Below are 110808 nucleotides of genomic sequence, written 5' to 3' on the forward strand. Positions count from 1 at the left end.
TTCGCCAGCAGCCGCTCCGCCATCGGTGCACCCATCAAGCCAGTCCCAATTACGCCAATCATTCGGTGCGCCTCAACTCACTATCAAACTTGCTCTCAGAATAGACTAGTCCCAAACTAGCCATAAACCTCACAACCTAGTCGAGTAGATCCATCCATTTGCTCCAGGTAGCTGCATCACCTGAGCCAGAGCAGTCGGATTCTGGAGCGTGGTTTGGCTGACCCGTAACCGCAACAACTGCTCCCGTCAATTGGCTCAATCGCCCCATCAGGGCCATTCCTGCCGTACCCATTGCCACCTCGCCCCAGAGCAGAATGCTAGCATCCGGTGTCAAGATCCGTTGCCAGGTTTGAAATTGATGACTGTAGGCTTCTATTGTAGAGAGGTCGAGCCGTGCTGAGCCAATTTGCACGGTTCCAGGTGTACTAGCCGCAAAGATTTGCAGTCGTCTCACGCAGCTGTGGCACAACAAGACTTCAGTGACTTGCTCAATCCCATCACGGTTTGCATCCAGCAGCACCACTTCCAAGCCCACATCAATACTGCCAATTAACGGCAGATGATTGACAAAGGTAGCATCAACAAAAGCCAGTATCTGAGTGCTATTTGCTACTAGGCAAGGTTGATTTGACCGAACAGATGGCGTGGAAGGCTGGAGAATCAACATAATAGCAAGAGGTAAAAGCGGGACGAGTTTCAGTAGTCGTATGAACAGATACCAGTGTCATGCTTAGAGTGCCCAAGTCTGAGATGGGTTCAACGCAGCAATAGTTTGGTAAAACCAATTCGGAATTCGGAATCCTGACATACAGACGAACGAATCGTCTACTAGGCAGTACAGAGCATCGTCAGAAAATCGGAACGTTTGCACTGTGTTATTCTGGCTTTTTGAGTTTGGATTCTGACTTGTGTTTTTGACGTAGGACTTGTTGATTTGGTGATCAGCTGGTCCTTCATGTCAATAATCTAGATTTGCACGCCAGCATGATCGCCTGCATACTGACCTTTGGTCAGAGCAATCAGCAGTTCGTTAAACTCAGTGCCATAGTTGCCTATCGTTGCGCGAAATGTTCCATCAGCATCCGGTGCACAAAAACATAGCCGCCCCCGACTTTTTTCATCAGCAACCGTTCGGCAGCATAGTCGAGAAAGCGAGCATAGTTCCAGGGAATTCGGCCTTTGCGGTACAAAATTAGACGCAAGTTGAAGTGCTGGATGCAGGCTAACCCGCCGTATACTAGCCCAACACTCAGCCCCAAAATCAGGTATAGGGGGTGTGGGGGCGAAGCCCCCACGCAGGGGCTGTGCCCCTGCACCCCAATTTTTGTACTTCATCAGCCTGGGAAAGGCTGTATTTACCAGAACTTTTACCAGAATCGTTAGAAGTACCTGCTCAAGTACTTATTTGCATAATTCTGGGGAAGCGAGGAGCTAAATCACCTCAATTCAGCCAGACCGAGTTCGTTATTCTGCCTTCACCACCTCAAACAGATCATGAACAGGAGTAGGAGTCTGAGCATTCATAATCTCTGTTTGCACCTTGACCCGATATTTTCCGGCAGGCAAGGCATCGAGTGTTACTGTCCAGTCCTGTTCCTGTTGTTGTTCAAATATGACATTGAGTGTAGGGCGATCGTCTGTCACCGAGACAATTTCAGCTTGCAAAGCACCAGTCATGACACCGGGAGTTGTAATTAGTCTAGAGTGTAGAACGATCGGTTCATCGGGCAGATAGAGATCATCCAAGGCTAGACTAATGGCCGATTGGGGCGCACGAATCGATGCAAGGTCAAATTGGTTGGTTCCCAGACGATGCTGCACATCTTCTAAAATCAAACTTTGGTTTTGCAACATGCCATGGGTTTCGGCAATAAACAGGTTGTTAAAGCTATTTGAGAGTTCAATCGGAATCGCAGACACGAGAGGCACTGCCCCGTCCCCACCTTCTAGATCAGGTCTAGCTTTAAGCGACTTGGGCAATATCTTTTTGCTGACCGTGAACTTTCCGTCTTGAAGCAATGCTGATTGCTCAGTGGGTTGTTGGATCCCGACGATTGGCACGGTTGTAAACAAGCGTCGATAGTCCTCTTTCTTAAGGTTTTCAGTAACATGCTCCTGAATTTCGTAATGAAATTTCAACGCCTTCTCGGCGCGAGTTTTGTCAATATTGGGTATTTCAGTTTCAGCAACGCGAACATCAACTCCATCAATATCAACCATGGGATAAATCGGCAGCAGTTGATATACGGACGGCAGGGATCGGATCACATTAGTCACGTCAAGAAATAGCTTTTTGTAGCCTTCGGCCAAATATTGGGCCATTTTGGGTGCGCCACGATAGGGGGTACCAAAGGTGAATAAAGCTCGGCAGTCCCGCCATCCCTCCAAGACTTCCAGGTAATAGCGAGAGACGATCCCACCCATGCTGTGGGCTAAAATGATCGCCTTAGCATCTTGAGCACCGCTAGCTTCCCGCCATCGTTTCAGGCGTTTGTGGATCAACTGCTGCAGAAGATGGGCCGTGACGCGATTATTGCGTCGCCAGTCGTAGGGGAAATGATAGAAGTTGGCAGCTCTGTCATCTGGATCCTCATAAATATTGCCAACGGTAACATCAAAATGATCGGTAATCAGGCGGGAGGTCCGGGTATAGCCGTCAATCTTGATCAATCCTGGCACAATATGAGCATCTTCCACGAGGCGAGTTGCGCGGATGCCATCGCCTAAATCAGCTATTTCGGGATCATCATCATCGTGATCCATTTTTAGATCTTGTAATGATTGCCCAAAGGTTGTGACTAACTGCCATGCTGCTTGCAGCGACACATTGCCCCACAATTCCCGCGGTCAGGTGCTGGTCAACCCAATGCTGCAAGTAGTGGATCACCCTGAGCTGTTTGCCGTGGGCGATCTGGCCGAATGTCAGGATGCCGAAGGTCAGCACGTACCGGCCACTGCTCAAGCCGCCTTTCAGCAAGCCGAGTATGCCGGTTGGAACCTCTGGGCTGCGATTACCGACCGTCCCCTGCTGCCCTTCCGCTATCAGGCATTGGGCGAAATGATGACCCTAGGTACCGATAACGCCACTCTGGCCGGCTTTGGCCTCAAGCTCGAAGGACCGGCTGCCCATATTGCTCGTCGCCTGATCTACCTCTACCGCATGCCAACCCTCGACCACCAGATCAAAGTTGGGCTAAACTGGATTGCCCAACCGATTCGCGAATTGCTTTCGTCATGAGCCGGACTGCTCCCCCCAAGGTGATTTTTCTTGACGCTGTTGGTACCTTGTTCGGCGTGCAGCAAAGCGTCGGCGCAATGTACCTGAATGTGACGCGCCGGTTTGGGGTAGACGCAGATGCCAAGGCGCTGGATCGGGCATTTTACCAAAGCTTCAAAAGTATGCCGTTTCCGATGGCGTTTCCCGATATGCCAGTTGCCGAAATTCCTCGCAAAGAATACGAATGGTGGGAAGCAATTGCCCGTGACACATTTCAGCGCGCTGGTATCTACGATCAGTTCAGCGACTTTTCCGCTTTCTTTGCCGAACTCTATGCTTATTTCGCTAGCCCCGAACCTTGGTTTATCTACCCCGATACAATTCCATTTTTAAATTATTGGTGTAATCAAGGTGTTGATTTGGGTGTACTCTCCAACTTCGACACGCGTATTCACGCGGTTCTAAAAGCATTGGGCCTCACTCCCTACTTTGCTTCGATCACCATCTCGACCGAAGTAGGAGTCGCCAAACCTGATCCGCTGATTTTTCAAGCGGCCTTGTCGAAGCACAACTGTTCCCCAAACCAAGCTTGGCATATTGGCGACAGTTTGCAGGAAGACTATGAGGGCGCAAAGACAGCTGGAATGCGGGCGATTTGGCTGAAGCGATAGGGGTCAGGAGTCGGGAGTCAGGAGTCAGGGGTTGATTGACTGAACAAATCGTTTGCCCGTAATGGTCATACCTAGTGGCGGTTATTGAACTGCCTCTGGCAAAACCAGCATCGCGTCGCCGAATGAGTAAAAGCGGTACTGGTCCTGGATCGCAATCTGGTACAAATCTAGCAGCCGCTGCCGTCCAATCAGGGCACTCACCAGCATCATCAAGCTGGATTTGGGTAGGTGAAAATTGGTGATCAGGCCATCTACAACTCGCCATTGGTAGCCGGGGTAGATGTAGAGGTCGGTTTTGCCGCAATAAGGTTGGAGGGTGCCGTGAATTGCAGCGGTTCCTTCCAGCGAACGAACTGATGTGGTGCCAACCGCAATGATGCGTCCGCCCTGCGCTTTGGTGTGCTGAATTTGGGCCACGGTTGCGGCTGGCACTTCTACCCATTCGCCATGCATCTGGTGTTGGGTAATATCGGTGGCTTCCACTGGGCGAAAGGTGCCTACTACAGGGTTTCTCCAATCTGATTCAGGAAGGCAAATGCGGATAGGGCAACCACCATTGTCCACAAACTGGGCCGGGAGGCGATGTAGCGAAACCCAAACAGCGCTTCCTGCCAAATTGGTTGGACTCCCGTTGCGGTTGCGAACCCTTCTGGTTCCTCTAAACGGTCACTAGCGGGGGGCTGGGGGACCGGCACCAAGAGTAGACTGAAAACAGCAATTGCAAAGGGTCCCAAGTCAATCAACGTAATTCCAAAGAGTCCACTCAAGGGATAGAGGACTCCTGCGAGTGCAGGAGCTAGGATGCCAGCTCCATGTCCAACCATCGCTCCCATGCTGATGGCACGAGTGTGATGTTGCTTTGGCACCAGGAGTGGCACAATGGTGGAATAGCTAAGAGATTGAATACTGCCAAAACAGCCAATGATAGCGGCAATTAGAAAAATATGCCAAAGTTGCAGAACCTGAAAGAATGAGAGAATGCCGACAGAACCAGTACAGCAGGCAGAAATCGTATCACTAAGAATCAACAGACGTTTACGCGAGACGCGGTCGACCAACAGTCCTGCAAATAGAGATACCGCCATCTGTGGCAGTTGATAAGACACCAGAATCAGAGCGATCGCAGTGGCTGACTCGGTTTGCTGCCAGACCCAGAGCGTCAGGGCAAAGTGGGTCATGCTGCTGCCAATGGAGGAGGCAAGTTGCCCTAGCCAGAGGATGATGAAAGTACGCACGGGCTACACGATGATAAAGCTCATTGATTTGGTAATAGCTGTTGCTTGAGTTCATTGAGATAGAGTTCTGTGCCAATAGGCCCAGGCAATCCTAAACACAGATAGGCAGGGATGAAATAAACTCGTCCGGCTTTGCTGGCATTTAGGGATTGAACGATCGCATTACGTTCCCAAGCTTGCTTCAATCCCGATAGTTGCTTTTCACGAAACGTTTCGGCACTGTCGAGTCTGGTAAGATCACTTCCCAGCAAAATGATGAGATCGGCGTTTTTGATCTGACTGAGAGTTTCAAGGGAAATGGGGACAGGCATTCCGGGTCTATTTTCTTCTGCGCCTTCAAGAGTAACAAGATTAAACCCCAAATCTGTTAGTAAAGAACTGCACAATCCATGAGCACTATTGCCCATATAGATTTCTTGTAACTGACCAGAGCTTAGCAGTAAAACGTTAGGGTATTGAGCTACAAAAGTAGAAAACTTATCTTTTCCGGCCGCAATTTTTTGCTCTATTTCTGTCAGTAATGAGTCTGCCTTTTCGGGATAGCCAACCGCTTGAGCGATCGTCCTCATATTGGTCTCCGCATCATCCCACTGCAACACCAGGGTGGGCGCAATGTCAGACAGGGTTTCATACTGATCTGCATTGATAAAATCAGTGCCAAGAATTAAATCTGGTTGAACTGCGAGCAGCGATTCAATCGAGGGTTGACCAGCCGATCCCAAATTCGTCAGAGAATGAGTAATATATTCCCCCAGATAGGGAATTTGTTGGCTGGGATTGTCATACTTCCCCAGATGCCAAGTGGATAGGTCTGCAAATGCGATCGGCCCACGAGTCTGGCATTCACCAGGATGGGGTGCTGAAGCACAAGCTGACCTACGAAATCATGGATGCCCAATCGATTGGCTTGAACGATAACCAGATCGTGCTGGGCAAACATTCGGGCCGTAACGCTTTCCGCACTCGTTTGAAGGAACTGGGCTTTGAGCTGAGCGAACAAGAGCTGAACCGGGCTTTTCTTCGGTTTAAGGAAATGGCCGACAAGAAGAAAGAAATCACCGATCGCGATCTGGAAGCGATTGTGAATGACGAAACCCAGCAGGCCCCAGAACTGTTTAAGCTGGAGCATGTGCAGGTATCTTGCGGGGATCATGCTCGTCCCACTGCCACCGTGATTATCCGCACGCCCAATGGTGAGGAACTGATGGATGCCGCCATTGGCACAGGTCCCGTGGATGCAGTCTACAAAGCGATCAACCGAGTGGTGAATGTGCCGAATCAGTTAATCGAGTACTCGGTGCAGTCAGTCACAGCCGGGATTGATGCGTTAGGGGAAGTGACAATTCGCCTTAAGCACAACGACCGGATTTTCTCAGGTCACGCCGCCAATACTGACATTATTGTGGCGTCGGCAATGGCCTACATGAGTGCGCTGAATCGGCTCTCGGCTAGTCTGCAAAGCGGTAAGGTGCTGCATCCCCAGCATGATACGGCTCAGCCGGTTGGTTGATCCCGTTAGGTTAACGCACTCGCGCACAGAAACACCTTTTGAATATTGCACTGCTTCACAAATTTAGGCTGCCTGTCCGGGTAGCCTGTGTCATTTTGTCCGCTGGTGCGGTCGGTCATTCGCGAATTGTTGCTCATCTACCAATTGCGGAGACACGACCGGTATTCAGCTGCTCTTGCAAAAACCGAACATCATCACCAGTGCTATTGCGTCGTAAACGCAGCTTGTGGGAATGGTAAATCGAGGTGGCTTTGCTACTGGATCGCTCCAGTTAACGTAAGTGACAATGCTGGGAAGATGCTGGAGTATTTGCAACTAAAACGATTGCGCCTTCATTCATCCGCCATCCCGCTGCTTCGACAATGGGTGCAGCATCCGCAGGTGCAGTTTCAGCTTGGGGGAATCGCAGATCGGCCAAAACCTCACTGTCGCTCAGAGGTTCGTAGGGCGTTGGAGCTAGCCCACTGCGGCCCGTTGTGAAAAACTCGGCCCTCGAACTGGATTGCACTACCTCACAGCCTTGCGCCGGACGATCGCTGAGGGGAACTGAGGCCAGAGCTGGCGTAGCCGTGCTGGGATTGACGTTGGGGCTGCGGATAATCACCTCTCCGGGGGTGCCAAAGGTAGAGCTGGCAGTGATATCGCTAAGGTTGGTGGGTTGGGGTTGGGGCGTAGTTCCCAGGATCGCGTCGGCGGTAATAGTGACTCGGCCTCCCCTGCCCGTAAACGCATTGGCGCGGATATCGCTATCTTCCACCGGAGCCGCCAGGATAAAGCCAGTGTCGATGGTGAGATTACCTCCGTCCCCGCCTCGGTTTTCTACGCCCGCACTGGTTGAAACCTGACTGTTGCGGCGCAACACCAGCGCCTCCTGAATCCTGGTGGCAGCGCCGGCCCAGGGAATCAGGGTTGCTTGGTGCGCCTGCGATGCCGCCCTATAGTCAAAATTGGCGTGTTCCTCTGATCATCGTAGCCATATTGGGTTTCGCATTTCCGTTAGTCGGCATCTCACTCATCGTTGTTCTGTCATTAGACTATTTCGTTCTGTCGCGCATTCCTGCCCTCAGGCAGATTTTTTATTGATTCGTAGTCCATAATTCGCGATTGGAAAATCCTGCCTCTGAATATAGTTCACAGTGCGTCTGGATCAATATTTAATTCACGTAGTTTGGCGGCTAGTTTCTGGTTACGAGCTTCCGCTTCAGTAATTTGCTGTTGCGCTTGCGTAACTTGCTGTTCGGCCAATTCGGCTCTTTGCTGCTCTGCGCGGGCCGATTCTTCGGGGGTCAATACCAACTGTCCTTCTGGGGTAAAAAAGCGTAACTGCTGATCCTGAATGCCTAGAAATAGCTGAAGCTGCTGGCTCCAGCGCCATCCCTGTGAATTCGGCTGAATTGGTTCATATTGTCCATCCATTAGATGAAACCCTTCAAACTCCAAGCTGTCGGGGTCAAACCAGAAGTAATCGGGTGTCCGAAACGTGTCCTGATAGATCTGCTTTTTCAATCCCCGATCTGTTTTGGCGGTTGAGTCAGACAGTAACTCAATGATCACGTTGGGATATTTGCCGTTTTCTTCCCAGACTACCCAGCTTTTGCGTGGCTTGCGTTCAGTGTTGAGTGCGACAAAGAAGTCGGGGCCTCTGAAATCCTCTGACTTACGCTGATGAGGACTGTAGTAAACGGTGAGATTACCAGCGGCAAAGAAGTCATTGCGGTCGCGCCAGTACCATTCGAGACAGGCAAGCAGCAGGAGCAGTTGGCGTAGGTGCAAGTAGGTTTCCAAGGGTGGTTCGTCGCTATAGAGATCGCTAGGCGGGAAGACAGGGGTTTCTGCTCCGCTCCGTGCTGCATCGGCAAGGGGAGGCGTTTCTGGATGCGCAGTTTCCTGATTGGCGATGGACATAGCAGTTCAGGCGAGAAACAGTACAATTATTCTACTTGATTTTGTCTGGCCTGGCCGGTTTGCCTCAGTTAAGGTTGGGAGGACTTGAGCGTTGATCGCATTCTATTAACGAGAGCAGTGGTGAATAGGAACATGTAAAAAGCAATTAGAATAAAATCGAGTAATTTAAGAGAACAATAAAGGGATTTTAATCAATATAGCAACATCAAATCTTGCTCACTGTAGTGGGCAAAGTTCAACACCGAGGCTAGAAAAATGATTTGCACTTCGGGTTCATCCCCTGAACAGCCTATTCTGCCACAGGTTCAAATTTTATTGCAGCAATGCTGCCAATAGGGTGCTTGCAAACCCGCAATTTGGTGTAAAGTGAAAACGTTGGCTTCCTCACACTCGATTTCTTATAGGCATGCTTTTCTCATCGTAGCCCTGCTGTGGTGGGCTATGGTGTTGAGTCTTGTAAGAATCCTCTTGGTTTAGTAGGATCCTTGCCAGTGGTGTTGACCTTTTGAATGGTGTGGAGTGGCCAAAGTGGGCATCAAAGTAAATAAACCCAGATAAAAAGATGGAAATTTGAATTGGATGGTTATGAGCAGGTGCTTTGATAATTACATCCTGATTAAATTCGCGCCGCCAAAAATTCAGCCACACTCCGGGCAACAATTCCATGCCGCGACAATAGCCCTGCCCGATATCGGTCGGCACGCCCATCAGATCCTCAAAATCATCCAGAGCCAGATTATCAGGACAGGTTGCAGGCGCTTGGAGGCACAGGTCATCCCACTCAGCTTGGGTAACAATAAGGGTCATAAAGAGCTAATCAGAGGACTGCTCAGAAAGCAGGCTAGTTGCAATTGATTCCTAGTAATTCTACTACTATTTAAAGTCAGCGATCGGGCTATCAGCCTAAGTTTGAGCTTGATTGAAGCAATCTTCTGTTTTCACCCATTCTCACCCATAATCACAGCAGTAATGACAGCAGTAATAACAGCAATAATGACAAGGCAGCATCAATAACAGTTGCATACGGACTGTCTACTTCTTCCCACCGACAGAGTCACTGCTCACCCAGTTGGTAGAGACTAGACGCTGTCAAAATTCGCTATGGTTCTGAACAATTGACACAAATCACATGCAAACTTGCGGGCAACAGTTCATTGGAGCACAGTTCGGAGCACAGCTATGTTTGGAGTAAATCAACTAAAAACGACTGCACTCTTAGGGTTACTGAGTGGCTTAATTGTTTTAGTTAGCTATTACCTGATTGGCAACGAACAGGGATTAATTCTCGGTCTGATTTTTTCGGCCTTTACCTCCATCGGCTCCTGGTATTTTTCCGATCAAGCCGCCTTGACGGCCTATCGTGCCCAGCCATTAAGCCGTGAACAAGCGCCAGAGCTATTTGACATGATTGCTCGCCTCAGCCAACGGGCCGAAATTCCGATGCCGAAGGTATTCATTGTGCCGACCAAATCACCCAACGCCTTTGCCACAGGTCGCGATCCAGACCATGCAGCCGTGGCCGTGACCGAAGGAATCATGGAACTGCTTTCCCCTGAGGAACTAGAAGGCGTACTAGCGCATGAGCTGACCCATGTGAAAAACCGCGATACTCTAACCCAGGCCGTGGCAGGTACGTTAGCGGGTGCGATTACATTTCTGGGCCGGATTCTCAGTTTCGGAGCATTGTACGGACCCGTTACCTACGATAACCGCCGTAATCCCAATCCGTTCGGACTGTTGTTCCTGATTATTTTGGCACCGCTTTCGGCAGGTTTGATTCAGCTCGCCATTTCTCGTACTCGTGAATATGCGGCAGATCAAGGCTCGGCTGAGATTACCGGCAATCCGTTGGCTCTTGTGAATGCCCTGCGTAAGCTAGAGCAAGTTGGGCGACAAATCCCGATGAATGGCAACCCGGCTTTTTCACCGCTGTTGATCATCAATCCTTTGTCAGTAGAAGGACTGCAAACCCTATTCCTTACCCACCCCCGCACCGAGGATCGGATTCAGCGGCTGATGGAATTAGCTCAACAGCAGCAACCAGCCACAACCGCAATTGCATAGTCTGATGCTACAGTTTGGTCTGCTATCCCGAGTCTGCACAGATCTATTCAATGGTTTGTTCAGTTTCTGCAATGCCTACAGAGGTCTTATTGATGCGACAGCAAAATCCGGTTTGCCGGGCGGAATACTAGACTTCTAAATGAAAGTAGCGTAAAATCAATTCAGATTAATTACTAAATCCCTATCGGCTTACCGTATTTTTGGTTTGTGGTTACTGAAATCTACTTTTTTAGGCAGTTTCATCAGTGCTAAATCCTAGCTTTGGGTTTTGCTGATGTCTGTGTTCTAAACCTGTGCAGTTTATTCCTAAGGAGATGGATCAATGACCTCCCTCAAGCCTTATGATGTCGCCGTAAAGCTAAGCAGCCATAGCAACGACCAGAGGCTAACCTCAACGCGAATTCGAATTCGGATTCCGAAACGCTATCAGCAAGAGCCAATCATTTCCAATTTGATCTCTCAGTACAGCTTGACAGTGAACATTGCCGCCGCCCTCCTAGGAGCCAATGCTAGAGAAGACGGCTGGTTTGATCTAGAGCTTCAGGGCACCGTACCGCAAATTCAGAGTGCTTTGCTGTACCTAAACGACCTAGATTTAGAAATCTGGTACGACTCTGAACAGGATGACTGGTAAGACTGCAAAAGCTGTTGGGCTAAGGTGGCTGCCTGCTGGCGCAGTTCGGGTACGGCTGTGGTTTCCCAGAGGCGGCCTTTTTGTGTTGGCCCCAAGGTAAACAACCAGTTGGACATGCAACCATTTGTTTCAATCAATGCACCGTTGGCCGCGACCTCAAGTCCCAACCCAAGCGGATCGGGTAAGACCAACCCAGTTTGAAGTAAGTCTGCAATCAAAGGATGGTGGAATCGATCATAGTTGCAGGCAGCTCCAGTACAGTTGACCACCGTACTAACTGTCAGGCAGCGTGGCTGATTGTTTGGACGAGCGCGAAAGTAGACCTCAACTGCCTCAGTCTGTTCACGATAATCCTGAATGCGTCCAGTCCAGAGCTGCAATTGTCCTGTTTGGATGAGATGGTGAATTGTTTTGGCAACTTCAGGAGCAACCCGGTGGCGATGCACCTCCCAATAGGGTCGAACATGCCGCAGAAAACGCCGCCGCTCAATTAGAGATAACGACTGCCAAATTGTCTGAGTATAGGGGCGCAAACCATCGATCACTGCTCGCCAATCGCTACCTTGCTGCTGAGCTAGTTTGATTTCTTGTCGCAGCCACCTCAACAGAAACCGGGTTGTGTGAGATCCACTAGGTGGAGTAATGCAGTATGGCAGAGTTGGCTGATGGGTTTGCGGTAGAAGACCACGCCGAGAAATCACATGTATAGTGCTCCGAAATCCTCGTTGATGCAATGCTATAGCCCAATCCAGCATCGTTAGGCCAGAGCCAATCAGCAGCAGCGGCTGATCCAAATCCATCTGTTGCAATGCCTGATTCGACCAAGGATTCCTGATGTAGCGCTGACTTTGATAAAACCCTCGATCTGCAACCGCAGGATCCGCCGGCGGTAGGTTGCCCAGCGCCAGCACGACCTGATGCACCGACAGCATGCGTCCACTCTTGAGATAAACCGCTGCTGGATTCGGCGGCCTCTGGCTGGAACACGGTGGAGCGGGAAGGCATTTCGATTCGTCACCCGGCTCGCTTTGTCTTGGTCGGTTCTGGCAACCCTGAGGAAGGTGAACTGCGGCCCCAGTTGCTGGATCGATTTGGCCTCCATGCCGAGATCCGCACCGTGAAAGATCCAGCGCTGCGGGTGCAAATTGTAGAACAGCGCTCTGAGTTTGACCAAGAGCCGGAAGCCTTTTTAGAAAAGTATCAGCCGCAGCAGGAAGCACTTCAGCAGAAGCTGATCAGAGCACAAGAACTGCTTAAATCCGTGATGATTGACCACGACCTGAAGGTGAAAATTTCCCAGGTCTGCGCTGAACTCGATGTAGATGGCTTGCGCGGCGATATTGTCACTAACCGTACGGCCAAGGCGCTGGCGGCCTACGAAGGACGAACTGAAGTAACGGTAGATGACATCCGACGGGTAGTGGTAATGGCGCTGCGGCACCGTTTGCGCAAAGATCCGCTAGAGTCAATTGATTCTGGCTACAAGGTGGAAAAAGTATTTAACCAGGTGTTTGGAATTGCCGATACCGAGAGCCAAAACGGTAAAGGTTAGCATACTAGTGATTGGCAATAATGGATGAATAATTCAGTAGGAGTGCTCTTAAAAGGGCACTTTTTTAGTTCAGAGCTAAGGGAGAATCCTGTAAGATAACTATAAGAAAAAGCACTCAATCGATTCAGAATTTGTTATGCAAGCAACTGATACTACATGGTCACAAACAGAAAAGCAAATTGCTCGCACTGCTTTTAACAATGCCTATCAACGAGAACTCGATTATTTAATTAAAACAGTACGTGAGCAATCTAGTTCACTCACTGAGATTGACGATGTTTGGCGATTGCATGACTTTCTGAGTGCTCGCAGACATGAAATTGATGGTAAGTATGACTATCGCTATTCGGTCCTGGTGTTTGTTCTGGCTTCGTTGGTTCGAGAAGGATGGCTACAACTGAGTGAATTGGAAGGACTAGCAGTAGATAAACTAGCTAAGATTACTGCGTTAACACGTATGTGAATCTCGTAGCCATTCATGATGAACTGATGGATTACACATCTGCTGATGCTAGGTTGCAATTCCTGGAGTACTTAGCAGCGCAAACAAAGAAACTCTGAATTTTCTATTCTGTATATTGGGTGTATGCAGAGTAGAAATCTAGATGACTCTTTGGGTGTTGATTTAATTTCTCTTGAATTGGTAAGGGGGCTTACATCAGGAAATACATCTCACTTTGTCCTGATTCCGTAATGCCCCTATGTAAGCTGATGAGAATTCTGCTCTATTGATTGATTATGATTGATTGCTCTATCTGATAGGTTCTATCAACTGTTTACTACTCTACGCGCCCTCTGAAGGCGGAAACTCATGCGCTTTCACTTCTTTGGCGTAGGATTGCACAGCTTCAATGATGGTTCCATGCAGGTCAGCATAGGCTTTAGCAAAGGATGGTCGCCAGCTTGAGAGGCCCAATAAATCTGCCGTTACCAAGATCTGTCCATCGCAGTGTGGCCCTGCCAGCAACTACCGGCATTTCAAAAGCAGAGCAGGAGGCTATTCTGCAGCTGCTTGACCAAATTATTCACAACTTTCTTTAGCAGATCCAGCTCCATAGGGTTGCTTTTTTGTAAGTTAATCAATATATTAATTGTTAGCATATTAAGTAATTTGGATTTAGCACAACTCAGGAGATACCTAGGCAGAATTCGAGATATTGCATGATTTCTTGCATAGCTTCCCGTTCTCATAGCTTGCTCACCGTAGGCTACGGGCTTTTCTTGGATGCCGCCAGGATCTGTCTTTTGCTGTTTAGAGAGGATGACAACCATTTAGGAGGAGTCATGCTAAAGTTAAGTATTCAACAAAAAAACTGGTTGCTGTCAGCGCATATTGGTTTTGCTGCACTCTGGACAGGAACCGTATTGAGTATGTTCCTTTTAGCCCTACGGAATACGAACTCTGATAATTCAGCTACACTGTACACGCTCGATTCAGCGATTAATCTACTGGATGACTGGATCGTAATTCCCGCAGCAATTGGTTCAGTCGTTACAGCTACCTTTCTCTGCTGGATGACCAACTATGGGTTCACCAAGTTCTACTGGGTGATGACAAAATGGGTGCTGACAACTGGGCTGATAGTTTTTGGAACATTCTGGTTGTTTCCTTGGGGTAACAATGCTGAGCAGCTATCAGGACAAGCAGGGTTGCAGGCTCTGAGCAATCCACTCTACCAGTTTGATGCTAGAGGGGTATTGATTGGCACTTTGATTCAAGCTGTTTTCCTCTTTATGATTATTGGCATCTCCGTGCTCAAGCCCTGGGGTAGACGGCCAACTCAAGCGAGGTCTCAGGCTCACATCGATTAACAGCTCGCTAACTAAATCGATTCGGGCTAGAATAGTGCCTTCAAAATCATCAACCTTACCATTCAACTCAACCCCTATGAGCTGCCAACACCTTGATGCGCTGAACGCAGAAAACCTGATCTCCAAAGCCAACTATCCGGTGTTTCGCTGTGAAGAATGCATCAAAATCAATAGCCGCTGGGTGCATCTGCGGATTTGCCAAACCTGCGGTCAAATGCTGTGCTGCGATTCGTCTCCTAATCAACATGCTCGGCGTCACTACGAAGAAACTGGCCATCCGGTGATGAGTTCGGCTGAACTGGGAGAAGAGTGGCTGTGGTGTTTTGTGGATCAGCAGAAAAAGAACTATTGAGACGAGTGATTATAACTAGGCTGGCAACAGCGTAAAATAGATGAGATAGTTTTGCATTAATTTTTTGCATCAAATATTTGCATTGACTATTTGCATGAACTATTTGACCTGGTATCGTTCTATTTCCTGAGTGCCATGCCCATCACCCTTGCCCAAGCCGATTACTCAGCGCTATTCGACGAAATGGAATCTGGCCAATCCCCCGGTTCCGATCTAGACGATGTTACCTGGAACTATCCAACAGCATTGGGGCAAGGTTTTTATCGCTCGATTCAGCTGCGAGATGGCTTAGAGCTAGCGATTGTCCATTACCAACTGCGGGATGACCTGATTCTACAACTGCCTGCTCGTCCCCATGTCAACGAGTTAGGCATCGAAATTCGCATTGCTCACTATCCTCCCTATACGTCCAAGTACAATCCAATTGAACATCATTTATTTCCCCATGTCTCTCGTGTGTGTCAAGGGGTGATCTTTGAGAGTGTCCAGACTGTTCAAGACCTGATAGCAACAGCAACCACTCGCACAGGAGTGACTGTGTTTGCAACCATTCTTGAGAAGACTTATCAAACAGGGGGAAAAGTGGCGGAAGGATTCAAAGCCAACATGAAAATTGTCTTTGATGAATTCTTGCCGCAGTGGAACTACACGGCAAAGCCAGAATTACAGGTTATTTAATCCAAAATCCTTACTATGATCACCGCTAGTTCGCATCCTGTAGAGTATTGAGATCGTCTTGAAACTCAGCGACATCATAATGAACACAGATACCTCGATCTGCCAACAGTTTTTGAAACTGCATCCGATGCAGTTTTACTAACTCACTCGCTTTTCCCAAACTAATTTTGTCTTGTCGGAACAGCATAAGCACAATTTCCAGAAATAGCTCGTTTTCTGAAAAGCCACTGGCTCTTACTAAATCGTCTGAAATCACCAAACTCATGCTTCTCCCTCCAACTCTTAAATCTTCTGCTTAGATCGTAGCAGCCAAAGTAAAAACAGGTTAAGCTCTTGACAGTTCTAGCTCTTGTGGCGGCGCGGCATAATACTGCGTTGGTACGGACGGAACAGAGGCTATCGGTGGGAATTCAAGATCGTCTGCCGCCGCACAACTTCACCGTTATACGGCTTCGGCTACAGGTTATGGCGACAATTAGCAGTTTGTCTGTTAGCGCTGATATCTAGTCAGATTTGAAAGGGTTGGTAGAGTCGTAAATACGTGTTAGAAACTTAGCTGAGTGCAAGTGAAAAGATGTTGGAAGAGCAAGAGCAAACGTGTCTATATCTGATGTGTGGGTTGCCTTGTTCAGGAAAGACTACTTTTGCAAGTCAGTTGGCAAAAGAAAAAGGAGCAATGATTTTTTCACTAGATAAGCTTGTTCTGTCGCTTTTTCCTGAAGAGGATACCTTTGCAACTCATCATAAGTATGTTCAGAGAGTTCAAGATGTTTTCTTCCCAATTGTGTCGGATTTGCTTTGTCACGGCTATAGCGTTGTCATGGATTTTCCTGCTCATACAAAAACTGAACGGGATCAGCTACGACACCTTGCTATTCAAGCCAAAGTGAAAATTCAGTTATATTATCTACAAGCAGAGTTAGAAACGATTTCAAGACGTATTCAACAGCGCAATACTGCGTTAAAGGACGGTGAGTACCAGATTCCTGCCTGGCTACTTAGCATGATTATTGAGAAACTTGAACCGCCGGATGTTTCTGAAAATGCAATCGAGGTTTGGCTAGAGTGGTAACAACTTATGATTTTGTGAGATCAGCCGTATAACAATATGTCCCAGTTGGGACTGAAGCACGAAAAGCCCTGGTAGTGCCTGACCACCCACAACTGAGGGTCGTGCGCCAAGGTCAATTACTGGGCATTGCCCGTTCCAGCTTTTACCATCGTCCCGAAGCCCCACCCGTCGATGATGTAGGCCCGGTCGCAGACGCGGAGGGTCTGCTGGACGTTGTGGTCGGTGATGAGGCAGGAGATGCCGCGGTCGCGCAGACGGCGGATCTCGCGCTGGAGGTCCTCGACGGCGATGGGATCGACGCCGGAGAAGGGCTCGTCGAGGAGGATGATGCGCGGGTTGGTGATGAGCGCGCGGGCGATTTCGAGCTTTCGGCGTTCGCCGCCCGAGCAGGTTCGCGCGGGGTGGTCGGCTTTGTGGATGAGCCCGAACTGGGCGAGGAGGTCGGCGACGCGGGCGCGGCGCTGGGCCCTGGAGAGCGGGAGGGTCTCCAGGATCGCCATCAGGTTCTCGGTGCAGGTCATGCGACCGAAGACCGAGGGTTCCTGCGAGAGATAGCCCATGCCCAGCCTGGCACGCTGGTACATCGGGAGCCCGGAGACGTCGTGGTCGTCGAAGAGGACCCGGCCGTCGTCGGCCTCGATCATCCCGATCGACATCCGGAAGCTGGTGGTCTTGCCGGCGCCGTTGCGTCCGAGCAGCCCGACGATCTCCGCCGGATTGACGGTGAACGACACGCCGTCCACGACGGTCCGCCCGGCAAAGGTCTTTCGCAGGCCCTGGGCTTCCAGCAGCGACACGATCGGGCAGTGTAGGGGCGGCGGGCGGGTCGCGCCGATGCCCTGTCCGATCGGGCGGTCGGTGCTTGGCCGGGAGCTCGACGTATGAGCGTGCCGGATGGAGGGCGTTGGGCCCACGCGGGAGCGGGGCGCGTCGGGCGTGCCGCGTTTCCCTAGACTGCGGGTCCGATGCAGACGATCAAGGGCATCCCCGTGTCGCCCGGCGTGGTCATCGGGCGCACTTTCGCGCTCGACGACGAGCGCTTCCGGATTGCCAAGCGCTCGATCGCTCCTGGAGCCGACGAGCAGGAAGTCAAGCGATTGGACGCGGCACTGGCGCAGTCCAAGGCTGAGTTGGTGGAGGTGCAGCGGTCGGCCGAGCGTCAGATGGGGGCCGAGGCGGCGAAGATTTTCCTGTTCCACCTCGGGATGCTGTCGGACCGGAACCTGATCGGTCCGATGCGCGACCTGATCCGGAAGGAGCGGGTGACCGCCGAGTACGCGGTGTGGCGGACGTTCCAGGACTGGGCGGCGCGGTTCCAGGCGATGAAGGACTCGGCCTTCACGACCAAGGCCAACGACCTGGAGGATCTGGCTGGTCGGGTGCTGAAGCAGCTGATCGGGGAGCACAAGACCCGCCTCAACGAGCTGCACCACGAGGCGGTGGTGGTCGCCACGGACCTGACGCCCTCGCAGACCGCGGGGTTCGACCGCGACAAGGTCGTGGCCTTCGCGACCGACCTTGGCGGGCGGACGAGCCACACCTCGATTGTCGCGCGGGCGCTGGGCATCCCCGCGGTGGTGGGGTGCGGCGACCTGACGCGGGTGGCGACCGATGGCACGCCCGTGATCGTCGACGGCGACCGCGGGCTGGTGATCCTCGATCCGACGCCCGAGCAGCTCGACGACTACCGGCGGATCATCGAGCAGCGACGGGTCTTCAGCCTCGTTGTCTGAACACGAAAAAATCCCTATTGAGTCAGAGTGTCAACGGCGGTAGAGTACAGCTCATACCTGGAGGATAAACGATGAGAAGGAACTGGTTCGCGGCTGCGTGTGTGTGTGTGTGTGTGACCGCCGATCGGGCATGGTCACAGCCCCCGTCCTCGATTCCGACAACGTCGTATGAGCAGGATGTCTGGCAGGGCACGCTCGGCTTGCCGGGCTGGAGCACCAGTCAACCGCTGATGCTCGGGCGGATGCAGGCCGACGGTTCGAGAGATGTGTGGGCGTATGTGCCAACCGGCAGTGGGCAGTTCACGATGCAGCACGCCGGGTGGTTCATGGAGACCTCCCGGTTCAATGCCCCGACCGTTCCGGTCACAGGCCCGGAGGTCCACGAAGTCGACGGCGTGACGTTCATCCACCTCGGAGACTCGGTGTCGGTCGTATCCGGCGAGGTGCGAGGCCATTCCGGCGCGACGTCGAACATCGTCGCCCCTTTGGTGACCAGCTCGTGTTCGATCTCCACGCACACAAACCCCTACCACATTGAACTGCTTGACATCTATGTAGAGACCCCGTGGGCGAAGCAGGCGATGCAGGCGGTCGACGTCGTGTCGACCTCATGGAGCCTGACGCCATCGATGATCCCAACGCCAGCGGTGGGACTGAATGGGTACACGCTGCTCGACATCGACCCAGCCCCGATTCTGATTGTTGTTCCGATCAAGGGATCATGCACAGTGTGGAAAACGGTGACGGGCACTGTCATTGGAGCAAGTATAGTTCATTGGTTTTACTCACCGAATCACCATAAGCGGTGTCTGGAGGCAGCCTCTTCCATGGGTCGTCACTGCAGAGGATTTCAGCATTGCCGCGGTCCGGGCCGCCCTGCCGGACCTGTTCTAGGTGCTTGCCTCCACTGCTGTTGGAACGCCCAGAGCATGGCCGAGGCCGGTTGCGTCGGTGCACCGGCGTTTCAGCCCAACCAGCAAGCATTCAATGTCTGCCTGTTGGCACAGTAGTACGTGCGGTAAGCCAAGCAACAACGGTGGTGACATACTATGGGACAACGTGTTGTGACGCAAACTGATTTCCTATCGTATTTTCGTTCTCCCATGAAGCATCCGTTGATCGCGTCGATGAATATCTACGACCAGATCAAGGTCTTCAATAACCTCCAGAAGCGCTATCGGGTAACGCCTTGGTGGATCGAGTGGGCCGTGTTCTGTGGCATCGTGTGTGCTGTGGTGCTCTGCAACTTCGGAGCGCTCTCGATCGCCATTCGCGCGTGGGAGAAGTACAGTCCCCCAGGGGTGGCGTTTCCGATGGGCCCTGCTGGAACGGTGGTAACCGTCTTCTGTGGCATCGGGTGCTGGCTCGTCAACACGTACTTCTGGTGGATTCCCATGATGAACGATCGATTGAATCGTGCCGCGCGTGATGGCATCTGCCTCTTCTGCGGCTACACGCTCGGCATGCCTGAGGCCGAGCTTTGCCCGGAGTGCGGGAAGGCGGTCGTGGGCGGTCCGCGAGCGGCGGCGCCTGCCGAGCCGGCCTGATAGGTGCCCGGTGGCAAGTCTTCTGTCAGGCTGGCCAGATAGGGCGCTGAGAAATCACTGCCAGATGTCAAGATTTCGCCGTTGTCGATCAATCCGTTGCTATTCCCATCCCGAATCAGTTCAACCTTTGTACCTGCGGCAGAACTATCAACTCTGGCCTGAAGGTTGGCAATATCCGTCAGGGTGAACTTGTAGAAATCTACCGAATTGGTTGCATCGATCACCCCTGGATTGATATAGGTTCCAGCTAAAACACCAATATCACGAGCACTGCTTAAGGTTTCGTCAGATGTAGCGGTTGTCGCTGAGGCCGTGAGCTTGTAATTTACGGTTCCACGCGAGCGTTGAATGCCAATGAAGTAAGTACCCTCGGCCAGCTTCCCGTTAAATGTCCTGGCTTGGGGGCCACTCTTGAAACTCTGTAGAACAGAACCTTGGCTATTCCGCAGGGTAATTCTTGCACTTGATCGGCCTCTGATCCGACCCAGTGTTAGTCCGAAGTCACTGACCCCAGACAGGCTAAACCTCACGAAGTCCACTTTGTCTTTTTGGCTGACAAGACCGTTGATGCGCTTGTTACCGCTCAAAATTCCAACATTACGAGCGCCTCTAAGCGTATTGTCTTTTTTGCTAATTGACATGAGTTCCAACAACAAATTGACAAATTTAATACCCGACCATTCTAATCAAGTTCTCGACCAGTGGGTAGAGCTAACCAACACTAAGGGTTAGCCTCACCAGCCTACTGTAGTAAACTCGGTTAAGTACAATTGTCAACAGACACATCAAAACTTAGAGAATACGTAAAATTATGGAAAAGTTGGCACGTTCAGATCAGGCTGTATTGCATTAGTTGAATGGTGGTGACTCAGATTGTTCAAGCGTGAGTTCGCTCGGATCGGCTAAAGCTTTAGTTTCTAAGTAGGTGAGCATAATTAAATATAAAACCCAAAACCCTGCGCCGCCCGCAGCGCGGGCGGCGCAGGGTTTTGAATCTGATTTTTAATTATGCCGAGGTACTTAGTTTTGAGGTTTGGTGGCAGAGCCTGTATGCAGCACGCTGATTTGAGTTTTGCAGCTTGCTTCTGCGGGTCGCGTAGGGTTGCTAGGGGTATTAGCAGTGGTTTGAGTAAATTCAGGACAGGCAAACTCAGTGACCTCTGTGTCTCTGCGGTTCGCATTCTTCTGGCATCTGCAGTCAAAGTCTCCAAAATCAGAACTGCATGCTTACGGCTGCCTCAACTGCCCGATTTAATTTTGTACACTGGATCACACAACATCAGCCTCACGAGTAAATAACGCATGGTTTGGCCTTTTAAGCCTCGGTTTCGCAAACAAATTGCCCGAATTGAAGTTACAGGAGTGATCGCGGGGGCCACTCGCAAACATCTTCTTGAAGCCTTAAAAACAGTTGAAGAACGCAAATTTCCAGCTCTGCTGCTGCGGATTGACAGTCCGGGTGGTACTGTCGGTGACTCGCAAGAAATCTATAGCGCCCTGAAGCGATTACGCGACAAAGTCAAAATTGTGGCCAGCTTTGGCAATATTTCAGCCTATTTCTATTTTTCGTTGTATTCTTCTCATATAAATCTCGTAGATATCCGGTGAAGACTCAGCAGACGAATCAAAAACGGCGAGGCAGGGTAAGCCTGCTCGCCGTTATGTGTGCGTGTCACACGATAAAGTCATCTGTAAAAGACAAGATTTCATCTGACACAAGTGACTTAACCGACAACTTCGGATGGCTGATTGTCGGGGACGTCTGACTTCACTTCTTGCCATTCAAAAAGCGTATCCAATTGTTTGGCCTGTGCCAAGTGTTTGGTCTCACGGAACGTCTGCAACGGGGTGCGCCCGAAGCAATACTTGCCGGTGTGGGTGCGCTCCCGGTTATACTGCTCGATCCACTCATCCAAATCGGTTTGCAGTTCGTCCAGCGTGGTGTAGAGCTTCTTGCGGAAGGCGATGGCATAGAACTCGTCCTGGATGGTGCGATGGAAGCGTTCACAGATGCCATTGGTCTGGGGATGCCGCGCCTTGATGCGACTGTGGTCAATGTTCTCAATCGCCAGGTACAACTGGTACTCATGATGCTGCAACGAGCCACAGTATTCCGTCCCACGATCCGTCAGGATGCGCAGCAGCGGTACCGCCTGCTGCTCGAAAAACGGCAGCACCCGGTCATTGAGCAGATCGGCCGCCACCAACGCATTCTTGCGATCATACAGCTTGACAAACACCACTTTGCTGTAGGTGTCGATGAAGGTCTGCTGGTAGATGCGACCCACGCCCTTGATCGTGCCGACATAGTAGGTATCCTGTGCGCCCAGGTAGCCCGGATGCTCGGTCTCGATTTCGCCCTGTGCTTCTTTCTCCTGCTTGCTTTTCTCCAGCGCGACGACCTGCGCTTCGGTGAGTACCATACTCTGGTTCGCTTCGAGCTGCTTTTCCAACGCCTGCAAACGCTTTTGGAACGTTTCCAGCTTATGCCGCAGCCAGATCGAGCGCACCCCGCCTGGCGAAACGAAAATGCCTTGTTTCTTCAGTTCATTGGATGCTCGTAGTTGACCGTAAGCGGGATAGTCGCTTGCCATTGCCACCACTGCGGCCTCAACCGCAGGCTCGACCCGGTTCTTCGGATTAGGCTTCTTGCGGCTGATCTCTTGCAGGCCAGCCTCGCCATGCTGCTCATACAGTTCTTTGAAGCGATAGAAGCTGTCGCGCGAGTAGCCCATCACCTTACAGGCTTCGCTCACGTTGCCCAGCGTCTCTGCCAGCTTCAGCAGCCCTAACTTGGTAGCGATGATCTTCTGTTCGTTCGTCATCTTGACACTCTCCTGTATCCTCAACAGTGTACCCAGAGTGTCAGATTAAGTCTCGTCTATTTCAAGTCATCAGAGAGATGGAGGAAACAGAAAGGGTTGGCAACGGCGTACTCTCCCACGCAGTCGCCCGCGCAGTACCATCCGCGCTGGTGAGCTTAACTTCCGGGTTCGGGATGGGACCGGGTGGACCCTCACCGCTCCTGTCACCAACGCCTCCCTGCTCTCCCTCGCATCTCTCTGCTGTCTCACAAACCAGTTCCCGACATCGCGCTTCTGCTGCTCCTGGGGGACTTCAATCTCGGATTGGGAGGTGCTTCGCACAGGCTTCGCCTCTTCCCCCTTGATTGAAGGGGGGTAGGGGGGATCTTCAACTTGTATGTACACCATAGCTTCCTAGAAGGGGGAGCTTTAATTGTGTATGTTGTATGATGCGTCAGTTAGAGTTGCTATGATACTCAACTAAATTACTAATCACAGCTACAAAATCATCGAGGTCGAGCGGCTTAGCGAGACAGCGATCAAATCCAGCTATTAGGGCATTGCGGCTGCCACCTTCTTCCATAACAGCCGTAACAGCAACCGCAGGAATAGATTTTCGCCTCAAGGTTCTTACCTTACCAATCAGCGAATATCCATCCTCTCCTGGCATGGCAATATCACTAACCAGCACATCTGGCTTAAATTGCTTCATCACTTCAAGGGCATGACGCACCGAAAATGCAGTTTTCACTTCTGCTGCATGGGATTCCAGCACAAGCGACATCAGTTCACAGGAGTCGTGGTCATCGTCTACAACTAATCCTCTTAAGCCTTGGAGCGTTGGAGGAGTAACCATGCTTGCGGTTCATAAGTAAGCCTGCAAATGTTGAATCTGGTTCTTGGTCGAGAGAACGGTATGTAAATTAGGGAATCAGAAGATAGGAAGCGGAAGCCATTGGCTCATCTGGTCGCAAATAACCAGCAACGTCTAAAGTCGCCACCCTATACAGCGCTTTTCACTCATGTGGGGTATAGGGGGTTTGGAACTTCGCCCCCACGTAGGGGCACTGCCCCTGCACCCCGTTTTTCGTACTTCACTGGCCTGAGAAAGGCTGTATCTATAGAGATTTGTTGATTAAGGTTGACTTCTATATTGTTCTCAGAATTGGCTTTACAACTCAATCCGTCTTTGGGTAGAGAACTAGAGTTTTAACTCTGAAAAACGAACAAGTGCGTGATAGTTGTGGCTTCTGGTGAGTTTTTTGTAGAAATTTATACGGGTTGTATCTATGAGGGGTGTCAAACGGTAAATTCAAAGCGCTTTTTATTTTAGCGGTAGATATACTTTAATTTGGGTTCCTATATCTTCTGCTGATTCGATGAAGAGTTTTCCCTGATGTGCTTCAACAATTCGTTTAACAATCGCTAGCCCCAGACCATTGCCGTTAGCCTTAGTGGTAAAGAATGGTTTGGTTAATTTTGGCAGCACATCTGCTGGAATCGGTTTACCTGCATTGTGCACCTGCATACAGAGGCGTTGGGGAGCGATTCTTTCTAGCGTAAGTGTTACAGTTTCGCCTGGATTGGTTGCTTCAAAGGCATTGCTGATTAGATTGATCACAACCTGTTTTAGCTTATCTTTGTCAGCCATGATAATTGCAGGTGATAGGCTAGAGCGAAATTGGAGTTGTTTCCCTTGAGCAGATGGCATTTCACGGAGAGCTGTCAGCATTTCGTTGATCATGCAGTTCAGCTCTAACTCGGAGGTTTCCAGAAGTTGTGGCTTAGCATAGAGGAGAATCTGATTCAGCAACCGTTGGAGCCGCTCGCCTTCTTCTAACGCCAGGTGCAGATAGTCTTGCTTGAATCACAAAGCCCCCGCGTCGCGACATCACTTCCGATCCAACGCGCTCAGAAAATCGTCTAGCAGGCTGCTGAAGAAGTCTGCCCTCGCCCCGGTTTTCGGAACATGATTCAGCTTCGGCAAGTCAAGGTTGGGGGTTTTGATGCGCGGTGCGGACGAGGCGAGCGGGTCGCTGTTCAGCCATGTCGATCTGGAGGCGCGCATCCCGGCGCGGCATCCTTTGCGCGAGATCCGTCAGGTTGTGAACGAAGCGCTGGCGAGCCTGGATGGCGAGTTCGAGGCCCTTTACACCGATTTCGGCCGCCCCTCGATCGCACCGGAGCGGCTGATCCGGGCGAGCCTGATGCAGATCCTGTTCTCGGTCCGCTCCGAGCGGCAGTTGATGGAACAGATGCAGTATGACCTCTTGTTCCGCTGGTTCGTGGGTCTCGGGATCGACGACCCGGTCTGGGTGGCGACGGTCTTCTCGAAGAACCGCGACCGGCTGCTGACGAGCGAGATGTCGCGCAAGGTGATGGCGGCGATCCTCGCGCATCGCGAGGTCGCGCCGCTTCTGTCGGACGAGCCCTTCTCGGTCGACGGCACGCTGGTGAAGGCCTGGGCTTCGATGAAGAGCTTGCAGCCGAAGGCCGGGGACCCGCCGCCCGACGACAATCCGGTCGGCCCGCCCGGAGCCGACAGCCCCGCCGAGGATCAGCCCGCAACGACCGAGAGCACTCCGATGCCCCGCCCCACCCGTCAGAGCCGCAATGCCGAGGTCGATTTCAGGGGTCGAAAGCGCTCCAATGCCACCCATGCCTCCACCACCGATCCCGATGCGCGGCTCGACAAGAAATCTCCAGGCACCGGGGCCATGCTGTGCTTCATCGGGCATGCGCTGATGGAAAACCGCAATGGGCTCATCGTGCAGGGCGACCTGACCCAAGCCGATGGCCATGCCGAACGGCGCGCCGCACTGCACATGATCCACCGCCACTCTCCCGGCTCGACCCGACGGCTGACGCTGGGGGCCGACAAGGGCTTCGACGCCGCCGAGTTCGTCGCCGACCTGCGGCAAGCCTGCGTCACGCCCCATGTCGCGCAGACATCGAGAGCTTCCGCGATCGACGGCCGCACGACCCGGCACGAGGGTTACGCCCTGTCGATCAGACACCGCAAACGGATCGAAGAGGCTTTCGGCTGGGCCAAAACCGTCGGCGGCATGGCCCAGACCGTCTATCGCGGCCTCGAACGGGTGCGTTCGCGCTTCATCCTGATCATGGCCGCCAACAACCTCGCCAGACTGCCCCGGCTGCTGGCCGCATGACGAGAAGAAACCGCGTCAGACACGTATGCCTTCTGCGCCGAAGCACGACAAGTCAAACCAGGCCAAGTGCGCCGAAAGGAAACCGTTCCGCGGCGCCGAATTCTTCAGCAGTCTGCTAGACGCGGCCCGCGTCAGGGGCGACAACGGCGCCGACCGAATCTCGGGAGGACCCACGCATGGACGGCACGCAGAGTGCCACCTGGCACGGCATCGTCGCCGCGACCCTGCGGCAGAACGACGTGCGCCAGAGCTGCGCGAAATGATGGAAGAGGATGTTCAGATCCGGTTTGTGGGCAATCTGCATGCCCTGCCTCGTTCACTGCAAAAAGAAATTGAATACTCAATGGAGCAAACCCGCCAGAACCGCAGTATTCAGTTCACCATTGCCACCAATTACGGTGGTCGCCAAGAAATCATTCAAGCTTGTCGTTCCATTGCGACTCAAGTGCAACAGGGCCTACTGCAACCCGATGAAATTGATGAAGCCTTGTTTGAGCATCATTTATATACGGCTGGTATTTCTGATCTGGATCTGATGATCCGCACTAGCGGCGAAATGCGCATCAGCAACTTTCTGCTCTGGCAGGTGGCCTACGCTGAGCTCTATGTCACCGACACCCTCTGGCCTGACTTCAACCGAGCCGAGTTTCACCAAGCTCTCTACGCCTATCAACAGCGCGACCGCCGCTTCGGTAAGGTTTGATAGGGTTCTAAACTGTATATCTGTATATTGAGTGTATGAAATTTAGCAAACCCACAGCCTGTTGAGTGATCATGACCCAAACCACCGACACAGCAGAGGTGCTAAAACAACTGGGCAAGCTGACTACCCTGGTAGAAGGCATCCAGACGGATGTTCAAGATATCAAGCTGAATCAAGCCCGAACTGACGAACGGTTAAAAGCACTAGAGACTCAGGTCTCTGACTTCAAAAAGAGCACTGAAACCCAAATCGCTGACCTCAAAAAGAGTACTGAAACTCAAATCACCGACCTCAAAAAGAGCACTGAAACTCAAATCGCCGACCTCAGAAGAAGTACCGAGACTCAAATTACAGACATCAGGCTGCAACTGAGATCCCAGGACAACCGCTTGTGGTCATTTCTAGTGGCTCTATTTCTAGCAGTATTAGGATTTGCGGCGAAGCTAATCCTCTTCCCCAATAATCAAGTCTAACTGATCCGTTCGAGGGGTTCAGCGATCCAAGATGGCCCCATCCGTTTCATCCGTTGCCAAAGCCGGTGATGAGATTTGAACTCACGACCGCTCGATTACGAATCGAGTGCTCTACCACTGAGCTACACCGGCAAACGCTTTACCAGTATAGCAGCAAGCGTTTAATAGCGTCGAACTAAGTCAAGGAGAGGCAGGAGTAGCTTTGGGAGCCGGAGCACGATTCAGCGTTGTATTGATTAGCTCTAGAACCTTGGCGGCAATTTTTTGATCAGCTTCTGGAATGAAGTGGCCATCAGCAATAAAGTTTTTCTGATCGGTGGCTGGTGCCACTTCATGGGTACTGACAAAGGGAATATTGTGTTGTTCTAGCGTTGGTTGCAATAACTGATAGAGATGGTCATCATAACCCCGGTCGTTGATTAGCAGCACAATCGGCATGATGCCGTCCTGTTTGGCCGTGGCTGCAAAGTCCTGCACCATTTGTTTCAGGACAGCGGTTTGCTCCCATTTTGGGTTGAAGCCATCTTTGGTGTGAATTTGAGCCGTGCGGCCATCCTGATAAGATTTGGCCCAAGCGCGACGCAACAAGCGGAACAGAGCCGAGTGATCCAGGGCGTTCTGTTCGTCCAGTTCGGTCACTGCCGGTGTGGGCTGGATTTGAGCCGCCTCCGCCACTTCCACCGCTTCTACCGCTTTAGTAATTTGCTGAGGTTCAAACTTCACCTGGTTATAGAGCCAATCCGCAATCAGTTGAGGACAGTTACGCTTAAACCAGCGCAGGAAAAAAAACCGAAAGGCTGGCTTTGAGAAGCGGGCAATCCATCTGGCGCAGAGCTTGAGATGGCGGCTCGGCACCCGCTGGTTGATTAGATTGATCGAACCGATATCATAGAGACAATCCACAATCTGCTTGACGGTTGCTTCTTCTCGTACAAACATCAAATCGAGTAGAAACAGCACATCGAGCATGCGTTCTTGTTCAAACTGCTGTTTAGTTTTTGGCTGACCCGGTTGGGGATCTGGCGGCTGGAGTTGCTTTACCATAGATTGGCGGTCAAAATTAGCGATCAGGCTGCGGATAAACCAGGTTTTTTAAAGATAGAAAAAAGGCGGCCAAACCTACTCTCTCGGCGGCATGAGATTGATCTGGGTTGGAGCAATTGTAGAGGAAAACCGGGAGGGACGCGACCAAAAATAGGTTAAGTTAACGAAGTACCGCCTGCCTTTGCCCTTGCTTTCGCCATGTCTGCCTTCCCGAAACCGACCAGAGCAGAAATCGAGGCTGCCATCAACCAAACGGTTCCTGACATCATTGCGCCCAATTTGCAGGTGTTGTTCTGCGGCATCAACCCCAGTTTGTATAGTGCCGCCGTGGGCCACCACTTTGCCCGTCCGGGCAATCGCTTCTGGAAAACCCTTCATGCCGCTGGGTTTACTGAACGGCTGTTTAGTCCGGCTGAAGATCAGAAATTGCTCCCCTTGGGCTATGGCGTCACCAATATTGTCGATCGGGCCACGGCCAGAGCTGACGAACTAGCGCCATCCGAACTCATCGCCGGACATCAGATGCTGGCAGCAAAAGTGGACCGTTACCAACCGCGAGTATTAGCCGTTCTGGGAGTTTCCGCCTATCGCACCGCCTTCAATCGCCCCAAGGCCGCCGTAGGTCAGCAGCCAGAATCATTTCAGGGTGCCCTGCTGTGGGTGTTGCCCAATCCCAGCGGCCTAAATGCCCACTATCAGCTCGCGGACTTAACTCAGGTGTACCAGGCCCTCCGGCTAGCGCTGCTGTAGTATTCTTCACACATCAAAGCGATAGCGCACCGCACCCGTTTGAGGATCATTACAAACCTCAGCATAACCATGCCTTTGTGCCTCCTGCAGCAAACTCTGCACGGCTTCTGGCTCCAACCCGGTGTAGAGGGCTACTTGCGCCGCCGAGAGTGTGCCGCCCTGCTCCTGAGCAATCCGCAGCAGCCTATGCAGGGGACTCACAGCAGGCGGTTCGACTAGAGGTTGGGGCTGGAGCTGGGATAATTGGCCCAAATTCAGCGTCACCGCAGGCTGAACGTTTGATAAATCTAAATTTCTGGCGTACAGTCCTCGTAAGTAAATGTTGCGCTTCTCTACCATGCCTGGAATCAGCAGCAAATCGATCAACTGCCCAAAGCCGAACAATCCAACTGAAATAGTTTAGAACGCCCTGCCTTTAAAACGGTTTTGGATCGGTTCTGGATCGCTGTGATCGCTAACTTAGATACAGATGGAACGAAGCAGGTTGAGCTGTTGCCATTCAACCATCATTCAATCGAATTTCACCCTTTTATTTCTAAGGAGTTTCAAAAATGGCTCAAGAACGCGAACCCAACAATACAGTTGCCACTGCCGACAACATCGGTGCAATTTCCCGGACCGGAGTTAGGGAAGCCAGAACGGCGAAACGAGAAGGCAGTGTGAGTTTTGATGATCGAGATATTTTTCGATTTCTGACGGGCAACCCAGCAACCTGCGAAATTAAATTAAGCTTATCTGGAGCAAATGGAACCGTTTCTCTATTTCGTGACTCGAACCGAAATGGTCAACTTGAGTCGAGCGAATTGATCGACAGCACGCTGGGCAAATCCTCAAAGACAATTGTGCTGGAAGGCGCAGCTTCTGAACTCGACGAATTCTATGCCCAAGTTAGTAAAGGAGGACCTGCTGCCAACTATTCACTAGATATTACTGTTACTCCAAAAGTGGCGCGTGAGTCAGAGCCAAATAATGTTGCGAGTCAAGCTAAAAATATTGGCCAATTGAATGGATCTCGCCGCTATGAAGGCTCAGTGCATAACAGTAACGATCGCACAGACTTCTACGGCTTCCAGATCGGAGCGACCAGAAATGTCAGCATCAATCTGTCTGATCCTAATTTCAGTACGGCGAATACGGATCTGAGATTGTATCGAGATGCGAATAACAATAAACGTATCGATTCAGGTGAATTTGTTGCCGCTTCGACTGGAGCAAGAAGCCAAGAAAATATTTCAAGACAACTGGGTGCGGGTAATTATTTCGTTGAAGTGGTCTCTCTTTCAGGTAGTGTCAATTACGGTTTGCATATGTCAGCAAGGTCGTAAGCTCTACAACACTTTTGAGTTGCTTCTCTAGCATTCTTCTGTTGATGGGTAGGTAAATCAAAACTATCTATCTACCCATTTATTCTCTCCCTATCTTGCTCTGCTCAAATACGCTATCAGTTTAATAAAAATGGTTATGTCTACTGTTCTACAAGTTGGTTCTCAGATCGTTACTGCTGATGAAATTCTAACCCGCATCAGGCATTATCAACTTCTGCCAAAATTGCGGCGAGAACTGATTATCGATCAAGCAATTGCGACAATTGAGTGCACGCCGGATCAAATTGAGCAAGCCCAGCACCAGTTAATCACCGAATATCACCTAGACTCAGATGCAGCCAAACAAGCATTTTGCAGAAGCCGCGATTTAACGACTGAAGATCTGGAGTCTCTGCTGATCCGCTTGATTCGGATTGAGAAGTTCAAACACCAGAATTGGGATGTCAAACTCCCGTCTTATTTTCTTCAGCGTAAGCAGGCATTGGATCAAGTGATTTATTCCTTTATTCGGCTTAAGGACGAGGAGATTGCCCGCGAATTTTATTTCCGGCTGCATGAACAAGAGCAATCCTTTGCAGAATTGGTGCAGGAATACTCGCAAGATGCAAAAGCCAAAGGTTAATTCACACTATAACTTATGCTAATATTATTATTATAACATGGGTGCTCAACGCCTCACGGCATCAAAGGTTAATTCACCACTTTAAGTTCAAAAAGTACTTGGAAGGCTATAAGTGCTCAACGCCTCACGGCATCAAAGGTTAATTCACTTGAGTCAATTAGCAGATGTTTTTTGAATCAATTAGGTGCTCAACGCCTCACGGCATCAAAGGTTAATTCACCAAGGTGTTTAAGTCCTATTGACCTGCACGTGGCGAGTGCTCAACGCCTCACGGCATCAAAGGTTAATTCACTAGTCCTAACTCATCAATAATTTTGGCCTTACATAAGTGCTCAACGCCTCACGGCATCAAAGGTTAATTCACAATAGATTCATTGATGGTTCTTAACCCTAATAGATTGTGCTCAACGCCTCACGGCATCAAAGGTTAATTCACGATTGTACTGTTGACGCTATCAGACCAGGATTTGGCGTGCTCAACGCCTCACGGCATCAAAGGTTAATTCACTCGAAAAACTCCTGGACTTCAGAAGAAACTTCCTCTTGTGCTCAACGCCTCACGGCATCAAAGGTTAATTCACAGAATCCATTACCCTCAACCAACTTGTACTCGATGGGTGCTCAACGCCTCACGGCATCAAAGGTTAATTCACACAAAGCTATCACTGGACTATACTGAAACGTATAATGTGCTCAACGCCTCACGGCATCAAAGGTTAATTCACAACCTAGACTTACCGTGTCTAGGAGGACAACTAATGTGCTCAACGCCTCACGGCATCAAAGGTTAATTCACAATCGTCAAAATTGTGTACAATGGTTGCAAACTACGTGCTCAACGCCTCACGGCATCAAAGGTTAATTCACGATTGTAAAGTTTTGTTAAGTACTCTTCTAATAGGTGCTCAACGCCTCACGGCATCAAAGGTTAATTCACAGTTAGTAGGAGAGGCCTTTGATGGGGCCTTTGAGTGCTCAACGCCTCACGGCATCAAAGGTTAATTCACTGATATATTTTCCGAGTTGATATCCTGGTGTAGTTGTGCTCAACGCCTCACGGCATCAAAGGTTAATTCACATGTTACAACTCCGTCTATCTACGAAAGCTCTAAGTGCTCAACGCCTCACGGCATCAAAGGTTAATTCACAGTAATTTTCTGTGTCTAATTCTTTATAGATGTAGTGTGCTCAACGCCTCACGGCATCAAAGGTTAATTCACTCCTAAAACTTCTTGGATTCCACTGGGTAAACTAGAGTGCTCAACGCCTCACGGCATCAAAGGTTAATTCACTAGCCCTAAACAACGGGTCTACCTTATCAATGTTGGGTGCTCAACGCCTCACGGCATCAAAGGTTAATTCACCCTGGCCAAGTTCGGTCTCGAGAACTACGAGGTTTCCGTGCTCAACGCCTCACGGCATCAAAGGTTAATTCACCAGGTTCCAAACATCACGTGCTCCTTCAGTAATACGTGCTCAACGCCTCACGGCATCAAAGGTTAATTCACATAATCAAAAACCTTGGCTAACTCAGATTCCAAATAGGTCAGCTCCAAACAACACGGCCCCATTGAGTTGGGCTTGGCTCAGATCGGCCCCGCTGAGATTAGCATGGCTAAAGTTGGCCTGAATCAGGTTGGCCGCTGCCAAATTAGCGCCCATCAGCTGGACGTAGACTAATCCAGCTCGGTTGAGATCACAGCCAGGACATTCTTTAGTAGTCAGCAGTTGCTGGGTGTGTTCCAGATTTTCCGCATAGGCAGCGGGCATTCCTCCTCCTGCTACCAGCAAGGTCAAGGCAACAACGCCGGGAAGGTAAGCTCTCATAGATTCACACGCTCACTAGTGGATCGTTCAAAGTGTACTGAAAAAATTCTCTGCTGGCAGCAATAGCAGTAAAACGTAGCAGTGATTAGGTAAGAGACTTGTCTCCAGCCGATTCAGTTCGGCAAAAACACATCTTGCCAGCTATCAAAGCCAAACTCCTGCTGAAACTCTTCGATTACCCAGGCGATCGATTTGCCATGCCGCTGCGCCGTTTGGATCAGATAGTCTCGATAGGCGTACTTGTCCTCTAGGCTGGGTGTGTCGCCAAAAATCGAGCCAAGGCACCAGTCTGTTTCCGGTAAACAGCCGAACTGTTCGTAAAACACCCGTTTGGTCCAGTTGGGGGCAGATCCTTCCCGGAAGGTTTTTTGCCGCTGGGTTCGGAAGAATTCGTACATTTTGCGGCGTTCGATCTGGCGCAGTAACTCTTCGCTGTAAACCTCGACCAAGTCATCGGTACGAATCTGCGGCTCGGTTTCCCAAACATAGCGACAGCTAGGACAAGTCATCACAAACCCCCAAACGAGACGGTTGCAATGGGGGCATTGTTTGGTGGGCGTGGTTTCGGTGGTACCAGGTTCCTTGCTAGTGGGTAGATGGTATTCCTTGATATCTTCTGGGAAGCCCAAGCGGCGCAGATTACCAGCCTGATCTAGAATAATGCCGCAGGTCTTGCCGGTGACAGGCGAGATGCGCAACAAGCGGCCAACCTGCTGATAGTGTAAAGCACGAGACTGAGTCGGACGCAGCAACAGCCCAACCTCCACACTCGGCTCATCAAACCCGATACTGATCACGTTACAGGAGGTCAACACCAGCAGCCAGCCCGCTCCCAAATCCTGATAGAGCTGGTGCCGTTCTTTGATGGGCGTACTGCCATCCACGACAGCCGCAGCAACTCCAGATGCTTTGAAGGCTTCGGCAACGTGACGCGCATGTTCCACATCCACACAGAAAGCGATCGTGCGTTTACCGGGCGTAAGGCGATGCCACTCTTCCACAATCCGCTGCACCAGTTCCGGTCGGTCACAGGCATTTTTCAGATCCCGCTCATCGTAGTCTCCAGCCACAGTCCGCACCTCGGAGAGGTTGATCTCTGAGCCGCTGGGCACACCGTAATACTGCATTGGAGCCAGATAGCCCATACGCTGAAGTTCGGCTGGAATGGGGGATGCTACAAAGGTCTGCATGTGGTCGCCCAACTGCTCCCGCCCCAGCCGATAGGGAGTCGCGGTCATGGCGAGATGCACGGCCTTGGGATGGGTTGAACAACTTTGATACCCTCTCTACCGAAACCATTTCACCCCAGCGCGTCCTGGCAGCGCTCAAAGAAGCTCGTGCCAAACTAGCTGCCGTTGAACAATCAAAGCAGGAACGAGTAGCGATTGTGGGAATGGCAGGGCGATTTCCCGGTGCAGAGACAATAGAACAATTCTGGCAAAATCTTTGTCAAGGAATTGCCTCGATTCAGGTTCTGAATCCATCGACGCTAAACGAAACGACCTCTGAACTATCTACAGAATCCTCGTATTCAGCTAACTATGTCAACGCCTACGCCAGCTTTGCAGACATTGCCGGATTTGATGCCGCCTTTTTCGGCTATTCCCCCAGAGAAGCCGAACTCCTCGATCCGCAGCATCGGGTGTTTCTAGAATGCGCCTGGACTGCCCTCGAACATGCGGGCTATGACCCCGATCGCTATCCGGGCCGGATTGGAGTCTACGCGGGAGCTGGCCTGAACAGCTATTTGATCAACCTCTACACCCATCCCAATCTGAGAAATTCGGTTGATCGGGTGCAGGCGGTGGTCAGTAATGTGATGGGACTGATGCCTACCCGCGTTTCCTACAAACTCAACCTGACTGGCCCTAGCTGCGGCATCCAAACCGGTTGCTCCACCTCTCTGGTTGCCGTCCATCTCGCCTGTCAGAGCTTGCTGAATCGAGAATGCGACATGGCCTTGGCCGGAGGTGTTTCGATCGATGCCTCGGAGCAACGGGGCTACCGCTACCAAAATGATGGTGTGCTCTCCCCAGATGGGGTTTGTCGCGCCTTTGACGCCGCCGCTCAGGGAACCGTGTTCGGCAATGGAGTCGGCATTGTTGTGCTCAAACGTCTGTCGGAAGCCGTGCGGGATGGGGACTCGATCTATGCCGTGATCAAAGGCTCTGCCATCAACAACGACGGTGCCCAAAAAGTCGGACTTACCGCCCCTAGCGTCACCGGACAAGCCGCCGTGATCACCACCGCCCTAGAGCGAGCCAACTGCTCACCGGAAACCATCCAATATATCGAAGCCCACGGCACCGGCACCGCCCTTGGCGACCCAATTGAAATCGCGGCCCTCACAAAAGCCTTTCGTCAGCATACCCAAAAGCAACAGTTTTGCGCCATCGGCTCCCTCAAAACCAATATTGGTCATCTCGATGCTGCTGCTGGCATTGCCGGCCTGATTAAAACAGCTCTAGCCCTGAAACACCGACAGATTCCGCCCAGTCTCAATTTTCAATCAACTAATCCCCAAATCGACTTTGAACACAGTCCCTTTTACGTCAACACTCAGTTACGCAACTGGGGAAACAATTTGTCCATTAATGATTCACCGCGCCGCGCCGGAGTCAGTTCCTTTGGCATGGGTGGTACTAATGCCCATCTGATTCTCGAAGAAGCTCCCGAAATATCAAAAGCAACGTCACAATCCCATTCGCACCATTTATTGCTCCTCTCGGCCAAAACTCCCTCCGCCCTGCACACCTCAATCCAGCAACTCGCCGATCACCTAACCCAGCATCCCGACCTCAACCTAACCGACGTTGCGGTCACGCCCCTGAGCGCCTACGGTAAGCCCTACACGCCACCAAAGCATACGGTGAACCCCAATCAGGATATGTCTGCCCCGCCCGAGCAGGTGGACAAAATGGATGCCGCAACTTTCTTCGGGATGTTTGCCGATCTGATGAAAGACAACCCACCCCACGCAAACGACTATCCGATGCTCGACCGCATGAAGCGAATTGGCATTGAACCAGGAAAGAGTTTCACGCTCGCGGATGCGCCGCCGGAGGTGCAGGATGCCCTGAACGCTGCTCCAGCTGCCGCCCTCAAACTGATCAAGCAGGTGTGGACTTACTCTGGGACCTATGCCAATGGTTGGCGCACGAACTTGACTGCTATTGGCACCTATGGAACCGACTATTTGCATCGGGCGGGTGTTGCCTACGCGGGGCTGGGAGCTAACGTGATCGAGGATGCCATTTATCCAACTGTGTTTACCGATGAGGACGGTCAGCCGCTGCACAGTGACAAGCAGTATGTGTTGCATTTTGAGCCAGATCAAATCCCGCCAGTTCGTGCTTTTTGGTCACTCACCATGTACGATGAGCGTCAGCTTTTTACCGCTAATTCAATCGATCGGTATGCAATCGGCGATCGGGACAATCTCACGTTTAATCCAGACGGTTCGCTTGATTTATATATTCAACGAGAATCCCCTGGAAAAGACCAAGAATCGAACTGGCTACCAGCCCCGCAGAGTGGAGCTTTCACGATGAATCTGCGTCTGTATTGGCCGAAAGCTGAAGCCCTTAACGGAACTTGGGCACCGCCGAGTGTGAAACGGGTGAAGTAAGTAACTGACCCATTACTCAAGATGTAGAATCTGCGTCTCCCCACTTGAGTTCTCAACTCTACAATTGTGTGTGAAGGAGTGAAGCCTGTGTTTTCTTTAATTTTGATGCGTTGTTTATTCGTATCGACTCTTTTCAGCGTAATTGGATTACTCAATACATCTATTGCTACTGCGTTTGAATCAACTGATGTTGGTGGAGAAAACAGTCGTGTAGAGATATTGATAGAATCAGGGAATACGCCAATTACCGATTTGTTAACTGGTTCGTTAACTACAAACGTAGATACAGCAGGCATCGATGCATTCAGATATGCGAATCTACAGGATACTCTTGACCAGCGCAATTCAGATAGCTTCAGCATATCTGAATCGATTACTGAGCGTAGGCTACAGAATATAACAGTTGATTCATCAGATTTAGATCAGTTGAGTCAGGTCACTCCTACAAGTGAAATTGTCGAGGAGCAAACCGTTGAAGAACAACCTGCTTTATCAAATGAGGCAGTTCCCGACAATGAGATTGACTCGACAAGCGCAACTGACTTGCTAGATTCAGGTACTCTTGACCAAATCACCTCTGTGACGCAGCTCTCTGATGTGCAGCCGACGGATTGGGCGTATCAAGCGTTGCAATCACTGGTCGAACGCTATGGCTGCATTGTCGGCTATCCAGACCAGACCTATCGCGGACAGCGTGCCCTGGCTCGGTTTGAATTTGCTGCTGGGGTGAATGCCTGCAGAAGCTACAACCAATTTGCAAGGAGAACCCCTCATTGCCTTTCTAGATCTGGCTTGGAACTCTCAAGATGGGACACAATTAGACGCAACGGTTGAAGCACTCCAGACGTTAGTGCAAGGGTTTGCCAACCCCACCGCAGTACTCAAGTTCTCGCAGACAATTCTTCAACTTGCTGACACTCCTGTAGACTTGCGCCCCAAACAACTCCCCCGTCTACCCCAAGTTGATCCAACGCTGACGATTAGGACTCCACCGGGCAATCCATTCTATCGGCTATTTGGTATTTTTCCGGGTGACACGCCCAGATTCATCCAACACTACTATGAAGGAGGCGGTGCTCCGGTGGATTTAGCAGACTGGGGGTTGCTGGAAACCTATCGAACTGCTCCTGACGTTCGGCGAGGAGCTTCCAAGCTTAAATACGACGCAATCAACGAAATCAATCGGCAAGCATCCACAGGGACACCGACTCAAGTAACGGGAGAATCAACGGACAGTGTAAATGCTGAACCAGTAATCTTCTCAATGGGGAAGAGTATACTGAAGCTAGAATACACTGCCACAATCGACCGGAGCAATCCCCACATTGGAAGATATGCCTCCCATCCTAGTTATGTCTCCTACCCATATACTTTGGAGCTACGCTACTCAGTCAACGACAGATTTGTAGACGCCTTGGATGAGCTGAATTTAATTCCTGGAAATCAGGAATTGCCTGGCAATCCCACACCATACGCACTGACAGCATCATGGACAATTACTGATACTGGCTGGACTAGCCCTGCATATAATTGATTTCCTGATTTAGGAATCAATTGCTCCTGTAAGAGAAGTAAAGTAGAACAAGTATCTCAGCAATGAAAGAAATTATGTTGAGATACTTCATTCTCCCCATAACTCATTCAATGGCCAACACGCTTTCAGGACAGATGACCTTTCGATTCATCTACTTGAGGAGAACAACTTCAAAAATGACACAGCAACTCAATAAACTCACATTGATTCTAGCCTTATGGCTTTGCCTTGCCTGTATGCCAATTGATTATGAAGGTAATCTGGTAAATGGATATAAAATCGTTAAAACAAGTGGTATTAGCTTTGCTATCACCTATCCGGGGACAACAGTGTTAGTTCCTGAAGAGTACATTACAGGCATTAACGTCAAAGGCGATATTATCTTTGGTAGAATTGATCCGCTTACACCAGAATTACAACGACTCGTGGAAGGCAAACAACATCCCGGTTACTTCATTGTTAATACGAAAACTCACACCTATCAACTAGGCTTAGGAAAGCAAGAATGGCTTGACGAGCTTAAAAAAGCAGGGGTTTTAAAAGAACCTATTTTATATAATCCAGTGTATTTTAGTATATTTTGAAATTGATAAATTTGAGGACTTTAGCTACATTTCCTATGCATTGTATGAAACGGTAAACATATTGATGCGGGTATTTACTTGATTGAAGACAGATTTGATGACGTTCCGGACACATTAAATGTAATTCCTGGTGAGCCTGTAGATGTTCCACTGCTCGCTGATCCATTTCGCCTTGGTTGATGATGCGTACCGAACCTGCTATCCCTGCGCCGCCTAAAATCAATGCGACTAAAACCGAAAATAGTTCTCCCATGTCAAACCTCTCTGTAACTCAAAACAATGCCTGATCCCAACACCAACCTAAATTCTGTTTTTCAATAGAACCGGCGGTTCAAACCGCGACTAAACAAACTAGGTGGGACTGCGCACACCTCCGAGAAAAACGAAACACTGTGTCAGCACAGACTGCGCCACTACAACTCAAAACACTGCTACGCAGAAGCGAGCTACAAAACTCAAAACTTGGAACTCAACACTTTTCACAGCTGCACCAGCGATTCGGGAATCACAATCAGGGTGGTGCCGCGCCGACCCACCACATAGACTCGCTGATCCGGGGCAATAGTCATGCGGTCATCTTCGCAGCGAGCCTGCCAGGAGTTGCCTTCGTAGAGCACCCGTCCGGTTTCGCCAGGGGCAATTTCCGTCAGGGTTTTGGCTTCTTTGGCATCTTCAATGATGGTGCGAGATCGTTTGGGCAAAAGGCGGCGTAGCAGCACGGTCAAAGCAATTGACAGCAGCAGCCACAGCACGACCTGTACCGTCAGAGAAGGCACAAACCAGGCGATCACCCCCACAATCAGGGCACTGACTCCCATCGTCAGCTCCACAAATGCAGTGGGCAGGACCAACTCCATCAAGCAAAGAATTAAACCGGCAGTCAGCCAGAGAATTGGAGCACTCGGCATAGAACTCAACTAATAAAGCGTCAGGATACGGCAGTCCGCCCTCAACATTCCCAGTTTCTAAATTTCAGCATCAGCGTGAGTCGCATTTGGAGAAACGCGATATAACAGGGGATTGCAAGCGCGGGAAACAGCATCCATGTCCCCAATCTAGCTCACAGTCCAGGCTGTCATCCCAGGATTGCAATGTTTTAGTAATGTTTTGGCTAGGCCCATGAGTCGTTTTGCTGTTAAACTTCAATGCCCAAATCCAGACTGCCTCTACGCTGAGAATCAGGTGGGGCAAGTCACCTGCGATCGCTGCCAGAGTCCATTGACCTATCGCTATCTTTGGGCCGTGGGTAGAAAAGCGGCTCAGATGGCGGTGGGTATGCTGGTGGACTGTCGCTATGCTGTGGTCAGTCCGCAAGTTTGGCTCGACACCCAGCCCGGACTGTTACCGGAAGCGCCCGCCCAGATCCCGGACTCAGCGCTGCCCTATCTGCAGCTACATTCCCAACGGCTGCACCTGCCCGGACTGTTTAGTATCCATCCAGTTGACGAGTCGCCCATTTTGCTGCTGGAGAATGCCCCCATCGATGCTACTGGGAATCTGCTACCGCTGCTAGAAAGCGCTTGGCCGACTGCGCCAGCGGTGCGTCAGCTCAATTGGCTTTGGCACATGTTCCAGCTCTGGCAAGCGTTGAAGCCTCAAGGGGTGAGTAGCAGTTTGCTGGTGGCCGAAAATCTGCATGTCGAAGGATGGCGCTTGCGCTTGCGGGAGATTGTGGTCGATGCGAGTGACCCAGTTGATTCAATTCAAAGCGAGGCTTGGGTCCAGAAGCGCAACCCGAACCTGAGCCGATTCCAGTACCGGTAAGAGAACCCCAGCGCCGTCGTTAATCCAACCTTAGTTTCACCAATTTTGGTTTCACCAATTTGTGAGCTGCCGATGGGTTGCAAGCTGGCGGTTTGTGAGTCAAACGATGTAGAAACTTGAATGCTTTGCAGATAGGTTTCTGATAATTTGGCTGAGGTGATTTTCTGTGAGATGCCACTTGTTATGTCAAGGGCGTTTGATTGTTGAGTGTTTGTATTTCGACAGACTGCATGAAAAGAATATTTCGCGAGAGGGGTCGTTAGTTCGGCCCCTTTCTGTTGTTAAAAAATAAAAAATTGAGTGTGTTAAAAAAAAATTGAGCAAACAGGGAGGACGAATTGACTGCTACGGATTCCACCGGAAATTTAACCCACAGCATATTAGTTCTGCATGGCCCTAACTTGAACTTATTGGGACAACGAGAACCTACGGTCTACGGTGCCACTACCCTGGCTGACATCAACCAGATGCTAGAGCAGGAAGGACGCTCGCTGCGAGTGAAGGTGACTGCCTTTCAGTCCAATCATGAGGGAGCGCTCGTGGATGCGATTCATGCTGCGTTCGGTCAGCATCAGGGGATTTTGATCAATCCAGGAGCCTATACCCACACCAGCGTTGCTATCCGGGACGCGATTGCCGGAGTTGCCATTCCCACGGTTGAAGTCCATCTCAGCAATGTCTACAAGCGAGAAGCCTTTCGTCACCATTCCTACATTGCTCCGGTCGCGGTTGGTCAAATCAGCGGCTTCGGTGCAGAGAGCTATCGGTTGGGGCTGCTCGCTCTGGTTCATTATTTACGGCAGCAAAACTTGATGTGATGCTTATCTTGACTTGTGTTTCAGGGCAATCAGAGCAATGACTATGGCCAAAGATTCGCTAGGTTAGATAAGTTGGATCAGTCGTGGTTGGCTTGATTGAGGACATGGAATTAACAACGAAGCTGGAGCAATTAAAAAATCTGTTTGCCGAGATGGACCGAGCGCTAATCGCCTACTCTGGTGGTATTGACAGTACCTTGGTCGCCAAGGTCGCCTACGATGTGCTGGGAGAACGTGCTTTGGCCGTGACGGCTGAATCGCCCTCGCTGTTGCCTGAGGATTTGGAAGATGCGCGGATTCAGGCGGCTGAAATTGGCATTGCCCATGAGGTGGTGCAAACCCATGAAATGGAAAATCCCAACTACACGGCCAATCCAGTCAACCGCTGCTATTTCTGTAAAAGCGAACTGCATAATACCCTCAAACCGCTGGCTCTAGAGCGGGGGTATCCCTATGTGGTGGATGGAGTCAATGCCGATGACTTGTCAGATTATCGTCCCGGCATTCAGGCTGCCAAGGAGCGGGGGGCTTGTTCGCCGTTGGCAGAGGTTGGCATCACGAAGCTGGAGGTGCGAGAACTGGCAAGACTATTGGGATTACCCTGGTGGGACAAACCGGCGCAGCCCTGCCTCAGCTCTCGATTTCCCTACGGTGAAGAAATTACCGTGGCTAAACTCGAATCGCTTGGGCCAGCGCCTCAACCAGACGCTCGTTAAAAAACATCCGGTTGGGCAAGCCAGTGAGCAGGTCATGGGAGGCTTGATAGCGGATTTTAGCTTCAGTGTGCAGCCGTTCGGTGACATCCCGAAAACTCCAGACTCGCCCAATTACGGAATCGCCTGAGCGCTGGGGACAGGACCGTCCTTCCAGATAGCGCCCGTCTTTCAACTCCAAAATGTCGTGGCTTTCGATCTGTGGCTGTGTGTAGAGTTCTTGGATCCGGCTAGAAAACTGGTAAGGATGCTTGAGAAAGCGAGCGATGAACGTCAGATCATGAAACTGATCCCAAGAAATGGGCTGATTAGTTGAAATTTGCCAAAGTTCGGCGAACTTTTGATTGAAATTGAGGATATTTCCCTGCCCATTCGTGACTAAAATGCCATCGGCGGTTGCTTCAAATGTAGCCTGCAGCAACGAAAGAGAATTGCCTAACTTTTCTTGGGTGCGTTGACGGTCGCTGACATCCCGTTTGATAGCCACGTGATTGGTGATTTGTCCTGCTTTGTTGTGAATTGGAAAAATCGTCACTTCTTGAGGATAGGATGAGCCGTCCTTGCGCCTACCCATACAGGAGCCTTGCCAGACCTTTCCTGCCGCAATGGTGCGGGCAATTTCTTGATACAAAGTCTCGTCGGGCTGTCCCAGACAAAACAATTCGGTAACGGTTTTGCCCATCACCTCATCGCGTCGATAGCCGGTAATGCGTTCGAAGGCTGGATTGACGTAGAGTAAACGGGCATCAGCATCGGTGATTTCAATCGCGTCAGCCGCCTGCTCTAATACTGCCGTAGCTAGCTCAGCCTGTCGCAGGGCCTGCCGCAGCTCAGCCCGCTGTTCGGCAATTTTTTCAGCCAATCGGCGTGTATCCGATAGGCTGGTGGCGCGCGCCTGAAGCAATAGCAGCATGTCAGATGCGGCACCGCGACTGGATCGGTTGGCCACCTTAGCAACCAGTGAATTTAAGGTGTAGGCATCATCGAGGCGAGGCGAGCCAAGAAAGTAAATCAGTTCCTGCTGTTTAACATAGATGGCGTGGCCTTCAAACTGGACTTGGTTGGCTAGACATTCCAACAGCAGCAAATCATCGAGCGGCTGAGTCAGGGATTGAAACTCAACGCTGGGTTGTCGAAGCTGAAAGTAGTAATCAATCGGCTGACCTGGGGTGAGGTGAGGACAGAGCCGCTGCATAGCATCCCCAATCTGCACGAGCTGCCCGTCGGCCCGAAAGGCCAAATAGAATGGAAATGCTTGCGTGAGTAGATTCGCGGAAAGACCAGTATGAGCAAACCCTTTGTAGTAGCGATTCTGGTTAAATACCAGCGGTGACTTGGTCATAATCAGCGGCTGCACCCCTCACGTTGAAATTGGGCTGATTGGGACTCGGTGAAACGACTTATGATTCTGGGAAGGCACTCCAAATCAGAACCAGAAGGCATAGAAGACAGACTATCGGCATCGCTGGAAGCATTGCTCAAGCTAGTGGCTCATGGCTGTGGGCCTAGCACCCACCAACGACCCAGTGATCCTGAAGCTGCGGGAAGTGTACAACCTAATTCGTCAGGAGTATGAGCAGTATACCAAAGCCGAGCATGAGGAAGTGGTGGCCCTGGGCGGACTGCATGTAATTGGTACAGAACGCCACGAATCGCGCCGGATTGACAACCAGTTGCGGGGCCGAGCCGGACGGCAGGGCGACCCTGGTTCGACTCGCTTCTTCCTCAGCCTCGAAGACAACCTGCTGCGAATTTTTGGCGGCGACCGGGTGGCGCGGCTGATGGAAATGTTCCATGTCGAAGAGGACATGCCGATTGAATCGGGGATGCTGACGCGCTCGCTCGAAGGTGCCCAGAAGAAGGTGGAAACCTACTACTACGACATCCGCAAACAGGTGTTCGAGTATGACGAGGTAATGAACAACCAGCGGCGAGCTATCTATGCCGAGCGCCGCCGGGTGCTGGAAGGGGTAGACCTGAAGGAAAAGGTGATCGAATATATCGAACGCACGATGAACGATATCGTGGACGCCTACATCAACCCGGAACTGCCGCCGGAAGAGTGGGAGCTGGATAAGGTTGTCGGCAAGGTGAAGGAATTTATCTATCTGCTGCAAGACCTAGAACCCGAACAGCTCGCAGACCTCTCTACTGGCGAAATCAAAACCTTCCTGCACGAGCAGTCCCGGATTGCCTATGACATCAAGGAAGCGCAAGTGGATCAGGTTAAACCGGGTTTGATGCGTCAGGCTGAGCGGTTCTTCACGCTGCAACAGATTGACACCCTCTGGCGGGAGCACCTGCAGCAAATGGACGCCCTGCGAGAATCGGTAGGTTTGCGCGGCTATGGGCAAAAAGACCCGTTAATCGAGTATAAGAGTGAAGGCTACGAACTGTTTCTAGAGATGATGACCAATATTCGTCGGAATGTGGTCTACTCGCTGTTCCAGTTCCAGCCCCAGCCTCAGCCGGTAGCTCAAGCGTCTACCGAGGTCTAAAAACGCTGTCAAGTGTAATTGCGGCGGACAGGGATGTAAATCCCATGGCGTCACTGCCCACACGTCCCAAGTCCCTGTCTTATTCATAGGACGGGGCTATGCTTTATGTTGTTAACTCACAATCCTCGGCTTGGACAGCAGCATCGTAGTCCTCAATGGGCACAGGATGCTCTCAACAAACGGTTGCAGCAGGAGGACGGGTTCAACCGTTACCGCGAGATTTGCCAGGGGTTGGAGCCCCAACTGGGGATTGTATCGCCTTGGACTCAAGCCCATCAGCGGTTGCAAAATCACCGCAGTTGGGGTCAAACCGAAAGGGGAAGTACAATGACCGTTTCGGGCGACTTACCGGTACGGCGTTGTTGAGCCTGCGACTGGAGCACACTTCTTCTACGAGTTCACCCATTTCAACACTGACTGCTTTCAAGTGTTTCTCAACCTAGTTGCTCAGCACGTTGCGGATAGTGTTCTAATGATTCAACTTGACCAAGCGGGATGTCACCGGGCTAAACGGAGTTATGGTTGGATCTGGTGTATGAGAAAAAGGAGAAAATTTGATCGCAATTTCCCTGGAAGAGGGCGATCAGCTGCGGTGGGTGCGGCTAGCGCGAGTCGAAGATAGCATCATCATTGGCTCCCGCCTAGGCATGGCAATTCACTTCCGGGCCACTGACGAGCAGTTGCGTCCCTTGGGCCGTCCCACTCGTGGCGTCAAGGCGATGGCGCTGAAGAAAAGCGACGAGCTGATCAGTATGGATATTCTGCCGAGTCAGGTGGTTGCCAGCATTGCCGAAGGAGACGAGGCCGACGCTGACAGCGAATCTGAGGAGCTAGAAGCCGAATGCAATACCCAAGGTCCCTGGGCGCTAGTAATTACAATGGGCGGCTTGGGTAAGCGGGTGCCGATCACCCAGTTCCGCCTCCAAAATCGGGCCGGTATGGGGCTGCGGTCGATCAAGTTCCGCAAAGCCAATGACCGTTTGGCCTCACTGCGGATCGTCAATGAAGACGACGAAATAATCCTGGTTACAAGCCGCGGCATCATTATCCGGCAGGCAGTCAAGGCCATTTCCTGTCAGTCGCGGGCAGCTACAGGCGTGCGCGTCCAGAAACTGGATGACGATGATGCAATTGTGGCGGTAGCGCTGGTTCCCCCGACGGCAGAAAGTGCTGAAGGTGTTGATGTGGAAGAGTAGGCAGCAAGCGACAACTTTGGCTCTAATTACGAATACCTGCTTTGAACATCGAGGAGAATTCTAATCTCATCAGAGTTAGGGTTCTCCTATTTGCTTGGAAAGCAAGTTTTAAGAAGTTCCATCAAGTCCGATTAATTAGCTGTTGTTTTCGTAAGAGCGTTCGCGTCTTGGTTAGAAAAAGAGTACATCTTTATATCTAGGTTTCCCAACTTCCCTAATCTTCTGTATTAACGCTTGCATGTGCAGAATCTAAAACAATAAGTAGGCCTATCTAAGTAACTCGACCTAATGAAAACCTGTTTTCAGACTAGTTTACTGACAATGATTTCATCCCCGCCTTCGCTCTGGGGCAGGCTTTCCACTGTGCCATCTACTATTAAGTTGAGCACTTAAGTTGAACACTACTCGCAGATCTATCGCTCGTGCAAAAAACTTGGTTGCAGAGGCCGGATAAAGCGTCAAAGCCGGCTGTCTGGGTCCTTAACTGACGGGAATCGCTGCCGTTGTAAATTGCTTCGTAATTGAACCTACCCGAAATCGAGTTTGCAGCGTATTGGGAACTTGATATTCTATGCTTGCAATACCATAGCTCTGAGCAAACACAATTTCACCCTTATGAACCATGATCATCGAGCCAGAAAACCAGCCTAAGTCGGCATAAGCCTGAAGATAGGTCTCCTTTCAGTGGTCAATGGGGACGGCCCTTGAGCAGAAAATGACATAGTGATTTCCAGCTAAGAGGAGGACAGTGCTCTAACTATAGAAACTTGCTTCTACGTCTTGAGCTAGAGATCAAGGGTGGTGCTTCTGCCCTATGATAGAGGGCGGATCCCTATCCTATGGCAGGATAATGATCGAAATAGTTATGTCGTTCTGTCTGGGGCTGACTCAATTCTCGTGTGCTGAGCTGGCGGGGCCGGGTTGGGGTGGCTCCCACTAACTGGCCCTCCAGAATCGAGAGAATCACGCCAATTGTGTGCTGCAAATGGCTTTCCCCATTGGGCAAATATGCTTTGGGGTCCATAATGCCACCGGGTACCTGGTGCCCCATCGGACCCAGATTAATCTCGGTGATTTTGCCCTTCCGCATCGCCCGGTTCCAGTAGGACAGGGGAAAGAATTTCCGGCGTCCGGGAAACAGAATTGGCCCCAGTGCCGCCACTACATCCTTTTCGCCCACCAGATGGTAAAGGTGCTCTAGCTTCAGAAAGTTATTGTTGGCGCTCATCACGCCACCCAGGGAAATCACCTGGATGTTGCCTCCCAAGACGCGCTTCAAATAAGGCGCAATCGCCACTGACATATGGGCACCGCCGCTATAGCCAATCATCGTAATCGGAGTGCCGTCACTGGGCTGATAGCCGTGTTTCAGCAAGCCGTCGTAGACCACCTGGGCAATCCCCTGATTGTAGATGGGGCCATAGCGCTTATCGGCTGACACCGCGACCGCCCACGCATTCCGCACATTCACCAGCAAGCCCAAGACCGCCATTGGATTGGCCCAGCGCATCCGGTCTGCCGTTCGCCACAGCCACGCCAGAGGCCGATTTTCCCGCAGCGAACGGTTTCCCATCGAGTAGAGCATCAACCCCTGCACCAGAGCCATATCCTTGGGTAAGGCTGGTGCCAAGGCGGCCAGAAAATCTACGATATCTGGCGTGTATTCCTCGCCCGATTGTCCTACGCCATCCATATAAACGACATAGCGAGACGGGCGATCCTCGATACTGACTGGACTAGTGACTTGCCCAACCGACGGCTCTAGCGGCACCGTTTCCACCTCATCACCGTACCAGCCGGCCCACCACCCCAGTGCTTCCAGCGGAGCCAGCAAGCCGGCAAAAATCAGCGCCACGACGCCAATCCAGCTCAGATCAAACACCCAGCGCATAAAGCGAGGCAGACTGTTATGCCAGACAAACAAACTATCTCGCACCGGACGCAGCAGTACCACTACGGCCATAAACAGGACAATCATGCCCATCAGGATCAACCCCAGCCGGATCACTTGAGGAATGCTTTGAAACTCGTGCTCTAGGCGCACGCCGATGGCCTCGGTATCTTTAGCCGGCAACTCTAGAGCTGCCACTCCTGAGGATGAGACGATTGAGCTGTTTTCGATTGGCAGGACGGGCGAACGGGAGGACGTAGCGAACGCGGAGTTGCTTGCTGTACTGGCCGGGGTGGTCCCTGCTGAGGCAATTCGCGTTTCTAGACCAGCGTTCACCAGTTCCTTGAGTTGGGAGCGCTGACTGACCACATCGACCCCAGCCACACGCCGCATCAGGCGGCCCCCCAAATTGGCAATCGGCTGGCCAATTGTGCCTTTGAGGAGCTGGAGCATCACCCAGCCAAACATTACATAGACCACTGCATTGGAGAGATTTTCAGGCGTCAGGGCGCTTACGGCTACGACCATCGCCAGCAAATGCCAAACCGCACCGCCGGTAGGTGAGGCGGTGGATCAGCCAGGGATAGCCGTGGAAGTTAAAGATTACCGGCTTATCGAGGGTGAATAGGCTATCGAAATCCCGGTCGCTGAGGCCATGACAGTGTTCGGTGTCTGGCGTTAACCGGAACAGGTCAATCACATTAACAAAGCGAATTTTCAGATCAGGGAAGTTTTCCCGCAGCATCAGTGAAGCCGCCAGCGACTCTTTGGTGGGAATATCGCCTGCCGTTGCCAGTACCACATCAGGTTCTTCGCCGGCATCAGTACTGGCCCATTCCCAGATATCAATGCCCTTGGTACAGTTTTTGATCGCCGCATCCATGTCGTGATACTGCAAATGCATCTGCTTGTCCGACACGATGACGTTGATGTAATTGGCACTCTTGAGACAGTGGTTTACGACGGACAGGAGGGTATTCACATCGGGGGGCAGGTAGATGCGCACCACATCGGGACTTTTGTTCAGAACTATATCCAGAAAGCCCGGGTCTTGGTGGGTAAAGCCATTGTGATCTTGCCGCCACACGGTTGAAGTAATCAACAGGTTCAGCGATGAGACCTCTTCCCGCCAGTGAATGTGATTGCAAATATCCAACCACTTGGCGTGCTGGTTCACCATCGAATCGATTACGTGGGCAAAGGCCTCGTAGGTGGATAAGAAGCCATGTCGTCCGGTGAGCAAATAACCTTCTAGCCAGCCTTCGAGCGTATGCTCGCTCAGCATCTCCATGACGCGGCCATCGGGCGAAAGCTCGCCGCCATCCAGGTCTTCGGGTAAAAAGTCGGCAATCCAGAACTTTTTGCTGACTTCGTAGATGGCATTCAGCTTGTTGGAGGTGTTTTCGTCGGGACCAAAAACCCGGAAGCTGGTCATGTTGTTGCGCATCACATCCCGCAAGAAGACGCCCATCGGACGGGTGTTCTCCACTTCGCTAGTTCCTGGCTTCTCAACCTGAACGCCGTAGTTGCGGAAGTCGGGCAGGTTCAGCTCTTTGCGCAACAGGCCGCCATTGGCATAGGGTGTGGATCCCAACCGCTTGCTGCCTGTGGGCGCTGTGGCTTTGATATGGGGGAACAGGGTGCCGTTAGCGTCAAACAGTTCTTCGGGTTTATAGCTCCTCATCCAGTCTTCTAGCAGCCGCAAATGGCCTGGATTGTTGTGCATGGCTCCCATTGGAACCTGATGAGAGCGCCAGAAGCCTTCGACTTTGCGGCCATCCACTTCAGAAGGTCCGGTCCAGCCTTTGGGGGTGCGCATCACAATCATCGGCCAGCGGGGTCGAATGGCTTGACCACTGCTGCGGGCTTCCTGCTGGATGCGCTTGATTTCGGTAACGCAGTGATCTAGCGTAGCGGCCATTGCCTGATGCATCGATTCAGGATCGGAGCCTTCCACAAAGTAGGGTGTCCAGCCATAGCCGCGGAACAGCGCCTCTAGTTCATCGTGGCTGATGCGGGCCAAAATGGTTGGGTTGTTGATCTTGTAGCCGTTCAGGTGCAGCACCGGCAGCACGGCTCCATCTCGGATCGACCTGCCGGAGACCATTCCACCTTTCTGTGGCGCTCCCACAGCATCTGGTTGATGACCCAGGCTGCCCGCTGGGGACAGATTCCTGAAGTGCCCAAAAACGCGGAAGAGTTGGCGAGCAAAAGCTGGCGCACTGATTTGTATCGAGAGATTGCGGCAGAGATGGGCATTCAATGTCCAGCCGAAGATTACAAAGTCGAACCGCCAGAGCTGTTCATTGACAGCAAGGGATTCGATCCCAGCGATCCGGTGGGCTATCTGAATAGCTTTGAGATTCGCGCCAATCGACCGCAGAAATTTTTCCTGTCGTGAAGTCTTGTCCTAGAGTCCAGTTCCCTCTTTCTCAAGGTGGTAGGGGGGATCCACAGGTGCCAACCTTAACTGCTCGAATGTTCTGCAATTGTTCTCTACCCTTAGGAGCGCAGCATGGTTAAATCACGATCTCAATTTGCCAATACTACTGACGTGCTGGAGCTGAATCGATCTGAGTTTCTAGTGATCGAGAATTTAGTAAAAGCCTATCCCAAACCCGACGGCAGCGAAGCGGTGATTTTGGATGGTGTGAATCTGACGATTGGCGAGGACGAGTACATTTCCATCATTGGTCACTCTGGTTGCGGGAAATCAACCCTGCTGAAAATTGTCGCCGGCTTGGACAGGGCCACGTCTGGCTCGGTGCGACTGGAAGGACGGGAAATCCGCAAGCCCGGTTCGGAACGGATGATGGTATTCCAACACTACTCACTGCTGCCTTGGCTGACGGTGCGGGAAAACATTCGGCTGGCGGTGGATGAGGTGCTGCATAATGCCACGCGGGCGGAAAAAATCAGCATTGTGAATGAACATCTGAATATGGTCAACCTGATGGCGGCAGCGGATAAGTATCCCGATGAGCTGTCGGGCGGGATGAAGCAACGGGTTGGGATTGCGCGGGCATTGGCAATTCGTCCTAAGGTGCTGCTGATGGATGAACCGTTTGGGGCGCTGGATGCCCTGACGCGCGGCAAATTGCAGCGCCAAGGGCTGGATATCTGGGAAAGCCATCGCCAAGCCGTGATGATGATTACCCACGATGTAGACGAAGCGCTCTATATGTCTGACCGAATTGTGATGATGACGAACGGTCCAGCCGCGAAGATCGGCGAAATTCTAGAGGTGCCGTTTCCCCATCCGCGCAATATGCAGGAGTTGCGAGAACTGCCCGAGTACTACGAGTTGCGCAACCATGCGCTAAATTTTCTGGATCGGCATTTTAGTCAGGATGATTAGCGCAGGGCCATCACCTGGTTGACGATTTCTAGAAACCGCTGAATGCTGGGCGAATGGTCATTCTGCCTCCAGGCGACGGCAATTTCGGCACAGGGCGTGGGTTCGGCGAGCGGTTTGTAGACCACTCCAGCCCGCTGCATATTTTCTAGCGACACGGGCACAATCGAGATGCCAATCCCGCCGGCTACGAGGCTGACAATCGTTTGCATCTGCATCGCTTCCTGTACCACGTTGGGGCTAAATCCCGCCTGCTGGCACAGGCTAATAATCTGGGGTGGTGAGCCTTGCGGTGGAGTCGGCGTCGGGCGCGTGATGTGCAGCGCGGGCCCGAATGCCGTGCCCAACGCGACGAGGGACGCGATATGTCACCCGATCCCACGCCGGAGCTCGTCGGAGTCGAGGGGGTGGTGAAGTGGTTCGATCCGCGGAAGGGCTTCGGCTTCATCACCGGGCCCGAAGGACAGGACATCTTCGTCCACTTCAGCGTCATCGAGGGCGAGGGGTTCCGCGTGCTGAAGGACGGCTCGAAGGTCGTCTACGACGCCGTCCGATGGGAGAAGGGCTGGAAGGCCTCGCGGGTCAGGCGGCTTGAGACCGTGGAAGTGGTGGTCCCGCCGCGCAGGGGCTACCAGCGCTCTCCACGCCGGTAGCCGACGGTCGGCGTCGATGGATGAGAGGCCACGACCGCGCACCTCCGTCCGGGGCGGCGATAATCGCCAGTGATGGTCCCTTGGTTTCTGGCCGGAGCGGGCGTGGGCGTGCTGATCGCCTGGGCGGTCGGGCAGTGGGTGATCCGCCGACAGCTCGCGCGGGCGACCGCCGCCGAACGCAGGGCTCGCACCGCCGAACGCCTGGCCGAGGTCGGCGCGATGACCAGCGGCTTGGCCCACGAGATCAAGAACCCGCTCTCCACCATTGGTCTCAACGCCCAGCTCCTCGAAGAGGGGGTGGGCGACCTGCCCATCGACGACGCGGAGCGTTCCCGCCTGCTGCGACGGGCCGCCGCGCTTCGGCGCGAGGTGGAGCGCCTCCGCGGCATCCTCACCGACTTCCTGCAGTACGCCGGCGAACCCAGGCTCGACCCCCGCCCGGAGGACCTCAACCGACTCGTCGAGGAGCTCGCCGACTTCTTCCTGCCGCAGGCGGCCAAGGCGGGCGTTCGCCTGAGGGTGGACTTGGCCCAAGGCCCGCTGCGATCGCCGATCGACCCGGCTCACCTGAAGCAGGCCGTGCTCAACCTCATGCTCAACGCGGTGCAGGCCATGTCGGGTGGTGATGGCTCCGCGTCGCGGGAGCTGATCCTCAAGACCGCCGCCGAACCCCCGGCCCCGGGACGAGCACGGGCGGCGGTCGATGCTCCGGGCGGCTGGGTCGTGCTGCACGTCATCGACACGGGCCCCGGCATCGCGCCGGACGTCGCAGCCCGGATCTTTGAGCCCTACTTCACCACCAAGTCCGGGGGGTCGGGGTTGGGCCTGCCGATGACCCGACGCCTGATCGAAGCCCACGGCGGGCGCATCGATCTGCACACCGAGATCGGGCGCGGGAGCGACTTCGTGGTGAGGCTTCCGGCTCTCGAATCCTCGCCCGAGCCCCGTGCACTGGCCGCCACCGCTACGGATGCCATGCCTTCGCAATGAGTCGTGCGGCTCGGGCGAGCTCGTCCTCGGTGTTGAGAATGTCGGGGCACAAGCGGACGCACCGCTGGCCATCGGGCGTCATCCGGGCGTCGGTGTTGAGGCCCATCGACTTGAGCTGGGCGATCTTCTCGCTCGCGGCGGGGTGCGGCACGAGCACGAAGGCGCCGCGGGGCATTTGGCCTTCTAGACTTCCCGGGTGCAATGGCCTGGAGTAGCGATACTTTCTTTTACCAAACGGCTCTTGGCATGGGCGGAAACAATCTGATCCAGTGGACAAAGCGCTATGGTTTCGGGCAAAAAACCGGGATTGAAATCGCTAAGGAAGAAGCTGCGGGATTAGTACCAGACGAAACTTGGAAACAAGCCGAACTTAAGGAACCCTGGTACGCCGGCGATACGGTCAACATGTCGATCGGCCAAGGCTATCTGCAATCAACTCCGCTGCAGGTGGCTGTGATGTTTGCGGTGCCTGCCAATGGTGGTTATCGCGTCCATCCCCATCTGTTGTATGACAACGAAGATGCCAAAAACTGGCGAGAGTCGCTCAATATCAGCAATGTGACGCTGGACATCCTCAAGGAAGGGTTGCGCATGGTGATTACCAGCGGTACGGGTCAGGCGATTAATGTACCCAATCTGCCTCCAATTTCGGGTAAGAGCGGTACGGCAGAAGATCCACCCCGGCGCTCCCATGCTTGGTTTGGAGCCTATGGTCCAACCGATAAACCGGAGATTGTGGTTGTGGCCTTTGCCGAAAATTCAGGTGGCGGCGGCGGTAAGGTGGCAGCCCCAATGGTGCGACAGGTTCTAGAAACCTATTTCAACGGCACCCAAGCAACCGGCGCTGCTGAACCTGCTGATGTTACAAGCGACTAAATCAAGTTTTGAGTTTTGAGTTGAGATCAACACGGTTCTTTGAAAGGCTCTTGATCAGGCAGTGTTTGGCAAGTGCAATTTCTAGAAAACACTGGCAGGTGCTGTAGTGCAAATGGTTCGCTCGCAACGGGCAAGAGACCTGCACACTATCCACCAATGTCTAATTTTGATTGAACGACCGATCCTTGAACGACCGATCCTTGAACGACCGATCCCAACTCAAAACTGATTGAACTAGGCTGTTGGAATCGGCGTTAAACCCAGCTTGGTCAGTAGCTGATCAAACTTGACGTGCTTTTCCATCATTTGATAGACGGCCTGAACTTTGATCGGCTCATGCAGGCGAACTTGGCCAAAAGCGCGATCGACGATTTCCACGGTTGTCAGGGTGTCGAGATCGACTGAGAGAATCGGGATCTCTAGGTCTTCAGCTCGCGTCAGGATGGTAGAAGAAGGCGGCAGGTGGCCGGTTAGGATCAGGCATTGAGTTGATGTTTCTAGGGCAGCAAGCTGGATATCGGTGCGGTCACCGCCAGTGACGACGGCCATGTTGCGACCTTTGCGGAAATACCCCAGAGCTGAATTGACATTCATCGCGCCAATCTTGAGGCTCTCGACCATCAGATCAAGCCGGTCGGGGCGGCAGAGCACTTCAGCATTTAGTTGATGGACCAACTCCCGCACGCTCACACTGCGAAGCAGGTCATTGCGGGGCAGGATACCGAGAACTTCAATCCCTTGCTGCTGTAAAAAGGGTTGGATTTGGCTGTGGACTCGTTCGAGCTGATCGGGCAAAACATCGTTGAGCAAGACGCCAATCAGGTGAGAGCCAAGCTGATTCTGGCGTATAGAGGGGAATGACGTGGTCTCCTGGCTTGACTGACTTAACATTTGGCCCCACTTCCACCACAATTCCAGCGCCCTCGTGACCCAAAATTGTAGGAAACAAGCCCTCTGGGTCGCTACCAGAGAGGGTAAAGGCATCGGTATGACAAACTCCCGTTGCCTTGATTTCAACTAGCACTTCTCCGGCTTGAGGCGGCTGGAGCTGCACGGTTTCGATACTCAACGGCTTGCCAGCCTCCAATGCAACAGCAGCTTTTACGTCCATAGCAATTCTCCAATCTCAGTATTTCTGAGCAGGTTTTCAGATCACTGACTATCTCACAGGAATGAAATAAAGCGCTCGCTCTTAAGTGATATTTAAGGAACGATGAAGGCACTGATTGCATACAGTTTTATACCGATTATTGTCTCTGTAGCATTTCGAGTAGCATCAACAATCAAGTTATAAAGAACAGCATTACTACAGAACTTCTACGGGATTTTAACAAGTCATCGAGAATTACAAATTTGTGATTGAAACCGATTGTAGAAATTAATCATCCGCCAATTGCTCCGGAAAGCTAACTGACATTCTGTACTGTTGATCAGTGTTCCGCTCAGTCTATTTTTCTCGGCTAGATCAAGCAGCAAGATTGAACTCGGTAAGAGCACGATCAGCAAACGCAATTTACCAGCTTGAGTATCAATTTGCTGAATTCATTTGATCAGAAGGAGTAAAAATAATGGCGACAACTAACACCGCTTTCATCACCCGGGTGCTCGAACTCACCAACCAATTTCGGGCTGAGAATGGGTTACCTGGATTGAAGTTAAACGCCGAGCTAAATGCTGCCGCTCAGGGCCATTCCGAAGACATGGCGAAACAAGATTATTTTTCGCATACTGGCAAAAATGGATCTAAACCTTGGGACCGGGCTAAGGCCATTGGTTATGAAGCTCAAAGCATGGGAGAAAATATCGCTGCCGGATATGCTACACTAGAAGCTGTAGTAGAAGGCTGGAAGAATAGTTCTGGACATCGAGCCAATATGCTAAATAGCAAATATACAGAACTGGGTATTGGTTATTTCTATTTAGCAAACGACACTGGTTCTGTGAATTACAATAGCTACTGGACTCAGAAGTTTGGCAGTGGCGATCTCAATCCAGCTTCTTTTCTGCCAGCTGCATCACCCACTACATCACCTACACCTTCTCCAACGCCTTCTCCAACGCCTTCTCCTATACCTTCTCCATCACCTTCTCCAGATCTTAGCCTGGACGATGAGCTAATTGGCACTGCTGACGGCGAACTGTTGACTGGTGAAAGCGGTAATGACCGCATCTACGGCAACGGTGGCAACGATATACTAAACGGCGGTAGTGGTGATGATTTACTGAACGGCGGTGCAGGCAACGATCTTCTCAGCGGTGGCACCGGCAAGGATGCCTTTGTGTTTGATTCTGGAAAAGCCTTTGCTGCCGAAGATTTTGGTTTGGATCGGATTATCGACTTTGAGCGCGGGGTAGACAAAATTGTGCTGGACCGCACTGTTTCGTCTTTTCTACACTGCGGTTGATTCTGACGAGAATTTCTGCGCAACTGATGGATTCAGCCTATAGATTTGACGCATAGATTTTGGGGATACTTTGGTGAAGAAATCGGGGAGAATGTCAAGGTTTCTTTACTTGCTATATATGTGTGTGTATTGATCAGGTCTGCCGGTGCTCGTGGCCTGTTCCTGAGCCGCAAGGCTATCATCCCCTACGGATGGCTAGGGAACTCAAATTCTGTGAGCTATGCTTTGAATCAGTGCTTTTGCAAGTACTCCAACGGCTTCAACCGATAGCCAACGCCATGAACAGTTTCAATCAAATCTTTGGGCGCACCGGCATCTTTAAGTTTTGCCCGTAAGTTCTTGATATAAGTCTTGATCGTGTCCTCTTCTGGTGATTCTTGCCATGTCCAGATTTGTTCGATGATTGTAGCTCGGCTCAGGACTCGCTTGCCGTAGCGTAGTAAGGCTTCCATCAGGGCAAATTCTTTCGGCGTCAGGCGGATCGGTGACCGTCCATACATCACCTCATAACTACTGGGGTCTAACGACAGTTCCCCCCAGCTTAAAATCGGGCTAGCTCCCGACTGTCCGCGACGTAGCAACGCTCGAATCTGGGCCAGCAGTTCCTGTAAATTAAATGGCTTCACCATATAGGCATCCGCCCCTGCATCCAGACCAATGATTTTGTCTAGACTCGTGTCGCGGGCGGTTAGCATCAGCACCGGAGCTGCACAGCCGTGATTGCGCAACAGTTGACAGAGCTGAATGCCGTCCAATTTGGGCAGCGTCACATCCAGCAAAATTAGATCATAGGTCCAGGCTTGAATTCTCTCCCATGCGGCTTCTCCATCTCTGACCGCATCCACCAGATATCGTTGTACCACCAGCGCTTCTGTCAGAGATTCTGTCAATTGACTATCATCCTCTACTAACAGAATCCGCATTATCTATGCAAACTAAGTAAATAACTGACTATTCTCCCTGATCGTGCTACACCAAGGACCACTAAATTGTGACCTGGGATACAAAGATTGTGGACTGATGAGACAATGCCATCTCTGTCTGGCAGCCAGTAACTCTACTGTCGCTGCTTCGGGGTGGAGTAGTGGTTCCGCTCTGCCAAACAAAGACTACAACCGATTGCTCTTGTGCATCTAGCTGCTGGATCTCCAGTCAAATTTGCCCCACCTAAATATGCCCTGTCTAATCTGCTCCCCGTAAGTCGGCTCCAATCAATTCAGCACCGATTAGTTCGGTCCCTAGTTCGGCTTCAATCAGCTTTGCATCCGTCAAACACACTTGAACCAAACTGACGTGGCTGAAGTTCCGGTGTCCTGTGGCATAAAGCGCCAAAATCTCTTGAGCATCCATATTTTTGCCCTTCAATTTAGCTTTTTAACATTAGAAGGTTTAATGTTCCGACTCAGCTTATATGTGGCGAAAGCATATTGTCCTAATTCAAAGGACAGTATTACAGCGTTTTTACTCATGTGAGGGATGGGGGGTGGGGGGCTTCGCCCCCACGCAGGGGCGAGCCGTGTATGGTCCAATTCCCGTCGATGGTTTGTTTTGGGTAGTCCGACTGGAGCGAATCACTCCGGCTCGTCTGACTGAAACAACTCGTCAACGGCTCATCGAACGCTTATACCATCGATGGCTGCAATCCCATGTTAAGGATCTAGTTGCCCAGCCGGGAGCAATCGCACTTGAGGACTTTCATGCAGTTGTATCAATTCTGGAATGAGGTAATCACACAGGCAGCAGATCAATAGAGCAAACAGAGACTTAGAACCATTAACGCCGACCCCGACTAGAACCAATACTCACTATGGGATATTCATTCCAAGAACATCATTTGCTACATTCATCAAAAACAGTTAGCAATTATACAAAAATAGATTCTCAGGTTTACTCAATGTTCACTCAAGTTCATACACCTAACTTCAGCGACTCCATCTCCACCCACCGCTAGCTCTAGCTGTAAAAAATGCTACCAGTATATTGAGAGGAACGCGCCGAGTTTACGCAGCAGACAAAACAGTAGATGAAGCTGAGATGGAATCAGAAACAAGATTTAGTAAAGCTAGCTCCACTTACTGCATTCTCCTAGTAGGATTACAGTGATCATTCATTAAAAGAATGTTCCAATCTATATTCTTAGTTCAAATTCCTTTACTGAATCGGGTGCCGATTGAGATAAGGAATTGCGCGGTGCATCCATCTCTAGATTCGGACGATTTAGAAAAAGAGAAAGGAGCCTATCATCGCATGTTGGAAAGTTCAAATTGTTCGATTTTTGCCATCATTATGCCTTCTCGATTGTTCAACCTGTTGGTTCTAGCAATTGCAGCTTGCTGCGTGGCGGGTGGCGACGAAGATGATGAACGCGGCAGCGGTAGAATAACAGCCTGCTATCAATTTAGTTAGCTGTTGTTCCAATTGCCTATTCTGCCAGCTGTAGGGGTAGATTTTGTCGTAATACCGGCTGCAAACAAATTACAGTTCTGTTGAATCCGCCTCTACAGCAGATGGGAAGTTTATCAAAGCGCTTCACCGTTTCGTTACTCTAGTGACAAGCTCAGTACTTTCACCCAAACTGCCAACTAGCTCGCCACTTCGGAGAGTATAAGTAACGAGGTATTAGTAATCATTCTGTTTTACGAAATTCAACCGAAGACAGCAAAACCCCAAAGTGAGATACTTAAAGAGCTTATACTGTCAATTCAGCTTCGATCAGCGACCAGCACATGGACCGCCATATTCATTGTCACGTCTGTCATTAGCTATATCATTGCCTATCGCCATTGTTCCCGTGGATGGGCAGGCCGGAATGGAATTAATGGAGCTGCGTGGTACAAGCTCGGTGGTATGAAGCGAAAACAGGCGTAGCAGATTATTGATCCACGGATTGCTAGTGTTTCATGTCTTCTAACTCCGACATCTCCCAGTTTGTTGTTAGTGACTTAAGTTCTTGCCCCACAAGCTCTATCCTCTTGGCAATAGAGCACGCTGGTGTCGGGATTGCCTACTGGGATTTACAGAATCAAATTGTCTATTTCTCTAGCAGCTTGCAGTCGAAAGGCGTGGATATTGATTGGGTAATGCCCAAGGAAGGTGGCTTTGCCCTGACGCCCACCATGAGCATTGTCAAAAATCCCACTGCCAGTCTGGATCTAGCTGCTGCCTACATCGATACGGCAATTAGCACCGACGTTCAAACCCAAATGACCGAGATGAGCTACGTTTTGCCGACTAACAAGAATGTGCCCATCCCAGCTGCAATTGCCCAAAAGCTTGGCAACAACCTGGATGAGATCTTGACCAAACTAGAATTTCTCGATTGGGCCACAATCAACAAGAACCGCACTGAGTGGGTTGCCGAGTTTGACAAGATCGTACAGGTGTAAACCTGCTTATTCATCTGCTCGTTCCAGGAGATATTTCTCAATGTCTTACCGAACTTATGAACGCCTGACTCGTCGCTCGCTCTTGGGAGCACGTGCTGCCTGGATTGAACGCTTTAATTATTAAGTGCTTTAGGGGAGGTCAAAATTTAGCATGAACATTGCCAAGTTATTCACACCACGGGAAGGGCAGTTGGCTCTGCCGCTGGCCATCTTCTTACATTTGTTTTATGTGATACCGCTGGCCGTTTTGCTGGCCTCCAGCTTTCAACAGGCGGCAGGTGTACCTGGCTTTAGTTTGGGACAGTACGGCGAATTCTTTCGCGATCCGGTCAACCTGAAGGTTTTGCGCGATACGATCTTTCTCGGCATTCAGGTGACGCTAGCCTGTTTGATTTTGGGATATCCAGTTGCCTATGTGTTTGCGAATGCACCGGGGAAATGGAAAGGAATTTTGACGTTTTTGATTCTGCTACCGCTGTTGACTAGTGCGGTGGTACGGACCTTTGGATGGGTGGTGATTTTAGGCAAGCAGGGATTGGTGAATACCTTCTTGCAGAACCTGGGATTGATTGGAGAGCCGATCAAATTACTGTTTACCCATCATGGGGTGGCGATCGCCATGACCCAAATTCAATTGCCGTTAATGGTTCTACCAATCGTTGCCTCCCTCTCCCAGGTTGATCCACGCTTGGCGGCGGCCTCGGCCAGTTTGGGCGGCGGAGCTTGGCGCACTTTCTGGAAAATTATCTTCCCTTTGACGTTGCCTGGTGTCATCTCTGGTTGCCTACTCGTGTTTGCCATCACCGTTAGCTCCTTCGTAACTCCGTCGATTATTGGCGGTGGTCAAGTAATGTATATGCCAACGTTAATTTATCAACAGGCGGTCGTATTGCTGAACGGGCCGTTTGCGGCGGCTGTTTCGGCGATTTTGTTGGCGGTTGTATTAGCCGTTGTGATTGGCCTCAGCACGCTGGGTCAAAAGAGCCGTGCTTATATTCGTTAGGAGTTCACTATGTCATCTGCTGCGTCAACGAATACATCAACTCATGCACCAGCGCAATCGGCGTCTAGTTCTGCCACTCAGCTCGATCAACTTTCCTTTAATTGGGTGATTGGCGGTATTGCGGCCTTTAGTCTGCTGATGCTCACCCTGCCCACCCTGATCGTCTTGATCGCCTCATTCAGTTCTGCCCAAACCCTACCTTGCACCAGTTCAGAGCCAGGATCGGAAATCCCCGGCATGCCGGCATCGGTGACCAGAGCAATACTGCGCTTTTGCTGGAGCCGTTGCAGCAATTCGGGCAGCCGGCTCCGTCGATTGTGATCGTGATAGCTAATCTGGGGCGTCGTGATTTGAAAATGCTGGAGTAGTTTCCCGGTATGGCGCGTATCTTCAGCCGCAATTAAGTCTACCTGTCGCAGCGTATCAATGGCTCGGAAGGTCATATCCTCCAGGTTGCCAATCGGCGTGCCAACAATGTAGAGCGTTCCGGCCTGAATTTCCATATCAGCTTCTTGGGGCAGCAAACACCCATACTCTAGCACTCACAAGGGTCTGCGCTTTTTGAATTACTGGTTTGGCTGATCTGAGCCTGGTGATTGTAGCCAATTGTGTCGCGTTGGTCCAATCAGGAGAATTCAAGCAAATTAACCCCATCCGGAGTTCGGTTTAGGTTAATCAATCAGCCGCTCAAGCTACCAGAACGTGTAGCAAATTTAACTGGATACTGCGGACATTACGGTCGTACTTCTAAAAACCTTGCAAATAGGTAAAGCCTTAATAAAGCTCCCGTAAAACGGGTTGGTCAATTGGAATAACGGATCATACTACTCAGTAGGAGGGTTCGATTAAGACCTATGGTAACAATCGAATTCTGACTACTGACTACTGACTATCTGATTGACCGACTGTCTGATTGACCGATTAATAAACAAATTTGCACTGCTTTCGCCTGACACGCTAACCATGACGACTCACTCCAAGGCTTATCTGATTTTCTCTTCCGTGGCTGGGTTCTCTTCTAACTCAGCTTCTCCGACGTCGACTGATGTCCATCCTTCAGTTTACAGTCGTACTAAACGCTGCCTTGATATTTTGGGTGCGCTCGTAGGTTTAACTTTAACGGCTTTAATTTTCCTGCCGATCGCGATTGCCATTTATTTGGATAATCCTGGTCCCATCCTGTACAGCCAAACTCGCTGCGGTTGGCGCGGGCGGCAGTTTCGCATCTGGAAGTTTCGCTCGATGGTGGTGAATGCGGAACAGCTTAAGCATACGGTGCAAAATCAGGCCAACGGCCATGTGTTCAAGAATGATAACGATCCTCGGATTACGCGGGTAGGACGGTTTCTGCGGCGCACCAGCTTGGATGAACTGCCGCAATTCTGGAATGTGCTGCTGGGTGATATGAGTCTGGTAGGAACTCGCCCGCCGACTGTCGATGAGGTGAAAAAGTACAACAATCGGCATTGGCAACGCTTAGAGGTCAAACCCGGTATTACCGGTGAATGGCAGGCAAACGGACGCTCCAGCATCAGCGACTTTGAGCAAATTGTGGATATGGACTTGCGCTATATGCACCACTGGTCCCTCACCTATGATGTAAAACTAATCTTGAAGACGATTCAGGTTGTATTGGATCGCAAAGGCGCGTGTTAGATGGCAACAGGGCTGTTTGTTGGGTTAGTAACGCTCGATTTCATCTACCTGACTCCAGCCCTCCCCCAACCCAATCAAAATTTGGTGAATCAATTAAATTAAATTTGGACTAAGCCTGGTAGCAGATCACCAAAGTTGAGCGGCAAAAAGAGTAGTATCCAGATTAGGCAATAGCCTCTGAATCATCAGGTTGAAAAGGAGTTCCGTCCCTTGAAATTCGTACAGCCAAACGTTCAGCCAAGCTTCGGTCAACTAAAGTCTACACCGCAGGTTAATTTATCAGCCTTATCATCCCCGATCCTATCAATGCTGTCGCTACTGGCCAGCATTGTGCTGTGGGGGCAGGTCGCCACTGCTCAATCGGAAATCCGTCATGGGGTTTTACCGCTGACTCGCCTATCAGACTGGGAAAGCCAAACGGATATTACCCTCTCGACTGGAACTTTAGCCGAACTGGAAGTGGATCCTAACTTCGAGGGTGATTTTCGCTTGATCTATGACACAGCAACTCAAATTCTGGAGGGGTATCAAGTTGTAGAACGAGCTGGCTACTTCCCCGAAAATGCCGGGATTCCACGAGACCAGCAGCTTGCCCGTGCCCAAGCCGTCTATCGCTTTTACTTGTTGCCCAACAGCAATGGCTTGATTCTGTACCGCTCTCCGTCCGAAAATACAGCTCGCTACATGATCCGCAAACCGGGCGTAGGATTCCTGTTGCCCCAGCCGTGAATTTTTGGCTCTTGAAACGTGTTAAGATCTGTGGCAATTATGAAATTCGTGTTGGAGAGGTAGATTGATTCATGGAAGTGGCACTTTTGCTAGCGAAATTACCTGAAGCCTATTCGATCTTTGACCCCCTGGTTGACGTGCTGCCGGTAATTCCCGTGTTTTTCCTGCTGCTGGCGTTTGTGTGGCAAGCCTCGGTTGGTTTTAGATAATCTACAAAAAATTTGGGTTGACAAGATAAATTTCAGCAAGCATCGATCGTAGTAGGGCACTGGTTCAAGGTGCCCTTTTTGCTGTGCGGTTTAAGCTTGACCACTTTCATAAATAGACCAACCCCTTCTCCGGATCTGGAAAGCCTGACTTCTGACTTCTGATTTCTGACTTCTGGCTTCTGGTTCCCTAAGTATCTAATCCCACATCTATCTTTCGGTAGGGGAAAGCAGAACGCCATACATCTTAAGGTAGAAGGTGGGTATGTCTGCTCTTGGACAAGGATAGAGCGGTATAACTTTTGGAGTCCAACCAGTCCAGAGTTTTATCTTTATCTGCCGCCACGTAGAACTGCATACCTGAGTCACTTACTACACATCGCTATTTGTCATTCACAGTGTTCGCTCTGAAAATGGTGCAGAGCAAGCACTGTTTGTCTAATTTCTTGTCTCACTTCTCTGCAAGGAATCGATCTATGCCCACTGCACAAGCACCCAGCGATACCGATAGCCTCGACCTCAAACAGCTTCTCAGGACATTGACCGAGGTCAAAAAAGGAAACTTCTCTGTTCGCATGCCGATTGATCAGACGGGAATAGCTGGCAAAATCGCCGATGCCCTGAATGACATCATTGAGATGAACGAACGGATGACCGATGAGCTGGAACGCATCAGTACGGTCCAGGGTCTGCTCCACCCAGGCCAATTTTTCGGGAGGAATCTGGTTGGAGGAGCCATCCCAAGCTAGAAAGAAAATGTCGTTGTACTCAAAGCTGTAATAGAAAGGAAACTGAAACCGATCGACAAACTGCACACCCGGATCGTGGTTGGGGTCATTCCAATAGGCGCTAGCCAGCTCCCGCTCTTGCTGAAACAGAAATTCCCCATTAATGCTGAGGGCACTGGAGGCATCGTGATTTCCAACTGTGAAGCCAAACGGAATCTGGGCTTGCCGCAGCGGCGCGGCCACATGTTGATCAAAGGCAGCCCACATGGCCCGGATCTGTGCGGGCGTCAGCGAAGGCTTTTGTCCGGCCACCATATCGCCACTGCACAGCACCAGATCGGGCTGCCAGAACGGAAGCAGATTGATGCCTTTGTCCACTTCGGGATCGTAGTCTGTTGAGCCATAGGCCGAATTCAAGTCGCTAATCACCACCAAGCGCACATCCCCCCGCGACGGATTGTAGAGACCCGCTGGTCCGGCACTGGCCAGGATCACTTGGGTTTCGGGCGGTAGGGGTGATGCTGTTGCAGCTGGAGCAACCGGCGCGCTAGACGGGGACTCGGATGCTTGAGGAGCCTGGACAAACTGCCCACAGGCCAGACCCACGCTTAGAACCAATCCCACAATCAATAGTAGAAAGAACCGCTGCCAGCGCATGGCGTCTTTGCTTCTCCGGACGTGATAGACTAACTGACTACAGGCATACGATACCAGAATCTCAACCAAATCGTCCGCTGATATAGTCCTGTGTCGCTGGCTGAGTAGGGTGGGAAAAAATCTGCTCGGTGGGGCCGTATTCGGCTAAGTAACCGGAGCGTTCCCCGGTGTCGCTGATGGCAGTATTGAAAAAGGCCGTCATTTGGGATACGCGGGAAGCCTGCTGCATGTTGTGGGTGACGATGACAATTGTGTAGCGCTGTTGGAGGGTTTTGATCAGATCTTCGATGCGGGCCGTAGAAATCGGGTCGAGGGCTGAGCAGGGTTCGTCCATTAAAATCACGTCCGGTTCAATCGCCAGAGCACGAGCAATACAAAGTCGCTGCTGCTGACCGCCAGAGAGGGAAAGGGCATTTTCTGCCAGTTTATCTTTCACCTCATCCCACAGGGCCGCATCGTGCAGCGATTGCTCAACCAACTCATCAACATCACCTTGATAGCCGTTGATCCGAATCGCATAGGCAATATTTTCGTAGACCGATTTGGGAAACGGATTGGGTTTTTGAAACACCATGCCAATCTGTCGCCGCACATCAACGGGGTCAACGCCGGGATCATAGAGATCGAAGCCACGATAGTTAATCTTGCCAACAATTCGCGCTCCCGAAATCAAATCGTTCATCCGGTTGAAGCAGCGCAGCAAAGTACTTTTACCACAGCCCGATGGCCCAATAAATGCCGTTACCTGCTGGGCAGGAATGTCGAGATGAACGTCTCGTAATGCTAAAAACGAACGATAGTAAACTGACAAGTTCTCCACTTGAAGCACAAACCGAAAACGTGGTACGGCGAAAAGGTAGGAGCTAAGTTTACGCACCAATTTCGGCCCCGAAACTTTTGATAAACATTCCCGATCCTGAAATAGAGGCCTGCCTCATTAGGAACATCAAGGAAGAGGATCCCGCCCGGTTTCAAGGCCTGGGCCACGCGCCGAATGATCTCATCCGGATCATAAAGATGCTCAAGAACCGCCGCAAGAATTATCGCGTCATATGAGCTGTCGGGCACGGATGAATCCTCGATCGCCTCCCTCCATATCTTTAGGCCAGTTCGCTTTTCGGCATGATCGGCAAAGGTGGTCGATGGTTCTACTCCCTCAGCATCCCACTCTAATTCCTTCGCTGCCAAGAGTAGTTCACCCCTCCCAACACCTATATCGAGCAACCTGCCTTTATGCCCCAATATTTTCTCTGCCTTTTCAAGAAGCTGTTTCGCTCCATCAAACCGTCCCGTTGCGTCGTGCTCCTTAAAATACTCATCAGCATCTACGTCGTAATGCTGGCCAAGTCCATCTTTGGGAAACGGCATTGGATTCGGAAAGATCAGATAACAGTTTGAACACCTCCATACCTCACATTCAACGCCGATTCCTTCGCGATGAGACTCTCCTCCGCGCGTACCAACAAACTTGTCCGGCGCCGATCCACAGATCGGGCAGTTCTGTTCCGTCCATACATACAGGTCAGCGTTGGGTGTCGATTCCTTTACGTTCATGACTTCTGAAGAGCTAAGTAAACACGTCGATATCTCACACCGCCGACGGTCTTCAGGTCAAATTCATCGTCGGCGACCCCGCGACAGCGGCCGGCAATATTTCCTAGCGATTCGATCCTATCAAATGCCCGGAGATACGCCTCGCGGTCAAATTCTTCTACCAGTGCGCCCACATCGTTGTCCAAGATCAGTATATCAACGTCGCCAACGCCGCTGTTCGCGATTATCGGCAGCCCGCAGGCTAGGTATTCCGGTATCTTTGTCGGCGACCTTGACTGCGTAGCATATGAGGCCTTAACTATGGAAAGCCCGATATCTGCCGCATAAAGAAAACCTTCTATCTCATCCGGGGCAACTCTTCCGATGAAGTAGTCCCCTTCGTCCAAACCGCGATCCCTTAACAGCGGCTCGATGAGTTTAGAGTCGCTTTGAGTCAAGAATAACGCAAATGTGTTTGGTTCGCGCTCTCGCGAAGCCGCTATTATGTCGGCGATCTCCTCACAAAGATAGAGCCCCCCCAGCGCCCCGACGTGGACGATCACATAGCGGCCGTTCAGCCCAAGCCTTTCCCTGTACTGTTGCCGCAAGACTTCTCTGTCGCCCGCGAAACGATTCTCAAGATCTACGCAACACGGTATCACTTCCACTGGCCTCCCACGCCTGTCAAACCCCGTTTCTTTCGATCCCGGAAAGAGTATTTCTCTTGCCTTTTCGGTCAGGACGACAAAAGCGTCCGATTCTTTCATCAGCCAGCGTTCCACCCGCTTTGCCCCGCGGTAAAGTAGCCCATACTCGGGCCAGATTCGCGGCGGTCGTACCAGAAACCAATCAGCAGGTAGGAGCACATGCCGACCAGTTCCCAAAACACATAAACTTGCAGCAAATTGGGGCTAACCACCAACCCCAGCATCGACGAGCTAAATAAACTTAAGTAGGCGTAAAACCGGACGTAGCCCGGATCATGCGCCATGTAGCCGTCGGTATAAATCATTACAAAAAAAGCGACCGTGGTAACAATCACCAGCATCATCGCCGTCAGGTGATCGACCGTGTAGCCCATTGTGAGGCGAAAATCACCCGCTGCCGCCCATTCAATGATGTGCGTATAGGGGGGATGCCCTTGAATTTGGCTCCACAGCAAGGCAAACGACAGCACCATTGCCGCACCGAGCAGAGACACAATAAAAATGGCGCTGCTCCGCCGCATATTGGCAACTGTCTTGCCAAACGAAATTAGTCCAAAGCCTAGAATCATCGCTCCTGCCAGCGGCAAGACCGGAATCAACCAGGCGTACTCATATATTGGTTCCATGACTCGCGCCTACTCCTAGCCTCTGATTGAGTTGGCAAAACCGTTTACATTGTGACACATGACTGCCTTAGAAGATTCTTAAACTAAAGCTAAGTAATTTGAACTCCTACTGCTGGTATAGTTCTGGCCTTCACAGTTTGTTATTTTCCATTTTTGAAGGGTGATCAAGTTTAGACTGTTCATCTTCAACAGTTCTCTGTTAGTGTTGCCATCACCCCTACGGTTGTCTCCTAACTTGGAAAGCAGGGTTGCAGGTCTCTATCTATTTCATTGAGTACCGCAACGGGATGCTGGCCAATAGAGATATTCATCCCATCTGCACCGTAAAAAACCTGACTCGACAATCGAGCCAGGTCACTAGTGCTAGACCCTAATGGATGGAAGATGAATACAAGGCTGGGAGAGGTATCTCGAACCTCCTGAACAATGTTTGCCACGGGGCATCCTATTCCACAAGGGAAATTTGGTGTTCGATTAGATTAGCGAGCAGCGAGTGAGCATATTCAAGCGAGTAGTGTCTCGGCTTACCCTGAAGGACAATTTGATACTCATCCGGGGACTCACCATCCCCATAGCCTGAGATCAAATGCTGATGAAATGCCTCGGCAGCCAACTTTTCAACTTCGGCCCGGAGATGATCCCCAGGCAGATGATCTCCAGTCGAATCTGTTGGGGCAGGGTTAGCAGTGTTGGCTGTGTGTATTGCAGCAGTAATCATTTCTGCAATCTCCTGAATTCTGTTTTAGTTATAGAGAATCTTGGTAACGATTTCATCCCTCGATTGCCTTACCTCTATTGACGGACGCTGGATTTGGTTTAGCTGATTCAGTTTGGGTGACTTGATTTAGCAAATTCAAGTAGCGGCAATTTGGCAATCACTCTGATTAAACCGCAAGCATCAGGGTAAAGTCGGCAAGTTCAACACGATGCTTACGTTTATTTGCGTTTGTTCATTAATTCGCCGCTTTTTAGTTACTCAAATTAATGAAGCGAAATATTGCATCCTTTGGTCTGTTTAGCTGCGCCACCTGTCGAACCCGCTGGGTCACCTCAAAGCCGTTCATGTCAGGCATCATGACATCGAGCAGCACCAAATCGGGAGGTGCGGTTTTGATCCTATCCAGAGCTGCCGGACCGCTGTCAGCTAATTCCACCTGATATCCTTCGCTTTCCAAAATTGCTTGCAACAGCAGAAGGTTATCAGCGATATCATCAACGACTAAAATTCGGTCGGTTTCACAGTTCATTTTAGAGAACACAATATCGGGAATAACAGGCATCTAGTCTAGAATATTCGCTACTGGTATCCATTGTCTTGATCCGAATCACGCAGCTAACTCTAGCTAAAGTTAGATTTCACTTAACCTCTATCAGTTGCGTTTGACACTTGATGGCAAAACTATAACACCAATTGTGCACCTGATCCGTAGAACAAACTGGAACAAGCGAACTAGAGACCTGAATGGCTCAAGCCTATAGGAGCAATGCTAGAACTAGAAGAGGTACGAAAAAGGATGCTTTTGAATGAGCAAATCTAAAATAGTCTGAGATAATTCTGTCGAAGCTTAGAAGAATTTAGTAGAGAATACCGCTCACTGCATGCATTATTAGTTGCATGCATTAGTTTATCAATTCTGGGTCAAATACCCATATGGAGAAAAGGCTGTTGATCCTAGCCAAGTAACTAACAAGAGTTAAAGGTTCAACAGCACTATGAGCACTTTATTTGAAACGACGCAAGCTCTCAGAGGAGTCTGTCCAGAATTTTGTATCAATTTAGCTTGCACTGATATCATGAGCAGCTTGGGCAGCAAGACAACCCATCAAGATTGGCAGACTCTCAAAGGGGATCCAACCCAATGTCAGAACTAATAGGTTTTCTTATAGCCGAGCTACATTTTGCCCTTCTGCATTACCTCTTGCAAATGTCTACGCACTTCTTGAGCGTGCTCTCTGTCGGCTTGCTGGAGTTTTTGCAAGAGTTCGATACAGGGTTGCGAATCGGCACTGCGAGCATCTTGCATATAAGTCTCATAAAGCTGAACGGCTTCTGACTTATTCTTCAGCACCGCAAGGAGATCGTATTCAAGATCACTAATTACTTTGGAGTTACCGTTGGTTTGAGCCATACCACATTCCTCGATGAAAATTGTGTTAACCTTTATATTCACGTTGGCTCATATTCTCTATTCAGCCATCGCTCCTAATGCATAGAGATCTGGTGTATTGATTGCAACACTTTGTATTCATTAATTTCGACTTAACAAAAATAGAGTGCCGAGTAAGGCTTCCATCGCCACACCGCCCCAGTTTTTAATCGAAATGCTGCGGTCAAACAAACTGGAAAGAAATCGCGCCACTGCCGCAGTCAACGAAGCAACCCCCAGCACTGTGAAAGCGTCAGGAGATTGGAGCCAAAGACAAGCCACACACAAGCCCAGGAAAAAGCTGCCGAGGGTCGAACGAATTTCAGACATCCCCAATGGTTCGATCGGCGCAAGCCCTACAAAACCAGCCATGGTTTTAGGAAAACAGAGTGCAGCGATGCCAAGTAGCCCCAAAAATGGGCACATTGCCAGATTCCAGCAACCCCAATTCTTCTAACGTTCGAGTGCGCTGCAGCTCCGCTTGAGCTGATGTTGGCCCCAGACCACAATACAAGTTTTCATCCGGGATCATTTTGATAACCCCATTCCTTAGGTTCCCTATAGCAATCACGTTAAAAGTTAACGGAAAGTCATTCACTATACCTAAGGTTCCCGCACTTCTAGAATCGGAAACAATAAAGATAAGATGCTGCCAAAATCTATCTAAGGGCATACTCAGAACCAAGCCGCTGGCTTGTCCCAATTTAGTAAAAGCTTAAATTAAATGTAATTAATATTACTTGTTTCGCCGTATTTATACTTAAAGCCCAATGATTTTTATACAGGAGTTGCGAAGAGTCATGAAGTAGTTTTTTGGATGCAAAGCACTTCGCCTAACGCTTGGATTGAGACAAACCATTTGGAGGCGCAGATAGCAAAGTGGCTTCTCACCATGCCTTATCTACACCAAGCTCAATGGCGTGGAGGTGTGCTTTAGAGAATTGGGGGGCTAGGCCGATCGCAGTAGATCAAGCTGATTGGCAGTCTGCTGCAACTGATGCATATGGTGGAACAAATTCCAGCAGTACTGTTCCGGCAAGCCGCAAGTGACCGCTCCGCGCAGCACAACGTTAAAGTACCAGTCGTTGGGGGCATGTTCTTCGGTGAGTTTTTCAATCACCGTATAGGTGCGAACTTGGCTGTAGCGCTGGCCTTGGCAAATCACTTCGATGGTTTCGTGACGATAACCTTCTTCGCGCTCGTCGAGTCGGTGGCTGAGTCGCCAAGGTAATCGGTAGAGCACACCTTCGACCCGTGCCGTCGGATCTTTGACAATATCCAACACTCCACAATTGCGCCGCTGCGATTTTCTAAAGAAGCCGAGGCGATAGCCTTCCAGCGTGGCAGCACCAATCACAAATGGATGGGTGCTTTCTCCCAGCGAGCGTTTCAGGTCCACCGGGCACATGCAGGAGCCATAGGCAAAGTAGTAAAACGAAGGGCTGGCTGGGTTGAAGCTGCTGTCAGGAACGGGTTGGCTGGAGGTGGTTCGCATGGTGGAATGGTCGGAGAAGAATGGCTAGCAGTACAAGGGATTTCTACAAGCATCCGTAAAAGAAATACGAAAAGCGCTCTTTTTTCATCGTATTCCTGCTGATATGCAGTGATTGTATCAAAGACTGCTTGACATGTCACATATTCCGATTGAATAACCGTAGATTCGGAATTACCCAGCAGCGAGAATTGTTTCCCATTGCCTGTAGAATCGGGAAATGACACATCTGACTGCTGATATTCCAAAGTGTGCTTGGCAGCGAGCCATTGGCTTGGGTTGGGAACGGCCCTATCGGGTGCGCTATGCCAGCAATATTGACGATGGCCCTTGGCACGGGATGCCGCTGGGTGGGTTTGGGGCAGGCTGTATGGGCCGCTCGCATCGAGGCGACTTTAACCTCTGGCACATCGACGGCGGCGAGCATGTGTTTCGCCCAATTCCGGCCTGAGATTCAGGTTCTAGTGTCTGTTAAAGACTTCCGGGTTCAAGTCCCGGGTTCCGCATTAGCCAGACGAAACAGATTTAGCCAGGCAAGATAGATACGGTGTATCGAAGTTTGCGGGTTTGCGGGCGTTCCTGAGTGAATCGCTCCTAGACCGGGTTATTTGTTGGTCATAGGTTGGTCATGGGTTGGTTAAACCTAATTGCCCTGGCCAGCATGTAAAGCTAGCTTAAAATTTCTTATGGGTTGACGATTTTCTGTAACAAAGATTTAATCATTTGCTAGGCGATTTTGCGGCATGAGGATTGGGATTCGTTATGAAACCAATCAATAACTTTCAACAGAATCAACTCAAGCTGCGGCCAAACGAGCAGTTCAGGGCAAATGGTAACTGGGTTGCTCCGGGGCAGAAACAACCAGAGTAAGGTAGGCTGAACTAGAAACCTATTGTCTTAATGTTTGCTGTTCTGACGTTTGCTGTCCTGACCTTGGCTGACACTTCAGTTGGCTGCCGCAAAAAATTGACGCAAGCGAACTGGTTCAGATAATGGGTGTCCTTTAGTGTGAGGTTGAGCGTTTCATGCGAGTTCTGCTGCTCTATCCCTTATTTCCTAAGACTTTTTGGTCATTTGAGAAGATTCTGGAGCTAATTGATCGCAAAGTACTGCTGCCTCCCCTGGGGTTGATTACGGCAGCGGCCATTTTCCCGGCGGAATGGGAATACAAGCTCGTCGATCACAATGTGCGCGAAGTCACGGAAGCCGAGTGGGAATGGGCCGATCTGGTAGTTTTGTCGGCCATGATCGTTCAGAAGCAAGATTTTCTAGAGCAGATCCAGATTGCGAAACGACGAGGTAAGCGAGTGGCTGTGGGTGGACCCTATCCAACCTCTGTACCCGAAGATGCCCTCGCCGCCGGAGCAGATTATTTGATTCTAGATGAAGGCGAAATTACGATTCCGCTGTTTGTGGAGGCAGTGCAACGAGGTGAGCCGCAAGGGGTTTTCCGCGCTCCGAATGGCGAAAGGCCGGATGTGACCACAACGCCGATTCCGCGCTATGACCTGCTGGAACTGGATGCCTACGATTCAATGTCAGTCCAGTTTTCGCGCGGCTGTCCGTTTCAGTGTGAATTCTGCGACATTATTGTGCTCTATGGCCGCAAACCCCGCACCAAAACCCCCGAACAGCTTCTGGCCGAACTCGATTTTCTCTATGAATTGGGCTGGCGGCGGGCCGTATTTATGGTGGATGACAACTTTATCGGCAACAAACGCAATGTGAAGCTGCTGCTGAAACAGCTAAAAGGTTGGATGGCCGAGCATCAGTATCCGTTTGCCTTTAATACCGAAGCCTCGGTAGATTTAGCTCAAGATCCAGAGCTGATCCAACTGATGGTGGAGTGCAACTTCAACGCCGTTTTCTTGGGAATTGAAACCCCCGATGCCGACAGCCTGGAGCTGACCAAGAAATTTCAGAACACACGCAGTTCGTTAGTCGAGGCAGTCCAAACCATCAACCGAGCGGGCCTACGCACCTTTGGTCACTGCCTTTGCCTTCTGCGCGATGGTGGTGGCTGGGTTGGAAACTGAAGAGTAGACTATAAACAGAATTAAACCACAAACCCCAAATCAATTTGCTCTAGGCGGTTCTTCTCAGGAGGAGCCGCAATTTGTTATCTGTATTTATTTCTAAATCAGCAGTTTGCGTTTTCTAACGATATCTTGGTCAGGTTTGAGGAATGCGGTGAAGAAAACGCCTACTACGATCCCGAGAATGTACAAATTTCCATGTGTTACGAACTGATCCAGCACGATGTCGATTTTTAATGGCGGATGTTGAAACACAGGCAGAATATGAAGATCAAGTACTCAATGCTGGATTGTTTACCTTCTTTTATGAACTCGGCCATACCTTAGTTGATCAATACGAACTGCCCATCACAGGTCATGAGAAGGATATTGGACAAAATTAAGCGCAAACCTAAAGTTCAAACTGAAGCACAAGCTATATAGCATCCAGTTGAAGCTCTACAATGCAAAAGTAACTTACTCAATCCCACCCCCTCTATGGTCTCAATTTTCCACATCGCGGAGCGCTCCCAGTGGCAGGCGGCTGAAGCAGATGGTGTTTATCAGCATCCGTCTTTGCAAACCGAAGGCTTTATTCACTGCTCTACGGCTGAGCAGGTCGTTTGGGTGGCGAACTCGTTCTTTCGTGGCCAGCAGGGGCTAGTCTTGCTGTGGATCGACAGTGAGCAGCTAGGGGAAACATTGCGCTACGACGAGGTGGAAGGCGTGGGCGCGTTTCCCCATGTTTACGGCCCGATTGCTTGCAATGCGGTGGTTCAAGTGTTGCAGTTTGAGCCGGATGCTGATGGAACCTTTGCCTTACCGCAAGACGTTGGGCAGGGTTGGAGTAGCAATGGGTGAAGCAGTGCGTTGGGTGATTGGGGGGCAGGTGCTGAGTTTTAAGTTTTAAGTTTTGAGTTTTGAGTTGTAAGTTTTGAATGTGATGAGCAACTTGTTGCGCTGGGTGCGGATGAGTTTGGTTTTGGTGGTTTGTTTGATTGGACTCACGGCTTGTCAGGCTGGGGTTGCGGCCAGTAATGTGATTCACCTAACCCTCTGGCATGGGGTGAATCCGCCGCCGAATCGGGATGTGCTGCAACGGTTGGTGGATCGGTTTAACCAGTCCCATCCCCAGATTCAGGTGGAATCCCTCTACGTGGGGCAGGGCGATCAGCAGATTCCCAAGATCCTATCAGCGGTGGTGGGTGGGGTGCCCCCTAATTTGCTCTGGTATGCTCCTATGCTCACGGGTCAGTTAGTGGAACTGGATGCAATCGTGCCTCTAGAAAACTGGCTCGATCCGTTGCCGATCAAACAAGACATCGATCCCACCCTGTTTGAGTCGATGCAGTTAGAAGGGCATCTCTGGTCGGTTCCCTTTAGCGTCAATAATGTTGGTGTCTTCTACCGTCCTAGTTTGTTTGCTGCCGCTGGGATTACCGAATTACCCCAAACCTGGAACGACTTCCGGCAGGTAGCCCGACGCTTAACCAATCGGCGGAGCTGACGTTGGGGCAGTAGGTGTCGGCAATCTATATGAGGCGGACGTAGTGCTGCCCATCGCCCAACAGGTTGCCACCTTACTACAACAACAGGGAATCCAAGCTGTTCTCACCCGCAATAGCAATGTGGAAATTGATTTGGAACCGCGAGTGCAGATGGCCGAACAAGCTCAGGCTAATCTGTTTGTCAGCATTCACGCCAACTCGATGGGGTTGGAGCGACCCGATATCAACGGCGCAGAAACCTACTATTACGCTAGTGGCGAAGCACTGGCTCAGACGATTCAATCCAGCATCGTCAGCAGTTTAGGCATGAACGATCGTGGGGTTAAGCAGGCTCGCTTTTATGTGCTGCGGCGAACCTCGATGCCATCAGTGCTGGTAGAAACCGGCTTCGTCACCGGTAGCGAAGATGGACCTCGTCTCGCGGATGCCAACTTCCGCAATCAGATGGCTGTGGCAATTGCTCGCGGCATTCTTCTATATATTCAGCAACAGGCAATGGCTGGCAGTCGCTGAGAAATTCCGTGCAGATGGGTAGCGAAGGGGCCTCATTAAACCGTTTGCTGCGTCTGCAACCAGTTTGTTAGATCAGCCAGGGTTGCAAAATCTAGCAAGGCTTCTCCAAGGGCTTCCAGTTGAGACAACGACAGAGCTTGAATCTGAGCTTGCAGTTCTGGGGGAACCGGACCAAATCGACGAGCTAACAACCGCAGGATGAGCGACTGTTCTCCTTGTTGTCGCCCTTCTTGTCGCCCTTCTTGTCGTCCTTCTTGATAGATTTCTTGGTAAATCACAGACTCGCGCATAAGAGTGCCTCTAAACACTTGTCGAATGAGATCTTTCTCAAATCTTAGCCCTGCTAGCAATTGAGTGTAGGCAGAAACATTGCGCTGCTGTCCAGTCTCTTCAATCTGGTTGACTTGATTTGCGACCTGCTCTAAAAGTGTTTGCGGCGAATCGGTACGAGCCAACACAGCTAGCGGCAGAAGGGCTGGATCAGCCAGTAGCGGCGTTGGATCTTGCTCCCACAGGCGAATCACCCGATACCGATGCAGAGTATTTTCCGCCTCAAACTGTTCCACCTGCACCGCTTCAGATTCGATGGGCTTCAGGAAAAGCACAATCTGAGTAATGGCACAACGATGCTGGCGATAGAGTCTGACCCAATAGTCCAACATCCGAAATGGCAATGGCGGCTCTGATTCTGGCGTCGTTTGAAACTCCAGATGCAAAATACGGCTACTCAAGCGCAGAAACGTGACGGCATCGGCTCGAATTGGCTCCAGGCTGAGTTCCGTCTTTAGCACCTGGACAGTATCAGAGATACCAGCTTCAGCCCCAAGCAACCAGCGGACAAAATTGACTGGATATTGCTCCGCCAGCGTTTTGCAAACATTGTCAAAAGGCACTGTCGTTTACTGGATACCAATTCTATACATTAAAGCGGAACAGCATCACATCGCCTTCCTGCACGAGATACTCTTTGCCCTCACTGCGGACCAAACCTTTTTCTTTCGCCGGGCCTACAGCTCTTGATTCCTCGGATTCTCGACTCAATTTCAGGACATATGGCCTACAGCGGCTATCTGGGATATTTTATTGGCCTCAGCGTTCTCAAACCGGCCAAGCGTTGGCGCATCTTGGGGGTTGGATACTTAACGGCAGCCGCTCTGCACGCACTCTGGAATACAATGGGGCTGGTGAACCTGCTGGTGCTGGCTGTGGTTGGCGTGGTTTCCTATGCGTTTTTGACGGCAGCAATTTTGAAAGCGAGGGCTTTATCACCCACAAGGTCACAAAATTTTGCTACAAGGTTCACGCGCCTACGCTGAGGGAAAGCAACCGTAAAAAAGGGTAGATGAGCGTCTGGGGGGTCAGTATGACTGGTCGGTAGACTGGTCGAAAGAAGGAGCTGACTAGGAAGCGGTATCCTCACCAGCTTGGTTCTGATGAATTACCAGTATGGGTGTGCATCTATTCGGCATCAGCAGGCATTTGAGCAATTGCGTAGCGGGCAATCGCCAAACTGAGACGAGCTTGTTCAATTCCGGAGAGTTCGGTCCAGGCAGCACAGCGAACGGAGCGCAAAGCCGCTTCTAGCATTTCCGTATCCGAACCTCGCATCGCATAGGCAAACGGACGAGCCAAAACCTGCAAGTCCTCCTCGTCCCAGTTGGGTAAACACTCCTGCACACACTGCACCATTTGATCGGCCAGCGATAGGTTCGAGGTAATTACCTGGCGAGCACGACGGGCAATCGTCTCCAGCAATTGCTGAGGCACCTGAGCGGCAAACTGTTGCAGGAGGTCAACGCAAGCCGTATCTGTCGTAGTTTGCGTAGCTGGGGCAAAGCCAAACTCTGGATCTGACCACACCTGTTCCAAATAGTTCGACAACCGCTGTCCCTGTTCAGCCAACTCTTCCACCGACCAACCAGCCTTAACAATTTCCTCCTCGAGTGCATCAAAATAAGCGTCGGCCTCTGGTGCAATCGGATTCCAAGGGTAGAGATAGGACTCTTCAGGCTCACAAGGATATTGAATCGGCTCTCCCTGCAACATTAGTTGTAGCAGTTCAAGCTCAGCCTGCGCTTGGAAGGGAAACATGGAAGGGCGGCTGGGATTGTGGGTCATGATTTACTCCTAAAACTGTCTGAAGGATTCAAATCCTGTGAATTGGTTGACATGGAGTCACTACACTGGCAAAAAGACCGGTTCCGAATGGGTTTAGGGATCGATTTAATTTTTAATCCAAATAGCTTAGTCCAATTGGCGGAGGTTTAGCCGTTAGCGATGATTCAAATCCAGAATCTTCTTCACTGGAATTTCCTTAACCAGGGGGCGCACCAATCACAAATTCCAGCGCCTGACTGCTGGGGTTGCCAAATTTTAGCTGAGTTCTAGAGGGCAGTGGCACTTCGCGGTGATGCACAAAGGTCCAGCCACCCGGATTAGAGGGACTGGAAATCCAGGTACCCCAGCGAGAGCGGTCCCGCAGGAGATAGATGGGTTCACTATCGTCAATTGATGAGGAATCACGATAGAGGATCTGGGCGCAGGTCATGAATGGCTTGCTCAAGGTGCTCGATGGTGAGACGTTGGTCGTCGGTGGCCCTTTGTTTCACTTGATCGCTGACGATTTTGCCAATCCCGGCGGTGCCGGCTCCGGAGGCAACGGTGATCACGCCAGCAAGAGTCGTGACGGGAAACAGCATCAGGGCAGCCCCGGTTAGCATCACGACTAAGCCGGCTCCACCGGAGGCGAGCGTGACAATATCGCTCCCCAACCGGGCGCTATTGCGGGTTTGTTCTAGCTCCTGCTGTTTGCGCTCTAGAGCGGCAATCACGAGTTTGGCTTCCTCGAGGCTCATGGCTAAACCCGGCCAATCGATGGGTGTGGTGTCGGGGTGCTGCCCGACTTCAATTCGATGCTGATCAATCAACTGGGACGCAAACGCGATCACGGCTTGTAAGGACATAGCGACCTAACTCCAACACGAGGGGTTGGCGTCGATCCTAACTCGGCATTGTTAAGGAATATTACTTTGTTGTTCAGAAAGGGGACTGGGGCTGGGAGCATCCCCTATGCTGCAAAAGATGTGGTCCGCTCCATGAGTGTGCCATCGGCAGTGTTTCTGACGGCGTCCATTGACATCCCCTATGTACCAGCCCTTTCGTGACTATCTCGAACAGTCCTTATCGCAAAACTTTGAGCTACAGGCGCGCCCAATTCCAGCCGGCCTTGCAACTCGGGTGAGTGAACGGGGTCGCTATCCGGCCACGATTCGCAGTTGGTGTTATCAATGTCCGCAGTTGCGCAAGATTCGCTACACCTACATTGATGCGGGGGAAAGTGCTCAGATTTTTAATAGCGTGATTTATCCCAATCATCAGTATGATCTGCCGCTATTGGGGATTGATTTTCTCTCGTTTGGTAAGGTGAAAAATCTGATTGTGATGGATTTTCAGCCGTTATTTCAAGATGAGGCCTATCAAGCCCGCTATATTCAGCCGCTGCAAACGTTGCACGACCGCTATCCGGATCTGGCTCAGAATTTGGAAATGAAATTCTATGATGCCAATCAGTATTTCTCGAAATATTTGCTGTTTGCCAAAACCGATGCCGAAACGGTGTCCACTCGCGTGTTTGCTGCATTCCAAGAGTATCTCAATCTCTATTGGCAGTTATTAGATCAAGCGGAACCCCTGAGCGCCCCTGATGCAATGGCGCGAATTGTGCAGGCGCAAAAAGACTACGACCAATACAGCGCGGATCGCGACCCGGCGTCGGGCTTGTTTAGCAGCTACTTTGGACACGAGTGGGCCGAGCGGTTTCTCTACGAGTTTTTGTTTGAAGATGCGGTACCGTTGGCGGTGGCGGCAAGCCGTTAAGCGGGCTGCATCTCCATGAATATCAATATTCAGCCTTGCTTGTGACGTGAGAGGGTTTGCCATGACGCTGTATCAACCGTTTCTCGATTGGGCCGTGGCGCTGTTGCACGAGCGATTGGCGTTGCAGCTCTACCCGATTCCAGCCGGGTTTGAGTCGAAGCAGGCGATGGTGGGTAAAGGCAAACGTCTATTGTCGCTGATGGCCGTTGCAGTGTTTCCGCGAGAAGCCTTTGCGAAACTGCCCAATTTTAGAGAAGTGGCCCAGAAGTTTATCATGCAGCATCCTGAGCTGACCCACAACATCCATCTGCCCAGTCAGCCGGGTGAGCGAGGCCGCCTGATGCTGTCGATCTTGAACGAGGCGAAGCTGCGCCGCGTGCTTTCTAGAATGCTGGATGAATCCGAATTTCTGAGCGATTATGGCATTCGTTCTCTGTCGCGCTATCACCTAGAGCATCCCTACCGCTTCCATTACGGTGGACAGGAGTATAAGGTGGGGTATGTTCCCGGCGATTCTACATCTGGGATGTTTGGCGGCAACTCCAACTGGCGCGGCCCGATCTGGATGCCGGTCAATCTACTGCTGTTGCGCTCGTTGCTGCAACTCTATACCTACTATGGCGATTCCTTCACGGTTGAGTACCCCACCGGGTCGGGCAAGTATATGTCGCTGTACGAAGTGACTCGCTGCATCACTGAACGGTTGGTGAGCATTTTTCTCAAGGACGAATCGGGCCGGCGTCCGGTGTATGGCGGGGCCGAAAAGTTTCAGACCGATCCCCACTGGCGCGATCTGATTCTGTTCTATGAATATTTCCACGGGGATAGCGGAGCCGGAATTGGGGCCAGCCATCAAACCGGATGGACGGGCTGCGTGGCGCGCCTGATTCAAGCGCTGGGCTACGTGACACCAGAAATCGTGCTGGATACTATGTCTCCTGGAGAAGTGGCAAAATATCGAGTTTAATGTCATGAGTTTAATGTCATGAGCTTAATGTCATGAGTCAATCTGTCAAAGCTGTGCTGGTTGCCCGTGCCCGCCTGGGCGAGTGTCCGGTCTGGGATGCCGATGGTCAGCAGTTGTTCTGGGTCGATGCCTACAATCACCGAGTGCACCAGTTTGACCCTGCCAGCGGCCAAGACCGTTATTTTGATACGGGCGATGTGGTCAGCGCTCTTGTTTTGGCGGGCCGCAATCGTCTGCTGATCGCCCTGCAAAATCGCCTTGCTTTTCTGGAGCTGTCAACCGGCGAAGTCACCACGCTGTACACGGTTGAGTTTCCCCATCCCGACACGCGATTCAACGACGGTAAATGCGATGCCCAGGGGCGGTTCTGGATCGGCTCGGTGAGTGACGCAACCGGGCAGGCCGCCCTCTATCGCTATGACCCCGATGGGTCGTTTCAGGTGATGGAAACCGGGCTGACCATTTCGAATGGGTTGGGCTGGAGTCCCGACGGAACCACTTTTTACCTGACCGACTCAGCACCAGCCAAAACCATCTACGCCTATGACTTTGAGGCTAAAACTGGCACCATTCACAACCGCCGCGTTTTGGTGGACCTGAGCCAAGAGGAGGTAGAACCCGATGGCTTGACGATTGACCGGGAGGGAAACCTGTGGGCAGCTCTGTGGAATGGCTGGCAGGTCGCTTGCTTCGACGCCAGCGGCCAGGAGAAGTTTCGCATTGCGATGCCGGTGCAGCGGCCAACCGCGAGGCTTGCCCCACCTCTGCTCCCTGCCAATCTTTTACTATGCACTCAACCATGACTCGCTATACCTTCACTCACGGTGGCAAAACACTATAAAAAACCAGATACTGTTTAGCTTTTGGATTTCAAGCCTGTGATTTTTTCGGCCGCGATCCGTTACGCCTTGGCTCGACCAACCGACTTAGCTGGAACGATATTCACTAGAGCACCCGGTTTACCCGGCAGTGCGCCTTTGATCAACAGCAGGTTACGTTCGGCATCAACTCGAACAACGGTCAATTTACGCACCGTGGTGCGGGTATTGCCCAATTGACCGGCCATTCGCTTACCGGGATAAACCCGACCGGGCGTTGTTCCGGCACCTGTTGAACCAGGCAAACGGTGATTCTTAGAACCATGCGCCATTGGACCCCGCTTAAAGTTGTGGCGCTTCTGATAGCCTGCAAAGCCGCGACCAATGCTAGTACCAATTACATCGACCAACTGACCTGGGGTGAAGCTGTCTACCGTGAGCTGCTGCCCCAAGTCAAAACTGGCCGTATCGTCCAGCCGGTATTCCTGCAAGTAACGCAACGGTGCCGCGCCAGCTTTCCCTAAATGCCCAAGCTCAGGCTTATTCAAGGCTTTTGCGGCCACTTCGCCATAGCCAACTTGAATGGCGGCATACCCGTCAGTTTGTTTGGTTTTGACTTGAGTAACCGTACATGGACCCGCCTGAACGACAGTTACAGGAATAGCAACCCCCGTCTCGTCGAAAATTTGAGTCATGCCGAGTTTTGTGCCGAGAATCCCAATAGACACAGTTCTGGTCTCCCTTGTTCTACCTTTTGCACCTTTTCCGTTGAAGCTGAACAGTCGGCGATCTCGCAGCTTTCGTCCGCTTCAGACACACCAGCAAAAACCAGCAGCTCACTCGTAAAGAGCCACTTTCAAACCAGCAGATTCATGACACGAACCCGCAAACGGAAAAGTCGATCAATATGCTCTCACTTCAACCGGCTTGAGGACTTAAACAGAAGGTGCATCTGCCAGTATCCCGCGCCCAGAGAGCAACCACCGCGCTTATCAGCATTGAGTAAGCAGCCCAGCAATCGACTCGAAACAGCCCACAGCACAAGAGCTATCTAATGAGGTCGATGACGCCAAAGAATGCATAGATTCGGTTCAACCAACCTGTCAAACTGACTTTTAGGAAACCGATTCAGCCCCTGGCTGCTCTAACCTGAATTTTGGCAACAGCTATTTATCATAAGACAATTTTTTACAAACTGTCTAGTCTTTTTTGAAATTGGGATTGGGTTATGGGATTGGGTTAATCGATGTGCTGGCGGTTAAAACCGCAACGACACAAACTAAAGTGCGCATACACGCACTTCTAGCAAAGCGTTTTCCCATTCAGTTGCTGCTCTGCCTTTCTATACTAGGGCGCGGGTTCAATTTCTCCGTTGCTATCTGAGCAGAACTGCCCTTTAGTTTGAACTCAACAACAATCATTTGAGCTATAGCTATTGGCGTAAGATTACCGATAAAGCGCAGCTTACAACCGCGACACCCGAAGAAGCGGAAGAAATCGAAGAGCAATTGGCGCGGCTACCCAGCCCTCAACCCAGCTATATTCTGTGTTTGAAAAAAGGAGAGCGGCAAATTACGGTAGATCTCTGGCAACTCTGCTATCAAATCTGCTTCCGCAACTATAGTCCGGTTTTGAATGCGCTCGATCAGGATCTGATTGTGGAGGTCGATACCCGCTTAATAGATGATATGGGTGAGGTAGACTGGCTGCGACTCGACGAAAAGGCCAAACAGTTAATTGAACAAATCTTTGTTAGCCTTTCCCCTCACCGAGTAGCTGCCGACCCAGATGATTCCGAACCGCTTGAGACGAATGAACCTGAAGCCGATGAATAGGCGTAGAAACAACAGCTTATACCAACTACTAATTCCATAGAAGTTGAATAGAATAATCTATTCACAAGCAATTCATGGCTCAAACAAAACTGGTAAATCATCCCGTCATTGTGAATTGAAGCGAATAGATATAGCCTTAATTATGACCTTTGACACAGGGCAGGAAAGGACTAACCACTTGGCTAACTACTTAACGATGAGCGGCATGTAGATCATTACAGCTGCTGCTGAATCATCACTGATTCAGTGGTGATAATGAGACTTCATATCAGTCCACCGACCAGCCCTAAATCAGCTCGCTTAGTTTTGCCCTAATCTCCTATCTATCAGGCACGAAGCGAATGATTGATGCTACCCTTAAGTCTGGATCTTGATTAGAAAAAACGTTGTAGGGCTTCTATGTCACAGGACTTGCTGCGCTCGCTGGTTTGGATGGACTACAGACTGGCCGTGCTATTTACCGTAATTCTGCCGTTAATCTTATTGATTTGGGCATTTGTAAAGCGAGCCGAAGCCATGCAGCGGTTGCTGATCATCTACTGGCGCGTTGCGAGCCTACTGGCTATCACAATCTACCTTCTGATTGGAAATTTTCCAATTGGCTTTATGACTGGTTTCCTCGCTTGCATCCTGATTCCGCTCAGCCTCTGGTTTTGGGCCGATCTGAATGAGGAGATCTACGAGCAGCCGTCGTCTCCCTTGAAGCTGACGTTTACTTCCTGGCGTTGGGCCGTCAGTGTTTACAGCATTTTAGGGGCCGTAGCCAGTATCCCGTTTCTGCAATGTGCCATCTCCCAGACCGCTTTTGCGACCCCCTTTTGTCAGGTTTGGCTGGAGGCTCCCTTGGGTTTCAAAGATGTATTCCATCCCAAATATCAACCGGGCTTCTTGGGATTCCTCGGAATCACTGCCTTAATCATTTACGTGCTCTATTTCGGCTACTTTGTGCTGGTGCGGTTGGGAAAACAGGGACGCTCTGCAGTTGAGCAGTAAGTTGAGCAGTAAGCAGCGGTATCAATTTGTGATTATTCTTCAATGCCGTGGCTTTTACCGATTACCCAATGCCGTCGGAAAAAACGAGCCAAACTAGACTCTTCCAACGATAGATAAATGGGACGCCCATGCGGGCAGGTGCGGGGATTGCGAGCAGGATATCGTTTCTTTGAAAGAGGCAAATTTTGAAGCGGCAAGTTGATTGTTCTTCAACTAAAACAATTTGAAAAATTCCCTATAGTAAGCACCGAAGCCTAAACCTGCTAATTAAATGAATCTGATTAAATGAACCTGAGAGCTGCTGTTTCTAGAGGAGATGGATTGATGAGTGCATTGAAAACAGTCCTAGAACAAATTTCATTGGTTGCTCGTAACTACGGCGATGGAGTCGTTCTTGAAGATGTGCTCCTGGACTGGTTTGAGTTCTTAGGAGGAAAGCCCGGTGAAGTGGTGATTGTTGATGCTGGCAGTAACCCAGAGACGCAGGAAATCTATTGGCAGCTATTCAAAAGAGGCTTAATCGACAAATTGCAAATTATTCAGCAGAACCATGAAGAGCAAGATTTTGATCGAGGATACATTCAGACCTACACAGCGGCTGCAATTGCAACTAAACCTTATCTCCTCTGGTTCAATATTGATACTTTACCGTACCGCAAAGGCCATGAAGGTTGGCTAGAAGAATCGATCGGTTACTTAGAGCGGGAGGATGTTTTTGCCGTTGGTGGCTCCTTTAATATGCCAGCAAAGCTCCGTGATGCTTGGGATGGTTGGTACTTTAGCTACAAATGTAGTCTGAACTTTGCGCTGATGAAACGTAGTGTGTTTATGGCAGCCGTTCAAGAATATGCAGGTGATTATGTTGCCTCTGGTTTTACGGGCGAAAATCCTGCTGCTATTACAAACCAGGAGCGGTACATGTTAGAAATTGCCTTGGAGCGCTACATGGAACGACATAACGTTTATACCCTCTTCAAAATCGAAGATCCTAACTGGACGGTTTTTCATACTAATACACACGAGCAACGCCTCAAGCTTGTGCGTCAACGCTATCGCGCTCGTAAAAATATTGAGCAATACATGAACGCTGCGTTCTCCGATGCTCTACCTGATCCTAGCCAAGCGATTTATTATGGTGCTCCAAAAGACAGTTTGATCAAACGGCTGCGGGTTGCAGTTGGACGCTCTCAAGTCGGCCCTTATTGGCGCTCGCTGAAACAACTGTTGCTGCAAAAGGGCTAGAAATTTGTCGAACGGATGCGGCGGCAGCGGTCACTTTCTGAGAATTTACTCTGCGTTTGCAACAGCTAGCGTCTAGAGCGTTGCAAACCAGTTAACCACTGTGCTTTTCCTGAGTAGATGAGTGGATCAAATGTAAGACGTAGGGTAGGCATCTTGCTTGCGGGTTGACGGATATCCGCACTACAGACCTGTTAATACCAAGTCCGATTGGACAACCACAATAACGTAAGGGCGAAGCATTTGCAAAATGAATTCAGGGCTTAGCTACAGAGCTTTTGACGCAAATACTTTGCCCCTACCGGAACTATGGCTAATTAACCAGACTGGATATAAATAATTGGGTTCACCTACTTAATTTATGCTGAATTCATTAATTTAATAGACAAAGTACAAAGTGTAGATAGCTGAATCACTCGCGATTCAAAAAACATCCACCCGCCCATCATCAAGAAGTTTGGGGTGGTGGGCAACCAGACCGAGTTTTTAGTGGGTAGCGGGATTCAGCTCTACTGGAGCACCGAAAATGCGGTGTCCTGTAGTCTGCAATTGAATGGCGTTACGATTGCTCAAAACCTGTCCGCCAACGTGGATGCCAGTCAGGGCTATCCCGTTACGGTGCCGTTGGTGGCAGAAGCGGCGCAGTATATGCTCTATGCCTACGACACCACAGGCGAGTACACAGCTTCTCTACAGCTAACGGTCAGCGTGTTCCAATTCAAGCTGCTGCCTAACCCGATTGGAAACCTTACGAAGCACGCCAGTCAGACGGTATTGAGAACGGATGGAACGCTTTATGTAGCAGGTTCTGGGTTAGACGTTGTTTCAACCGCAACCAACACGGTCATTCATTCCATCCAATGGCCGAATTATGAGCAAGCAACGCAACTAACCGGCAATTCAATGGTCATGAGTCCAGATGAATCGCAGCTTTATGTGCTTATAGCGAACAACTATTCTCTGACAAATTCCCAGATTCAGGTGGTGAACCTCTCCAATTATCAGGTGCAATCCATATCGGTACCCTGGTATCTGGGAACAATCGCAATTGGTGCCTACAATGGCAAGCCTTGTCTTGTCGTAACTGATTTGGCCCTTGATGGTGATAACATGTATTCCTCATATATTTACGTTCTTGATCCGTCAAATAATTATGGTTTGATTCAGAAGTTTGCGTTACCCAGTTTATCAATGTTTATCTCATCCGCCGTTGCCTCTCCGCAAGGCGATCGAATTTCCCTCTGTGGTACTTATGGTAATACTATGACAGATCCTACGGGAACTACGCTCTGTACCTACACCATTGCATCCAATACGCTATCTGAATTCTATTTTCCCAATACTTGCATTTTTCCTGGAAATACATTCGCCTTCAGCGCAGTCAGTCGACGCTATTACCTTGGTTGCTACCGACCTAATGCAGGAAATAATCAGCCCGAGATTACCGTGATTGATGCCAACACGAATCAGATTGTTGATACGATTATTCCCTCTTCTGACCCTCATATCGTTTTCCCGTTGATTACATCGCTGGTATTGAGTCCAGATGGACTGCATCTCTACGCCCAGCTTTTAACCATAGATACGGATCGTAGTATCAGCGACACTATCGTCAGAATTAATCTCAACACATTCCAGGTTGTCGGCACCCTCGTATCTCCTAATGTTAGGTTTTCGGCATGGGCCGTGAAGCCAGATGGTACCTGTCTCTATGGAGTTGCGGGGGATGAGGTTTCTACCCTTTATCTGTTTGAAATTTCCGATGGACTGAATGCGCTGCGTGAGTCTAGTGCTGTTGATTAGGCAAAAGCATTGCTTCATCTGTATTTTTTGTATTTGTACTTTTGTATTTAATCAATTGACCTGAAGGAGAATTTCAACCATGACAACCCAATATGTTCGTACTACTGCAGAGCCGCTGATGCCATCTGAAAACTATCCGTCGGATGATCCGAATCGGGTAATCGGGCCTTCCGAATTGACCGTACCGTGAGCCTCCGGATCTGCGGAGTTGACGGCAGTATCTTTTGCGCTCCTATCTGTGCACGCCCCGGCCACCAACAAGGTCGAAAGAACAACAATACTTATCGCTGATCTGACTATCTGCATTTCGTAAGCATAGTATTGGATCAAGTGTGAACACAAAGACGCAGCGTCGTGGTTACCAGGAGCAAAGATCCATTCCTAACCCCGGCGCCCTTTAATATCTCACGGATGGAGTTGGGGGCCAATCACGTGATGGGCATACCAATATTGATGCACGCCAAATGAGTTACCTAGATCGCTGAGGAATTCTTATCGGCTACACCAGACCAACTTGAGCGCGACGAACGGAAACTTGTAATTTTCCTGAACCTTTCAAGTAGAAAAAAGAAAGAATTTTGCGGTTCATTGCACGAAATGCCGGAATGAGTAAGCTTTCAAAGCACTTGATGAAAGAGGATAAGCTTTCTATGATCTGCACATAAGGAAAAGCGGGTCTGAGGATTTCGACCTTTCGTATTCCACGCAAGATCTGAGTTACCTTTCCAAAACAAAATAAACGGCACCTCCTGCTGTGTTAAAACTTGTTGTTTTTTTGGTCTGTTTTTTTGTTAATCTATACAGGCATGTGTATGCCTGCCCACGCAGATCTTAATGATCGTGAACCACTATTTGGCTTTCCCGCTGCGGGTAACAAATATTCTCGCTTCCACTTCAAAGATATCTTTGCCGACGCAGAACCCGTAAACGAGGAATTATTTTGTTCTGTTCCGGGCGAAGGTACTGGCGAATCGTACATTTACCTTAATGGATCAACGAATACGCTGATCGGAGTTGCTTCTACAACTTACATATTCCTGCAAAGGCCGGCCGCTCTCGTATGTTCTGTAAGTGCGACAATGTCAGGGCCCGGTGTTTCTGAAAGCGGCGGTGATCAGAACTGTAATGCGTTCGTTCAATTGACCTCAACCAATCACCAGCCAAGTTCTACATACTGCATTACGGCATCGCATGGTTTTCCGAACGGCAGTTGTAGTTCCGGAGCGTGTGTGATAACGCCGGGGCCGAGGGTTACAAGCTTGACATATGAGCTTATCCACACGGACGACCTACCGATAGACGAAAATCCTAACGCAGGCGGCGGCCTGCGAATCTTTCCAGATAAGAAATTACCAAATGAGATGCTTGACCGGCGGCGAATTCGCGTTAAGGCACAGTATTCACAAGCCACAGCAGGCATAAGAATTTATTTCCGCAATTTCGACGTTGACGATCCCTCGGCAGACACGGCTCCGATCGATTCGAACGATTCACCCACGGTAAAGAGCGGAAATGACAACAACGGTAACGTTGATGGAACGGCGGCAACTAAGGCCGGAGTGCTTCACGTGCCGGCGTCGGGCCAGCCGAATCCTTATAGCTGTCAGGCGTTCTCGAATGCGAATGCAAGCGGTGTTTCGTGTGAGACGGATGCAAATGGTGTCGCAATAGTCGAATATTCGGTGGGGACTGGGTTTGGGGATGAAACCCACCCAAGAAAGTGAGGATGGCCGTTCCTGCTCCATCGGCACTGCTAAATACATGCTGGGCCGTATCGGGGTTTTGGGCATAAGCGCCCCAGTTGCCTGAGAATAGTGGCCCTAATCCTGCCGGATGGGGACGGTGAAACAGCAGGTTATCCCAGCCGACATGTTGACCACGCGATTCGGGAATAGCTACGTGAATTAGATGCCCAGCCCAGGCCAGCGAGCTAACGCCAAACAATCCAGCCAGGTGATGATTCAACCGCGATTCCGCGTTTTTGAACCAGCTCAAACTGGGCCGAAACCGGGGCCGCAGATGTAGCCATCCAGCATATAAAAACAGCGATGCCAACAAGATTAAAAACAATGCACCGGCATATAGCTCATTATTGGTGCGAATCCCAATCGTGTACCACCAGTGATACACGCCAGAATAGCAGATATCAACCGGGTTAGCAGCTCCGGCTCGCGTAAAGGCTTGAATTGCAGATGGGCCGAACTGCGCATCCCAAATCGCGTGGGCAATTGGGCGAATTCGCAGCGGATCTTTGATCCATAATTCGTAGTTACCTTGCCAAGCGACATGGAAGACAATGCCAGAAGCCCAGAGAAAGATAATGGCAAGATGACCAAAGTGAGAAGCAAAAATCTTTTGATACAGGTTCTCCTCGGTCATGCCATCGTGACTTTCAAAGTCATGAGCTGTAGCCATGGCATAAAATATTCGCCTGGTTGTTGGGTCTTGCTGTAGACCCTGGCTAAACTTAGGAAATTTGGTTGCCATAGTTTTGCAAGTTTGAATTCTGAGGTGCTAAGGTCTCGGAATATTGGTTTGAATTTCTGGTTGATCCCCCTAAATTCCCCTTTTTATAGGCGTAGCCTTCCGAGGGCTAGGGGGTCAGGGGGATCAGAACCCTACCCAATCGTTGCCATTCGGGCTAAGAAAAACGCCCAGGTCGTGACGATACCGCCCAACAGATAATGAGCGACCCCGACCGCCCGACCGTGGACGATGCTCAGAGCGCGAGGTTGAATTGCAGGCGTGATGTGGAGTTTATTGTGTGCCCAGACAATCGATTCAATTAGCTCTTGCCAGTAGCCGCGACCGCTGAACAGGAACATCAGACTGAAGCCAAACACAAAGTGTCCACCCAAGAAGAGTAATCCATAGGCTGAGAGGGCACTGCCATAGGAACCAATCGCCTGCACCGACTGTGCCCACAAGAAGTCTCGCAGCCAGCCGTTATTGGTAATCGAGGAAACGGCAAAGTTACCGTTCGTCAAATGCGAAATGGTACCATCGGCATTCACGACCCCCCAGACATCGGACTGCATCTTCCAGAAGAAGTGGAAAATTACCATCGACAGGGAGTTATACATCCAGAACAATCCTAGAAAGACATGATCCCATGCCGAAACTTGGCAAGTGCCGCCGCGTCCGGGGCCATCGCAGGGGAATCGGAAACCCAGGTTCGCCTTGTCGGGAATTAGGCGAGAACTGCGAGAAAAAAGATTGGCTAACTGCCTCGGTAACGGCTGGGGTCGGTGCTGGCATCCCTGCCTACATTGCCGTAACTCAAGGGCAAAATCCACTGCTAGCCTTGGGCATTACCGGATTTGCAGTCGTTATTGCCCTAATCATTGATCACTACTGGTAATTCAAGCGATTTACCGATCATCGAGTTTTGTTAATCCCTGCTAAAGGCTGCTACCGTAACAACCTAAAACAGCTAAAAAGCTCGGATAGCGTAGATTTTCTTACCTCCACCTCTAACTTCCACTGCCTAATAAGCTAGTAAGCTTGGGACATTTCCACTCAACCAGTTTTCCGTAGGGAAGGCTGGTTTTTTGTTGGGTTTTATCACAAAACGCTAACGAATCTTCGCAACTTCACGGATTTGATTTGCCAAAAATGCCTTAAGATTTATCGCTAGTCGGTCGGAATCCAAAGCCAAATTATTGGAGATACGCTACATATAGAGTGACAAAATCAAGTTTCCCTTCTCTAAACTCTATTTACAGCAACTCCGTTAGATTCAATCCCTGGGAGTTGCCCGATGATGAATCTTGCAAGGAGGCATTGCAGTTGTCTATGAATACACTGGTTCAAGCGTTACCCACCTTACTGCTGGCAAATTTAAAACTAATGGTTTGCTCGTCCTGGCGCTGGCTTTGGCTGCTCGCTGCGATGGCTACTATTAGCGTTACCAGTCCGGCTCAAGCTCAAACCTATCCGCAGGCGGCCTACCCTGATGCAGGTGGGGTGCTGCAACCCAATGACCAAGGCGGCGCAGTGGCTGACCTGCAGCAGCGGCTATCTGACTTGGGCTATTACAACGGTCCGGTGACCGGCTACTTCGATACATCAACCCAAGAAGCGGTGTCTCGCTTTCAACAAGCTAATGGTCTTGCTGCCGATGGCATTGTCGGGGCAGCAACGAATCAAGCGCTGGGGCAAGTCGGCTACGGTGGAGGTGGAACTGCTGAAACTGATGCAGGAGTAAGTCCAGCGAGCGGCTACATCCAGTTCAACGATAGTGGCAATCAGGTGACTCAACTTCAGCAGCAGCTAATCCAGCTTGGCTACTACAACGGTGAGGCTACGGGCGTTTTTGATTCGCAAACCCAGGCTGCCGTTATGAGCTTTCAGCGGGATCGGGGACTGGCCGTGGATGGGGTGGTGGGCAGTATGACCGAAGCGGCTCTCTATCAAGCGCCGACCCAACCTGTTGCGGCTGGAGCAGCTGAAACGGGCACTGCGGCCTATACGCCTGTCTCCACACCGAATGACGGTTTGCTGCAATTGGGCGATGTGGGCGCAGAGGTTAGCGATTTGCAAACCCGCCTCCAGGCATTGGGGTATTACGATGGGCCAATCAGCGGTAGCTTTGGCTCCCAGACCCAGTCGGCTTTGATTGCCTTTCAGCAAGCCCAGGGGCTGACTGCCGATGGCATTGCCGGTCCTATGGTGAATGCTGCTCTCGGTACGACTGGAACTTCTTCGGTCGCTGCCACCTCGACTGTCACGGTTATCTACCCCCGCATTGCCATCAATCCAGTCTGTGGTACCGGCAAACCACTGGTTCGAATCGACTTCGATGTAAACATTCTCAACGGTTAGACTGATATCCGTGGCACTGCCGCTTTTGAAATCCCTCAGGGCATTAAATGTGCCTGCACTGGGAATCACGTTCCAATTTCCGGTTGGATTCGCGGCTTGATCCGATAGGTCTACTCGGAGTTCTAAAGAAAAAACACCCGTATAGGTTTGAAGTAATTGGGAAGTGAACGCTAGTGAGCCACCTGCTTCGCCAACCTGGACATCTAGCTCCCAGTTAGCGCCTTGAGCTGCACTGCCAATGCGGGTAGAAGAAGCTGCGATGTTTGCGCCCGTCAGCTGATGCAGTTTTGCTAAAAATTCTTCGCCCGCGTCACCCGCCGCCGCGTTGCAACCGTACAACAATAGAGAAGAAACGGGCCAGTTTCGGAGTTGATCAGCATAACGATGGATAGTAGTCAAACTGAGCTGACTATTGCCCAAGTACACGCAGCCCGGTGCACCATGAGAAACAATGTGTAGGCTCGTTGTGTGGGGATGGTATTGCAAGAACTCGCTGATTTGCTCAACGCCATCCCGATTGCCATCTAAAATTACGGCAACGGCTTCCGAAACGACGTCAGCGGCTAACGTTGTGTAGTCTGTGATGCTGGGGTCAATTACAACTAGTGTGAAGCCCTTTGCGGCCAAATCAGTATTTTCTAAGTCAGGGTCATGCGAGCAAATCATAGTTAATCCATTACTCCGGAATACAAGTAGCGGTAGCTAAGTACTATCCCTTTGCATCCAACACAACTTAACGAGCAATAGCCCAATGCAGCCCCAGCACAAATCTGGCTGACGGTGAGCAATGATCACTGTGCCGTCGCCATGCTTTGCGTGAAGCTTTCAAAGTGCAGTGGAAGCCTGTAAATTGATAGCTCAACTAGTGCCTGTAATTACCACCATAGGTAGATGACACCCCAAGCTCCTTCAGTGGGTTCCATGAATAGGATTAGAATTTGAGTTAGTAAAATCCGTAGATATGCTGCCATCTGCCTCAATTGCTGCTCAAAAGCAAAGCAGTAGGCTAGGTATAGCTATGATTAGCGACTAAATGCCCGTAAGCTTTTGTTCTGTTGCTTCTACCTTCGGGAACAGCATCCGCATCAGTTGGCTGAGGGGTTGACCGTGGCGTTCCTGCACAAACACAAGCGGTAACAGCGATATTAATCGAAAAATACTGGAAAGTGCGAATAAGCCCAGCACACCGCCAATCAAGTCAATTTCTGCTAAAAAGCCGCCTGCGATGGTTCCAAAAGCTCCACTAATTCCGGCAAGAGCGGCCACTAGCCCAAAGTAGGCGGATTGTTTTTGCACCGGCGCAATTCCAATCTGCAAATTACTGCTGCATAGATCAACGCCAGCCCAAATTGCCCCGGAACAAATATGCAGCAACGGAAACCAGACCCAAATTGACCAGGGGTTGGCCCCCGTTCCCAGCCAGAACAAAGACGCTGACGGAAGCGGGGCTGTCCTGTCGGGTACTCCGACAAGCTGACCGACCCGAATACCAGGACTACGCCTCGATTTACCGCTGTTTGCTGAATCATCAGCAAGCCTGGATGCAAGCCGCCCATGCCCAGCAGCCCACCTTGATTGTGGAAGCTGATTTTGTCCCGGTAATTGGGTTTGGAGAGTTGCCTTTACCGTTCAACTTGAGTCAACCCGATGTGGGAATCTGCTGGCTCTACACCTGCGCATCCCAGCTCTACAGCGTCACTCAGGAAGGCTTTGGTGAAGGTTACTCGACTGGCCTCGTGGCCTATATTATTACTCCCAAGGCGGCCCAACTGCTCTGCCAATTCGTCACCGAAATCACCCAAGCACATGGAACCGGCTACTACAATTTCGACTCCTATATTGATTGCTATTTACGGCAGCACCAGTTGAAAAACTACATTGCCTTCCGTAACTACGGTGAGCATGGAGGCAAGCCGAATCCAGAGCATCGCCGCAATGGCATGAGCGGGATTCACCGGGCCGATGTGTTGTATGGAGAACTGGCCTTTCTGCCTCCCTATGCTCAAGCCAGCAAGCACCCACTGTTTCGTTTACTGCTAGCGAGGCTACGAGCGCGGTTAAAGGGAATTGGACGGCTGTTGCTGGGCAAGTTTCTGCGCCTTCAGGTGTTGCGACGTTCCACCGTACCGTGGCGACTCTTGGGGTTTGCGCTCCGCCGTCAGCTCTATGTTTATAGAGAATTTTGATGTTCTACCTGAGTTGGACCTAAATATTTTGTCAGGTAAGGCGAAAACACTTCGTAGATCAGGGTCAGTGGGCGTCCGTGGTGCCAAAACAGGTAATGCCGACCCCAGAATGGGCCGCGCTGCCCAAAAGCTAACTCCAGCGGTGCCGAATGGCCGTAGTGAATCCCCTGCACATCGCGATACAGTTCGGTTCGCAGACGCGCCAAGCTAGCCCAGATCGGCAACGAACGGTTTTGCAGATATTCATCAACGTGACTTGCTTCCCACCAGGAGGTGGCGTAGGCCAAACGTTGTCCAGATGCGGTTCGTAACCAAACTTGCCGCCGAATCCAGGGGCTGGGCACCATATGAATCGGAGTGGGTGCTCCTTCGGAATCGTCTCCAATCGGCGACATATCGATCACATCCACTTCGGTGGGTTCGCCGGTTAGGAGCTGCAAATGCCGAGTTGGAGAACCATCTCCTAGAAGCAGAAGCTGCCAGGCGGGAGCCAATTGAGCATGAGGCAGACCGCACTGCACGACTGTTTCATCACCTTCCCAAATCGGGTCGAGGACATACCAGGAGGTTGGTAAGGCTAAGCTTTTGGCTGGTTGATTAGGTGCGCGAAATGCTGGAGTCAAAATCAGTTACAAAAGTTAAACTTCTGTCAATCATGGTAACAGGATTCCGGCTTGGCCGGGTGATTGCCGAGGGCCGGAGGTCAGCAGTGAGCTGGTTACAGGAATTGATTGACTGGCAGGATAATTGCCTGCACAAACAGCCGTTGCTGTTGCTCGGCAGCCCCTACGGTGATGATGTTGTCGAACATCCTTGCGGCCTGACCCAGGGCTGACATGGCTCCACCGGTATTGCCTGCGGCGGCTACAATCAGAACGCCCTGCTGATGGGCATACTGGAGGGCAGCCTGTTCCTGCGGTGCTAGCTTAAACCGAGTTGTGAGCTGACCGACTGGATTGCCCTGAACCAGATCAAAGCTGAGGTTGATGACGGCATTTTCGGTCCCCAGTGCTCTTACTGTTGTGACAAACTCCACCAACGATGCTGCCCATTGGCCAGTTCCCACCGCCCGACCAAGCCACAGCAGAGGTTGCCGATCCCTACCATTTGCACAACCCGATTCAGACGCCATCACCACGTTCAGGACCGCACTGCCGTGCTGATGATTGGTTGGCTGAACCGATGATGCGCCGTTGCCGGAGTAGTGATTCCAGCCCCAAAGAATTTGTGTCGGAGCAATGGTAGCCTTATCAGGCTTAAAGTCTGTGTCAATCAAGCCAACCAGCAGCTTAGATCTGATTGTTGGAGAAGCGATCGTTGGTTGATGAGAATTCGATTCGTTAAAGTTCAATGCCTTAAAACCAGTTGAAGTGGAGGCTGCTAACATTGCTGTTTACCCCATTAAAGTAGATGATTTGTGTCGTTCAAAACCCAAAAGCGGTCTAGAGGAAAAACAGAGATAAAGAGAATGATCGACCGAGTTAGTCATCCATTTACCCTGTGAGTAACTTATTAGTGCGGCAATTCGGGTTTATTCACGCTGGCAGCCGCTCGATTCAAGTTTTTGAAAATTACTGAAAATTTCTGCTGATCCGGAATGTGTATCTCGGTGTTGTAGTATAGTAAGGACTACACCTTTCAGGATTCTTCTAACAATGAAGTAGTGAAGCGAGGCGCTAAACGCCATCAAGTGAGAAAAATCTAGTCAGAACAATGCGAGCTGCGGTTTCAGCTTTCCTGTCTATTACCGGAACAGTTGCCGAAAAGGCTTGTAAAAGGCGGCTTGAGAGATTTTTTGAATTTGAGAACTTGAATTTAGGAACTATTTCGCTTTTGTTTGCAATTAAGTTGGATTGCAAAACCCAACTTGCTGTCCTAGGTAAACGGTTCTGCGTTGTCAGAATGCAGCGTTTTAATGCCCGCATCTGAGAAACAGCAAGTTACCTGAGTCGTTAAGTAGGTGAGCATAATTAAACATAAAACCCAAAACCCCGCGCAGCGGGCGCTGCAGGGTTTTGAATCTAGTTTTTAATTATGCCGAGGTACTTACTCTATATTCTTAGTGAATTAAACCCAGCGCTACATGAGGAGGTATCTATATGGGATATCCAAGTATTTATTTAGTAGCACAGGACATTAGTTATGCGGTTTCAGCCACCGAAACGTTATTTAACCACGTGCAGGTCAGCATTGCCGCCACAGATCGAATCGCTTTAGTGGGCCGCAATGGAATCGGGAAGTCCACATTTTTGCAAATTCTAGCGGGATTAAAAGAGTCAACGCAAGGGGGCTTAATGGCGGTCCGCAGTTTCCGTTCACTGAAGCCGTGTCGTTCCAGATCTACTGTGAAAATCAGCCTGAGGTTGATCGACTTTGGGCGGCGCTTGCCGACGGCGGATCAGAAGTCGCCTGCGGCTGGATCAAAGATCGTTATGGGCTTTTTTGGCAGATCGTTCCGACTCGGATGATCGAATTACTCAATGATCGCGACACGGAACGCGCGCGACGAGCGCAGGAAGCAATGATGAAAATGGTAAAGATTGACATATCCGAGATTGAGCGAGCGGCAAACGGATGACCTTCACTAACTCATGGAGAACGCAAACTATGGGATAACAATGCACAGCGTCGTGCAACACCATACCGAACAGCATAAGGAGCGAGCTAATGATAGCCAGCGACGACCTGAATTCGCAGCGTTTCTACCATGGCACGAAGGCAGACCTGGAGTTGGGGGATCTGATCGTACCTGGCTATAACTCTAACTACGATAAGAAGAAGAAGGCGGCTTACGTCTATCTAACCGCCACATTGGATGCAGCCATCTGGGGAGCCGAACTAGCTCTCGGCGAAGGACCCGGCAGAATTTACATCGTGGAACCGACCGGCCCGATCGAAGATGACCCTAATCTGACAGACAAGAAATACCCAGGCAATCCGACGAAGTCATACCGCTCTCGGAATCCGCTTCGGGTCACGGGCGAGGTCACAGATTGGCAGGAGCACTCCCCTGAACAACTCAAAGCTATGAAGGACAACCTTGAGCGGCTTAGGCAGCTTGGTGTTGAGGCGATCGAGGACTGAGCATGTTCATATTCGGTATCAGTCGGCTGAACATCGGAATGGGCATTTGGAATCTGGAATGGAAACTGGAATACGAGGAACTCTCGATCGCCTGAATGAATATCTATAAGGAGTTAAATTATGGCTGAACTGACTTTAACCACGTTTTTGACCCTGGATGGAGTCATGCAGGCTCCCGGTGGTCCCGATGAAGATACGACTGGGGACTTTCCCTATGGAGGTTGGGTTTTTCCCCATTGGGATGAGGAGTCGGGAAGAACGATAGATGACATCTTCTCAAAAGCCGAAGCGTTTTTACTGGGACGAACCACTTACGACATTTTCGCCGCTTACTGGCCTCACAACACTGACAAATACGAACTCGTTGCCAATCAATTGAATTCATTACCAAAGTATGTCGCTTCGCGCACACGAACAACCTTTGATTGGCATGACTCCTCACTCATTCGCGACGTTGTTGGGGAAGTCAGTGAACTGAAGCAACGCTATTCAGGCGAAATTCAGGTTCACGGCAGTTGTGGACTTGCTCAGACGCTGATTCAGCATGACCTGATTGATGAATATCGGTTGCTCATCTTTCCTATCATTCTCGGAACTGGTAAACGGCTCTTTGGCTCTGGCACCGTTCCATCCTCGCTTAGACTGGTCACTTCCAGTAGTACGAGTAAAGGCACAATTGTCAGTGTCTACCGCCCAGCAGGAAAGCTCCAGACTGGCTCGTTTGGACAGACGCACAATCACCGGCTTAGGATAAAAGGCGGCGGCGATGGTACCAATTCCTTGAGCCAGCTTGTCTACAAAGAACTGAGCCTTGTCTTCATACTGGGCCGTGAGTTCGGCAATCTTGTAGCGAGCTAATTCATCCTCCAATTGATCAAAGTGCAGCAGCGCCAATGGATGGGACTGAATCTGGTTGGCAATGATGAACTCCATCCGTGCCAAGCCAACGCCATCATTGGGAATAGCCGACAGACTAAACGCCTCTTCTGGATTACCCACATTCATCAAGATTTTGGTGCGGGTGTGGGGCAAATTCTCTAACGCTACCTCTTTCACTTCAAATGGCAACAAGCCGCTGTAAACCCGTCCTTCTTCCCCTTCGGCGCAGGAGACCGTCACTTCCTGTCCGGTTTGCAGCACTGTCGTCGCATTACCACAGCCAACAATAGCGGGAATGCCCATTTCTCTGGCAATAATTGCCGCATGACAGGTGCGTCCGCCTTGATTCGTGACGATGGCACTCGCCCGTTTCATAATCGGCTCCCAGTCGGGATCGGTGCGGTTGGTGACGAGCACCTCGCCGGGTTGGAACTGATCGATCTTGTGGACATCCAGAATCACCCTAGCCTTACCCTGGCCAATCATTTCGCCAACCGCTCGACCTTTCACCAGAATGTTGCTTTTTTCTTGTAGCTCATAACTCCGCAAAATATTCTGCACTTTTTGAGACTGCACAGTTTCGGGCCGCGCCTGCACGATGAATAGCTCATTCGTCACGCCATCTTTGGCCCATTCAATGTCCATTGGCGTGTATATGCCTCGAACATTGGAGTAGTGGTCTTCGATTTCGCAGGCCCAGCGAGCCAGCGTCAGAATTTCCTCGTCATTGAGGGCAAATTGATGGCGCTGTTCGGGCGGTACAGGCACGTTCTTGGTAAACTTCGAGCCGCCCAGGTCATAGACCATTTTGATTTCTTTAGTGCCCAGCCGCTTTTCCAGAATCGGTTGGAAGCCTTGCTTCAAGGTCGGTTTAAACACCAAGTACTCATCTGGATTCACGGCTCCCTGCACTACGTTTTCTCCTAACCCGTAGGCGGCTGTAATCAGCGCCGCATCTTTAAAGCCGGTTTCCGTATCGATTGAGAACATCACCCCAGAGGAGGCCAGATCGGAACGCACCATTTTCTGCACCCCGACCGAAAGGGCAACATTGAAGTGGTCAAACCCTTTGATCTGCCGGTAAGAAATAGCCCGGTCAGTAAAAATCGAGGCAAAGCACTTATGGCAAGCATCCAACACGCCTTGCACGCCATGTACATTCAGATAGGTTTCCTGCTGGCCGGCAAAGCTAGCATCGGGCAGGTCTTCGGCAGTGGCACTAGAACGAACTGCTACGTCGGTGTCAGGGCCGTAACGGTCGCACAGCATCTGGTATCCTGTGACTATCGCTTCTTGTAGCTCGTCAGGAAACGGCGTTTGCAAAATCAGCGAGCGGGCTTGCTTCCCGACCTGACGCAAACTGAGCGATATGATGGAATCCATTTGTTGAAATGCTGGTTCAAACTGGTTATCCAGTATGACTGACCGCATGCCTGCAGGATGGACTGTCTGTATCTGAATCACACCTCAATCATGGGAGAAATCAAACCGTTGCACACGTTAGCAGTTGACATTGGCGGGAGCGGCATCAAAGTTATGGTGCTTGACGAACAGGGCAATCCTCTCACTGAACGAGACCGAGTCGAGACGCCAGCGATTCCAACTCCAGATGCTGTACTCCACGCGATTCAAGGTTTAACCGCTGGGAAGACCTTTGACCGAGTTTCGGTAGGATTCCCTGGTGTAGTGCGCAAAGGCATTACGGAAACGGCAGTTAATCTTCACCCCGATTGGGTGGGGTTTGATTTGGCAGCCATTTTGGCGCAGCAGCTCGGAAAGCCGGTGCGGGTAGCCAATGATGCCGATATTCAAGGTCTGGGTGCAATTTCTGGCGATGGGGTTGAGCTAGTTTTGACGCTAGGCACAGGAATTGGCTCAGCCATGTTCCTGAATGGAAAGCTGATTCCGAATCTGGAGTTGGGCCACCATCCCTTCCGCAAAGGTGAAACCTACGAACAGCAGTTGGGCCGAGCCGCACTGGATATGATTGGCAAAAAGCGCTGGAATCGCCGTTTAGAGAGAGCAGTTGATTTGTTGGAGCGAATTTTCAACTACGACCATCTTTACTTAGGCGGGGGCAACACCAAGCGCATTGATTTTGTGCTGCCCCCCAACGTCAAGATTACGCCTAACGTCACTGGCTTGCTGGGAGGAATTGCCCTCTGGCAAGACTGATGGCAACCTGAGGAGTCAGAAATCAGAAACCAACTATAGCCCCAGCTCACGCTTTTCTTTTCTCAACTGTTCAACCAGAACACGATTGCCTGCTGCTTCGGCCACTTCAATCCGGTGCAGCAGCGTGCGTAGCATGTTCTCCCGGTGTAGGCGTCCTGATTCTCTCGACATCATGCTTAGACCGTTGGATGAGTTCGTGAATCGATTCGTATTCGGTATTGCTGGGGTCAGGTCAAAATGGTGCCGCCCATTAGCTTTTGATAGCGGTACTCCAATTCTTTTTGCATTAGAACCCACTTGCTGAGGGTCGGATCCAGCTCGATGACTCGTTCGGCTGCTTCTCTAGCCAGGGTCAGCACCTCCTGATCCTCCACAAGGCTGGCGAGAGCAAAATCAGGCAAACCAGACTGGCGCGTGCCCAACACCTCACCAGGTCCACGAAAGCGCAAATCCATTTCGGCAATAAAGAAACCATCCTGCGATTGCTCTAGGACCTTCAGGCGCTGCTTAGCTGTTTCGGCTTTTGAGTGGTTCATGAGTAAGCAGAATGATTGGGCAGCACCCCGCCCTACTCGGCCCCGCAACTGGTGCAACTGCGATAAGCCAAACCGTTCGGCGTGCTCAATTAGCATCACCGTCGCGTTGGGAACATCGACCCCCACCTCCACTACGGTAGTAGAGACCAGAATTGGGTTTCATTGTCGCGAAATCGACTTTAGACAGGCACTAGGCGTTAATTCCAACAAGGCGTCACCCACCAAAGCGTCATAAATCAACACCTCAGCTTGGGTCAGCAGTTGATGGGCCTGGAGGGTTAAATGCTCGATCCTGCCCGTGCCTGCACCCACAAGATAAACCTTGCCAGAAGAGTCGGTCATGCCCCAATAATAAGAAACATTGAAAAGGTAAAAATCGCTGAGCAGCGTTTCTCAGATGATACCGGACTCGTGTTCCTTGCTGGTTACTTCTTGACTGGGGACATCGGTAGGAAAACCCGCTGATTGAACCTGTCAGTTTAAACAGGTCAGATATGTCCACTGCCCCCAAAACCTATTTCCGCTAACGTTCCTGAAAACCCTAGCTACAAAGATCATCCTGTCTTTACCACCAGACTTGAGGGTTTTGTAACTAGAAATACGATAGCGCTGAAGCGCTCATTTTATGGTGCAGTTATTGGCTGTCGTATTGCACCTTCTGCATCTATCCTGCATCTATCCTGCATCTAACCAGTTAGCCCATGAAACAGCATTATTCCGTTGCCATTGTCGGAGGAGGACAGGCTGGTTTATCGATCAGCTACTGCCTCAAGGAGCGGGGATTTGACCATATCGTGTTTGAAAAACACCAGATTGGCTACGCTTGGCGCACCAAACGCTGGGATTCCTTTTGCCTGGTTACTCCTAACTGGCAATGTCAACTTCCTGGCCATCCCTATCGCGGTGCAGAGCCAAACGGATTTATGCAAAAGGACGAAATTGTCCGGTACATCGAGGCGTATGCTGCATCATTTAACCCGCCAGTGCGAGAAGGGGTTGAAGTGACCCGTCTTTGGCAGAACGAAGCCGATGATGTATTTGAGCTAACGACGACCAACGGCGACTACACAGCCGATCAGGTGGTGATTGCGTCGGGCAGCTACCATCAGCCTAAAATTCCCAGAATCGCGGAGCGGTTGCCTCAGCATATTGTGCAATTGCATTCATCCGAATACCGAAATCCGCAGTCCTTGCCTGACAAAGCGGTGTTAGTGGTCGGTACGGGGCAGTCGGGCTGCCAAATTGCCGAAGATTTGCACTTGGCCGGTAAACAGGTTCACCTATGTGTCGGAGGTGCTCCCCGTTCTCCGCGCCGCTATCGAGGTAAAGATGTGGTCGATTGGCTGGATCAAATGGGCTACTACGATCTGTCAATTGATGAGCATCCTCAGAAAGAAAAAGTCAGAACTAAAGCAAATCACTATGTAACCGGGCGCGATGGCGGACGTGAGATTGACCTGCGTCAGTTTGCCCTGGAAGGCATGCGGCTTTATGGCAGATTGAAAACCGTCAGCAATAATACGCTGGAATTTTACCCCAATCTAAAGCAAAACCTGGATCAGGCTGATGCGGTTGCTGAAAGCATCAAGAAAAGCATCGATCAGTTTATTCAAAATCACCAGATCGATGCTCCAACCGAACCACCCTATAGCCCCGTTTGGCAACCCGAAACCGAAGTACTGTCGTTAAATTACGAGTAGAACAGAGCTTGCCGCAAGTTTATCAATATCAAATGCTGGATGAAAATACATTAATCATGTCAGTAGATAAATACGAAGAAACAATTCGGCTAGAATCCGATTGCCGTCGCCTGCGCGAACATCGCTATGATGGCAAACTAATTCGGCGCGTTTGGGAACACAAAGGTGAAGCGCTAGTGGCTTAGCTAAACTAGTGGCTTAGCTAAAACGCGACCCTTTTCAAGATCAAGATGACCCACAGATGGCTTCTGGAATGTCGGTTGTCGAACTCTATGTTGATGATCAGCGCGCGAATGCGGTGGGGTGAAAACAGGCAAAGATCAAATCAGGGTTATATCCACAAATATTTGTTGTCAAATTCTAATTTGAATTTGATTGTGCTTTTTTCTACTTTGAACCATTTATTTGAGCAACAATTCATTAGACTAAAGAAGACCCTTTTTACAGTTGCTGAAATTTTATCTGCTGCAATTATTTTCATGTCATTCTTAGAATCGTTTGAAATGCCCCCTCTATCCCCTTCGCGCAGCGCGTCCGCAGGACGTATTCTGGGAGACTTTCCCGAAGGTCGCTATTCAAATTCCCCCACTGGTGGGGAATTATAGCCCTGTGGCTATTCCAGTGGCTATTCCAGACAAGGGGGCGGAGCCAGACGCAAGATCCTGTTCAAACAGCTTTTAGAAGCAGTTCTGCTGGGATCTGGTGCCAAGAAGAGAGCCAGCGGATAGGTGTCAGCATCAGCCAACCTTAGGAGTAGTGAGCAGCAGTTTAGACATTATGTTTAGACACTATATCGACACCATCCGGCAGCAGATTGCTTCAAAAAGCGAATTAGCAGACCACTGGGAGAAACTAGCAGCAGCAGTGGAGGAATTAGAGCTGACCTATGAGGAAATGCAGACCCAGCTAGAAGCCGCTGAGGTCATCGAGGAACGCCTCGTTGAGCAGAATCAGCAGATCTATGACAGATACCAGTACTTTTACAATCTATTTCAGTTCGCGCCAATTCCCTATTTAGTCACCGATGCCAATGGCTTAATTCTGGAAGCCAACCAGGCAATTGCCGAATTGTTACATGTTCCTCAACCCTATCTTGCTGGTAAGCCCCTAGTCCTGTATGTAGCGGAGGCAGACCGATGTGCTTTTCGCAGTTGTTTAAATCGGCTCTCTTCCAGTACCCCGCACAGTACCTCCTACAACAGCGACAACAGCGACAACAGCGACAACCCAATCTGGCAGATTACCCTCCGTTCCCGTCGGGGCGAACTCGTTCGGGCCGAGATTCCTATCGTCGTTAACCGCGATGACACTGGCTCGATTCAAACGCTCCAGATTGGGATCTACACCTTCAGCCAGTCTCAGCCGCTTGCTACTCCAGTCGTTGTATCCCAGCCGCTAGCCGCTGTAGGAGTCACCGCGTCCTCCTTACCTCAAGCCCTGGATGGATTACAGGTGCTGATTGTGGATGATGAAGCCGATGCTCGTGAGTTCATTACTGCGGTGCTAGAGTCGCATGGGTTTCGACCTGAACCGGCTCGCCCTGACGATTATAAATGACTCGATAGCCACTCTCGCTCTGATTGAAGCGACTACAAATTTCTAAATCAGCCAACTGAGCAATGCTGTGCAGTGCCTCGCCTCGAAATCCCAAACTGTGAACCTGCCCCAGATCAGCGGTGGTTTGAATTTTGCTGGTGCTGTGGGGGAGGGCAGCCTGTTCTAAATCGGTCAACGTCATGCCCATTCCATTGTCAGTGACACGGACACGCCAGCAGTCGGTCCAAACAGAGATGGTGATGCGCGTCGCGTTGGCATCGAGAGCGTTTTCAGCCAGTTCTCGCACTACAGCTGCCAGAGAGTCGATCACTTCTCCAGCCGCAATTAGATAAATGACTTCAACTGGCAGAGCCTGAATTTGCGTTGTCATGCCTTTCAGTGTAGTGCGTGTCCACTGATTTGTGAGCCTGGGTATGAGTCTTGGTATGAGCTTCGGTATGAGCCTTGATCCGAACTGAGTGGCGAGACACCTCATCCAACTGAGTGGCTGAATGAGTTAAGCCAGTAGGAGGAATGGGTGGGCGTCAGTGGGCGAGGTTTGCCCGTGTCAAAATACCTACTTAGGTGAAACAAGCGGTGGAAGTGGAAAAGCGACAAAATTTCTACATTGAAGGTGTGGAGTAATCAGCAACTGCGCTAAGTAAGTGTAATGAATAGAATGATTCAGGAACCCGTAGCACCTTCATTGTCAAACAAAAATGGGATCGCATTTGCCATCAAAAACACCGTGATATCACTGAGTGATACTTGCTGTATTTCCTGTGCTGCTGCTAACCGCTGTTTAGACCACTGCTGGCTGGATGATGCTCAACGCGAGCATGGAGAACGCTGTTTGGTAGCCTGCTGGCAAAGCTTGCACCATACCGATCAGCACCCTGAAACTATGCTCCATCCAGATGCAGCCAAATCGCTCCCCGCAGGCCAGCTTCATCCGTGCCATAGCTGCTGATCACAGCAGAACGCAAGCTACTAACAAGAGTTTTAGGCAGTTCCAATCCGCGTATGGAACGCAGTAGCTGCTCTAGCGCCTCCTGGTTTAAGTACAAATAGCCTTGGTTTGGGGTTTGCAGTTGGGCGATGGCATCTTTGATATCAGAGGTTGTGGCCGACTGAGCCGCGAGAGCTTGTTCTAATGCTTCGAGCGAGGTGGCAAAAAGCTCATAATCGCCAATTGTTGTGCGGACCCCTGCTACTTCCGCTCGCAGGGATGTAAGCCCTGGTTTAGCCGGTTCAGTTTTAAGTTTGATCCAGGCAGAAATAGGTTGGTTATCTAGCGATAAAGCCCCAAGACTAATGCCCTGCTGTTGGGCGACTTGGTCAAGCTGTTCAATGTTTGTCTTGGTTTCTGCCGTCTGCTGTGCCACAAACACCCAATCAGACTGAGACCGACCATTAGCGGCGAGTTGGACCAAGGCATATTCCCCAGTCACCCAATCCAGTGCATCGTCCGGAAACTGGAGTTCCCACTGCTGCTGCAACGGCTCTGCCCAATGGCGGCGTGATCTACAATACGCTGAACGGCGACAGCAACGTGGCCTTCTTCAAGCAGCTCCAGGGGGCCGGTCTGACCCCAGACCGGTATCCAGTCATGTCGGTCAGTATCGCGGAAGAAGAAGTAAAGGCGATCGGTACCGAGTTCCTCAAGGGTCACTTCGCGGCCTGGAACTACTTCATGACGGTGGAAAGCCCAGAGAATCAGAAGTATGTTGAGGCTTTCAAAGCCAAGTTTGGCGATGACCGCGTCACCAACGACCCGATGGAAGCCGCTTACATTTCAGTCAATATCTGGAAGCAGGCGGTTGAGAAAGCGGGCGAGGCAGGAACGCCTTCTAGCTTGGAGAAAGTACGGGAAGCGGCCTATAGTCAGGAATTCGCAGCACCGGGAGGCCCCGTGACAATGAACACCAACCACCACATTTCCAAGACCGTTCGGATTGGGGAAGTGCGCGATGACGGTCTGTTCGAGATTGTCTACGAAACGCCTGCTCCGGTTGATCCCATCCCCTGGAACCAATTTGTAGCCGATACCAAAGGCTTCACCTGCGACTGGACGAGGACTGGGGTGGATAATCCTGGCAAGTTCAAGGAAAGTTAGGGAAGCCTTATTAAGGTTAGTCACTGAAGCAAGTGAGGCAAGGCAAAAGTGTGAAACAGTAATTTAGGGCACGCTTTGAATCGCTTTGCCTCTCTTAGAATAAGCCTCAATTCGTTAGTAACGAGTATTAACCTAGGTGCACACATAAGTTGATTCTGTCAGTGTTCTAGTCCTTGTGCGGCAAGGGCTTGTGTGTACACCGTAGCGATTATTAACAGAGTATTGAGAGCGCCGGTATCTCTTTGGTAGCGGCCCTCGCCACCTGTAAGGAGCGCCCCCCTTGTTCACTGGACTTCTCGACGGAATTTTCAACGGGCTGAGCGTCGGCTCAGTTCTACTTCTGGCAGCTTTGGGATTAGCGATCGTGTTCGGCTTGATGGGCGTGATCAATATGGCCCACGGCGAACTGATGATGCTGGGAGCCTACACCACCTTTGTGGTGCAAAACGGCTTTAAGAAGTTGGGCGATCCCTGGTTGCAGTTCTATATCTTCTTCGCGGTGATTGCGGCCTTTATTGTGGCGGCTTTGGTTGGGCTGGCGCTCGAGCGAGGGGTAATTCGCTACCTCTACGGGCGACCGCTGGAAACCCTATTGGCGACCTGGGGCGTCAGCCTGATCTTGCAGCAGTTCGTTCGCAGCGTCAATTGGGTGATGATCATTGGGCTGGTGCTCTTTTGTTTGTTGTTTTTCGGTGGCCTGTGGTTGCTGCAACGCCGGATTGACTTTGAGCGAATTCGCAACTGGGGAATTGCCATTCTACTGCCGCTGTCGGCTGCAATCTCGCTTGTTATAGGGTCAATCTTGAGCAATGCCTATGGGCTAGCAGTGACAAAACCCTGGTTCGGTGCGCAAAACGTCGATGTGACGGCACCAAAATGGCTGCTAGGCGGATTGCCGCTTGGGAAACAGCCGAACCTAACGGGATCAGCGTTATTCCGCCTCTGCTTTATTTAGTTTTTATGATCTTCATCCTGCTCGGATCGTCTAACGCCGTGAACCTGACAGACGGGCTCGATGGATTAGCTACGAGTGTTACATTCATAGCGATGGCTGCATTGACCGCACTGACATATGTAGCAAGCGACCGCCGTTGGGCTGATTACCTGGACATCACATTCAATCCGTCATCTGCGGAGCTGACCGTCTTTTGCGGAGCGATGGTCGGTGCTAGCCTCGGTTTTCTTTGGTACAACGCGCCTCCGGCAGAAGTATTTATGGGGGACGTCGGATCGCTTGCAATTGGCGGAGCGTTAGGCACGGTAGCAATTTTGACGAAGCAGGAATTTCTTCTGCCGTTCATTGGAGGTGTGTTTATTCTCGAAGCCTTGTCGGTAATGATCCAAGTTTCCTTTTTCAAGTTTACGAAACGGACTGGAGGCGTCGGAAAGCGGATCTTTTTACAGGCTCCGTTGCATCATCATTTTCAGATGTCCGGTTGGAAGGAACCAAAGATCGTATTTAGATTTGTCATCGTTGCGATACTATTTGCTCTGTTGAGTTTATCGACGCTAAAACTCCGATAGGTATCAGGTCTTTGGATAATGATCATAGCGGGCCGAAAAGCTTTAGTGTTGGGTGCGGGAAGGTCAGGGATCGTCTCGGCGAGGTTTTTGGCGGAGCGTGGTGCGAAGGTCGCGTTGCACGACAAGCGTGACGTCGAAACCTGGGGCGACGCGGCGAGATCTTTGAAAGAAACGAACGGTGTCGGGCTGGTATCGGGGGAATTGCCTTCGTGGCTGCTTGATCAGATCGATCTTGTCGTGATCAGCCCCGGGGTTCCGACGAATACGATCCCGGCGCGTTATGTAGATCGAAAGGATGGCGAAGTAATAGGCGAGGTCGAGCTTGCATACCGTTTTATGAAAGGCAGTTTGATCGGTATAACCGGTTCGAATGGCAAGACAACGACAACGACGCTGATCGGCCAGTTGCTAAAGAATGGCGGAATAGAAACGCAGGTCGGCGGAAACATTGGAACGCCGTTGTTGAGTCTTGCCGAAAGCTCGACAGAAGAAACCTGGAGCGTCGCGGAACTGTCGAGCTTTCAGCTTGAGACCATAGTTGATCTTAGGCCTAACATTGCGATCTGTTTGAACGTCACGCCCAACCATTTAGATCGCTACGATTCATTCACCGATTACGCCGCGGCAAAGCACCGCATCTTTATGAACCAGACGGGGGATGACGCGGCGATATTGAATGCAGATGACGAGATAACGGCTAGCTGGGCGGCTGGTCTGAAAGCAAATGTTTCGCTTTTTTCGGTCAAGCGGGAATTGGACGAAGGACTTTTTCTTCGCGGACGCGACCTTGTGTGTCGTGCGAATGGAAAAGAGAAGATCTTGATGACAAGGGATGAGATATTTTTGAGGGGGCTTCACAACGTGGAAAATATTTTGGCATCTATGGCTGCTGGATTGTCGAAACGGTGGCGATGTTTCTACTGATGCTGGTGGTACTGGTGCTGGTGAATTCGCGCTGGATGCGCTATACAGGGTGGGCGGCGGCGGTTACTGTGGCGTTGCTCTATCTGCAAGTGGCGCAGTTGACGGGGGCTAGTTTGAATCCGGTGCGCTCGCTGGCTCCGGCAGTGTTGGCGATGTATTGGCAGAGTCAATGGATTTACTGGATTGCGCCTATTTTGGGGGCTGGTTTAGCGGCGTACTTTTACCGATTGGGAATTGTGGGTACGGGTCAATCTTATTGCTGCAAGCTCTATCACACGTCTGACATTCCCTGCCACCATCATCGCTGTGGGTATAGTAATGCTCGTTTTATTGATGACTTCGCGGCTGGAAAAGGGCACTAGGCTTAATCAAGCTCGTTAATCTTCTGAAGCGGGTTTCGGGCAATGTTTCCAGAATCGCCAGTAACTTAGGATTGCTTCGCAGATAGCCTCAGCAGATTAAAAGCCCATGACATCGTGCCAAAATTTGCGTTTATCTCCTCCTCCGGCTTCTGTGGCGTTTTATGCTCCTAAGCGCTTTGCCTGTCTGCGTATCCCGCAGTCTATCAAATTCTTGAAACTCTTTATAGCCAAGGCTTTTTGGCCCTCTATTTCAATGTCCGGACTAAAGTTGGACTAAATTTTGTCGCCTTTTTTAGAGGATTGAAGCAGACAAATCGGTCGCTTTTGCCGGCAGCAGAGCGTAGAAATGAGCAGGTGTCTTTCTCAACTCATCAGTACTGACCTATCAGTCAGTCTATAACCTGCTCCATTCTAGACAACACCAATTCCACCATTCCAGGCAAATACTCCTCTTTAACTCTAGTCATTTGCCACCCCACAATCCATTAACTTTGCAGCAGCCAACTCCTGCCAAGCCCTAGTTGCTGCCAGCGCCCTGGATCCCATTTCCACAGCTCCTCCAGCCACCTCACCCATCCCATTTTGAGACCTATGTTTATCAAATTAAGTCTCACTACAAACTTGTGAGTCTTATATTGAGTCACTTTAAGGAAGACCCTGCGTCCAGATTGTTCTCGAATTCAAGTAGCCGTATAAGAACCTAGACCCGCCTGCGCGGGTTTTGTCTGTGTAGGCGCGGCTTCTAGTCGCCAGCAAACCTCAATCGATCTCAAGTTAATCTTACTAGTTGTAGAATTAGACTCAATAAAAGTCTACTCATCTAAATATGAGACTAAAAATTAGACAGACAAGACTCATGATAAGCACACTGAAATTTTTTCCAATTCGCTCATCCCGCTAGGTCCGATTCAAAATCAAACGGTATCCAGGCATCGACTCACACAAAATAGCCCGACAGCAACTGCCGGACTAGAAAACTGACTTAGAACTCCAAAATTGAGAAATTAGACTGCTGCAGCAAACTTGAATTAACTAATCCAGTAGCACTCTGATTAGCTATCCAATGTTTCTTGCCGCTCCTTACGGAAGCGCTCATTCAGTTTATCTAGGATCTCCTGCCGCTCTTTGCCACGTTCATTTTTGGCGGTAAGGCTGCTCCAGGCTACTACATGGCGAAGCTGATCATCAAGCTGATCAATTCGGTGGGCCATGTGGTCAACCGCGATCCAGACATGCATGACCGACTCAAGGTGGTGTTCATCCCCGATTACAATGTCACCAATAGTCAGTTTGTCTATCCCGCTGCTGATTTGTCGGAGCAGATTTCTACTGCCGGATTTGAGGCATCGGGCACTGGCAACATGAAATTCTCGATGAACGGTGCACTTACCATTGGCACTCTCGACGGAGCCAATATCGAAATCCGTCAGGAAGCCGGAGCCGAAAACTTCTTTTTGTTTGGCCTCACCGCCGATCAAGTGCTGGAACTGAAAGCCAAAGGTTACCGTCCTCTCGACTATTACGAATCCAACCCGGAACTGAAAGCTGTGCTCGACTGGATCAACAGCGGCCATTTTTCGGACGGCGACTGCGATTTATTCAAACCCCTGACCGACAAGCTGCTTCAGCAGGACCCGTTTATGCTGCTGGCCGATTACCAAGCCTACATCGACTGTCAGTCCCGCGTCAGTGATGCCTACCGCGATTACGAGCAGTGGACCCGCATGTCGATTCTCAACTCGGCTCGCATGGGCAAGTTCTCGTCCGACCGCTCGATTCGGGATTACAGTCAGCAGATCTGGCATACGTCGAGCGTGCAGGTGGAACTATCAGAATACGATCAGGCGGATGCCATGTTGAAGATTGAGTAGATCCCCCTAAATCCCCCTAAACCCCAGCGGGGATGCGCCTTCGACGTAGATGAAGGGGGACTTCAATCCCGGATTGGTAGGTGCTGAGCACAGGCTTCGCCTCTGGTTCCCCGCTTTTGTAAGAGGGGCTAGGGGGGATCAAGCGCCACAGATTGAATACCGAATATCCCAACCCCAAATCAAATCCATGAGCCTCAGAATCTACTTCATCCGTCATGGCGAAACCATCTACAGTCAAACCGGCGGCTACTGCGGCAGTATTGACCCAGAACTGACCGATGCGGGACACGAAATGGCCCATGCCTTTGCCGAAGCTTACAAATCCCTGCCCTGGAAAGCGATCTATTGCAGCCCGATGAAACGCACGATTGCCACAGCTAAACCATTGTGTGAAGCAACGGGTATAGAGATGAAATTGCGGGATGGCTTGAAGGAGATTGCCTACGGTGAATGGGAAGGCCAAACGCCAGAATATGTCAACGAACATTTCAACGCAGATTACGTCCGCTGGCTCACCGAACCGGCCTGGAACCCGCCTACCGGCGGTGAAACTGCCGTCCAGATTGCTAGCCGCGCCTCACTGGTGATTGCCGAAATCGAGCAAAATTATCCCGACGGCAATGTGCTGGTGGTGTCCCACAAAGCCACGATTCGCGTGTTGCTGTGCAGCCTGCTAGGCATTGACCTGGGCCGCTACCGGGACCGCATCGATATGCCTGCTGCGTCGGTGAGCGTGGTGCAATTTGATGTTCACGGTCCGATGCTGCAAGCGTTGGGTGGTAGTGCCGTGCTCAGTTTCAGTCAAGCGGCTACGCAAATTATCACGGTAAAAGACAATCTGACTCGCCTCAAGGTGACTGCCGAGGCATTAGGGATTCAGTCACTGACGGTCCAGTCCTATCTAGAAGCGGTTGGAGTTGTGGCGGCTCATCGAGCTGGTGTGCATCCTACCGCTTTGTCACCCAATTTGCCTGCAATTCAACCATTGGAGCAATCGAGGGAGCAATCGAGTTAAATTCTGGTCGAGTTGCGTGAATGGTCACCAAATT

Annotated in this window: 131 protein-coding genes, 1 tRNA gene, 1 rRNA gene, 12 pseudogenes and 1 CRISPR repeat array (1 of these 146 running past the window's edge); of the genes and pseudogenes, 78 read left to right on the forward strand and 67 right to left on the reverse strand. The window is 50.7% G+C overall.

All coding sequences use genetic code 11. The features are described 5' to 3' along the window. The 4 genes from JVX88_RS28310 to JVX88_RS28325 all read right to left on the reverse strand — a co-directional run. Positions 1–62, reverse strand: the beginning of a protein-coding gene (locus tag JVX88_RS28310) for an NAD(P)-dependent oxidoreductase (protein ID WP_211621884.1). 340 nt of this gene lie to the left of the window's left edge; the window shows 62 of its 402 coding nt (coding positions 1–62); the start codon lies at positions 60–62; its stop codon lies off the left edge, out of view. Between the two features lie 74 nt (positions 63–136). Continuing rightward, entirely contained in the window at positions 137–667 is a 531-nt protein-coding gene (locus JVX88_RS28315; RefSeq protein WP_211621885.1) for a DUF4347 domain-containing protein, read from the reverse strand. Positions 668–1052: 385 nt separating this feature from the next. Next, complete coding sequence (locus tag JVX88_RS28320; RefSeq protein ID WP_211621886.1) at positions 1053–1295, reverse strand: hypothetical protein; 243 nt, start codon at positions 1293–1295, stop codon at positions 1053–1055. 169 nt (positions 1296–1464) lie between these two features. Continuing rightward, positions 1465–2763 (reverse strand): lipase/acyltransferase domain-containing protein, encoded by a 1299-nt coding sequence (locus JVX88_RS28325; RefSeq protein WP_211621887.1) that lies wholly within the window; start codon positions 2761–2763, stop codon positions 1465–1467. Positions 2764–2827: 64 nt separating this feature from the next. On the opposite strand from JVX88_RS28325, the gene JVX88_RS28330 reads away from it, so the two are divergent. Both JVX88_RS28330 and JVX88_RS28335 read left to right on the forward strand, forming a co-directional pair. Continuing rightward, a complete protein-coding gene (locus tag JVX88_RS28330) occupies positions 2828–3238 on the forward strand; it encodes an FAD-dependent oxidoreductase (RefSeq protein ID WP_263975284.1) in 411 nt (136 codons plus the stop codon). Continuing rightward, complete coding sequence (locus JVX88_RS28335; RefSeq protein WP_211621888.1) at positions 3235–3888, forward strand: HAD-IA family hydrolase; 654 nt, start codon at positions 3235–3237, stop codon at positions 3886–3888. Before JVX88_RS28330 ends, JVX88_RS28335 begins: the two co-directional genes overlap by 4 nt. An 81-nt stretch (positions 3889–3969) precedes the next feature. Here JVX88_RS28335 and JVX88_RS28340 read toward each other — a convergent pair whose 3' ends face one another. The 3 genes from JVX88_RS28340 to JVX88_RS28350 are packed head-to-tail and all read right to left on the reverse strand — an operon-like array spanning position 3970 to position 5947. Then, positions 3970–4452 carry an S-adenosylmethionine:tRNA ribosyltransferase-isomerase gene (locus JVX88_RS28340; RefSeq protein WP_317134468.1) on the reverse strand — a complete coding sequence of 161 codons (483 nt, stop codon included), beginning with the start codon at positions 4450–4452 and terminating at the stop codon, positions 3970–3972. Then, on the reverse strand, positions 4389–5123 hold the full coding sequence (locus JVX88_RS28345) for an MFS transporter (RefSeq protein WP_211621890.1): 735 nt from the start codon (positions 5121–5123) through the stop codon (positions 4389–4391). The genes JVX88_RS28340 and JVX88_RS28345 overlap by 64 nt, the downstream gene beginning before the upstream one ends. Positions 5124–5143: 20 nt before the next feature. Next, positions 5144–5947, reverse strand: coding sequence for an ABC transporter substrate-binding protein (locus tag JVX88_RS28350; RefSeq protein WP_211628908.1), 804 nt, complete (start codon positions 5945–5947; stop codon positions 5144–5146). Between JVX88_RS28350 and JVX88_RS28355 the strand changes: the two genes are divergently transcribed. Continuing rightward, complete coding sequence (locus tag JVX88_RS28355; RefSeq protein WP_317134469.1) at positions 5941–6633, forward strand: alpha-isopropylmalate synthase regulatory domain-containing protein; 693 nt, start codon at positions 5941–5943, stop codon at positions 6631–6633. The two genes, JVX88_RS28350 and JVX88_RS28355, sit on opposite strands and share 7 nt — an antisense overlap. Positions 6634–6904: 271 nt before the next feature. On the opposite strand, the gene JVX88_RS28360 is transcribed toward JVX88_RS28355, so the two are convergent. The 3 genes from JVX88_RS28360 to JVX88_RS28370 all read right to left on the reverse strand — a co-directional run bounded on the left by JVX88_RS28360 (position 6905) and on the right by JVX88_RS28370 (position 9345). After that, positions 6905–7492, reverse strand: coding sequence for an S-layer family protein (locus JVX88_RS28360; protein WP_211621891.1), 588 nt, complete (start codon positions 7490–7492; stop codon positions 6905–6907). A 272-nt stretch (positions 7493–7764) separates the two neighbouring features. After that, complete coding sequence (locus tag JVX88_RS28365; protein ID WP_211621892.1) at positions 7765–8538, reverse strand: Uma2 family endonuclease; 774 nt, start codon at positions 8536–8538, stop codon at positions 7765–7767. Positions 8539–8922: 384 nt separating this feature from the next. Next, entirely contained in the window at positions 8923–9345 is a 423-nt protein-coding gene (locus tag JVX88_RS28370) for a hypothetical protein (RefSeq protein WP_211621893.1), read from the reverse strand. A 372-nt stretch (positions 9346–9717) separates the two neighbouring features. Here JVX88_RS28370 and JVX88_RS28375 point away from each other — a divergent pair, with 372 nt between their 5' ends. Beyond that, positions 9718–10602, forward strand: coding sequence for a zinc metalloprotease HtpX (locus tag JVX88_RS28375; protein WP_211621894.1), 885 nt, complete (start codon positions 9718–9720; stop codon positions 10600–10602). Positions 10603–10924: 322 nt separating this feature from the next. After that, complete coding sequence (locus JVX88_RS28380; protein ID WP_051925104.1) at positions 10925–11236, forward strand: NIL domain-containing protein; 312 nt, start codon at positions 10925–10927, stop codon at positions 11234–11236. On the opposite strand, the gene JVX88_RS28385 is transcribed toward JVX88_RS28380, so the two are convergent. Then, positions 11164–12168, reverse strand: coding sequence for an FAD/NAD(P)-binding protein (locus JVX88_RS28385; RefSeq protein WP_211621895.1), 1005 nt, complete (start codon positions 12166–12168; stop codon positions 11164–11166). The genes JVX88_RS28380 and JVX88_RS28385 overlap by 73 nt on opposite strands. A gap of 56 nt (positions 12169–12224) precedes the next feature. On the opposite strand from JVX88_RS28385, the gene JVX88_RS28390 reads away from it, so the two are divergent. Together JVX88_RS28390 and JVX88_RS28395 are read left to right on the forward strand one after the other, a co-directional pair. After that, on the forward strand, positions 12225–12788 hold the full coding sequence (locus tag JVX88_RS28390; RefSeq protein WP_317134470.1) for a hypothetical protein: 564 nt from the start codon (positions 12225–12227) through the stop codon (positions 12786–12788). 136 nt (positions 12789–12924) lie between these two features. Next, positions 12925–13251 (forward strand): hypothetical protein, encoded by a 327-nt coding sequence (locus tag JVX88_RS28395; RefSeq protein WP_211621896.1) that lies wholly within the window; start codon positions 12925–12927, stop codon positions 13249–13251. Positions 13252–13572: 321 nt separating this feature from the next. On the opposite strand, the gene JVX88_RS28400 is transcribed toward JVX88_RS28395, so the two are convergent. Next, complete coding sequence (locus JVX88_RS28400; RefSeq protein ID WP_211621897.1) at positions 13573–13755, reverse strand: 3-methyl-2-oxobutanoate hydroxymethyltransferase; 183 nt, start codon at positions 13753–13755, stop codon at positions 13573–13575. 317 nt (positions 13756–14072) lie between these two features. Between JVX88_RS28400 and JVX88_RS28405 the strand changes: the two genes are divergently transcribed. From JVX88_RS28405 to JVX88_RS28415, 3 genes are all read left to right on the forward strand, one after another. Next, positions 14073–14600: a hypothetical protein gene (locus JVX88_RS28405; RefSeq protein ID WP_211621898.1), complete on the forward strand. Its 528-nt coding sequence runs from the start codon at positions 14073–14075 to the stop codon at positions 14598–14600. Between the two features lie 76 nt (positions 14601–14676). Beyond that, positions 14677–14952, forward strand: a complete 276-nt coding sequence (locus JVX88_RS28410) for a UBP-type zinc finger domain-containing protein (RefSeq protein WP_211621899.1) — start codon at positions 14677–14679, stop codon at positions 14950–14952. A gap of 90 nt (positions 14953–15042) precedes the next feature. Beyond that, the gene (locus JVX88_RS28415) at positions 15043–15630 is read left to right on the forward strand and encodes an ISAzo13-like element transposase-related protein (protein ID WP_211621900.1); all 588 of its coding nucleotides are present in this window, start codon (positions 15043–15045) and stop codon (positions 15628–15630) included. Positions 15631–15655: 25 nt separating this feature from the next. Here JVX88_RS28415 and JVX88_RS28420 read toward each other — a convergent pair whose 3' ends face one another. Beyond that, positions 15656–15895, reverse strand: a complete 240-nt coding sequence (locus JVX88_RS28420; protein WP_211621901.1) for a UPF0175 family protein — start codon at positions 15893–15895, stop codon at positions 15656–15658. Positions 15896–16204: 309 nt separating this feature from the next. Here JVX88_RS28420 and JVX88_RS28425 point away from each other — a divergent pair, with 309 nt between their 5' ends. Continuing rightward, the gene (locus tag JVX88_RS28425; RefSeq protein ID WP_211621902.1) at positions 16205–16702 is read left to right on the forward strand and encodes an AAA family ATPase; all 498 of its coding nucleotides are present in this window, start codon (positions 16205–16207) and stop codon (positions 16700–16702) included. A 116-nt stretch (positions 16703–16818) separates the two neighbouring features. On the opposite strand, the gene lptB is transcribed toward JVX88_RS28425, so the two are convergent. Next, a complete protein-coding gene (lptB, locus tag JVX88_RS28430; protein WP_225931203.1) occupies positions 16819–17499 on the reverse strand; it encodes an LPS export ABC transporter ATP-binding protein in 681 nt (226 codons plus the stop codon). A 168-nt stretch (positions 17500–17667) separates the two neighbouring features. Here lptB and JVX88_RS39285 point away from each other — a divergent pair, with 168 nt between their 5' ends. Further along, the gene (locus JVX88_RS39285; protein WP_225931204.1) at positions 17668–18435 is read left to right on the forward strand and encodes a phosphoenolpyruvate-utilizing N-terminal domain-containing protein; all 768 of its coding nucleotides are present in this window, start codon (positions 17668–17670) and stop codon (positions 18433–18435) included. 134 nt (positions 18436–18569) lie between these two features. Here the strand turns inward: JVX88_RS39285 and JVX88_RS28440 are convergent, their stop codons facing one another. Continuing rightward, entirely contained in the window at positions 18570–18953 is a 384-nt protein-coding gene (locus JVX88_RS28440) for a hypothetical protein (protein ID WP_211621903.1), read from the reverse strand. 63 nt (positions 18954–19016) lie between these two features. Between JVX88_RS28440 and JVX88_RS28445 the strand changes: the two genes are divergently transcribed. Beyond that, positions 19017–19445 (forward strand): hypothetical protein, encoded by a 429-nt coding sequence (locus tag JVX88_RS28445; RefSeq protein WP_211621904.1) that lies wholly within the window; start codon positions 19017–19019, stop codon positions 19443–19445. A gap of 164 nt (positions 19446–19609) precedes the next feature. On the opposite strand, the gene JVX88_RS28450 is transcribed toward JVX88_RS28445, so the two are convergent. Beyond that, on the reverse strand, positions 19610–19789 hold the full coding sequence (locus JVX88_RS28450; RefSeq protein ID WP_211621905.1) for a hypothetical protein: 180 nt from the start codon (positions 19787–19789) through the stop codon (positions 19610–19612). 96 nt (positions 19790–19885) lie between these two features. Continuing rightward, positions 19886–20623: a hypothetical protein gene (locus JVX88_RS28455; protein WP_211621906.1), complete on the reverse strand. Its 738-nt coding sequence runs from the start codon at positions 20621–20623 to the stop codon at positions 19886–19888. A gap of 661 nt (positions 20624–21284) precedes the next feature. Between JVX88_RS28455 and JVX88_RS28460 the strand changes: the two genes are divergently transcribed. Continuing rightward, a complete protein-coding gene (locus tag JVX88_RS28460; protein ID WP_317134471.1) occupies positions 21285–21590 on the forward strand; it encodes a hypothetical protein in 306 nt (101 codons plus the stop codon). A gap of 116 nt (positions 21591–21706) precedes the next feature. Here JVX88_RS28460 and JVX88_RS28465 read toward each other — a convergent pair whose 3' ends face one another. The 4 genes from JVX88_RS28465 to JVX88_RS28480 all read right to left on the reverse strand — a co-directional run bounded on the left by JVX88_RS28465 (position 21707) and on the right by JVX88_RS28480 (position 24530). Beyond that, entirely contained in the window at positions 21707–22807 is a 1101-nt protein-coding gene (locus tag JVX88_RS28465) for an IS481 family transposase (protein ID WP_211621907.1), read from the reverse strand. Between the two features lie 94 nt (positions 22808–22901). Continuing rightward, positions 22902–23018 (reverse strand): 5S ribosomal RNA (gene rrf / locus JVX88_RS28470). A gap of 222 nt (positions 23019–23240) precedes the next feature. Beyond that, positions 23241–23642 carry a response regulator gene (locus JVX88_RS28475; RefSeq protein WP_211621908.1) on the reverse strand — a complete coding sequence of 134 codons (402 nt, stop codon included), beginning with the start codon at positions 23640–23642 and terminating at the stop codon, positions 23241–23243. Between the two features lie 468 nt (positions 23643–24110). After that, positions 24111–24530: a sensor histidine kinase gene (locus tag JVX88_RS28480; RefSeq protein ID WP_211621909.1), complete on the reverse strand. Its 420-nt coding sequence runs from the start codon at positions 24528–24530 to the stop codon at positions 24111–24113. A 262-nt stretch (positions 24531–24792) separates the two neighbouring features. On the opposite strand from JVX88_RS28480, the gene JVX88_RS28485 reads away from it, so the two are divergent. The 3 genes from JVX88_RS28485 (at position 24793) to JVX88_RS28495 (ending at position 27132) form a co-directional block, all read left to right on the forward strand. Continuing rightward, positions 24793–25956: an IS5 family transposase gene (locus tag JVX88_RS28485; RefSeq protein WP_211628911.1), complete on the forward strand. Its 1164-nt coding sequence runs from the start codon at positions 24793–24795 to the stop codon at positions 25954–25956. Between the two features lie 25 nt (positions 25957–25981). After that, positions 25982–26659, forward strand: coding sequence for a polyprenyl diphosphate synthase (gene uppS / locus JVX88_RS28490; RefSeq protein WP_263975285.1), 678 nt, complete (start codon positions 25982–25984; stop codon positions 26657–26659). 71 nt (positions 26660–26730) lie between these two features. After that, positions 26731–27132, forward strand: coding sequence for a hypothetical protein (locus tag JVX88_RS28495; RefSeq protein ID WP_211621910.1), 402 nt, complete (start codon positions 26731–26733; stop codon positions 27130–27132). Positions 27133–27192: 60 nt separating this feature from the next. On the opposite strand, the gene JVX88_RS28500 is transcribed toward JVX88_RS28495, so the two are convergent. Then, a tRNA-Thr gene (locus JVX88_RS28500) sits at positions 27193–27264 on the reverse strand. A 48-nt stretch (positions 27265–27312) separates the two neighbouring features. Beyond that, on the reverse strand, positions 27313–28176 hold the full coding sequence (locus tag JVX88_RS28505) for a hypothetical protein (protein WP_211621911.1): 864 nt from the start codon (positions 28174–28176) through the stop codon (positions 27313–27315). 198 nt (positions 28177–28374) lie between these two features. Between JVX88_RS28505 and mug the strand changes: the two genes are divergently transcribed. Continuing rightward, on the forward strand, positions 28375–28926 hold the full coding sequence (gene mug / locus JVX88_RS28510; protein ID WP_211621912.1) for a G/U mismatch-specific DNA glycosylase: 552 nt from the start codon (positions 28375–28377) through the stop codon (positions 28924–28926). 6 nt (positions 28927–28932) lie between these two features. On the opposite strand, the gene JVX88_RS28515 is transcribed toward mug, so the two are convergent. Further along, complete coding sequence (locus tag JVX88_RS28515) at positions 28933–29310, reverse strand: hypothetical protein (protein ID WP_211621913.1); 378 nt, start codon at positions 29308–29310, stop codon at positions 28933–28935. A 42-nt stretch (positions 29311–29352) separates the two neighbouring features. Between JVX88_RS28515 and JVX88_RS28520 the strand changes: the two genes are divergently transcribed. The 3 genes from JVX88_RS28520 (at position 29353) to JVX88_RS44500 (ending at position 30873) form a co-directional block, all read left to right on the forward strand. Then, a complete protein-coding gene (locus tag JVX88_RS28520) occupies positions 29353–29589 on the forward strand; it encodes a hypothetical protein (RefSeq protein ID WP_211621914.1) in 237 nt (78 codons plus the stop codon). Further along, positions 29586–30251: a pre-peptidase C-terminal domain-containing protein gene (locus tag JVX88_RS28525; RefSeq protein ID WP_211621915.1), complete on the forward strand. Its 666-nt coding sequence runs from the start codon at positions 29586–29588 to the stop codon at positions 30249–30251. Before JVX88_RS28520 ends, JVX88_RS28525 begins: the two co-directional genes overlap by 4 nt. 136 nt (positions 30252–30387) lie before the next feature. Continuing rightward, positions 30388–30873 (forward strand): hypothetical protein, encoded by a 486-nt coding sequence (locus JVX88_RS44500; RefSeq protein ID WP_410503735.1) that lies wholly within the window; start codon positions 30388–30390, stop codon positions 30871–30873. Positions 30874–30914: 41 nt separating this feature from the next. Then, positions 30915–32381: direct repeats of the CRISPR family, unit length 36 nt; unit sequence GTGCTCAACGCCTCACGGCATCAAAGGTTAATTCAC. 22 nt (positions 32382–32403) lie between these two features. Here the strand turns inward: JVX88_RS44500 and JVX88_RS28530 are convergent. Both JVX88_RS28530 and JVX88_RS28535 read right to left on the reverse strand, forming a co-directional pair. After that, positions 32404–32700: a pentapeptide repeat-containing protein gene (locus JVX88_RS28530; protein ID WP_225931205.1), complete on the reverse strand. Its 297-nt coding sequence runs from the start codon at positions 32698–32700 to the stop codon at positions 32404–32406. Between the two features lie 113 nt (positions 32701–32813). Then, positions 32814–33938 (reverse strand): DEAD/DEAH box helicase, encoded by a 1125-nt coding sequence (locus JVX88_RS28535; RefSeq protein ID WP_211621916.1) that lies wholly within the window; start codon positions 33936–33938, stop codon positions 32814–32816. Between the two features lie 26 nt (positions 33939–33964). On the opposite strand from JVX88_RS28535, the gene JVX88_RS41200 reads away from it, so the two are divergent. The 4 genes and pseudogenes from JVX88_RS41200 (at position 33965) to JVX88_RS28555 (ending at position 38446) form a co-directional block, all read left to right on the forward strand. Beyond that, on the forward strand, positions 33965–36328 hold the full coding sequence (locus JVX88_RS41200) for a beta-ketoacyl synthase N-terminal-like domain-containing protein (RefSeq protein ID WP_263975286.1): 2364 nt from the start codon (positions 33965–33967) through the stop codon (positions 36326–36328). 453 nt (positions 36329–36781) lie between these two features. Then, positions 36782–37066, forward strand: a pseudogene (locus JVX88_RS28545) (iron uptake porin); the annotation flags it as partial. Positions 37067–37082: 16 nt separating this feature from the next. Beyond that, positions 37083–37862: a hypothetical protein gene (locus tag JVX88_RS28550; protein WP_211621918.1), complete on the forward strand. Its 780-nt coding sequence runs from the start codon at positions 37083–37085 to the stop codon at positions 37860–37862. Positions 37863–38038: 176 nt separating this feature from the next. Beyond that, a complete protein-coding gene (locus tag JVX88_RS28555; RefSeq protein ID WP_211621919.1) occupies positions 38039–38446 on the forward strand; it encodes a hypothetical protein in 408 nt (135 codons plus the stop codon). Here the strand turns inward: JVX88_RS28555 and JVX88_RS28560 are convergent. Then, positions 38433–38699: a hypothetical protein gene (locus tag JVX88_RS28560; protein WP_211621920.1), complete on the reverse strand. Its 267-nt coding sequence runs from the start codon at positions 38697–38699 to the stop codon at positions 38433–38435. The genes JVX88_RS28555 and JVX88_RS28560 overlap by 14 nt on opposite strands. A 226-nt stretch (positions 38700–38925) precedes the next feature. Next, complete coding sequence (locus JVX88_RS28565) at positions 38926–39354, reverse strand: NfeD family protein (RefSeq protein ID WP_036005978.1); 429 nt, start codon at positions 39352–39354, stop codon at positions 38926–38928. Positions 39355–39565: 211 nt separating this feature from the next. Between JVX88_RS28565 and JVX88_RS28570 the strand changes: the two genes are divergently transcribed. The 3 genes from JVX88_RS28570 to larE all read left to right on the forward strand — a co-directional run bounded on the left by JVX88_RS28570 (position 39566) and on the right by larE (position 41744). Then, entirely contained in the window at positions 39566–40210 is a 645-nt protein-coding gene (locus JVX88_RS28570; RefSeq protein ID WP_211621921.1) for a hypothetical protein, read from the forward strand. A gap of 338 nt (positions 40211–40548) precedes the next feature. Then, positions 40549–41028 (forward strand): type II 3-dehydroquinate dehydratase, encoded by a 480-nt coding sequence (gene aroQ, locus JVX88_RS28575; protein WP_211621922.1) that lies wholly within the window; start codon positions 40549–40551, stop codon positions 41026–41028. A 104-nt stretch (positions 41029–41132) separates the two neighbouring features. Continuing rightward, a complete protein-coding gene (larE, locus tag JVX88_RS28580; protein ID WP_317134472.1) occupies positions 41133–41744 on the forward strand; it encodes an ATP-dependent sacrificial sulfur transferase LarE in 612 nt (203 codons plus the stop codon). Here the strand turns inward: larE and JVX88_RS28585 are convergent. Continuing rightward, complete coding sequence (locus JVX88_RS28585; RefSeq protein ID WP_211621923.1) at positions 41698–43083, reverse strand: PAS domain S-box protein; 1386 nt, start codon at positions 43081–43083, stop codon at positions 41698–41700. The two genes, larE and JVX88_RS28585, sit on opposite strands and share 47 nt — an antisense overlap. A gap of 151 nt (positions 43084–43234) precedes the next feature. On the opposite strand from JVX88_RS28585, the gene JVX88_RS28590 reads away from it, so the two are divergent. The 3 genes from JVX88_RS28590 to JVX88_RS28600 all read left to right on the forward strand — a co-directional run bounded on the left by JVX88_RS28590 (position 43235) and on the right by JVX88_RS28600 (position 45435). After that, positions 43235–44239 carry a hypothetical protein gene (locus tag JVX88_RS28590; RefSeq protein ID WP_317134473.1) on the forward strand — a complete coding sequence of 335 codons (1005 nt, stop codon included), beginning with the start codon at positions 43235–43237 and terminating at the stop codon, positions 44237–44239. 105 nt (positions 44240–44344) lie between these two features. Further along, positions 44345–44605: a hypothetical protein gene (locus JVX88_RS28595; protein ID WP_211621924.1), complete on the forward strand. Its 261-nt coding sequence runs from the start codon at positions 44345–44347 to the stop codon at positions 44603–44605. A gap of 188 nt (positions 44606–44793) precedes the next feature. Further along, positions 44794–45435 (forward strand): DNA gyrase C-terminal beta-propeller domain-containing protein, encoded by a 642-nt coding sequence (locus JVX88_RS28600; protein ID WP_211621925.1) that lies wholly within the window; start codon positions 44794–44796, stop codon positions 45433–45435. Positions 45436–45915: 480 nt separating this feature from the next. On the opposite strand, the gene JVX88_RS44505 is transcribed toward JVX88_RS28600, so the two are convergent. The 3 genes and pseudogenes from JVX88_RS44505 to JVX88_RS28615 form a co-directional block, all read right to left on the reverse strand. Beyond that, on the reverse strand, positions 45916–46065 hold the full coding sequence (locus JVX88_RS44505) for a serine hydrolase (RefSeq protein WP_211621926.1): 150 nt from the start codon (positions 46063–46065) through the stop codon (positions 45916–45918). Positions 46066–46267: 202 nt separating this feature from the next. Then, complete coding sequence (locus tag JVX88_RS28610; RefSeq protein WP_211621927.1) at positions 46268–47854, reverse strand: hypothetical protein; 1587 nt, start codon at positions 47852–47854, stop codon at positions 46268–46270. Continuing rightward, positions 47823–49412, reverse strand: a pseudogene (locus tag JVX88_RS28615) (phosphoketolase); the annotation flags it as partial. The gene JVX88_RS28610 and the pseudogene JVX88_RS28615, both read right to left, overlap by 32 nt. Between JVX88_RS28615 and JVX88_RS28620 the strand changes: the two are divergent. Then, positions 49383–49727, forward strand: coding sequence for a hypothetical protein (locus tag JVX88_RS28620; protein ID WP_263975288.1), 345 nt, complete (start codon positions 49383–49385; stop codon positions 49725–49727). The pseudogene JVX88_RS28615 and the gene JVX88_RS28620 overlap by 30 nt on opposite strands. A 114-nt stretch (positions 49728–49841) precedes the next feature. Continuing rightward, positions 49842–50684, forward strand: coding sequence for an ABC transporter ATP-binding protein (locus tag JVX88_RS28625; protein ID WP_211621928.1), 843 nt, complete (start codon positions 49842–49844; stop codon positions 50682–50684). Here the strand turns inward: JVX88_RS28625 and JVX88_RS28630 are convergent. Next, positions 50681–51028: a LysR family substrate-binding domain-containing protein gene (locus JVX88_RS28630; protein ID WP_263975289.1), complete on the reverse strand. Its 348-nt coding sequence runs from the start codon at positions 51026–51028 to the stop codon at positions 50681–50683. The two genes, JVX88_RS28625 and JVX88_RS28630, sit on opposite strands and share 4 nt — an antisense overlap. A gap of 18 nt (positions 51029–51046) precedes the next feature. Here JVX88_RS28630 and JVX88_RS28635 point away from each other — a divergent pair. After that, positions 51047–51268 (forward strand): annotated as a pseudogene (locus tag JVX88_RS28635) (cold shock domain-containing protein); the annotation flags it as partial. Between the two features lie 168 nt (positions 51269–51436). Continuing rightward, positions 51437–52324 carry a sensor histidine kinase gene (locus tag JVX88_RS28640; RefSeq protein WP_211621930.1) on the forward strand — a complete coding sequence of 296 codons (888 nt, stop codon included), beginning with the start codon at positions 51437–51439 and terminating at the stop codon, positions 52322–52324. On the opposite strand, the gene JVX88_RS28645 is transcribed toward JVX88_RS28640, so the two are convergent. After that, on the reverse strand, positions 52299–52499 hold the full coding sequence (locus JVX88_RS28645; RefSeq protein ID WP_211621931.1) for a hypothetical protein: 201 nt from the start codon (positions 52497–52499) through the stop codon (positions 52299–52301). The two genes, JVX88_RS28640 and JVX88_RS28645, sit on opposite strands and share 26 nt — an antisense overlap. Before the next feature lie 26 nt (positions 52500–52525). Between JVX88_RS28645 and JVX88_RS28650 the strand changes: the two genes are divergently transcribed. Next, positions 52526–53200 carry a penicillin-binding transpeptidase domain-containing protein gene (locus JVX88_RS28650; protein WP_211621932.1) on the forward strand — a complete coding sequence of 225 codons (675 nt, stop codon included), beginning with the start codon at positions 52526–52528 and terminating at the stop codon, positions 53198–53200. Positions 53201–53434: 234 nt separating this feature from the next. On the opposite strand, the gene JVX88_RS28655 is transcribed toward JVX88_RS28650, so the two are convergent. Together JVX88_RS28655 and JVX88_RS28660 are read right to left on the reverse strand one after the other, a co-directional pair. Beyond that, positions 53435–53995: a phosphotransacetylase family protein gene (locus tag JVX88_RS28655; protein WP_263975290.1), complete on the reverse strand. Its 561-nt coding sequence runs from the start codon at positions 53993–53995 to the stop codon at positions 53435–53437. 43 nt (positions 53996–54038) lie between these two features. Continuing rightward, a pseudogene (locus JVX88_RS28660) lies at positions 54039–54311 on the reverse strand (alcohol dehydrogenase catalytic domain-containing protein); the annotation flags it as partial. Positions 54312–54768: 457 nt separating this feature from the next. Between JVX88_RS28660 and JVX88_RS42415 the strand changes: the two are divergent. Next, positions 54769–55605: a CAP domain-containing protein gene (locus tag JVX88_RS42415; RefSeq protein WP_315875305.1), complete on the forward strand. Its 837-nt coding sequence runs from the start codon at positions 54769–54771 to the stop codon at positions 55603–55605. 230 nt (positions 55606–55835) lie between these two features. Here the strand turns inward: JVX88_RS42415 and JVX88_RS28670 are convergent, their stop codons facing one another. Both JVX88_RS28670 and JVX88_RS28675 read right to left on the reverse strand, forming a co-directional pair. Beyond that, positions 55836–56528, reverse strand: a complete 693-nt coding sequence (locus JVX88_RS28670; RefSeq protein WP_036003006.1) for a response regulator transcription factor — start codon at positions 56526–56528, stop codon at positions 55836–55838. A gap of 259 nt (positions 56529–56787) precedes the next feature. Continuing rightward, a complete protein-coding gene (locus JVX88_RS28675) occupies positions 56788–56955 on the reverse strand; it encodes a pentapeptide repeat-containing protein (RefSeq protein WP_211621934.1) in 168 nt (55 codons plus the stop codon). A gap of 133 nt (positions 56956–57088) precedes the next feature. Here JVX88_RS28675 and JVX88_RS28680 point away from each other — a divergent pair, with 133 nt between their 5' ends. From JVX88_RS28680 to JVX88_RS28695, 4 genes are all read left to right on the forward strand, one after another. Further along, entirely contained in the window at positions 57089–57328 is a 240-nt protein-coding gene (locus tag JVX88_RS28680) for a hypothetical protein (RefSeq protein ID WP_211621935.1), read from the forward strand. A gap of 395 nt (positions 57329–57723) precedes the next feature. Further along, positions 57724–58011, forward strand: a complete 288-nt coding sequence (locus tag JVX88_RS28685) for a hypothetical protein (protein ID WP_211621936.1) — start codon at positions 57724–57726, stop codon at positions 58009–58011. Between the two features lie 494 nt (positions 58012–58505). Continuing rightward, positions 58506–58991, forward strand: a complete 486-nt coding sequence (locus JVX88_RS28690) for an ABC transporter substrate-binding protein (RefSeq protein ID WP_211621937.1) — start codon at positions 58506–58508, stop codon at positions 58989–58991. 151 nt (positions 58992–59142) lie between these two features. Continuing rightward, on the forward strand, positions 59143–59994 hold the full coding sequence (locus tag JVX88_RS28695; protein ID WP_211621938.1) for an ABC transporter permease: 852 nt from the start codon (positions 59143–59145) through the stop codon (positions 59992–59994). Between the two features lie 86 nt (positions 59995–60080). Here the strand turns inward: JVX88_RS28695 and JVX88_RS28700 are convergent, their stop codons facing one another. Beyond that, positions 60081–60536 (reverse strand): SAM-dependent methyltransferase, encoded by a 456-nt coding sequence (locus tag JVX88_RS28700; RefSeq protein ID WP_317134474.1) that lies wholly within the window; start codon positions 60534–60536, stop codon positions 60081–60083. A 421-nt stretch (positions 60537–60957) separates the two neighbouring features. On the opposite strand from JVX88_RS28700, the gene JVX88_RS28705 reads away from it, so the two are divergent. The 3 genes from JVX88_RS28705 (at position 60958) to JVX88_RS28715 (ending at position 62588) form a co-directional block, all read left to right on the forward strand. Beyond that, positions 60958–61650: a sugar transferase gene (locus JVX88_RS28705; RefSeq protein ID WP_211621939.1), complete on the forward strand. Its 693-nt coding sequence runs from the start codon at positions 60958–60960 to the stop codon at positions 61648–61650. 306 nt (positions 61651–61956) lie between these two features. After that, the gene (locus JVX88_RS28710; protein WP_211621940.1) at positions 61957–62379 is read left to right on the forward strand and encodes a hypothetical protein; all 423 of its coding nucleotides are present in this window, start codon (positions 61957–61959) and stop codon (positions 62377–62379) included. Between the two features lie 71 nt (positions 62380–62450). Continuing rightward, positions 62451–62588 (forward strand): photosystem II reaction center protein K, encoded by a 138-nt coding sequence (locus JVX88_RS28715; protein WP_035996575.1) that lies wholly within the window; start codon positions 62451–62453, stop codon positions 62586–62588. A gap of 386 nt (positions 62589–62974) precedes the next feature. On the opposite strand, the gene JVX88_RS28720 is transcribed toward JVX88_RS28715, so the two are convergent. The 10 genes from JVX88_RS28720 to JVX88_RS28765 form a co-directional block, all read right to left on the reverse strand. After that, entirely contained in the window at positions 62975–64039 is a 1065-nt protein-coding gene (locus tag JVX88_RS28720; protein ID WP_317134475.1) for a metallophosphoesterase family protein, read from the reverse strand. Continuing rightward, the gene (gene pstB / locus JVX88_RS28725; protein WP_263975291.1) at positions 64032–64799 is read right to left on the reverse strand and encodes a phosphate ABC transporter ATP-binding protein PstB; all 768 of its coding nucleotides are present in this window, start codon (positions 64797–64799) and stop codon (positions 64032–64034) included. Before pstB ends, JVX88_RS28720 begins: the two co-directional genes overlap by 8 nt. Then, on the reverse strand, positions 64754–65524 hold the full coding sequence (locus JVX88_RS28730; RefSeq protein ID WP_211621942.1) for a class I SAM-dependent methyltransferase: 771 nt from the start codon (positions 65522–65524) through the stop codon (positions 64754–64756). Before JVX88_RS28730 ends, pstB begins: the two co-directional genes overlap by 46 nt. Next, positions 65521–66270, reverse strand: a complete 750-nt coding sequence (locus JVX88_RS28735) for a glycosyltransferase (RefSeq protein WP_211621943.1) — start codon at positions 66268–66270, stop codon at positions 65521–65523. Before JVX88_RS28735 ends, JVX88_RS28730 begins: the two co-directional genes overlap by 4 nt. Continuing rightward, on the reverse strand, positions 66270–66836 hold the full coding sequence (locus JVX88_RS28740) for a proton-conducting transporter membrane subunit (RefSeq protein WP_211621944.1): 567 nt from the start codon (positions 66834–66836) through the stop codon (positions 66270–66272). Before JVX88_RS28740 ends, JVX88_RS28735 begins: the two co-directional genes overlap by 1 nt. Before the next feature lie 445 nt (positions 66837–67281). After that, entirely contained in the window at positions 67282–67554 is a 273-nt protein-coding gene (locus tag JVX88_RS28745) for a hypothetical protein (RefSeq protein ID WP_263975292.1), read from the reverse strand. Positions 67555–67804: 250 nt separating this feature from the next. Then, positions 67805–68116: a response regulator gene (locus JVX88_RS28750; protein WP_225931206.1), complete on the reverse strand. Its 312-nt coding sequence runs from the start codon at positions 68114–68116 to the stop codon at positions 67805–67807. A gap of 612 nt (positions 68117–68728) precedes the next feature. Next, entirely contained in the window at positions 68729–68965 is a 237-nt protein-coding gene (locus JVX88_RS28755; RefSeq protein ID WP_211621945.1) for a hypothetical protein, read from the reverse strand. A gap of 120 nt (positions 68966–69085) precedes the next feature. After that, positions 69086–69409 carry a DUF4345 family protein gene (locus JVX88_RS28760; protein WP_225931207.1) on the reverse strand — a complete coding sequence of 108 codons (324 nt, stop codon included), beginning with the start codon at positions 69407–69409 and terminating at the stop codon, positions 69086–69088. Positions 69410–69932: 523 nt separating this feature from the next. Next, a complete protein-coding gene (locus JVX88_RS28765; protein WP_211621947.1) occupies positions 69933–70478 on the reverse strand; it encodes a gamma-glutamylcyclotransferase in 546 nt (181 codons plus the stop codon). Between the two features lie 217 nt (positions 70479–70695). On the opposite strand from JVX88_RS28765, the gene JVX88_RS28770 reads away from it, so the two are divergent. The 7 genes and pseudogenes from JVX88_RS28770 to JVX88_RS28800 all read left to right on the forward strand — a co-directional run bounded on the left by JVX88_RS28770 (position 70696) and on the right by JVX88_RS28800 (position 74511). Further along, the gene (locus tag JVX88_RS28770) at positions 70696–70926 is read left to right on the forward strand and encodes a GH116 family glycosyl-hydrolase (protein ID WP_317134476.1); all 231 of its coding nucleotides are present in this window, start codon (positions 70696–70698) and stop codon (positions 70924–70926) included. Between the two features lie 574 nt (positions 70927–71500). Then, positions 71501–72454: pseudogene (locus JVX88_RS28775) on the forward strand (B12-binding domain-containing radical SAM protein); the annotation flags it as partial. A 144-nt stretch (positions 72455–72598) separates the two neighbouring features. Further along, on the forward strand, positions 72599–72748 hold the full coding sequence (locus JVX88_RS44510) for a DUF4344 domain-containing metallopeptidase (RefSeq protein WP_410503804.1): 150 nt from the start codon (positions 72599–72601) through the stop codon (positions 72746–72748). Then, positions 72748–72894, forward strand: a complete 147-nt coding sequence (locus JVX88_RS41210) for a DUF4344 domain-containing metallopeptidase (RefSeq protein WP_211621948.1) — start codon at positions 72748–72750, stop codon at positions 72892–72894. The genes JVX88_RS44510 and JVX88_RS41210 overlap by 1 nt, the downstream gene beginning before the upstream one ends. Positions 72895–72988: 94 nt before the next feature. Next, entirely contained in the window at positions 72989–73351 is a 363-nt protein-coding gene (locus JVX88_RS28790; protein WP_211621949.1) for a DUF952 domain-containing protein, read from the forward strand. Positions 73352–73433: 82 nt separating this feature from the next. Continuing rightward, the gene (locus JVX88_RS28795; RefSeq protein ID WP_211621950.1) at positions 73434–73997 is read left to right on the forward strand and encodes an ABC transporter substrate-binding protein; all 564 of its coding nucleotides are present in this window, start codon (positions 73434–73436) and stop codon (positions 73995–73997) included. Positions 73998–74040: 43 nt separating this feature from the next. Beyond that, the gene (locus JVX88_RS28800; protein WP_225931208.1) at positions 74041–74511 is read left to right on the forward strand and encodes an N-acetylmuramoyl-L-alanine amidase; all 471 of its coding nucleotides are present in this window, start codon (positions 74041–74043) and stop codon (positions 74509–74511) included. A gap of 35 nt (positions 74512–74546) precedes the next feature. Here the strand turns inward: JVX88_RS28800 and JVX88_RS28805 are convergent, their stop codons facing one another. Together JVX88_RS28805 and JVX88_RS44515 are read right to left on the reverse strand one after the other, a co-directional pair. Continuing rightward, entirely contained in the window at positions 74547–75404 is an 858-nt protein-coding gene (locus tag JVX88_RS28805; protein WP_211621951.1) for a DUF4351 domain-containing protein, read from the reverse strand. 22 nt (positions 75405–75426) lie between these two features. After that, positions 75427–75513: pseudogene (locus tag JVX88_RS44515) on the reverse strand (DUF933 domain-containing protein); the annotation flags it as partial. A 50-nt stretch (positions 75514–75563) separates the two neighbouring features. Here JVX88_RS44515 and JVX88_RS28815 point away from each other — a divergent pair. Continuing rightward, positions 75564–75827, forward strand: a complete 264-nt coding sequence (locus tag JVX88_RS28815; protein ID WP_410503736.1) for a PrsW family glutamic-type intramembrane protease — start codon at positions 75564–75566, stop codon at positions 75825–75827. A gap of 142 nt (positions 75828–75969) precedes the next feature. Here the strand turns inward: JVX88_RS28815 and JVX88_RS28820 are convergent, their stop codons facing one another. From JVX88_RS28820 to JVX88_RS28830, 3 genes are all read right to left on the reverse strand, one after another. Then, positions 75970–76629, reverse strand: a complete 660-nt coding sequence (locus JVX88_RS28820) for a hypothetical protein (protein WP_211621952.1) — start codon at positions 76627–76629, stop codon at positions 75970–75972. Between the two features lie 196 nt (positions 76630–76825). Continuing rightward, on the reverse strand, positions 76826–77059 hold the full coding sequence (locus JVX88_RS28825) for a hypothetical protein (protein ID WP_211621953.1): 234 nt from the start codon (positions 77057–77059) through the stop codon (positions 76826–76828). Then, positions 77031–77474 (reverse strand): hypothetical protein, encoded by a 444-nt coding sequence (locus JVX88_RS28830; protein ID WP_211621954.1) that lies wholly within the window; start codon positions 77472–77474, stop codon positions 77031–77033. The genes JVX88_RS28825 and JVX88_RS28830 overlap by 29 nt, the downstream gene beginning before the upstream one ends. A gap of 181 nt (positions 77475–77655) precedes the next feature. On the opposite strand from JVX88_RS28830, the gene JVX88_RS28835 reads away from it, so the two are divergent. The 3 genes from JVX88_RS28835 to JVX88_RS28850 all read left to right on the forward strand — a co-directional run bounded on the left by JVX88_RS28835 (position 77656) and on the right by JVX88_RS28850 (position 80157). After that, a complete protein-coding gene (locus tag JVX88_RS28835; RefSeq protein ID WP_211621955.1) occupies positions 77656–78387 on the forward strand; it encodes a 15,16-dihydrobiliverdin:ferredoxin oxidoreductase in 732 nt (243 codons plus the stop codon). Between the two features lie 61 nt (positions 78388–78448). Next, entirely contained in the window at positions 78449–79354 is a 906-nt protein-coding gene (locus tag JVX88_RS28845; RefSeq protein ID WP_263975293.1) for an MGH1-like glycoside hydrolase domain-containing protein, read from the forward strand. A 32-nt stretch (positions 79355–79386) separates the two neighbouring features. Continuing rightward, positions 79387–80157, forward strand: a complete 771-nt coding sequence (locus JVX88_RS28850; protein ID WP_211621956.1) for an SMP-30/gluconolactonase/LRE family protein — start codon at positions 79387–79389, stop codon at positions 80155–80157. Positions 80158–80255: 98 nt separating this feature from the next. Here the strand turns inward: JVX88_RS28850 and rplC are convergent, their stop codons facing one another. Further along, positions 80256–80900, reverse strand: coding sequence for a 50S ribosomal protein L3 (gene rplC / locus JVX88_RS28855; protein WP_211621957.1), 645 nt, complete (start codon positions 80898–80900; stop codon positions 80256–80258). A gap of 693 nt (positions 80901–81593) precedes the next feature. Between rplC and JVX88_RS28860 the strand changes: the two genes are divergently transcribed. From JVX88_RS28860 to JVX88_RS28880, 5 genes are all read left to right on the forward strand, one after another. Further along, on the forward strand, positions 81594–82007 hold the full coding sequence (locus tag JVX88_RS28860; protein WP_211621958.1) for a hypothetical protein: 414 nt from the start codon (positions 81594–81596) through the stop codon (positions 82005–82007). 399 nt (positions 82008–82406) lie between these two features. After that, a complete protein-coding gene (locus tag JVX88_RS28865) occupies positions 82407–83000 on the forward strand; it encodes a DUF3177 family protein (protein ID WP_211621959.1) in 594 nt (197 codons plus the stop codon). A 324-nt stretch (positions 83001–83324) separates the two neighbouring features. Further along, positions 83325–84242, forward strand: coding sequence for a glycosyltransferase family 2 protein (locus JVX88_RS28870; protein WP_211621960.1), 918 nt, complete (start codon positions 83325–83327; stop codon positions 84240–84242). A gap of 462 nt (positions 84243–84704) precedes the next feature. Beyond that, complete coding sequence (locus JVX88_RS28875) at positions 84705–86042, forward strand: hypothetical protein (RefSeq protein ID WP_211621961.1); 1338 nt, start codon at positions 84705–84707, stop codon at positions 86040–86042. A gap of 812 nt (positions 86043–86854) precedes the next feature. Continuing rightward, positions 86855–87766, forward strand: coding sequence for a hypothetical protein (locus JVX88_RS28880; protein WP_211621962.1), 912 nt, complete (start codon positions 86855–86857; stop codon positions 87764–87766). Here the strand turns inward: JVX88_RS28880 and psaB are convergent. Further along, positions 87696–88529, reverse strand: a pseudogene (psaB, locus tag JVX88_RS28885) (photosystem I chlorophyll a apoprotein A2); the annotation flags it as partial. The gene JVX88_RS28880 and the pseudogene psaB sit on opposite strands and share 71 nt — an antisense overlap. 131 nt (positions 88530–88660) lie before the next feature. After that, a pseudogene (psaA, locus tag JVX88_RS28890) lies at positions 88661–89257 on the reverse strand (photosystem I core protein PsaA); the annotation flags it as partial. Here psaA and JVX88_RS28895 point away from each other — a divergent pair. Together JVX88_RS28895 and JVX88_RS28900 are read left to right on the forward strand one after the other, a co-directional pair. Continuing rightward, on the forward strand, positions 89155–89403 hold the full coding sequence (locus JVX88_RS28895; RefSeq protein WP_317134694.1) for a hypothetical protein: 249 nt from the start codon (positions 89155–89157) through the stop codon (positions 89401–89403). The pseudogene psaA and the gene JVX88_RS28895 overlap by 103 nt on opposite strands. Before the next feature lie 635 nt (positions 89404–90038). Then, positions 90039–90866, forward strand: coding sequence for a peptidoglycan-binding protein (locus JVX88_RS28900; protein WP_410503805.1), 828 nt, complete (start codon positions 90039–90041; stop codon positions 90864–90866). Between the two features lie 144 nt (positions 90867–91010). Here JVX88_RS28900 and JVX88_RS44520 read toward each other — a convergent pair. Together JVX88_RS44520 and JVX88_RS28910 are read right to left on the reverse strand one after the other, a co-directional pair. Next, positions 91011–91532 (reverse strand): annotated as a pseudogene (locus JVX88_RS44520) (DUF4347 domain-containing protein); the annotation flags it as partial. A gap of 363 nt (positions 91533–91895) precedes the next feature. Continuing rightward, positions 91896–92162 carry a hypothetical protein gene (locus tag JVX88_RS28910; protein ID WP_211621964.1) on the reverse strand — a complete coding sequence of 89 codons (267 nt, stop codon included), beginning with the start codon at positions 92160–92162 and terminating at the stop codon, positions 91896–91898. A gap of 95 nt (positions 92163–92257) precedes the next feature. On the opposite strand from JVX88_RS28910, the gene JVX88_RS28915 reads away from it, so the two are divergent. After that, the gene (locus tag JVX88_RS28915) at positions 92258–93052 is read left to right on the forward strand and encodes an LPS biosynthesis glycosyltransferase (RefSeq protein ID WP_211621965.1); all 795 of its coding nucleotides are present in this window, start codon (positions 92258–92260) and stop codon (positions 93050–93052) included. Here JVX88_RS28915 and JVX88_RS28920 read toward each other — a convergent pair. Next, positions 93037–93675 (reverse strand): chorismate lyase, encoded by a 639-nt coding sequence (locus JVX88_RS28920; RefSeq protein ID WP_036004748.1) that lies wholly within the window; start codon positions 93673–93675, stop codon positions 93037–93039. The two genes, JVX88_RS28915 and JVX88_RS28920, sit on opposite strands and share 16 nt — an antisense overlap. Positions 93676–93770: 95 nt before the next feature. Continuing rightward, positions 93771–94439, reverse strand: coding sequence for a S8/S53 family peptidase (locus JVX88_RS28925; protein WP_211621966.1), 669 nt, complete (start codon positions 94437–94439; stop codon positions 93771–93773). Positions 94440–95151: 712 nt separating this feature from the next. On the opposite strand from JVX88_RS28925, the pseudogene JVX88_RS44525 reads away from it, so the two are divergent. From JVX88_RS44525 to JVX88_RS44530, 4 genes and pseudogenes are all read left to right on the forward strand, one after another. Beyond that, positions 95152–95337 (forward strand): annotated as a pseudogene (locus JVX88_RS44525) (ATP-binding cassette domain-containing protein); the annotation flags it as partial. Beyond that, on the forward strand, positions 95319–95630 hold the full coding sequence (locus JVX88_RS39320) for a VOC family protein (protein ID WP_263975641.1): 312 nt from the start codon (positions 95319–95321) through the stop codon (positions 95628–95630). The pseudogene JVX88_RS44525 and the gene JVX88_RS39320, both read left to right, overlap by 19 nt. 89 nt (positions 95631–95719) lie before the next feature. Further along, on the forward strand, positions 95720–96136 hold the full coding sequence (gene arr, locus JVX88_RS28935) for an NAD(+)--rifampin ADP-ribosyltransferase (protein ID WP_225931209.1): 417 nt from the start codon (positions 95720–95722) through the stop codon (positions 96134–96136). Positions 96137–96301: 165 nt separating this feature from the next. After that, positions 96302–96754, forward strand: a pseudogene (locus JVX88_RS44530) (dihydrofolate reductase family protein); the annotation flags it as partial. 105 nt (positions 96755–96859) lie between these two features. Here the strand turns inward: JVX88_RS44530 and ppsA are convergent. After that, positions 96860–98446, reverse strand: a pseudogene (gene ppsA, locus JVX88_RS28940) (phosphoenolpyruvate synthase); the annotation flags it as partial. A 42-nt stretch (positions 98447–98488) separates the two neighbouring features. Here ppsA and JVX88_RS28945 point away from each other — a divergent pair. Beyond that, on the forward strand, positions 98489–99190 hold the full coding sequence (locus JVX88_RS28945; RefSeq protein WP_211621968.1) for an ROK family protein: 702 nt from the start codon (positions 98489–98491) through the stop codon (positions 99188–99190). Positions 99191–99223: 33 nt separating this feature from the next. Here JVX88_RS28945 and JVX88_RS28950 read toward each other — a convergent pair whose 3' ends face one another. From JVX88_RS28950 to JVX88_RS28960, 3 genes are read right to left on the reverse strand one after another with little or no spacing between them, the layout of a single operon-like run. Continuing rightward, positions 99224–99364, reverse strand: a complete 141-nt coding sequence (locus JVX88_RS28950) for a hypothetical protein (RefSeq protein ID WP_211621969.1) — start codon at positions 99362–99364, stop codon at positions 99224–99226. A gap of 53 nt (positions 99365–99417) precedes the next feature. After that, positions 99418–99852 (reverse strand): hypothetical protein, encoded by a 435-nt coding sequence (locus JVX88_RS28955; protein WP_410503737.1) that lies wholly within the window; start codon positions 99850–99852, stop codon positions 99418–99420. A gap of 33 nt (positions 99853–99885) precedes the next feature. After that, the gene (locus tag JVX88_RS28960; RefSeq protein ID WP_211621970.1) at positions 99886–100068 is read right to left on the reverse strand and encodes an SAM-dependent methyltransferase; all 183 of its coding nucleotides are present in this window, start codon (positions 100066–100068) and stop codon (positions 99886–99888) included. Positions 100069–100427: 359 nt separating this feature from the next. Here JVX88_RS28960 and JVX88_RS28965 point away from each other — a divergent pair, with 359 nt between their 5' ends. The 3 genes from JVX88_RS28965 (at position 100428) to JVX88_RS28970 (ending at position 102983) form a co-directional block, all read left to right on the forward strand. After that, positions 100428–101426 carry an MSMEG_0569 family flavin-dependent oxidoreductase gene (locus JVX88_RS28965; protein ID WP_211621971.1) on the forward strand — a complete coding sequence of 333 codons (999 nt, stop codon included), beginning with the start codon at positions 100428–100430 and terminating at the stop codon, positions 101424–101426. A gap of 56 nt (positions 101427–101482) precedes the next feature. Beyond that, positions 101483–101611, forward strand: coding sequence for a hypothetical protein (locus tag JVX88_RS41215; protein WP_263975294.1), 129 nt, complete (start codon positions 101483–101485; stop codon positions 101609–101611). A 592-nt stretch (positions 101612–102203) separates the two neighbouring features. Beyond that, positions 102204–102983 carry a PAS domain-containing protein gene (locus JVX88_RS28970; protein WP_211621972.1) on the forward strand — a complete coding sequence of 260 codons (780 nt, stop codon included), beginning with the start codon at positions 102204–102206 and terminating at the stop codon, positions 102981–102983. On the opposite strand, the gene mutL is transcribed toward JVX88_RS28970, so the two are convergent. After that, positions 102919–103353, reverse strand: a complete 435-nt coding sequence (mutL, locus tag JVX88_RS28975) for a DNA mismatch repair endonuclease MutL (protein ID WP_211621973.1) — start codon at positions 103351–103353, stop codon at positions 102919–102921. The genes JVX88_RS28970 and mutL overlap by 65 nt on opposite strands. Before the next feature lie 511 nt (positions 103354–103864). Then, positions 103865–104461, reverse strand: coding sequence for a DUF3352 domain-containing protein (locus tag JVX88_RS28980; RefSeq protein ID WP_211621974.1), 597 nt, complete (start codon positions 104459–104461; stop codon positions 103865–103867). On the opposite strand from JVX88_RS28980, the gene JVX88_RS28985 reads away from it, so the two are divergent. The 7 genes from JVX88_RS28985 (at position 104422) to JVX88_RS29015 (ending at position 110774) form a co-directional block, all read left to right on the forward strand. Beyond that, the gene (locus JVX88_RS28985; protein ID WP_317134478.1) at positions 104422–105078 is read left to right on the forward strand and encodes a transporter substrate-binding protein; all 657 of its coding nucleotides are present in this window, start codon (positions 104422–104424) and stop codon (positions 105076–105078) included. The genes JVX88_RS28980 and JVX88_RS28985 overlap by 40 nt on opposite strands. Positions 105079–105358: 280 nt before the next feature. Beyond that, positions 105359–106033 (forward strand): ABC transporter permease subunit, encoded by a 675-nt coding sequence (locus JVX88_RS28990; RefSeq protein WP_211621975.1) that lies wholly within the window; start codon positions 105359–105361, stop codon positions 106031–106033. 5 nt (positions 106034–106038) lie between these two features. Then, the gene (mraY, locus tag JVX88_RS28995) at positions 106039–106602 is read left to right on the forward strand and encodes a phospho-N-acetylmuramoyl-pentapeptide-transferase (protein WP_211621976.1); all 564 of its coding nucleotides are present in this window, start codon (positions 106039–106041) and stop codon (positions 106600–106602) included. An 18-nt stretch (positions 106603–106620) separates the two neighbouring features. After that, positions 106621–107526 carry a UDP-N-acetylmuramoyl-L-alanine--D-glutamate ligase gene (gene murD, locus JVX88_RS29000; RefSeq protein ID WP_211621977.1) on the forward strand — a complete coding sequence of 302 codons (906 nt, stop codon included), beginning with the start codon at positions 106621–106623 and terminating at the stop codon, positions 107524–107526. Then, positions 107514–107888, forward strand: coding sequence for an aquaporin (locus JVX88_RS29005; RefSeq protein WP_225931760.1), 375 nt, complete (start codon positions 107514–107516; stop codon positions 107886–107888). The genes murD and JVX88_RS29005 overlap by 13 nt, the downstream gene beginning before the upstream one ends. Positions 107889–109024: 1136 nt before the next feature. Then, positions 109025–109759: a glycogen/starch/alpha-glucan phosphorylase gene (locus JVX88_RS29010; protein WP_317134672.1), complete on the forward strand. Its 735-nt coding sequence runs from the start codon at positions 109025–109027 to the stop codon at positions 109757–109759. 187 nt (positions 109760–109946) lie between these two features. Next, a complete protein-coding gene (locus JVX88_RS29015) occupies positions 109947–110774 on the forward strand; it encodes a histidine phosphatase family protein (protein WP_211621980.1) in 828 nt (275 codons plus the stop codon). Positions 110775–110808 lie beyond the last annotated feature (34 nt).

This window comes from Leptolyngbya sp. 7M (assembly GCF_018128485.1).

Coding starts and splice junctions, on each gene's coding strand:
- JVX88_RS28880 (WP_211621962.1), top strand. CDS start 86,855: ATGCCTGCCCACGCAGATCTTAATGATCGTGAACCACTATTTGGCTTT.
- JVX88_RS28355 (WP_317134469.1), top strand. CDS start 5,941: ATGCGATCGGCCCACGAGTCTGGCATTCACCAGGATGGGGTGCTGAAG.
- JVX88_RS28455 (WP_211621906.1), bottom strand. CDS start 20,623: ATGTCAATTAGCAAAAAAGACAATACGCTTAGAGGCGCTCGTAATGTT.
- JVX88_RS28745 (WP_263975292.1), bottom strand. CDS start 67,554: ATGATTACTGCTGCAATACACACAGCCAACACTGCTAACCCTGCCCCA.
- JVX88_RS28370 (WP_211621893.1), bottom strand. CDS start 9,345: ATGACCCTTATTGTTACCCAAGCTGAGTGGGATGACCTGTGCCTCCAA.
- mug (WP_211621912.1), top strand. CDS start 28,375: ATGTCTGCCTTCCCGAAACCGACCAGAGCAGAAATCGAGGCTGCCATC.
- JVX88_RS28710 (WP_211621940.1), top strand. CDS start 61,957: ATGCTGTCGCTACTGGCCAGCATTGTGCTGTGGGGGCAGGTCGCCACT.
- JVX88_RS28650 (WP_211621932.1), top strand. CDS start 52,526: ATGGCCTGGAGTAGCGATACTTTCTTTTACCAAACGGCTCTTGGCATG.
- JVX88_RS28755 (WP_211621945.1), bottom strand. CDS start 68,965: ATGGCTCAAACCAACGGTAACTCCAAAGTAATTAGTGATCTTGAATAC.
- JVX88_RS28685 (WP_211621936.1), top strand. CDS start 57,724: ATGTTCCAATCTATATTCTTAGTTCAAATTCCTTTACTGAATCGGGTG.
- JVX88_RS28585 (WP_211621923.1), bottom strand. CDS start 43,083: ATGACCAAGTCACCGCTGGTATTTAACCAGAATCGCTACTACAAAGGG.
- JVX88_RS28790 (WP_211621949.1), top strand. CDS start 72,989: ATGGTCTCAATTTTCCACATCGCGGAGCGCTCCCAGTGGCAGGCGGCT.
- murD (WP_211621977.1), top strand. CDS start 106,621: ATGATCATAGCGGGCCGAAAAGCTTTAGTGTTGGGTGCGGGAAGGTCA.
- larE (WP_317134472.1), top strand. CDS start 41,133: ATGGAATTAACAACGAAGCTGGAGCAATTAAAAAATCTGTTTGCCGAG.
- JVX88_RS28555 (WP_211621919.1), top strand. CDS start 38,039: ATGACACAGCAACTCAATAAACTCACATTGATTCTAGCCTTATGGCTT.
- JVX88_RS28895 (WP_317134694.1), top strand. CDS start 89,155: ATGCCGAAACTTGGCAAGTGCCGCCGCGTCCGGGGCCATCGCAGGGGA.
- JVX88_RS28405 (WP_211621898.1), top strand. CDS start 14,073: ATGCTAAAGTTAAGTATTCAACAAAAAAACTGGTTGCTGTCAGCGCAT.
- JVX88_RS28760 (WP_225931207.1), bottom strand. CDS start 69,409: ATGTGCCCATTTTTGGGGCTACTTGGCATCGCTGCACTCTGTTTTCCT.
- JVX88_RS28595 (WP_211621924.1), top strand. CDS start 44,345: ATGTTGTTAACTCACAATCCTCGGCTTGGACAGCAGCATCGTAGTCCT.
- JVX88_RS28820 (WP_211621952.1), bottom strand. CDS start 76,629: ATGACCCACAATCCCAGCCGCCCTTCCATGTTTCCCTTCCAAGCGCAG.
- JVX88_RS41210 (WP_211621948.1), top strand. CDS start 72,748: ATGGCGGATGTTGAAACACAGGCAGAATATGAAGATCAAGTACTCAAT.
- JVX88_RS28925 (WP_211621966.1), bottom strand. CDS start 94,439: ATGTTAGCAGCCTCCACTTCAACTGGTTTTAAGGCATTGAACTTTAAC.
- JVX88_RS44500 (WP_410503735.1), top strand. CDS start 30,388: ATGTCTACTGTTCTACAAGTTGGTTCTCAGATCGTTACTGCTGATGAA.
- JVX88_RS42415 (WP_315875305.1), top strand. CDS start 54,769: ATGGCGACAACTAACACCGCTTTCATCACCCGGGTGCTCGAACTCACC.
- JVX88_RS28445 (WP_211621904.1), top strand. CDS start 19,017: ATGCAGGCGGTCGACGTCGTGTCGACCTCATGGAGCCTGACGCCATCG.
- JVX88_RS28770 (WP_317134476.1), top strand. CDS start 70,696: ATGACACATCTGACTGCTGATATTCCAAAGTGTGCTTGGCAGCGAGCC.
- JVX88_RS28315 (WP_211621885.1), bottom strand. CDS start 667: ATGTTGATTCTCCAGCCTTCCACGCCATCTGTTCGGTCAAATCAACCT.
- JVX88_RS28960 (WP_211621970.1), bottom strand. CDS start 100,068: ATGACCGACTCTTCTGGCAAGGTTTATCTTGTGGGTGCAGGCACGGGC.
- JVX88_RS28825 (WP_211621953.1), bottom strand. CDS start 77,059: ATGACCTGCGCCCAGATCCTCTATCGTGATTCCTCATCAATTGACGAT.
- JVX88_RS28865 (WP_211621959.1), top strand. CDS start 82,407: ATGTCACAGGACTTGCTGCGCTCGCTGGTTTGGATGGACTACAGACTG.
- JVX88_RS28950 (WP_211621969.1), bottom strand. CDS start 99,364: ATGATGTCGAGAGAATCAGGACGCCTACACCGGGAGAACATGCTACGC.
- JVX88_RS28765 (WP_211621947.1), bottom strand. CDS start 70,478: ATGCGAACCACCTCCAGCCAACCCGTTCCTGACAGCAGCTTCAACCCA.
- JVX88_RS39285 (WP_225931204.1), top strand. CDS start 17,668: ATGCAGACGATCAAGGGCATCCCCGTGTCGCCCGGCGTGGTCATCGGG.
- JVX88_RS44505 (WP_211621926.1), bottom strand. CDS start 46,065: ATGATCATGGTTCATAAGGGTGAAATTGTGTTTGCTCAGAGCTATGGT.
- JVX88_RS28375 (WP_211621894.1), top strand. CDS start 9,718: ATGTTTGGAGTAAATCAACTAAAAACGACTGCACTCTTAGGGTTACTG.
- JVX88_RS28395 (WP_211621896.1), top strand. CDS start 12,925: ATGCAAGCAACTGATACTACATGGTCACAAACAGAAAAGCAAATTGCT.
- JVX88_RS28560 (WP_211621920.1), bottom strand. CDS start 38,699: ATGGGAGAACTATTTTCGGTTTTAGTCGCATTGATTTTAGGCGGCGCA.
- mraY (WP_211621976.1), top strand. CDS start 106,039: ATGATCTTCATCCTGCTCGGATCGTCTAACGCCGTGAACCTGACAGAC.
- JVX88_RS28750 (WP_225931206.1), bottom strand. CDS start 68,116: ATGCCTGTTATTCCCGATATTGTGTTCTCTAAAATGAACTGTGAAACC.
- JVX88_RS28695 (WP_211621938.1), top strand. CDS start 59,143: ATGAACATTGCCAAGTTATTCACACCACGGGAAGGGCAGTTGGCTCTG.
- JVX88_RS28970 (WP_211621972.1), top strand. CDS start 102,204: ATGTTTAGACACTATATCGACACCATCCGGCAGCAGATTGCTTCAAAA.
- JVX88_RS28535 (WP_211621916.1), bottom strand. CDS start 33,938: ATGACCGCGACTCCCTATCGGCTGGGGCGGGAGCAGTTGGGCGACCAC.
- JVX88_RS28385 (WP_211621895.1), bottom strand. CDS start 12,168: ATGCTGTCGGTGCATCAGGTCGTGCTGGCGCTGGGCAACCTACCGCCG.
- JVX88_RS28945 (WP_211621968.1), top strand. CDS start 98,489: ATGGGAGAAATCAAACCGTTGCACACGTTAGCAGTTGACATTGGCGGG.
- JVX88_RS28335 (WP_211621888.1), top strand. CDS start 3,235: ATGAGCCGGACTGCTCCCCCCAAGGTGATTTTTCTTGACGCTGTTGGT.
- JVX88_RS28505 (WP_211621911.1), bottom strand. CDS start 28,176: ATGGTAAAGCAACTCCAGCCGCCAGATCCCCAACCGGGTCAGCCAAAA.
- JVX88_RS28475 (WP_211621908.1), bottom strand. CDS start 23,642: ATGGTTACTCCTCCAACGCTCCAAGGCTTAAGAGGATTAGTTGTAGAC.
- JVX88_RS28565 (WP_036005978.1), bottom strand. CDS start 39,354: ATGCCGAGTGCTCCAATTCTCTGGCTGACTGCCGGTTTAATTCTTTGC.
- JVX88_RS28325 (WP_211621887.1), bottom strand. CDS start 2,763: ATGGATCACGATGATGATGATCCCGAAATAGCTGATTTAGGCGATGGC.
- JVX88_RS28845 (WP_263975293.1), top strand. CDS start 78,449: ATGACGCTGTATCAACCGTTTCTCGATTGGGCCGTGGCGCTGTTGCAC.
- JVX88_RS28965 (WP_211621971.1), top strand. CDS start 100,428: ATGAAACAGCATTATTCCGTTGCCATTGTCGGAGGAGGACAGGCTGGT.
- JVX88_RS29005 (WP_225931760.1), top strand. CDS start 107,514: ATGTTTCTACTGATGCTGGTGGTACTGGTGCTGGTGAATTCGCGCTGG.
- JVX88_RS28735 (WP_211621943.1), bottom strand. CDS start 66,270: ATGAAAGAATCGGACGCTTTTGTCGTCCTGACCGAAAAGGCAAGAGAA.
- JVX88_RS28420 (WP_211621901.1), bottom strand. CDS start 15,895: ATGAGTTTGGTGATTTCAGACGATTTAGTAAGAGCCAGTGGCTTTTCA.
- JVX88_RS28835 (WP_211621955.1), top strand. CDS start 77,656: ATGTACCAGCCCTTTCGTGACTATCTCGAACAGTCCTTATCGCAAAAC.
- JVX88_RS28610 (WP_211621927.1), bottom strand. CDS start 47,854: ATGGTCGTAGCCGTAAGCGCCCTGACGCCTGAAAATCTCTCCAATGCA.
- arr (WP_225931209.1), top strand. CDS start 95,720: ATGATAGCCAGCGACGACCTGAATTCGCAGCGTTTCTACCATGGCACG.
- JVX88_RS28380 (WP_051925104.1), top strand. CDS start 10,925: ATGACCTCCCTCAAGCCTTATGATGTCGCCGTAAAGCTAAGCAGCCAT.
- JVX88_RS28530 (WP_225931205.1), bottom strand. CDS start 32,700: ATGAGAGCTTACCTTCCCGGCGTTGTTGCCTTGACCTTGCTGGTAGCA.
- JVX88_RS28670 (WP_036003006.1), bottom strand. CDS start 56,528: ATGCGGATTCTGTTAGTAGAGGATGATAGTCAATTGACAGAATCTCTG.
- JVX88_RS28715 (WP_035996575.1), top strand. CDS start 62,451: ATGGAAGTGGCACTTTTGCTAGCGAAATTACCTGAAGCCTATTCGATC.
- JVX88_RS28425 (WP_211621902.1), top strand. CDS start 16,205: ATGTTGGAAGAGCAAGAGCAAACGTGTCTATATCTGATGTGTGGGTTG.
- JVX88_RS28740 (WP_211621944.1), bottom strand. CDS start 66,836: ATGGAACCAATATATGAGTACGCCTGGTTGATTCCGGTCTTGCCGCTG.
- JVX88_RS28495 (WP_211621910.1), top strand. CDS start 26,731: ATGACCCAAACCACCGACACAGCAGAGGTGCTAAAACAACTGGGCAAG.
- JVX88_RS28485 (WP_211628911.1), top strand. CDS start 24,793: ATGCGCGGTGCGGACGAGGCGAGCGGGTCGCTGTTCAGCCATGTCGAT.
- JVX88_RS28795 (WP_211621950.1), top strand. CDS start 73,434: ATGAGCAACTTGTTGCGCTGGGTGCGGATGAGTTTGGTTTTGGTGGTT.
- JVX88_RS28570 (WP_211621921.1), top strand. CDS start 39,566: ATGAGTCGTTTTGCTGTTAAACTTCAATGCCCAAATCCAGACTGCCTC.
- JVX88_RS41215 (WP_263975294.1), top strand. CDS start 101,483: ATGTCAGTAGATAAATACGAAGAAACAATTCGGCTAGAATCCGATTGC.
- JVX88_RS28705 (WP_211621939.1), top strand. CDS start 60,958: ATGACGACTCACTCCAAGGCTTATCTGATTTTCTCTTCCGTGGCTGGG.
- JVX88_RS28850 (WP_211621956.1), top strand. CDS start 79,387: ATGAGTCAATCTGTCAAAGCTGTGCTGGTTGCCCGTGCCCGCCTGGGC.
- JVX88_RS28450 (WP_211621905.1), bottom strand. CDS start 19,789: ATGCCACAGAAGACGGTTACCACCGTTCCAGCAGGGCCCATCGGAAAC.
- JVX88_RS28870 (WP_211621960.1), top strand. CDS start 83,325: ATGAGTGCATTGAAAACAGTCCTAGAACAAATTTCATTGGTTGCTCGT.
- JVX88_RS28480 (WP_211621909.1), bottom strand. CDS start 24,530: ATGATCAACGAAATGCTGACAGCTCTCCGTGAAATGCCATCTGCTCAA.
- JVX88_RS28815 (WP_410503736.1), top strand. CDS start 75,564: ATGGCCTACAGCGGCTATCTGGGATATTTTATTGGCCTCAGCGTTCTC.
- JVX88_RS28590 (WP_317134473.1), top strand. CDS start 43,235: ATGGCTGTGGGCCTAGCACCCACCAACGACCCAGTGATCCTGAAGCTG.
- uppS (WP_263975285.1), top strand. CDS start 25,982: ATGCCTTCTGCGCCGAAGCACGACAAGTCAAACCAGGCCAAGTGCGCC.
- JVX88_RS28365 (WP_211621892.1), bottom strand. CDS start 8,538: ATGTCCATCGCCAATCAGGAAACTGCGCATCCAGAAACGCCTCCCCTT.
- JVX88_RS29015 (WP_211621980.1), top strand. CDS start 109,947: ATGAGCCTCAGAATCTACTTCATCCGTCATGGCGAAACCATCTACAGT.
- JVX88_RS28675 (WP_211621934.1), bottom strand. CDS start 56,955: ATGGATGCTCAAGAGATTTTGGCGCTTTATGCCACAGGACACCGGAAC.
- JVX88_RS28690 (WP_211621937.1), top strand. CDS start 58,506: ATGTCTTCTAACTCCGACATCTCCCAGTTTGTTGTTAGTGACTTAAGT.
- JVX88_RS28830 (WP_211621954.1), bottom strand. CDS start 77,474: ATGTCCTTACAAGCCGTGATCGCGTTTGCGTCCCAGTTGATTGATCAG.
- JVX88_RS28410 (WP_211621899.1), top strand. CDS start 14,677: ATGAGCTGCCAACACCTTGATGCGCTGAACGCAGAAAACCTGATCTCC.
- JVX88_RS28730 (WP_211621942.1), bottom strand. CDS start 65,524: ATGAACGTAAAGGAATCGACACCCAACGCTGACCTGTATGTATGGACG.
- mutL (WP_211621973.1), bottom strand. CDS start 103,353: ATGACAACGCAAATTCAGGCTCTGCCAGTTGAAGTCATTTATCTAATT.
- JVX88_RS28645 (WP_211621931.1), bottom strand. CDS start 52,499: ATGCCCCGCGGCGCCTTCGTGCTCGTGCCGCACCCCGCCGCGAGCGAG.
- JVX88_RS28625 (WP_211621928.1), top strand. CDS start 49,842: ATGGTTAAATCACGATCTCAATTTGCCAATACTACTGACGTGCTGGAG.
- JVX88_RS28460 (WP_317134471.1), top strand. CDS start 21,285: ATGGTTTGGCCTTTTAAGCCTCGGTTTCGCAAACAAATTGCCCGAATT.
- JVX88_RS28465 (WP_211621907.1), bottom strand. CDS start 22,807: ATGACGAACGAACAGAAGATCATCGCTACCAAGTTAGGGCTGCTGAAG.